A 115,343-nucleotide genomic window follows, 5' to 3' on the forward strand; every position below is an offset into this window, starting at 1 on the left:
GCTTGCCGCCGCGCTGCTGCCGGACCGCGAGTTGACGGTGCTGACGGTGCAAGGCGAATCCCAAGGCAGCGTGGATGCCGTGGACAGTCCGGTCTTCGATTACGCCACCCGCCAGGTCGGCCAGACCACGCGCATCCGCGTGGCGGGGGCGGACTTCAATGCGCCGTCGATGGGCCTGAAGTCCAACCAGCGGCAGGTCGCGGCTCAGCTTCAGCGCATCTGGGATGCCGGCGGCAATGCCGCGCTGGCGCCGCTGTTCGGGCAGTTGGACCAGATATCGCGCCAGGGCGCGGGCGCTTACCGGGATAGCGTGGCCAGCCTGTCTCCGGGCGTGACGGCCGCCCCGGCGGTGCAGTCGGCCGCTAACCTGGGGCAATTCACCGGCGCGATGATGTCGTGCCCCACGTTCACCGGCGTCGATGCCTTTACCGGCGAGCAGAACTGCTTCTGGGGCCAGGTCACGGGCCGCTACACCAACCAGGACGGCAGCAAGGGCACGGCGGGCTTTGACTACGACACGGTGACCTATCAGTTCGGCGGCCAGCGTGAAGTCAGCCCGGGCTGGTTCGTCGGCGGCTCGATGGCCTACGAAAACAGCAAGGTGCGCGCTTCTGACGGCGGCGTGCGAGGCAATGGCGACAGCGGCTACGTCGGCGCGGTGGTCAAGCGCGAGCAAGGCCAGTGGGTGTTCTCGGCGGCGGTGGGCGGCGGCTACGGCGGCTATCGCATGGATCGCAACATCGGCATCGCGGGATACCAGGACACGCTGACCAGCCGTCCCGATGTCTATGGCTTCAACGCCCGTCTGCGCGCCGCGCGCACGTTCGCGTTCGACAAGATGTATGTGAAGCCCTACCTGGACTTCGATGCCAGCTATACCCGCATGCCGGGATACAAGGAGTCCGGCTCGAATCCGCTGGCCCTGTCGGTCGACAGCAGCGACCAGTTCATCCTGGGGCTGTCGCCGATGATCGAATTCGGCGGCCGCGCCGAGCTGCCCAACGGCGCCATCCTGCGGCCGTTCGTGTACGCGGGTGTGTCTTTCCTGTCCAAGGACGATTGGACGTCGACCGCCCGCCTGCGCGGCGCGCCGGCCGGCACGGGATCGTTCGACACGTCGCTGCCCATCGACAACGTCGTGGGTAAGGTGGGCGCGGGCCTGCATGTGGCGCGGGCAGGGGGCGTGGATTTCCGGCTGCAGTACGACGGCCAGTTTTCGGAGCGGGTGCGCAGCAACAGCGGGACGTTGAAGGTCATGGTGCCGTTTTGACGCGCGGGGCGCCGGGCTTGTCTGCATGAAGCCAGCCATTGCGCGTCAAACTGCCCGCTTCAGATGGGGTACGCTGTCACGCTCGCAAATCCGGGAAGTCTTTGATATGTGGCGCGCGCTTTTCAAAATGTCGTTGACGGTGGGTTGGGGGCTTTGGCTGGCCGCCATGGCGTGGTTCGCATTCGGTATGGCGCGCTACATACCGTCCGCCGACGCGACGCTGACGCCCATCATGCTGATGCCCGGCCAGACGGCGCGGGCCGAGGTTTACCGCATCCGCGAAGCGCCGCTGTGGATGGAGGCGCGATTCGGTGGTCCGATGGGCCGGGACCGGCCTGAATTGGGAGATTCCGCGACGCGCATCGGTGCGCTGGACGCGAAGCCGCGCAACGTCAATCCCGGAGAGCCGGTGCGAATCCGCGTGCGCGATGGCAAGGAGCTGGACATCGTGGTGAGCGCGGCGCCGCGCAGCGGCGCCAGCGCCACGCATTTCTATCGCAAGCTCTGGCCTGAAAGCCATGCCGACGGCGCGCAGCTTGAGACCGCGCCGGGCTTTCCGATGCTGGCGAAGGGGGCGTCGGATCTGACCTTCACGGTGGAAGAGGTTGGACCAGCGCTTCAAGGCGAGCAGATCGAACTGGAGATCAGCGCGCCCATCGGGTTGAAGCGTACGGCGCCGGGGTGGGATGACGTTTCCACCTTCATTTTCTGGCCGTTCTATGCCGCGATTTTGGGCGCGTGGGCGCTGATATGGGCAGGGCTGACGTGGTGGTATCGCCGACGGAGCCGGCGGACGGCGAAGCGGGAATTTGCCTGAGTTCAAAGCAACAAGGCCCACGCGATTGCGTGGGCCTTGTTGCTTGCCGGGGCGGCTGAAATCCCGAATGCCGCCGCGCTTTAGAACCGGTACGACGCTTGCAACTGGAACGTCTGTCCCGACACGTTGCCGGTGTCGAACAGGCGGTCGTAGCTGGCGGTCAGGTCCATGGCCTTGCTGACGGGCAGCGTCAGGCCCAGGCCCGCAGAGAACATGCCGCGCGAAGGCGCCACGCCGGGCAGCGTGAAGCCGGTGCCGTCGCTCGCCGTAGCACGGAACTCGCGGTTGGTGTCGAGGGTTTCGTAGGCGTAACCGACGCGGGCCTCGACGACGGCAGGCTTGTCCGACTTCATGCTGAAGGGCAGGCCCACGACGAGTTGCGCATAGGGCTGCAGGCTGTTGAAGTCCTGGGCGCCGACATCCAGGTTCTGGCTGGTCGAACCAGTTTCGCTGAAGCGTTCGGTGTGCAGGTATTGATAGCGCAGGCCGAGACGCGGCGTGATCGAGAGCGGGCCGGCAGCCAGCGGCAGGCTGGCTTGCAGGCCGGCCGTGATCTCCTGGCCGTCCGAGTCGCCCCGGGCCTTGCCCGGGCCGGGGAAGGACCGGCGCGTCTGGAGAAAGTCGTAGGCGGCGCCGACCGTCGCGGCGATGGTGACCGCACCCAGGCGGCGGCTACCGTAGCCTGCGATGCGCAGGGTGTCGATCTTGCCGCTTGCCTCGTCTTCGGTCACATCGACGTGGCTATAGCCGCCCGCGACGCCCAGCGTCCACGCGCCAACCTGCTGATCCAGGCCGGCCAGAAAGCCGTAATGGCGATCCTTGTAGCTGGGCGCGTCGTCGTTGCCGCGCACGTTGACGCTGTTGGAGACGATCTGGGCCCAGGCTTGGCGGTCGGGGCGCGCGCAATTGGCGGGCGTCGCGGCGTCGGCGCAATCCTGGCCCAGGCGCGCGAGCAGCGTGTCGTTCACGCGCTGGCCTTCGCGGATGGCGGCCGAGGCGACCGCGCCGAAGATCGTGGCGTTGGTGGGGGCAATGACGACGGTCCCGCCGCCAGTGTCCGTGCCGCCGCCGGTGTCGGCGCCGCCGCCGGTGTCCGTACCGCCGCCGGTATCCGTGCCACCGCCAGTATCCGTGCCGCTGGCGGCCAGCGTGAGGGTGCTGCCGTCGGCCAGGTTCTGCACGCTTTGCGCCAGTTCGGCCGGCGCGTTGCTGGTCACGGACGCGAAACGGCCGGTGACGCTGGCCGCGTCGACGATGCGGAAGGACGTCGCGCTGTAGGTGCCTGGGCCGTACAGCACGTTCAGCGTGCCGGCCAGGGTGGCGGTGCCGCTCACCTTCAGTTGCGAAGCCGTGGTGGGGCTGACGTCGATGAACAGCGTACCGGTCGGGGACTGCGTGTAATTGCCCAGGATCGTCAGGGTGCCGATGGAGCCGCCCGGACGCACGACGCCGTCGTTGGTCACATTGCCGCCGATGGAGCCGTGTCCGCGCAGCGTGCCTGCGCTGCCGACGGCCACGTCGCCCAGGATGCTGGCGGTGGGATGCGCGGCATCACCGATCTCCAGCGTACCCGCGGTCACCGAGGTGCCGCCCGAGTAGGTGTTCACGCCGTTCAGGATCAGCATGCCGCTGCCGGTCTTGGCCAGCGCGCCGCTGCCGGTCAGCTTGGAATCGATGATGGCGGTGGCGTTGGCATCGACCTCGATGGCCGAGGTGGCCGCCGTCAGCCCGATGGCGTCGCCGGTGACGCGGTAGCCATCGGTGGAGAACTGCATGCCGTTCACGGCGATTGCGCCGTGGCTGGCGTCGACCGTCACGGTGCCCGCCGCGCCGCCGAACACGGGTCGCACGTCGGTCAGGTCGAGCTGGCCGTTGGCGGCGCCATCGGTCGAGGTCCAGTTCTTGCCGTTGGCCGTCCAGGTGCCGGAGCCGCCGGCAATCGTGCCGTCGGCCACGGTGTTGGCGCCGTCCCAGTAGTGGGTCTGGGCGTCAGGCGCGATGGTCACGGTCAGCGCGCCGTTCACGTCGCTCAGTTGGGCGAGCAGGCCGTTGTTGGTGGAGACGAAAGCCGTGTTGTTGGCATAGGTGCCGGACCCGGTCGGGCGCACGACCGTGTAGGACTGGCCATTGGCCAAACCCGTGCCGTCCAGGCTGATCGCCGCGCTGCTGATGGCCGCCGAGCCGTTCACGTCCAGGTAGCTATAGCTGCTGGTGTCGACGACATTGAAGGCCAGTCCGCCGCCGGTCTGCGAATAGTCGCCCGTGACGGTGATGGGGTTGTTGATCTGAAGGGTCGCGCCGGTGTTGATGACGGAACGGCCCACCGCAGCGATGTCGTTGTTCAGCAGCAGGTTTCCGCGCGAAAACACCAGGTTTGCACCCGTTACCTTGATGAGGCCTTTGTCGGCCACGCCCAGGCCGCCGCTCACGCCGGTAAGGGTGCCGAAGACGTTGCCGCTGCCGCCTGCGATGACGAGGGGGATGGCGCTGGCGGAGGTCAGGTCGCCCGCGATGAGGCCGCTGTTGGTGATCGTACTGATATAGCTGTTGCTATCGAGCTGGATCGCCGCATTCCGGCCGGTGATGGTGCCGCTATTGGCGAGCAGGCTTACGCTGCTGGCTCGGGACAGGTAGATGCCGGTATCGAACGACCCGCCCATGGCGCTGCTGGGCGCACCCACGATCAGGCCCGTGTTGGTGATGGTGCCCGCCGTGCTGGCATCCATGAAGATGCCTGCGATGTCGCCAGAGATGGTCCCGGAATTCGTGAGCGTGCCTAACCGGGCGTTGTCCTGAGCCAGGATGCCTAGCTGACCTACGATGGTCCCATCGTTTTGCAGCGTTTCGATGGCGCCATTTTCGGTGACCACACCGAACCCCGAGAGGAAACCGCCGATCTTGGCGCTTTGCAAGGCGCCGGTGTTGGTCAGGTTGGTGATCGTTCCGCCGTCGTTCCAGATGGCTGCAATCGTCCCTCCGAAGGAACTGTTGCTGCTGATCATCCCGTCATTGCTGATCGTGGCGATGCTGCCCTCATTGAAGATCCCCGCACGTGCGCCGGCGATGGAGCCGCCCGTGTTGTTGACCACGCTGGTGATGCTTCCGGACCCTGTATTCCGAATGCCGGCCACGGTGACGCCCGTTCCGGTGGACCAGATCAAGCCATTGTTTTGCACCTGATCCAGAACGCCGTCGTTCTGCAGGCCCGCCAGTGTGCCAACGATGGTGCCGGAGTTCGTCAGTAAGGAGCCAGGGGTGGTGTTGGCGGCGTGCAGACCGATGTCGGTGCCGGAAAGGCTTCCAAAACCCGTGATCGTAATGTTGCCTTTCGTCCAATCGATGCAATCAACGGCGCCTACAACGGTCGAGTTGCCCGAGTAGTTAAGCGCGACGCACCCCGCGGCATGGACCATGCCGGGAAGCAGGCTGGCGGCCACGAGGGAAACACCCGACAGAATTTGCGTCGACCGGGCAGGCGCCGCCCTCGAGCCGGCTCGCGCGGATGCCACGGGAAAAGAAGGTGTACGTTTTTTTCGGTGTTTCAGCTTCAAGGCAAGCTCCCGCCTGGGGCGATTTCGGTTGGAATGTGCGGCAACCGTTGGAGCTATGGACTATCCGCGCGGCCGGTGCCAGGGTATGAGGCTAGACAGGCGGCCTTTTGCTGGGGCGTACTATCTCACCCCGCACATTACTGGCGATGCCGCGGTCTCAAAGGCCGCAATAGTGCCGAAATTCAGGCCTTTTTCCGGTTGTCACTGCGGGCGCGCCGGCTTGGGCGCCGGTTGCGCCCGCATGTTCATGCCTGGCCGCGGTGAAACCGGGTGGCCAGCGCCTGCCCCACGTCGTGCATGACCCGCTTCCAATCGCCCGGCGCGGGCTGGCGAAACAATTGCAGCGACGGATACCAGGGGGAGTCGGACCGCTGCAACAGCCAGCGCCAGTCGGGCAGGAAAGGCAGCAGCACCCAGGCGGGCCGATTCAATGCGCCGGCCAGATGCACGGGCGAGGAGTCGACCGAGACGAGCAGATCGGCCAGGGACAGGATCGCGGCGGTGTCCTCGAAGTCGGCGATCTCGGCATCCAGCGGCACGATGTTCATGCCGGCCGGGGCCGTGGCGGCCTGGGCCGCGGCAGGGCCTTTCTGGATGGCCAGGTACGTGATGCCGGGCACGGCGAGGGGCACCATATCCGCCAAGGCAAGAGACCGGTTGGCGTCGTTCGAATGCGTGGGTCTGCCTGCCCAGGCCAGCGCCACCCATGGCCGTGGCAAGCCGGCCAGCCGCTTGCGCCATTTCTCGACGCGGGCCGCATCGGCCGACAGGTAGCCGACCTGGCCCGGCAGGTCGGCCATGCGCAGGCCGATCGCCATGGGCAGGGACATCAGTTCGCAGTGCTGGTCGAACGGCGGGGGTATCTGTCCGCGCGGGAAGGCGTCCGGGCCGACGAGGCGCCGGGCAAAGGACAGCAGGTCGGGATGGACTTCCAGCACGACGCGCGCGCCGCTGCGGGTCCGGGCCGCGTCGATCAGGCGCATGAATTGCAGCGTGTCGCCGTACCCCTGCTCGTCATGAATGAGCAGCGTCTGGCCATCGATGCGGCTGCCGTCCCAGCGCGGCCGCTGCACCTTGCGGTCCATCGCCGCGGTATGGGAAAGGCTGTAGCGCCAACGGTATTCCGTCCAGCCGCGCTCGAAATCCCCTTGCAGCAAGCGCGTTTCGGCCAGGTCGAATCGGGCGGACAGGTTGCCGGGCATGGCTGTCGCGAGCATGGCCTGAATGTCAGCGGCTTCCTGAACGCGCCCTTGAAATTTCACTGCCAGACCGAGAAGGCGCCAAAGTACGGCGGGCGCGCCGCGCGGGTCCATGTTCTCGCGCAGTAGCCGCTCGGCTTCGGCGCTCTGTCGCTCAGTCAGCAGATCGCGGACGCGGCGTGCCAAGTCATCCAAGTCTTGCGCCAGCGCAGCGCCTGGGGCGGCTGCTGCGCCCGGTGCGCCCGGTGCGCCCGGGTGTGCCCCAACTGGCGCCGCGTCCGTTGACGCCGCCAGCACTTCGGCTGTTGCAGCCTGCAAGCCGCATGCCGTCCGCAAACGCGTGCGCAGTTCAAGCGCCTGCGGGTGGCTGGGTGCGAAGGTCAGCAGCGCTTCGGTCCATTGCATCGCTGTCACGGGCCGCGACCGCGCCGCTTCGATTTCCGCCAGATTGATGTACGCGTTCGCCAGGCGCGGGTTGCATTCGATGGCGCGCTGCCCGGCGTTTGCCGCGGCGTCGTAATCGCCTAGTTCGCGCAGCACGAAGGCTAGATTGCTGTGCGCCTCGGCGTAGTCGCCGCGCAATGCGAGCGCCTGGGTGTAGCGCTGGCGCGCTTCGTCCAGGCGATTCACGCCCGTGTATGCGTTGCCGAGGTTGTTGAGGGCTTCCGGACTGTGCGGTTGAAGTTCCGCCACCCGCTCAAGGCAATCGACGCTGTCGGCGTGGCGCCCGGACTCCTGCAGGATGATGCCCAGGTTGTTCCACGCCATGACCAGCCCGGGTTCTCGTTGCGTGGCATGGCGCGCGGCGGCCTCGCCTTCAGCGAGCAGGCCTTGCTGCCGGCAGATTTCGGCCAGGTTGCCGAAGTAGACCGCGGGCGCGGCGTCTGTCTTGCAAGCGTGCCGCAGCAGGTCGAGCGCCAGCGCGGGCTGGCCGTGCGTATGCGCGATCAGGCCCAGCAGATGGGAGGCATCGGCCTGTCCGGGCGACGCGGCCAGAATGCGCCGGCAGAGGATTTCCGCCTGGGCCGCCTGCCCGGCGCTCCAGTGGGCATGGGCCTGTCGCAGGGCTTCAGGCAGGGAAAGCAGCTCGCCTGTCGTCGGCGTGGGCGGTGCGGGCTTGGGGGCCATGGTGAGACCGGCGGCCGCCGCTCAGGGCGGCCTGAAGGGGAATGTGAAGCGCAGATTCTAGTGCCTTCGCGCGGGCTTGCCATCTACGCGCCGCGGCGTATCGTGACCCGCAAGCCCGGGCCGAAGTCGCTTTCCGCATCGCGCATGGCAAAGGCAATGCGCATCCCGTGCGCGTGGGCGATGCGGCGGGCAATGGAGACGCCCAGGCCGCTGCCGGCTTCCTCGTTGCCGGCGGCGCGCAGAAACCGGTCGCCCAGCCGCGGCAACACTTCGGGCGCGACGCCCGGCCCCTGGTCGTCGACCGAGATATCCGAGGGCGAGAAGGCCAGGCGCACCCGGCCATGGCGCGGGCCGTACCGGATGGCGTTGTCCAGGATGTTCTTCAGCATGATGACCAGGGCGTCGGCATCGCCCGCCATGGGCAGCGGCAGGACGCCCGGCTCGGGCCATTCCACCGCGATGTCCACGTCCCGCCGGTTGGCGATCCAGAGGCAGTCGCTGACGGCCTGCTTGGCCACGGTGCGCCAGTCAACGGAGCCGCCGAAGTCGGTGTGACTGGCATTGTCCAATCGCGCCATCGTCAGCAACTGCGATACCAGCCGGTCCAGCCGCTCCATCCCGCGCGTCACGCTGGTTTGCGCCTCGCGCAGCGCGTCCGGGTCTCGCGTGCGCTGCATCACATCCCATTGCGCCCGCACCGCGGCCAGCGGCGTGCGCAGCTCGTGCGCGGCATCCGCGGTCAGCCGGCGCTCTTGCTCGATCAGCGTACCGACCCGCGCAAGCAAGCCGTTCATGGAAGTCACTAGCGGCGTGAGTTCGCCCGGCACGCCGGACAGCGGCAGGGGCTTGGCGTCGTCCGGGCTGCGTCGTTCCAGTTCGGACGATAGCCTGCGCACGGGGGACATCGCCTGGCGCACCGCGTAGATCAGCAGCCCGATCAGCACCGGCAGGCCCAACAGCCAGGGCAGGATCTGGCCCGCCACGTAGGCGATCACCAGGTCGTCGCGTTCTCCGATGCGCTGTCCCACGGCGACCCGCGTCGGGCCGGATGGATCGTCCAGGTAAAAGAGCCGCCAGGGTTCCCCGTTGACGATGCTTTCCGCAAACCCTTCGCGGTCTTCGTTGCGGGGAAACTGCATGGCTTCGGGATCCAGCACCAGAGGGGCCTGCGCGCCGCGCCATATGGCCACCGAAAGATCGCCAAGGCCGGCATCGCCCGCCGTGCCCGATGCGGGCAACTGGGCACGCGCAGGCTGTGTCTGGGTGGAAGGCGGGATCAGCGCCGATATCGCGATCGTCTGCTGCGCCAGGCGCACCATGTCGGTGTCGTAGAGCTCGTTGATCTCGTGGGCGGCGCGCCAGTACGTGCCTGCGATGGTGACGAGCCACGCGAATGGCGCCGCAAGCAGCACGGCAATGATCAGGCGGCGTTGCAATGTCATGAGTCGGCTTCCACCTGGCCCAGCGCGTAACCCGAACCCCGCACGGTGCGCACGATTTTCGGGTGAATCTTCTTGCGCAGATGGTGCACGAACACCTCAAGCGCATTGCTTTCGAGTTCGGCATCCCAGTCGTAAAGCTTGTCGCGGATGAAATCGCGCGTCAGCACGCGATTGGGATGCGTGAGGAACAGTTCCAGCAGCAGGGCTTCGCGCGTTGTGAGGTCCACTTTCTGGCCTTTCCAATGCACTTCGTGCAGGGCAGGGTGGTAGTCAAGATCGCCATGACGCCAGACGGGCTCGGGCTTGCCGGCGACGCGCCGCGTCACCGCGCGCAGGCGTGCCGCCAGTTCATCCAGAGTGATGGGTTTGATGAGGTAATCGTCCGCGCCGGCATCCAGGCCCGCGATGCGGCTTGAAACCGCCTCGCGCGCCGTCAGGATGACAACTGGCATGGTGCGGCCATCGCGGCGCCAGCGGTTGAGCAGAGACACGCCGTCTTCTCCCGGCAGCCCGAGATCGAGAACGACGGCGTCGTAATGCACGAAGCTGATCGCCTGATCTGCTTCCCGGCTGCTCGAGAACCAGTCGACCGCATAGCCCAGAAGCCGTAAGCCGGACTTCAGGCCATCACCAATGAGGGGGTCATCTTCGATGATGAGAATTCTCATTTGTCGTCTCTCGCCGTGCAGCGCTGAGATTAGCACCGCGCGGCGGTTAATTTCTCATTAAGGTTCCATGCCTAAGCTGCGCTCCATCGTATCGGGAAAATCAGTTCCTAAGCATGGAATACCGCATGCCCCACAACAAATGTTTCGCCCCGTCCGCCTGGACGGCGATGGCCGCGCAGCCCCGGCCCATGCCCGCAACGCTGCACGTCCACCCCCTCGAAGATCCGATGCGCGCGCGGATCGAGACCTACATTCACCAACGTTATCAACAGCGCTTCGGCGCCCGGCTGACCGAGTGGCTGCCCACGCTGGTCAGCGTGCAGCGCGACGGCGAGATCCTGGCGGCGGCGGGCTATCGCAGCGCGAGCGATCCGCTTTTTCTGGAGCGCTATCTGTCCGCGCCCATCGAGCAATACCTGCGCGATCAAGGCGCGCCTGTTGCGCGCCGTCTCATCGTTGAAGCCGGGCAGTTCGCCGCTGTGCGTCCCGGCGGCGGCAGATTGCTGGTGCCGCTCCTGGCAAGGCATCTGCACGCCGAGGGCTTTGATTGGGCGGTCAGCACGCTCACCATCGAATTGCACCATCTGTTCCGGCGGATGGGGCTGGCGCATCAGCCGATCTCGGCGGCAACTTCGGACCATCTGAACGAAGCCGAGCGCAAGGACTGGGGCAATTACTACGCGCATGCGCCGACGGTGTTCGCGGGGCGGCTCAAAGCCATTCTTGGCCGGCTTCCGGAGATGGACGTATGAACGTGTCCGATTTCTTTGCACTGTTGAAAGACCCCGCGCGTGCCCGTGCATTGGCGGTTCAGACGCCGGCCGAGGGGCCGGATTACGCCGCGCTCCTCGCCCGTGTGGACAAGCTTGCCGAAAGCCTAACGGCGCGAGGGGCGACGGTGGTGGCCTCGCTGATGGACAACGGTCTTGAGTGGATCGTGCTGGATCTGGCCTGTCTTCAAGCGGGCGTGGTGCACGTGCCCCTGCCGCTGTTCTTCACGCCGGGCCAGTGGCGCGAAACCCTGGACGCCGCAGGCGTGAACGCCGTCGTCGGACCTGCGTCATTGCAGCCTATGTTGCAGGCGTTCGGTTTTGAGACCGCCGCGCAATGGCAGGGCCACACGGCCCTCTTCCGGCGCGCTTTCGCCAAGGTGCCGTTGCCCGCTGGCACGGCGAAGATCACGTTTACGTCCGGCTCGACCGGCAGTCCGAAAGGCGTGTGCCTGGGCGCGGCCGAGATGCTGGCGGTGGCGAGCGGTCTGGCGGCCGCCACGCGGCCGTTTGGCATTCGCCGCCATTTCACCGCATTGCCCTTGCCGGTTTTGCTGGAGAACATCGCGGGCGTCTACGCGCCACTGATCGAGGGCGCGGCGATCTGCGTCAACCCGCTGAAGGACGTCGGGCTTCAGGGATCGTCGCGCTTCGACCCCGCCGTGTTTCATCAAGGCCTCGTGGCGGGCCGCGCACAAAGCGTCATCGTGTTGCCGCAGATGCTGCGCGCTTACGCGGGCTGGCTAGGGTCGGCAGAAATCCTGGGCCCCGAGACGCTGCGATTTGTCGCGGTGGGCGGCGCGGCAGTCGGAAGGGATCTGCTGGAAAGCGCTCGTACGCTGGGAATTCCCGCCTATGAAGGCTACGGTCTTTCGGAGGCCTGCTCGGTACAGACCCTGAATCTGCCCGGCGCGGATTGTCCCGGATCGGCGGGCCGCCCCTTGCCGCATGCGCGTGTGCGCGTGGCCGCCGACGGTGAAATCGAAGTGGCCGGCGCGCTTGCGCTCGGATACCTGGGGCAGCCCGCGATGCCCTCGGCATGGCTGCCGACAGGCGACCTGGGCCGCATCGACGACGCCGGATTTCTGCATATCCGGGGTCGCAAGAAGAATGTGCTGATCACCGGATACGGACGCAACGTGTCGCCCGAATGGGTCGAGCTGCGCCTGGCGAACCAGCGCGTCATCGCCCATTGCGTCGTGCTGGGCGAAGGCCAGGCGTCGCTGGGCGCCGTGATCTGGCCGCTGGGCAATCCCAGCGACAGCGCCATTCAGGCGTGTGTCGACGAGGTCAACCAGAGGCTGCCGGACTATGCCCGCATCGGGTCCTGGATGCGCGCGCGGGCCGAGTTCTCTGCCACCAGCGGCCTGGCGACGGTGAATGGGCGTCCGCGCCGGCAGGCCGTCGCCGAACTGCATGCCGATCTCTATTCCGCGGGTTACCGCTCAACCGTTGATGTAGACCCATCATGACCTTTTTCGAACAGTTGCTTGCTCAGACGCGCGAGGCCCGCGAGGCCCTGGTGGCCACGCCCATCATCCAGGATTGCCTGCGCGGCCAGGTCGCGCGGCCTGCCTATGCGGCGTTTCTGCGCGAGGCCTATCACCACGTCAGCCACACCGTGCCGCTTATGCACGCGTGCCGTGCACGCATGCCCGCCCGCCTGGCGTGGATGCAGCCCGCGCTGGATGAATACATCGAGGAGGAGACCGGCCACGATGCCTGGATCCTTAATGACCTGCGTGCGCTGGGGCACGATGCGGACGAGGTTCGCCGCGGCGGGCCAGGGCCGGCCACCGAAATCATGGTGGCCTACGCCTACGACACCATCGCGCGAAAGAATCCGGTGGGATTCTTCGGCATGGTGCACGTGCTGGAGGGCACCAGCGTCACGCTGGCCTTGAACGCCGCCGACCAGATCCAGCGCGCGCTGGCGCTGCCGCCAAGCGCCTTCAGCTATCTGCGGTCCCACGGCACGCTGGACCAGGAGCACACCGCGCACTTCGCCGATCTGGTCAACCGCCTGGACGATGATGCCGACCGGGCCGCCGTGGTCCACGCCGCCAACATGTTCTACGGGCTTTATGGGGCGATCTTCCGTTCCCTGCCGCGCTCGTCTTCGCAAGGACAAGGCGCATGAGCCCGCGCGATGCCTCCGTCGTGTTGACGGGCGCCGCGGGCGGCCTCGGAAGCGCGATTGCGCGCCGGCTCTTCGACGAAGGCGCGAGCCTGCTGCTGGTCGGGCGCAGCGAAGCGCCGTTGTTGGCGCTGGCGCAGTCGCTGAGCGCCGGCGCGCGCGATCGGGCACGCGTGGACGCGCTGGTGGTGGATGTGACCACCGACGCCGGCCGCAATGCGGTCATCGATGCAGCCGGCGCCCGCAATGCCAACGTGCTCATCAACAATGCGGCGCTAGCCGCGTTCGGGCCGGCGCAGTCCCTGCAGACCGAAGCGCTGCGCCAGCTTATGGACACGAATGTCGTCGCGCCCATGATGCTGACTGCCGGCATGCTGCCGCTGTTGCTGGCGCAGCCGCGCGCACAGGTGCTGAACATCGGATCGACGCTGGGCAGCCTGGGCGTGCCGGGGTTTTCCGCCTATGCGGCAAGCAAGGCCGCGCTTCGGATGTACTCCGAAGCCTTGCGCCGCGAACTGGCCGACTCGTCCGTCCGGGTGCAGTACTACGCGCCGCGGGCGATCGACACGCCGTTCAACTCGGCCGAGGTCCTGGCGTTCAACAAGGAGACCGATTCGGCCAGTGATAGCCCGGAAGAGATCGCGCAAGCCGTATCGCGCATGCTGCAACGCGAATCGCGCCAAGGCTTTGCGGGCGGAATCGAATCTGTCGCGGCGCGGTTGAATGGTCTTTGTCCTGAATGGTTCGATGGCGCGTTTGCAAAGCATCGTCGCGCATTGATGTCGTTGAAATTTCCTACTGGAGCCCAGTCATGAACTTGAATTCTGGCTTGCGCAATGCGGCCGCCGGCGTGCTGGCGGGCATGGCGTGTCTGTTTTCCACCCTTGCCGTGGCGGCTCCTGCCGAAATGGACCAGGGCATCCGCGAGCTTCAAAGTGGCTGGGCGGACATTCAATACAAGACCCCGCCCGATGATCGCGCCAAGCGCTTCGAGGCATTGTCCAAGCAGGCCCACGACCTGACGCAGCGTTACGTCAACAAGGCCGAACCGCATATCTGGGAGGGCATCATCCTGAGCTCGTGGGCCGGCGCCAAAGGCGGCATGGGCGCGCTTAGCCTGGCGAAACAGGCCAAGGCCGAATACGAAACCGCGATTCAGATCGACAGCAAGGCATTGGACGGGTCTGCGCTGAACAGCCTGGGCGTGCTGTATTACAAGGTGCCCGGCTGGCCGGTGGGCTTTGGCGACAACAAGCGTGCGGAGGCGTTGTTGCAGCAGGCGTTGGTCATCAACCCGGACGGCATAGACCCGAACTACTTCTATGCGGATTACCTGGTGTACCGGAACCGCAAGTCGGAGGCGGTTCCTTACCTGGAAAAGGCGTTGAAAGCGCCGCCCCGGCCCGGTCGCGAAGTGGCTGACGAGGGCCGGCGGGAGGAAGTGCGCACGCTGCTGAAGGCGGCCCGCTGAATCAATACTGATACCGCACCGTCAGCATCACGCTGCGCGGCTGGCCGTAGTAGTTTTGCCGCGAGGCGCCGCCAAGCTTTTCGTAATACTTGCGGTCAAACAGATTGTCGACGGTGAGCGTGCCTTCGACGTGGCGGTTGTATCGATAGCCGATCTGGGCCGAGACGAGCGCGTAGCTTCCCTGATCCCAACGCACGTTGCCGCTTTGCAGGTAGTTGCCGCTGTTCCAGCGTACGCCCGTGCCCACGCTGAAGCCTTCCAGCGCCGGCTGGGTGAAGCGGTAGCGGGTCCAGAGGTTGATGGCGTGACGCGGGGTGATTGTGCTGTACGACAGTCCCTGCTGGGCTTGGTTTGCCTCCAGGTATTTGGTCTGCGTGTAGGCGTAGCCGGCCACGATGTCCCAGTTCGGCAACGGCGATCCGCTGATCTCGGTCTCGAAGCCCTGGCTGCGCACCTTGCCCGCGGCCACCGAGTACATCGGGTTGTTCAGGTCGCTCATCGCCCGGTTGCGGTCCACGATCTGGAACAGGGCGGCATGCGCGTTGAGCGCGCCGTCCATGAATGCGCCTTTGACGCCCGTTTCGATCTGGCGTCCCACGCGCGGCGACAGCGTGCTGCCTTGCGCATCGATTTCGGTCTGCGGCTGGAAGATGCTGGTGTAGCTGGCGTAGGCGGAGAGCTGCGGCGTCAGTTCGTACACCAATCCGGCATACGGAGAGGGGCGCGCGTCGATGCGCGTCGTCGCCTGGCTGAAGTCGCCGAAGTACTGGTTGGCGTTGCGTGCGTCGTTCTTCCACCACGACAGGCGTGCGCCCGCGATGACCTTCAGGTGATCGGTCGCTTGAATGTTCGCGCGCGTGTACAGGCCGAATTCGCTGGTGCGGCCGTCGTTGCCGTTGACCTGTTCCATCTCGGGCTGTGGCATGTCGATGACCGGGTCATTTACGTTGGTCGGGAAGATCGTGCCGCCGCCGTAGTTGAATTGCTTGCGCGTATAGCTGTAGTCGGCGCCCACGAGCACGCTGTGCTCGCGGCCGAAAGCCTCGAACGGCAGGTTCACGTGCGCATCCGCGCCCGTGGTTTTCCAGTGGTTGCGGTACGACCAGGCGATGAGGTTGGTGTCTCCGGTGACCCGATCGACGGCGCGGTTGGGCCAGGTGGTCACGCGCGTCGGGGTGTCGGTGTCGCGATGAAAGACGCTTGCCTTCATGGAGCCGCCGCCATCCAGCCGGTGTTCCAGATCGGCAAAGACCTCGGTGGTTTCCTCTTCGATGCGGTTCCATTCGGCACTGAGATTGGTGCCGCGGCGCACGTCGAGCAGCGAGCCGTCGGCGTACGCGGGCAAGCCGAATGCCGGCGTAACGCGGGAGCGCTGATGCGTGATGCCCGCCGCCAGCGTCGTGGCGGATGTCAGGTCGGCCTCGACGATGCCGTAGAGCGTGGGCCGCTCGGAACTGACGCGGTCGACGAAGGACCCGCGGTCTTCGTAGGCGGCAATGAAGCGGCCGCGGACCTTGCCTTCGCTATCAAACGGCGTGCTCAGGTCGGCCACGGCACGGTAGTAGTCCCACGACCCGACGCTGGCCTGGGCGCCAAAGGCGAATTCCTGCATGGGGCGCTTGCGCACCAGATTCACGCTGCCGCCGGGCTCGCCGGTCCCTTGGTAGAGCCCGGAGGGGCCGCGCAGCACTTCGATGCGATCGTAGATGGCAAGGTCGAAGCCCGCCGACAGGTTGCCCGCGCCGGCCGGGGCGCGCATGCCGTCCACCTGGATCGAATCGAGCGAGTAGCCGCGAGAGATGAACCCGGAAATATTGCCGCCGCTGGATAGCGTCTCGACGGTCATGCCGGTGACGTTGCGCATCGCGTCCGAGAGGCTGTTCAGGTTCTGGTCGTCGAGCTGCTGGCGCGTGACGACGGACACCGACTGCGGAATTTCCTTGAGCGTCTGCGTGCCCTTGCCGATGGTGACGGCATTGCTGGTGTACGAGCCCGTGCCTTCGCTGGTGGCGCGCTCGGCCGCCCCGGTGACGGTGACGGGCGCCAGTTGCGTGACGCCGCCTTGCGGCACGGCCTGCAGCGCGTAGGTGCCGGCAGCGCTGGGCACGGCACGGTAGCCCGTGCCCACGAGCAGGCGGTCGAAGCCTTGCTGGACGTTCATCTCGCCAGAGATGCCCGGGCTTTGGCGGCCGGCGAGCCAGGCGGGGTCGTAGACGATCTGCACCCCGGCGGCGGCCGCGTAGCGCGCCAGCACGGCGTCGAGCGAGCCCGCGCCGATTGCGACGGTGCGCACTTGGGAGGCCGGCGCCGCGCCGGTCTGGGCCGCGGACTGTGCGCCCGCGGTGGCGCTTGCCATGGCCGTGCACCAGAGCGCCGTCCAGATCATTGCCTTGCGGGATCCTCTGCCCCGCGCTGCGCGTACACGTGCCATCACTCTTTCATCCTTTCATCGTCAAGCAAGAAGCGCCCGCATCCCCTTGATGCGGTCTTACTTCCTACTCCGCACGACAACGAAAAAGTGATCACCTCGACGCAAAATATTTTTCCCGCGCGGCCGTTCAAGCGCCGGCCGGACCGACCGATACCCAGTAGCGGGTGACGCGTTGCACCGCGATGGGCAGGCGTTCGGCCAAGGCTTGCAGCGCCGCATCGGTATCCCGCAGCGACAGCGCGCCGGACACCCGCAGGTCGGCGACCTCGGGGGCGCAGCGCAAAAACCCCGGGCGATGGCGCGCCAGCTCGGCCACCACATCGGCCAGGCGCTGGTCGCGCACGACCAGCATGCCTTGCTCCCAGAGCGCCGCGCCATCGTCCACCGGCGCCAGCGCGCCGGTCTGGGCAAGGGTGAAGCTGCCACGTTGCCCGGCGTCGATGCGCAGGGGCGTGCCATGGATCGGGCGTGCCAGCACCGCATGCTCGAACACCATGACCTCGGTGTGGTCCTCGACGACGCGTACCGAAAAGCGCGTGCCCAGCGCCTGCACCTCGCCCTGCGGGGTCTGCACCACGAAGGGCCGGTAGGTGGGCAGGGGCTCCTGGCCGGTGGTCACCAGCACCTCGCCGGCCACCAGCACCAGACGGCGCTCGCTGCTGCCGTAGCGCAGGTCGACGGCGCTGCCGCTGTTCAACACCAGCCGCGTGCCGTCGTCGAGCTGGCGTGTCAGTTGTTCGCCTGCGGCGGTGCGCAGGTCGGCGCGCCAGGCGGGCGCCTCGCGCCATGCCATCCAGCCTGCCGGGGCGAGCACGCCCAGTCCCAGCGCCGCGCGCAGCAGGGCTCGGCGACCCTGGCGTTTGCGGGTGGCGCGCAGCACGCGATGTCCGATGGGGGCGGGCAGGCCTTCGAATGCGCCCAGCACCTGTTCGGCGCGGGCCCACGCCTGCGTGTGGGCCTCGCCCTGCGCCAGCCAGCGTTCGAACGCGCGCCGCGTGTCCGCGTCGGCGGTCTCGTAGCGCAGCCGGATGACCCAGTCGGCGGCTTCCTCCAGCAATAGATCGCCCGGCGCGCTCATGCGGCGGCCGTCATGCACGCCATCAAGGCCTTGCGCAGATGGCGCCGGACCGTGATCACGGGTTTGCCAGTTTGTTGGGAGATTTCCTGCAGCGTCAGTCCGTCCAGTTGCGCCAGCAGGAACATCTCGCGCGTGGCAGCGGGCAGGCGCTGCAGCATGGCGTCGATCGCCACCAGCGTCTGCACGATCATGAGGCCCGTTTCTGGAGACGGCACCTGCGGCTCGGGCAGGTGCGCGATGGCGTCCAGATAGGCCTGCTGCACCGCGCGGCGGCGCCAATGGTCGACGAGCAGGCCCTTGGCAATATGCGTGATCAGCGCGCGCGGCTCCTCGCGCAGCACGGGCGGCCGGCGCGCGGCCATCAGCCGCACGAACGTGTCCTGCGCCAGATCGGCCGCGTCGCCGCTGTCGCCCAGCTTGCGATGCAGCCAGCCTTGCAGCCAGCCATGGTGATGGCGATAGAGCTGCTCGACCGCGGGGAGGGAAAGGGAGTCGGTAGATTGCAAGATGTCCAGCAGTCTACCGAATGCGAATAAGAAATACTATTAATTGGGTTGAGGGGACGGGCGCAGCGCGGCTTGCGCGCAACAGGCGTCTGTTGTGCGGGCCGCATTCCTGCAATCGAGATGCAGCACCTGCCGACAGACCGCACATCAGTCCATCTTCAACCCCGCGGTTTTGGCGACCGTTGCCCATTTCTGGATCTCGCCGGTAATGAACGCGGTGAAATCCTGCGGGCTGCGCAAGGTGACGGCGTTGCCGGTGGCCTTCAACGGCTTGACCACTTCCGGGTCGGTCAGTGCGGCCCGGGTGGCCTGCGCCAGCCGGTCGCGTATGGCATCCGGCAGGCCTGCAGGCGCGGACAGCCCCGTCCACGACACGGCGTCGAAATCCGGAAAGCCGGATTCGGCGACCGTCGGCAGATCCGGAAAGAGCAGGCTTCTTGAGGCGCCGGTCGAGGCCAGCACGCGCAGCTTGCCCGCGCGGACATGCGGCTCCAGGGTGTCAGCGACCATGACCAGGATGGGGACCTGCCCGCCGATGACATCGGTCACCGCCTGCGAGGCGCCCTTGTAGGGGATGTGCTGCACCTTCAGGTCGGACCGTTGTTTCAGGAGTTCGAAGGCGAGGTTGCCGGAAGATCCGGCGCCCGGGCTGGCGTAGTTGTATTTGTCCGGCGATTGGCGAAGCAGGCTAACCAGTTCCGCGAGCGTCTTGGCCGGAAACTCGGGGTTCACGGCAATGACGTTCGGACTGGAGGTAATGCTGCTGATGTGGGTGAAGTCCTTGAGCGGGTCGTACGGCATGGACGCGTACAGGGCAGCGTTGGCCGCGTGGGTGCCCACGCCGGACATCAACAAGGTATAGCCGTCCGGCTTGGCGCGTGCGACGAATGCCGAACCGATATTGCCGCTGGCGCCCGCGCGGTTTTCCACGATGACCGATTGGCCGAGCTGCGTGGACAGCGCGCGAGCCAGGATCCGCCCCGTGACGTCGGTGGTGCCGCCAGGTGGAAATGGCACGATCAGCGTGATCGGCTGGCTGGGCCAGGCGTCAGCGGCATGTACGGGGGGCGCGAACGCGGCTGGCAGGGCCAGCGCCGCAAGCATTGCAGAAAAGCGGCGACGCGACAGCCGTGCGCGGTTGCCATTGAGGTTGTGCATGTTGTCTCCTGTTCTGGTTTTGATTGGGGGCGTGCAGGCGGCGCGTCAGGGTTCGATGCGCCAGTGCTGCACGGTCCAGGGCTCGAACTGGTCCGGCGTGAAATCCATGCCGAGGCCAGGGCCGTCGGGTACGGCCGCATATCCGTTAGCCTGAATCGCCGGGCCGGCCAGCGCGATGAGCGGGTTGCCGGTCACGTCGTATTCCACGAAGGGATAGTTGGCCCACGCGCCGCCGCGCGACGGCATCTGTGTCGCTGCGATCTGCAGCGAGGCCAGAAAGTTGATGGCGGTGCCGAAGGCATGCGGCATGACGGCGATATCCCGGCTTTCCGCCAGGGCCGCGACCTTGCGATAGCCCGTGAAGCCGCCGCATACGCCTAGGTCCGGTTGCAGCACACTGACGGCGCCGGCGCGCAGGAAGGCGTCGAAGCCGGCCAGGCTGCCAATCGCTTCTCCGCCGGCAATGGCGCAGGCGGTTGCCTGGGCGGTGGCGGCGTAGCCGTCCAGGTTCTCCGGCGCGACGGGCTCTTCGATCCACAGCGGGCGCGCCGGTTCAATCAGCGAAGCGGCCAGGCGAGCCGCCGCCGTGCCGTAGCCCTGGTTCATGTCGAGCATGAAGTCAGCGTCGGGGCCGATCAGCGCGCGCACGTGCTGCGCCATGACGGCATCCGCCTGCGGAGAGACACCCGCGCGCGGCTTGACCGCCTTGAATCCCTGGCTGAGTAGCGATTCGATCTCACGGGGATAGTTGCCATAGGGATCATCGCCCTCGGCAATGAAGGGGCCGCTGGCGTAGCACGGCAGTTCACGCCTCACCGCGCCGCCCAGCATCTGCGCGATGCTCACGCCGTGTGCGCGGGCCGCGATGTCATGCAACGCCATGTCCAACGCGGAGATCGCCATCATGGCCGGCCCGCGCTTGTCATAGCCGATGCGCGGCACCAGGTCGGCGTAGATCGCGCCGTGATCGAGCGCAGACCGGCCGCACACCAGCGGGCCAAGCTGCTGCTGGATCAAGGCCGCCGCGGCCCACGGCGAGGAGAAGACTTCCCCCCATCCACGAAGCCCGTTGTCGGTGCGGATTTCCAGGGCGAGAAACTCGCGTTTGCGCATGAACGTGCGCGCGTTGCCGAGCGGCACCCGGGGTGTATAAGCCAGGTGGTAGCCGTTGATCTGAGTGACTTTCAAAATGGATGCCGAGCTGAATGGGATCGGTCCAGTTTGGAGCTCGAGTAGCATACGGTCAAATACATAGCCAATGCTGTTTCATATGAAATCCCTTATACGTCCGCGCGAGATGGAGCTGGTGGCCGCGATCTGCCGTACGGGTTCGGTGACCCAGGCCGCGGAGGCGTGCAGCCTCACGCAGCCGGGCGCCAGCGCCATGCTCAAAGAGCTGGAAGTCCGGTTGGGGGCGACGTTGTTTTCGCGGCGCCACCGACGGCTGGAGCTGACGGCGGCGGGGCAAGCCTTGCTGCCGGAGATCACGCATGCGCTAGCGGCGCTGGATGCCGTCGACAAGCTTGCGCAAAGCCTGGGGAACCGCCGGCGCGAACAACTGATCATCGGCACGGTGTCCGCCACGGGCGCCAGCGTGCTGCCTGCAGTGCTTAAACAGCTGCAGGACGCGGATCCGCTACTGTCGGTGGTGCTGCGCGTGGGAACGGCTGCCGAAGTCGTCGAGATGGCCATCGCGCAGCGCATTGACCTTGGCGTCATCCTCGGGGCGGGGGCGCATCAGCACGCCAACTTTGAAAAGATCGCGGACCTGGGCCTGGTTTGCGTCGTGCGTCCGGACCACGCGTGGGCGTCGCTGCCGGAGGTCACCGTGGATATGCTGGCGTCGGAGCGGTTCATCGGTCACAGCCGGCACCTTCCGGTCGGCGCGCTGACGGCGCAGGTGCTGGAGGAGGCTGGGCTGTCCTGCCGCCCCGCGATTGAAGTGATGCAGTTCTCCGCGGCGTGCGCGCTGACGGATGCAGGGTGCGGTCCGGCGGTGCTTGAGAGCGTGACGGGGGAATATGCCCGCCGTTTGGGTTTGGTCCCGGTTCCCCTGAATGCAGGAAGAACGCTTTCGCTCAGCCTGGTATGGCCGCAGGGAAAAGGCATGAGCGGCGGCGCGCGCTTCGTGAAGCATGCGCTGTCGCAAGCGCTGGTGGCATAAGTCTTAAACGCAATCTCAAGGAGACGTACGTGCTGGGTTCTGAACTGATCATTCGCTCGCTGCGCCGGCGGGGCGTCACCACCATCTTCAGCCTGTCCGGCAATCAGATCATGCCGCTCTACGACGCGTGCATCGACGCCGGCATTCGCATCGTCCACGTGCGGCACGAAGCGGCCGCCGTCTTCATGGCCGATGCGTGGTCGCAGATCACCGGCGAGCTCGGCGTAGCGATGGTTACGGCGGCGCCGGGCCTGACCAATGGCCTCGCGCCGCTGTACTCGGCCTCGCAGGCGGAAAGCCCGGTGCTGCTTATCTCAGGCGATTCGTCGGTGTCGGAGGACGGCTCGGGTGCGTTCCAGGAGCTGGACCAGGTCGCCATCACGCGGCCGTTGACCAAGTTGTCGGTGCGTCCGCAGTCCGCGGCAGAACTGTGCCCCGCGCTTGAAGATGCCATCACGCAGGCGCTTGCACCGCGTCGAGGCCCCGTCCACGTGGCGCTTCCGTTTGATCTGCTGACGGCCGAATCGGGCATCGCTGATCTGCCGCAGGCGCCGGCAGATCAGCCGGCTGTCGCGCTGGATGCGGCGTATGTGGATCAACTGGCTGAACTGCTAAATGCCGCACGCCGCCCGCTGGTATTGGCGGGGCCGACGAGCGCGCGATCGCACGGTCGTTCCGCCCGCGCGGCTGCGCAAGCCACGCTTGGCCTGCGCATCATTCCGATGGAAAGCCCCCGCGGGCTGAAGGATCCTTCGCTGGGCGCGTTGGCCGGCATCATGCCAAGCGCGGATCTGATCGTGTTGGCGGGAAAGTGCCTGGACTTCACGCTGGGATTCGGCGGCACGGGCGCGCTTGGCGACAACGCACGCGTCGCGGTGATCGACCCGGATCCCGCAATGCTGGAACGCGCGAGCCGTCTTCTTGGCGAGCGTCTGGTGCTGGCGTTCCAAGCTGACCCGGTTGCGGCGCTAGCCGCGATACGGGCGGCGCGAGCTTCGCCCGAACGTCTGGCGTGGCAGGAACAGGTGGATGACGCGCTGCGCAGCCGGACGATCAAGGCGCCGTCCGCGCCTGTCGAGGGAGCGCTGGGCCCGCGCGCGCTGTGCGAGACCGTGCAGGCATTCCTGGCGTCCGCGCCTCACCCGATCCTGATCTGCGACGGCGGCGAGTTCGGCCAGTGGGCGCAGGCATTCTGCCAAGCGCCGGTGCGCATCATCAACGGCATGTCCGGCGCGATCGGGGCAGGTGTCTGCTACGCGATCGCCGCGAAGATCGCTCGGCCCGAAGCCACGGTGGTCGTCATGATGGGCGACGGCACCGCTGGTTTTCACTTGATGGAGCTGGATACGGCGGTGCGCGAAGGCGCGGCGGTCATTGCAGTGATCGGCAACGACCTGCGTTGGAATGCCGAACATCTGATCCAGATGCGCACCTATGGTCCGCAGCGGCTGATCGGCTGCGAGCTTTCACCGACGGCGCGGTATCACGACGTGGCGTCTGCGCTGGGCGGCGCGGGGTTTGCGGCCCACGACGTGGATGGTCTGGCCAACGCGTTGAAGGGGGCCGCCGACAGCGGGCTGCCAGCCTGCATCAACGTATCCCTGGCGGGCGAGGCCGCCCCGGTTTTCAACGCGGCATCGATGGCGTCAACGAGCGGACATTGAACGGGAAGCTGGTCAGCGTCCGCAATAATCGCGCGCCCACGGCGGCTGGCGGACCAGCACATTTTGCCGGCCCAGGCGGGCGCTATGCCGACGCCTGCCGCGGCAGCCACCGCCAGAACACCCCCGCCGCCACCAGCCCCAACGTCCCCACGCCAAACGACGCGCCACCCAGCGACAACAACGCCGTCAGCGCCGACAACGCCACAGGCCCGCCGCTCGCACCCAGATCGGCCATGAACCGCCAGATACCCAGAAACTGCGTGCGCGCGCCGGGCGGCGCGGCATCCGCGCCCAGCGTCATCACGATGCCCGACCCGATGCCGTTGCCAAAGCCCAGCAGCAGCGACACCAGGATGAAGCTCGTCACGCCGCTGGTCAGCGGGATCGCCATCAAGCTCAAGCCCATCAGCAGCGTGCACGGCAACGCCACCCACAACCGGCCCCGCTGATCCATCACCTTGCCCGCGGGATAGAACACCGACATGTCGACCGCCGCGACCAGGCCGTAAACGAGCGACGTGGTGGTGGCGTCCAGCCCAAGATGGTCTGCCCACAGCGGTATCACGACCTGGCGCGACGCGCGCAGCGCGCTGATCAGCATCACGCCGACGCCCAGCGTGGCGTATACGCCGCGATGGTCGCGCGCGACTTCGCCGATGCGTGCGCGCGGCGCGCCGGCGGCCTTGGCGTGCGAGGGTTCGATGTCGGGCGCCTTGATGGCGATGAAGCCCGCGCCGAGCATGGCGCAGACGGCGATCCAGTACGCGCCGTCCAGCCCCATGAAGTGAATCAGCGCCGCGCCCGCGAAGGGGCCGATGAAGGTGCCGATGCGCGTTGTGCCGCCCAGCGTGGACAGCGCGCGCGCACGGTACGTCAGTGGCACGACCTCGATCATGTAGCTTTGGCGAGCCAGCTGGAACACCGATTGCGCGCAGCCCTGCATCAGCATGGCCAGCGCCAGCACCCAGAGATGCGGCACGCCGATCACCAGCAGCAGACCCGCCACGCTCAACAGCGCGGCGCCGGCCATCGCGCGCTTTTCGCCGAAGCGTTCAGTGATCAGCGCGGACGGGATGTTGGAGAGCAGCGAGCCGACGCCGATGAGCGCGGCGATGAGACCGGCGGCCGCGAACGACGCGCCTTGTTCCCGCGCGGTGAGCGCGATCACGGGAAGAATGGCGCCGTTGCTGATGCCGTATAGCAGCGACGGGCCGAACGCCGGCACGGCGATCTGCTTCAGATTGAACGATTCGGGATGCGACATGAGGGGAGGGCGTGAGCACGGCCGCTTGCCGTCCGCCTCGCGTTTGCGCGTGGGCCGGCCCGGCGGTCATCGATGCGGAATCCCGTGAGTGTAGCGAAAGCGCTCGGCGCCCGGCTGTCAGCAGCCTGACAGCGCATTCGCGGTGGCGCCGCGATCCGGCGCAAGTGGAAGGGAGGGTCGGCGTACGCGCGATCTCCGGGTTTCTCCCTATTTGCATACGTATGCAAGGCTTTGAAAGTGCCCTCCATCGATGAACTTTCAACGCTTGCAGGACCCGAGACCATGATCCGTTATCTGAAGCGCGGCCGGACCGCCGCCGTCAAGACCGACGACGACGCCAAGGTGCGCGCCACCGTCGAAGACATCATCCGCGACATCGAAACCCGTGGCGACGACGCCGTGCGCGATTACAGCCGCAAGTTCGACAACTGGGACCCGGCGGACTTCCGCCTGTCGCGCGCCGAGATCGAGGCGGCGCGCAAGCAGTTGTCGGCGCGCGAGATCGAGGACATCGCATTTGCGCAGAGCCAGGTCCGCAACTTTGCGCAGATCCAGCGCGACTCGATGCGCGATGTGGAAGTGGAAACCTATCCCGGCGTGGTCCTGGGCCACAAGCACGTGCCGATGAACGCGGTGGGCTGCTACATCCCGGGCGGCAAATATCCGCTGCTGGCCTCGGCGCACATGAGCGTCCTGACCGCCAGGGTGGCGGGCGTCAAGCGCATCGTGTCCACGGCGCCGCCGTATCAGGGCAAGCCGCATCCGGCGATCGTGACCGCCATGGACATGGCGGGCGCGGACGAGATCCTGGTACTGGGCGGCGTGCAGGCCGTGGTGGCGATGGCGGTGGGTACGCCCAGCGTGGCGCCCGTGGACATGCTGGTCGGCCCGGGCAACATGTTCGTGGCCGAGGCCAAGCGGCAGTTGTACGGCCGGGTGGGCATCGACCTGTTTGCGGGACCGACCGAGACGCTGGTGATCGCCGACGACAGCGTGGATGGCGAGCTGTGCGCCGTCGATCTGTTGGGCCAGGCGGAACACGGCCCTACGTCTCCTGCGGTGCTGCTGACCACCAGCGAACAACTGGCGCGCGCCACGCTGGCCGAAGTCGAGCGCCAGCTTGCGATCCTGCCGACGGCCGGCATCGCGGCCAAGGCGTGGGCCGATTGCGGCGAGGTCATCGTCTGCGACAGCGACGACGAAATGCTGCAGGTGGCCGATGACCTGGCGTTCGAGCACGTGCAGGTCATGACGCGCGATCCCGATTACTTCCTGAACCGGATGACGAACTACGGCGCGCTGTTTTTGGGTCCGCGCACCAACGTCAGCTTTGGCGACAAGGTGATCGGCACGAACCACACGCTGCCGACGAACCGCAACGCGCGCTACACCGGCGGCTTGTGGGTGGGCAAGTTCCTCAAGACCTGCACCTATCAGCGCGTGCTGACGGACGAGGCCAGCGCGGCGATGGGCGAGTATTGCTCGCGCCTGTGCCACATGGAGAATTTTGCCGGCCACGGCGAGCAGGCCAACATCCGCGTGCGCCGCTATGGCAATCGCCCCGACCTGCCGTGGTATCGGCCGGTGGAGGCCCAGGCATGATTGCGCTGCCCAAAGGACCGGACTTCCGCCTGGACGGACGCCGCGCCCTGATGACGGGCGGCAGCGGCGGCATCGGACTGGCGGCGGCCGCCGCGCTGGGCCGCGCGGGCGCGCATGTGACGGTGGCGGCCCGGCGCGAGCCGGAACTGGCGCAAGTGTGCGAAGCCTTGCGGGCCGAAGGTATCGGCTGTGCGCCGCTGGTGCTGGACGTGACGGATTCCGCCGCCGTAGACCAGGCGGTCGCGCGCGCCGAGCCCTTTGACATCCTGGTCAACAACGCGGGCATGAATCGTCCCAAACCGCTGGTCGAGCAGTCCGACGAGGACATTGACGCCGTGCTGGACCTGAACGTGAAGGCGGCTTTCTATACCAGCCGGGCCGTGGCGCGCCGCCTGCTGCAGGAAGGCCGTGCAGGGTCCATCGTGAATGTGTCGTCGCAGATGGGGCACGTGGGCAGTCCGCGGCGCACGCTGTATTGCGCCAGCAAGCACGCGCTGGAAGGCATGACGCGCGCTTTGGCGTGGGAGTTGGGCGCAGCGAACATCCGCGTGAACACCGTGTGCCCGACCTTCATCGAAACACCCATGACGGCGGGCATGCTGGAGCAGCCCGGCTTTCGGGACTGGGTGTGTGCGCGCAACGCGCTGGGCCGCGTCGGCCGTCTGGACGAGGTGATGGGCGCCATCGTGTTTCTGGCCAGTGACGCATCCAGCCTGATGACCGGAAGCGCGCTGATGCTGGATGCAGGATGGACCGCGGCATGAGGACCGCGCCCCGCGCGCAGGACGTGGCGGATCTGGCGCAGGTGTCGCAGTCCGCCGTCAGCCGCACGTTCACGCCCGGCGCCAGCGTGTCCGAAGAGACGCGGCGCAAGGTGCTGGCGGCCGCGCAGAAACTGGGCTATCGGCCCAACGCGCTGGCGCGCAGCCTGATCACCCGCCGCAGCCGCATCGTCGCATTGGTGATGAGCTATCTGGAAAACCAGTTTTATCCGCTGGTGATCGAGCGGCTGTCGCAAAAGCTGCAGAAAGAGGGCTATCACGTGCTGATGTTCATCGCCGAGGTGGACGAGGCGGCCGACGGCGTGCTGGCCGAGATCCTGCAATACCAGGTCGACGGCATCGTCATGGCGTCCGCCATGCTGTCGTCCAACGTGGCGCGCAGTTGCGCAGAAGTCGGCGTGCCGGTGGTGCAGTTCAATCGGGTGTCCATCCTGGGCGGCCTGGCACGTCACGCCAGCAGCTCGGTCACGTCCGACAACTATGCGGGCGGCCAACTGGTGGCGCGACTGCTGGTGGACCGCGGCTACCGGCGCTTTGGATACTTGGCGGGGCTGGAGGATTCGTCGACCAGCATCGAACGCGAACGGGGATACCGGGACGCGCTGAGCGAACTCGGCCACGACGTCCCCTGCCGCGAAGTGGGCCACTACGACTTCGATCTGGCGCAGGCCGCGGTTCGCCGAATGTTTGCCGCCGACCCGCCGGACGCGCTGTTTGCCGGCAACGATCACATGGCGATTGCGGCGCTTGACGTGCTCCGTCAGGAGCTGGGCCTGCGCGTGCCGCAGGACGTGGCCGTCGTGGGCTTTGACGACGTGCCGCAGGCGGCCTGGGGCGCGTATCGCCTGACCACCGTGCGTCAGCAGGTGGAACCCATGGTGGACGCCACCGTCGCCCTGCTGCGCGAACAGATGCAGGCCGAACTGCGGCCGCGCGACATCGTCATTCCCTGCAGCCTGGTTGAACGCGCGACGGTCCGGGCGGGGCCCTGAAGATTCGCTATTCCCCTTTTTCCGGCACTACCCAATGAAAGCGCGCACAGACCGCGCTCATCGACTCCAGGAGACAAACGCATGCGCAGCATTTTTGTACGCACCCTGACCGCCGTCGCGGCCATCGGGTTGACCGCCGGCTTGGCCCACGCCCAAGGCGGCGCGCCCGCCTGGCCGACCAAGAACATCCGATACATCGTGCCGTTCTCGCCGGGCGGCGTGTCCGACGGCGTCGCGCGCCTGATGGCCGAGCAGTTGAGCGCTCGTCTCGGGCAGTCAGTCATCGTCGAGAACAAGCCGGGCGTGTCCGGCATTGTGGGCACGCAACAGGTGGCGCGCGCCGAGCCCGATGGCTACACCATCGTGGGCGGCACCATCACCACGCATGCCGTCAATCCGTTCTTCATCAAGTCGCTGGGCTATGACCCGGTCAAGGACTTCACGCCCGTCAGCCTGGTGGGCATGGTCAGCAACGCATTGGTGGTGCGGGCAGACAGCCCATTCAACACGGTGCAGCAGTTGATCGACGCCGCGCGGGCGGATCCGGACGGGCTGACGTACGGCACGGCCGGCGCGGGCACGTCGCAGCATCTGTCGGGGCAGCTCTTTCAATCGATTTCGGATACGCGCCTGCGCCAGATCGTCTACAAGGGAGGATCGCAGTCGATGGTGGACCTGATCGGCGGACAGATCGACATGGTGTTTGAAACGGTCGCGGCCGCGCGTCCGATGATCGATGCCAAGCGGGTGAAAGTGCTGGGCGTTACATCGGCCGCGCCGCTGGCGGATCTGCCGGGGGTCAAGCCGCTGGCCGAACTGGGCTTGCCGGGCTTTGCGATGCAATCGTGGCAAGGCATCTTTGCGCCGGCGGGCACGCCCGCGCCGGTGGTGGAACGCCTGGGACGCGAGATCGCGGCCATCGTCAACACCCCCGACGTGCGCGCCAAGCTGCTGACACTGGGCGTGGCGCCCGACGGCCGCGGCTCGGCGGAATTCTCGCAATTCCAACGCAGCGAAATCGAAAAATGGGGCAAGGTAATCAAGGACGCCGGCATCCAGGCCGACTGACCCCGCCCCGACACAGGAGACTTGCATGACCGATCCCCGCTTCCCGCTGGACGGCCGCCTGCCGGACATGCTGCGCAGTGGCAAGCCGCTGCGCGGCCTGTTCAACGGATTGCCCAGCCCGGCCATCGTCGAGATGTGTGCGTATGCCGGCTTCGATTTCATCATCCTTGACAACGAGCACGGCAGTGCCGGTTTCGGCATGACCGAGCACATGCTGCGCGCCGCACGCGCCACGGGCATCGTGCCGATCGTGCGCTGCTTCGAGCAGGACTTGCCGCGCATCCTGGACATGGGCGCAAGTGCCGTGCAGGTGCCCATGGTGGAAAGCGCCGAGCAGGCACGGCGTCTCGCCGGCATGATCCACTATCCGCCAGTGGGCCGCCGCGGCAGCGCCTTCAGCACGCGCGCGGCCGGTTACGGGGCCTTCGGCGGCGCCGGGCACACGCAGCGCAGCAATGAGGGCATCGGCTTCATCGCCATGATCGAAACGCCCGAGGCCATTGCGGCGGCGGGCGAAATCGCGGCGGTGGACGGCGTGGATGCGGTGTTCATCGGACCCAACGATCTGGCGCATGCGATGGGTCACGGCAGCGACTGGAATGCCAAACCCGTGCAACGCGCCATCGAGGCCGGACTGCGCGCGATCGCCGGGGCGGGCAAGTGTTCCGGCATCATCGCGCTGACGCCGCAGGACGAGGAGAAGTACGGGGCCATGGGCGCGCGCTATTTTGCCAACGTGTCGACCAGCATCATCACCCGCGCGCTGGCGCAGGCTGCCTCGGCCGGACGCGAGGCGAAGCCGCCCGCCTATTGACGCTATCCGCCCATCGCCCGGCAGAACGCCTGCGCATCGCCGTCGATGATGACGCCGGACGGCAGATAGCCTTCGCGTTGCTTTGTGGCGCGCAATTGCTGCGCCAGCGCCGCATCGCCGCCTACCGCGTACACGAAGACGCGCACGGATTGCGCGGCGGCGTCGCGCAGCAGTTGCGGGTTGGCGGACAGCGTCAGGGCATCCACATGCACGCCCACGGGCGCGCCGACGGTGGCGGCCAGATTGGCCAGCCACTGGCGCGTCAGCTTGGGCGCGGTGGCGCGCTGCGACACATACTTGCCGAGCGGGCTTGCGCCCAGGGAATCCGCGTGGCGCGGGTCGAAAACGATCAGGCCCAGATAGCCCTGCCGGTCGGTGCCGCGCACGCAGCGCAGCGCCTCGGGGAAGGCGGACGTGATCATCCAGTTGCCGTGCGGCAGCGCGGTCTTCATGCCGGCGACCAGCTTGGACACCGGCGCGCAGTCGCGGTAGACGACCTTCAGTTCCGCATTGAAGGTCTTGGCGGGCTGAGCGGCGGCGACGCGCAGCGCATCAGTCAGGAAAGGCGGGGACGCTCCGCCGCCGGCGCCCGTCAACTTGGCGTCGCGCCATTGGTCGCTGGACAGTTGCAGCACGGCGCGGCGTCCGACGCCGCTTACCGTCCTGCCGGTCAGCAGGTCGTGGTGCAGCACCCAGACGCCGTCCTTCAGGCGCTGCATGTCGATTTCGACGCCATCCCATGCGCCGGCATAAGCCGCGCGAATCGAGGCCAACGAATTTTCGGGCAGCGCGGGCGCGCCGCGATGCGCATGCACCTGCATGCCCAGGCACGCGGCGCTGGCGCCGGACCAGGGCAGGGCGGCGGCCAGCAGCGCGGCTATCAGACGGCTAGCTCGCATCGCCGTGGTATCCGAACCGGAAGCCGCCCAGCACCGTCGTGCGCACGGCTTCGTTGAAGGGATAGGTGTACGCCTGGCCCACGACGATCACGTGCGCCACGTTGGCCAGCACGCGGCGCCGCAGCGCCTGACCGATCGACTCGTCATCGCGCCCGCCTTCCACGCGCGACATCTGCTGGAAGAGTTCACTTTGCGTCACGCCGTTCTGCATGAACGAAAACGCCGTCCAGACGCAGGCCAGCGTCAGCACCAGCGCCAGACCCGCCGCGCGCGTGGCGGTGCGCCCCGGCTGCTGGCCGGCGGGCGTGCGCAGCCAGACGACGAGTTTGACGATCAGGTAAAGCAGCTTGCCGAAGTGGCCCACCGCACCCAGCAGCGAGAACAGCAGCGCAACCGGCGGCACGATGGCCGCGCGCGCGGCGTCTTCGCCCAACTGTTGATGCTGGCCGCCGCGCGCAAAGTCCGCGCTGCTGGCGGAAAAGCGCGGCATGGCTTCGTCCACGGCCCGGTCCAGCATGCCGTCGTACAGCCGCTTGAAGCTGGCGGCGTCGGTGTAATTGGGCGCGACGTTCATGGTGGCCGGCACCATCAAGGTCTGGCGCAGCAGCTTCTGCACGCCGGGGCGCGCCACGAAGTCTTCGTACGACAGACCGGGCGGAATCGCATCGCCCTCGACATGTACCGTGCGGCTGCGCATGGTCTTCCAGTATTGCTGCGCGACCGCTTCATTGAAGGTGGCCCGGTCGTGCGGCTGCCAGCCGGCCGGCACGGGAATGCGCTTGCGCACGTCCTGCACCACGCGGCCCTGGTAGCGGGCCGGCACGCTGTCGGGCGTCCAGCCGCGGCGCGACAGGTTGCGGCGGTAGTCGCCCCACGCGCGATCCTGTTCTCGCGCCAGGCCGATGTCCGACGGGACGGGCACGCCGGCGTATTTCTTCCAGCGTTCGGCGACGGACTGCATCACGCTGGTGTAGACCTGGTGATAGCCGCGGATGCCCGGGGACGTCATGCGGACTTCGTGGTCATCGAAGGTGAAGGTCTTCATCTGGCGCTGCAGGTCGGTGCGGATGACCTGGCGCTTCTTGGGTTCGACCTTTTCATCCAGATTGTCGATGTTGGTCAGCAGCACTTGGAACACCGCCAGGAACGCCTTGCCCTCGGGCCGCGCGTAGATGCCGTCGTCCACCAGCCCGTCCAGATGCAGGTCGCCCTGCACCAGCGAGCGTTGCAGCAGCCCGGCGTTGGTGGCAATGCGGCGGAACTCGCCGTCGCGCGAGTCGACCAGCACGTTCACCATCATCTTGATGGCGCTGAAGACCAGCAGCGCGGTCACGGCGCAGGCCACGGCAATCTTCAGGTAAGACGGCCGGCCGCCGGTGGCAAGCCGCCGGGTCAGCATGAGCTGCAGCACCACCAGCGCGGCGGCGATGCCGGACAGGGTGCGGCCGAAGAACTCCAGTTCCTCGATATCGTGCGGCGTGGCGCGGCTGCCCACCACATCGAGCAACCGGGCGTTGAAGCCGAGTTCAAAACTGAGGTAGATGACCGTCAGGACGATCAGGAACAAAATCTGGCGAATCTGGGCCTGGCGCACGATCAATCCCTCAGGTCCAGACGGGTCGAGGTGATTTCCTCTTCGGGCAGGTCCAGCTTGGCGGGTGTGCGCGATGCCGCGCCCGCGCGGGGTGTTGCGGGCGCGTCGCCCGTGGACACGCGCTGCGGGGGCGGCGGCACCACGCGGCCAGCGGATGTGTCACTGCCGGCCGTTTGTGTCTGCACCGCGGCGGGGGCATTGGGTGGCGAACGGCGGCCGCCGCTGGCCGGCTTAGGCGCCTTGCCCGATCGCGCGGCCGGCGCGGCGGGCGGCGGAAAGACGCCATGCAGCCGGATCGAATCCATGTACCCGGGCGGATACAGCGACTCGTCGGCAAACGGCTTGGCGCGCGGATTCAAGCCCGCGACGCTCTTGACGTTGCCGCGGCGCATCCGGCCATCCTGCGTGTAAACAAAGCGCTCGATTGCCGAGCCCTTGGGAAAGTCGAACGTCAGCGCGCTGCGGTCGTCCTGGACCAGCACGACGGGCCGGTCACGGCAATTGCCCACGTCCCACGACAACACGTCGGACCCCTCGATGGCCAGCACGGTATAGCGGTAATCGCAGTTGCGGCGCTGGGTCTCGATGACGACCACGGTGCGCGGGCCAATGTTTTCGGTCCGGGCGATGCGTGCGGACTCGACATTGTTCAGGGGCACCACGCGCTGGTTGCCTGATAGCTTCACCGAGAAGTTCTTGCCTTCACGGCGCAGGGTGCCCAGTCCGCCGTCCTGCAGCGGGAACTGGCCGATCTCGGTGCCGAACAGGGCGGCGGTGTCCACGCCGAACACGTAGTTGCCCCGCGAATTGGTCTTGACGGCGCAGGCGGACAGGCCCGCCAGCAACAGGAAGCTGGCCGCAAGGCGAAGGATCAACGAACGGGATACGTGCAGGCGCAATGACATCATGGGAAGGCGGAAAACCGGGCGCCACACGGGCGCCTTTTTCGTCAAAGCCCTGCAATGTATCGCAAAGTTACAGCGCAGGACCAGACTTGTTTCAATTGCGCCGGGCGCGTCGCGCCGTGCGTCGTCGCAAACCAGGCGCGGGTTTGGCGCGTCAGTTGGCGGCCTGCTTCAGTTCCATCGACAGTTTCACCAGTTCGTGCACGCCATTGCGAATGGCGGACACGGTGCGGGCCACGGTGGCGCGCAGCAGAGCGATGTCGGGCAGCGTGTCGGGCGCGGCCACGAAGCTTTCCACCGAGGCCGAGACGCGCGCCGGGCGATCGGCGTCCTCTTGCGGCAGCGTCAGCTTGATGGCCTTGCAGCGGTTGTTCACGACGTTGATGACTTCAAGGAATTGGCCGCGCGTCAGGTTCAGTTCATCTGCCTGCACGAAGGCGGGGTAGACGAGGCGCAGGAATTCCGGGTCCGAATCGCTCAGGCTGAAATACATGATGCCCATGTCGGGATGCTTGAAGACCACATCGCCTTGCTCGTCAAAGCTGGCGACGAGGCCCAGTTCTTCTTGCACCACGGTCTGGTACAGGGTGGACAGCGGGGTGGGGGTGGACATGATTCAACGCTCCGTTGGTGGTAAGTGGGAAAAAAGACGAGCCCATGACCCTTGCTACGCGCCGTCTTGAAAAAGGTTCGAAAAATTTAGCGACGAAGGATAAACCGAACCCGGCAAATCAATTGGCCGAAAAAAGGGCGAAAAAAAAATCGAACCTTTTGCGCCGCTGCGCGTAGCGATCAGTACCGGCATCCATACCGGCATCCATACCGGCATCCGCCTCACGCAAAAAAGGAAACACCATGCAGGACAAAGCACAAGACGTATTGATGCAGGCAAAAACCCACGCCGCCCGGTGGGCAGCCATTGCGGTTCAGCGCGTCAACCGGGGCGACGCGGCGGGCGCGTTGCTGTTTCTTCTGGGCACCACGCTCTTCGCGGTGGTCTCCGTGCGCATGATGGGATCGGGCGTCAGTCTGAGCTTCTACGACCTCCTGCGCTTGCAGAACGGCGGCAGCGTGCAGGGCGCGATGGCAGGGCAGGGGGCCGGCGCGGGATTCTATGCCGTGTTGTGGCTGCTGGCCGTTGTGGGGCCGCTGCTGCCTTCGCTGCTGGACCAGCGCGCGGCGCGCCTGGGCTACTTTGCGCCGCTGGCGTTGTGGATCATCGCGTTGGCAGGCGTGGTCTCGCAGGTGCAGGAGTTCATGAATGCGACGCGCCAATTGTCGGGTTTCATGGGCAGTTCGCGCGCCGGCCGCAGCCTGGCGGGCGACATGGCGTCCAACCTGTGGAGCGGCCTGTCGTTCGGGTTCGGCTTCTATCTGTCTGTCGCCATCGCGCTGGCCTTCACTGTCCGCGGGGTCGCCGCGCTGCGCCGCCGCGCTTGATTTTCCGCCCCTGCGCAGCTAAGGTGCCGCAGCCCCAAGAACCTGAATCATGAACACGCTCGAATCCAAGCGCTACGTCATCGACAACGTCGACGCGCTGTTGCGCATCATGCACGCCGACCCGCGCTACGCGCTGGCGTTCCGGAACAAAGCCGAGCAGCACATCACGCTGAAACTGCGCAGAAAGTTCTTCAACGCGCCGCCCGAAGGCGTGGTGGACGCGTTCAATAACGCGCTCATGAAGTTTCTGCAGACGCGCAGTTTCAAGGACGAGGTCCTGCTGCACGGCCAGCCCGAGGGCGGATGGACGGCGCATGAACTGGCCGTCAGCAAGCTGGGCGGCTACCTGTACCGCGGATCGCTGCACGAGCTGATCCAGTATCACCGCCGCACGCGGCACGAGGTGCAGTGGGCGGGTCCCGACGACGGCGGGGATCGGGACGACACGGCGTTTGACGACGCCCGGGATGTGGCGGATGACTCGCTCTTTGCCGACCCCGCGCAGGCGTACGAACACCTGTCGGTCGTCAGGCGCATGCGCGAGTGCCTCAACAAACTCAGCGACACGCTGAAAACCACCATGTTCCTGTACCTGGACGACATGCCGATGGAACAGATCGCCCGGCAGCAGGACCTGCACGTGCCCACCGTGAAGAGCCGCCTGCACGCCGCGCGCAAGCTGGTGACGGAATGCACCCGCAAGGGGATGGACTGATGATGGCTGAAGACCGAGTGCTGTCGTATTTGTCCGGCGCGCGGGACGCCGATGCCCGCCGGGCCTTCGAAGCCGATCTCGCGAGGGATCCCGCATTGCGGGAGGAACTGGAGGCGTGGCGCAATCTTGCCGAGGCACGCCAGCTTGCGCATAACGAGATCGGGCAGGGCGAGCGCGATGCGGCTTTCTTGCGTGCGCTGGCGCAGGGCGTGGAGGCGGCGCCTGCGCCCGCGTCTGCCGAATCTGCGTCCGCATCTGCGCCTGCTTCTGCCGAATCTGCGCGTGCGTCGGCGTCTGAGCCCGCGTCTGCGCGCGCGCCGGTGTCTTCGCACGCGCCGGTGTCGCGCGTGCGGCGCTTGTGGCAATGGCTGTGGCCTACGCCCGCCAGCCCGTTGATGCCGCTGGGCTGGGCGCTCGCGATCATGCTGTCCGTCGTGGTGATCCAGCAGGCGCCGGTGCAAGGTCCCGCGGTTGTTCTGTCCGACGACGTCCTGACGCGCGGCGGTGCATCTTGTCCGCGGTTGGTGGTCGATCTTCCCGACGCCCTGACGGCGCGGCAGTTGCGCAATACCTTGTCCCAGTACGCGGTGTCCATCGTCGACGGGCCTGATGCGGACGGGCGATACGTCCTGGCCGCTGCGCGTGAGTCGTCGCTGCGCGATGCCGCGACGGCGCTGGGCGCGCTGTCAGTCACGGCGGCGCCAGCGGGCGCGTGCCCCAAACCGTGAGGCCCGGCGCAAGCCCGAGATAACGTCCAGTCCCTCCCGAACAAAAGTCAGACCGCGAATGTTTCTATGAAGCCCACCAAAGAACCTGCCCTTTCCAGCATGCCGGACGCGCGGCCGCAACCCCTGATGCGGCGGCGCCTGCTGGCCGCGCTGGTCGGCGCGGGGCTCTGCGGCGGGCACGCTGGCGCCGTGCTCGCGGCGGGTGCGAATGCGCGGGGGCTGAACAACCGGAACATGATGGACGAGGAGCCGGCCCGCTCGGGCGCGCCGGCACCCCAGCCGACCACGCCTGCGCCAGCGCCGGACGACGGGCCTTCCGCAGCTGCGAAGGATTCCAAGGCAGCATCGGATGCCAAGGCGCAAGCTGACCTTCAAGCCGACCTCCAAGCCACGCCCGCCAAGCGCCGCTACGCGCTGGTGATCGGCAACGCGCGCTACGCCATTCCCGCAAACGCGCTGGTCAACCCGGTCAACGACGCCCGTCTCATCGCCGACTCGCTGCGCCAGCGCCAGGTCGATGTGACCCTGCTCACGGACCTGACCACGGCGCAGATGGAAGCCGCCGTCGACGATTTCGCCCTTCGCGCCGCCGGCGGGGACCTGGCGCTGATGTACTTCGCCGGACATGCTGTTGCGGTGGACGACGTGAACTATCTGTTCGGTGTGGACCTGCCTTTGCCGCTGGGTGAAGTGCGCATCCGCACGGCCCAGCAAAGCTCGTTGAGCCTCAAGCGCGTGTCGCAAGCGCTGCGGCGTGCCAATGTCCGCGCGCGCCTGATGGTGCTGGACGCCTGCCGCACCAACCTGACGCGGGGCACCCCCGCCGCGGGACTGGTGCATGCCGTTCCCGCAGGCGGTGAACTTATCGCCTTCTCCACACAGCCCGGCGCCACGGCCGAAGACGGCTTTGGCAACGACGGCCCCCGCCACAGCCCCTACGCGTACTACTTCGCGCAAGGACTGCGCACGCTGCCCGGTTCCGCGCCGGTGGAGACCTTCTTCAAGCAATTGACCGCCGACGTGCAGGTGGCCACCGCCTACCGGCAGATTCCGCACTACGCCAGCAGCCTGGTCGGCACCGTCACGTTCACCACGCTGGCGGACGGACAGACGCCCGCGACGCCGGGGGCATCCGGCGGTCAGACGGCGCAGGGCCGAGGCCCGTCCCCCACGCTGGGCCGCGATCTGATCAAGGCCCGCATGAGCGCCTGGGAATACGAAATCGAACGCGGCGCGCAGTATGTGGACGAGCCCCGGCTGGCGTCGTTGCAGGCGCGCGCCAAGGCGGGCGACGTGGTCGCCATGACCACCTTGGGGCTAATCGCCGAGAACGGCGAGCACGTGCAACAGAACTACTCCGTCGCCGCCCGCTGGTATCAACGCGCCGCGGATCAAGGCTTCGCGCCCGCGCAGACCTATCTGGGCGAGCTGACCGGCATGGGCCGGGGCGTGCCCAAGAACTATGCCGTGGCCGAACGCCTGTTTCGCGATGCCGCCGAGGCAGGGCACCGGCGCGCGGCGATGGACCTGCTGGATGTGCGCGCGAGCATGGGCGAACCGATCGACCCGCGCGAGTGGGCCAAGGTGCTGCAGGACGCCGCCCTTAATCCGGTCGGTTTTCCGATGCCCGGCATGGCGCCCATTCAGGGCCTGCCGGACAACCCGTGGCTGCGCGCGCTGGGCGTGCGCCCGCCCGGCCAGCCCTGAACCCCGTGGCGGCGCGCGTATGACGTCGCAGACGCGTCAGGCAGGGCGGTGATACACCGCCTCGACGTTGTAGCCGTCGGGATCCAGGATGAAGGCGCCGTAGTAGTTCGGATGGTATTTCGGGCGTAACCCCGGCGGGCCGTTGTCGCGCCCGCCGGCCGCCAGCGCCGCGCGATGAAAGGCGTCGACCTCGTCACGGCTGCGCGCGCGGAACGCCACATGCACGCGCGGCGTGCTGGGCGTGCCCTCATGAATCCAGAACTCGCCGCCCGGGTCGCCCGCGTCGTCGGCCTCGCCAACGCCAAATCCCATGCCCGTCGGCAGCGCCTTGCGCGGCACATACCCCACCGCCGCGAGCGCGCTCAGATAGAAAGCCCGGCTGCGCGCGAAGTCGCTGACGTGAATCTCGATGTGGTCCAACATACGCTGCTCCTCGAAAAGGCGGCCGCGTGGGCCGGAGAGGTCAGCATAGGTGAGGGGGCGGTGCGGGATGGCTTCGATTTGCAACGTGGGGATACGCGCTCTGGCATAGCGAATCCACGCTGGCGCCTGGTGAACGCGCAGGCGGCTTGCAGCGATCCTGCGCGCGGTGTCACCGCCTACCGATCAGAAACTCTCCCAATCATCATTCGACGGCGCGGGCTTGTTGTCGCCCGGAACGCGCAGCGGCGCTTTCGCTTGCGGCGCGGGCTTGGCGGCGGCGCGGCGAGTCTCTGCCGGCTTGCCAGCGGCGGCACGTGAAGACGCCGGCTTGGCCAGGGCGCGCTGCGGCTTTGCAGGCTGGCCAACTACAGACTGCACCTCCCGCACCTGAGCAACCTGCGGCTGCGCTACAAAACGCGGCGCATCATCCTCGGCAAGACGGAACACACTGACCAGCTTCACCAGCGTCGCAGCCTGCGAATTCAAGCTATGCGCAGCGGCGGCCGATTCTTCCACCAGCGCGGCGTTCTGCTGCGTCGTCTGGTCGAGCTGGTTGATGGCATCGCCCACTTGCGAGATGCCTTGTCCCTGCTCGTGCGCAGCGGCGCCGATTTCTGCGATCAGGTCGGCAACGCGGCGCACCTGCGTCACGATGTCGTTCATGGTGCTGCCGGCTTCGCCGACCAGGTTCGAACCGGCTTCGACATTGCCGACGCTGTCGCTGATCAGTTGCTTGATTTCCTTGGCGGCGCTGGCGCTGCGTTGGGCCAGTGCGCGCACTTCGCTCGCCACGACCGCAAAGCCGCGTCCCTGTTCGCCGGCGCGGGCCGCTTCGACGGCGGCGTTCAGGGCGAGGATGTTGGTCTGGAACGCGATGGAGTCGATGACGGCAATGATGTCGACGATCTTGCGCGAGCTGGCGGAGATGGCGTCCATGGTGCTGACAACGTTGCCGACCACTTCGCCGCCGCGGGCGGCGGCTTCGCTGGCCGAGCCGGCCAGGCTGCCGGCCATTTGCACGGATTCCAGGTTCTGCTTCACCGCGGCATTCATCTCTTCCATCGAGGCCGCGGTCTCTTCGACGTTGGCGGCCTGTTCCTCGGTGCGCTGGCTGAGGTCGGCGTTGCCGGACGAGATCTGCGTGGCGCCCGTGGCGATGGATTCGCTGGACTGGCGCACCTGGCTCACCAGTTGCGCCAGGTTGGCGCGCATGGCGTCCATGTTGGCCAGCACGCTGGTCTGGTCGCCTTCGCGGCGTTGCACGCGCACGGCCAGGTTGCCCTTGGCGACTTCCTGGGCGATCTGCGCGGCGTAGGCGGGCTCGCCGCCCAGACGGCGCATGACGGAGCGCACCAGACCCAGACCCAGGATGCTGCCGATCAACGCGCACAGCACGATCAGCGCGGTCAGCGTCCAGAACGTGCGTTCGACTGCGGCGGCGGCGTCTTCGGTGTCGAGGCGGGCCAGTTCTTCCTGGCGCTTGGCGGCTTCCATCAGGATGTTGCGCGCGGCGACGTGCAGCGCGGCCGAGTCCTTGTGCAGGACGGTCATCGCGGTCGGATCGTTGCGGTCGCCAAGGCCCTTCACGTCGTTGACGGCCGCCTTGTAGCGGGTCCAGGTGTCGGCCAGCTTGCCGCCGAGGTCGCGCAGGGCGGGGTCCTGCTCCTGCTGCAGACGGTCACGCGCTTGCAACACGGATTTTTCGGATTCTTCGTTCAGGCGAAGTTCGTTCTGGCGTCCTTGCGGATCGGTGTTCCAGATGTAGACGTACATGCGCCGGAAGTGCGTGGCGCCTTGGCGGGCGGCGTCGACGACGACGCGCAGCGGCATGACGGTTTCCGTGTACATGGCGCGCTGCTTCTGGCTGATGCTCCAGAGCTGCTGCATGGCGATGGCGCCAACGGCCACCAGCATCACGATGAAGAACAGCACCAGTGCGGTGAGGCTGCTCCGAAGAGAGAGATTTCTGAGTTTGGACATGATGGGCACGCGACGGGGGCGCGGAATGCGCCCTCTACCCGGGCACTACAGCACATCATGTTGCGGCGCAATACGGGGAATTGCAGGGGAAAAACGCGAGTTGAGCGCTGTCTGCGGGTTGCTGTTCCGATATGCGGGAATTGAGCGCATCGCGATGCTCCTGCCGGTTCCACTATCTGAGATTTCTACGGGAGCCGGACGGTTTTGGTCTGTTCCAGCGCCTTGCCTGCGCCGTGCCGGACAACCCAGAATGGACACGTGTTCACCCGTTCAAGCATCGACCGACCTTGGAGTCCTCATGTACATCAGCGAGCAACTGCTCAACCCGGACGAACGCCGGCTGCGCCTGTCAACGCAACTGGGGGTGCAAAGCGTCGTTCTCGATAACCGCGGCACGGAGCTGGTCTCGGCGGAAAATGGCGTCGGCGCTTGGGATGCTGTGAAGCTGGGCGAGTATCGGAAATGGGTCGAAGGATTCGGACTGAAGCTGGATGTCTTTGCGTTGGATGTCGGCTCCATTCTTCTTGATTCCCTGGTCGACCTGGACAGCGCGCGGCGTCAACGGAATACGTTGGCCGACAACATCCAGAAGGCCGCAGATGCGGGCATCAGCTGCCTCAAGTACAACGTGCAAATGGTAGGCATAACGCGCACCGGGTTGAAGCCCGGGCGCGGCGGCGCAATGAATTCAGGCTTCACGTACGCGGAATACTCGTCTGAAGACGATTGCAAGCACTCGTACTGGGGGGTGGGCTATCCAGGACACCAGGAAGAGGGCGGATCTGCGTCGGTGATGTTGTGCGGCCAAAAGATGGCGCGTGACGTTCCTCCTGTGACCGAGCAAGCGGGTTGGGATGCCATCGAGTTCCTTGTCGAAGGATTGGTGCAAGCTGCCGACAAGGCCGGTGTCAGGCTGGCATGCCATCCGCACGATCCGGCATATCCGATTGGCGGGCTCAACGGAATCGAGCATGTAGTGGGTTCGGTTGACGGGCTGCGGCGGTTTCTGGCGTTGTCTTCAAGCCGGAACCACGGGCTCAACTTCTGCCAGGGGACGGTCGCAGAGATGTTTGCGCGGCCGGCTGAGCACATGATCTCCGTCATTGAGGAGTTCGCGGCGACCGGGCGGATCTTCATGGTGCATTTCAGGAACATCCGCGGCGGTTATCTCGATTTTCAGGAAGTATTTCCGGACGAGGGCGACGTGGATATGCTCGAGGCCATCAGGGCGTATCAGCGGGGCGGGTATTCGGGACCGCTATGCCCGGACCATGTGCCGGTTTCCGAGATCGACGAAGGGCGCGAGCGCTTCATGGCGTTCGCGCTTGGCTATACGCGTGGGCTATTGCAGGCGGCCGGCGTGTGGTCGGCGCCGGGGCGTTGAACGGCGATGACGGACACGATCAAGCTGCGTAGCCAGCGGTGGCTGGCGAACGACGATTTCCGGACCGCGAATCACCGCAGCCGGTTCATGCAGATGGGCTTCGAGCGAAAAGATTGGGAAGGCAAGCCTGTCGTGGCCATCATCAACAGTTGGTCGGAGTTCAATCCCTGCCATTCGCATTTCCGCCAGCGGGTCGAGGACGTCAGGCGCGGGATCTTGCAGGAAGGAGGTTTTGCGCTGGAGATGCCCTCGATGTCGCTGAACGACGCGCTCGTCAAGCCGTCGGCGCTGCTCTATCGCAACATGATGGCGATGGAGATCGAGGAAATGATCCGCTGCTATCCGATTGACGCCGTGGTGCTGATGGGCGGGTGCGACAAGACCACGCCAGCGATGCTGCTTGGCGCGATCAGCGCAGGCGTTCCCGCGATCTTCCTGCCGGCCGGACCGATGCAACGCGGCCATTTCGGCGGCAGGACACTGGGATCGGGGTCTGATGCCTTCAAGTTCTGGGACGAACACCGCGCCGGCCGAATTTCCGATGCGCAGTGGGAAGGAATAATTGGCGGCATTGCGCGTGGCCCCGGGACGTGCATGACGATGGGCACTGCAAGCACCATGACCGCAATCGTCGAAGCGTTGGGGATGTCGTTGCCAGGCGCCTCCAGCATCCCGGCGGTGGACGCGGCGCACCAACGCCTGGCGGCGCAGACGGGACGACGCATCGTGGGAATGGTGCTTGAGAACCTGCGTCCGGCCAGGATCCTCACCCGCTGCGCATTTTTGAACGCCATCACGGTCGCGATGGCGATGGGATGTTCGACCAACGCCATCATCCACATCATCGCCCTCGCGCGTCGCGCGGGACACGCGGACGTGGGCCTGGAAGACTTCGATCGAGCAAGCCGTCGCGTGCCCGTGATCGCCAACATTCGGCCCAATGGTGATAGTGGGTATCTGATGGAGGACTTCTTTTTGGCGGGCGGCTTGCCTGCGTTGATGTCGCGTCTGGGGGCGCTGCTGCATCTGGACGAAATCTGCGTGACCGGGGAAAGCCTTCGTGTCCACGTGTCGCCGGCGCAGGTGTTGAACGAGGATGTCATTCGTCCGCTGGCGCGACCGGTATATGGGGAGGGGGCGTTGGCGGTGCTTCGGGGCAATCTTGCGCCCGATGGATGTGTCATCAAGCCCAGTGCGATGAGTCCGAAGTTCATGAATCACCGAGGTCCCGCGCTGGTGTTTGACGACTATCCAAGCCTGAAGCGCATGCTGGACGATCCGGATGCGGAGGTGACGGAGGACCACGTGATCCTGCTGCGCAATGCTGGTCCCAAGGGCGGCCCCGGCATGCCGGAGTGGGGAATGATCCCCCTGCCTTTGAAACTGATCAGGCAGGGCGTGCGCGACATGCTGCGCGTCAGCGACGCACGCATGAGCGGAACCAGTTATGGCGCTTGCGTCCTGCACGTCGCACCCGAGGCTTGGGTCGGCGGCCCGTTGGCCTTGGTGCAAACTGGCGACCTCATCGTGGTTGACGTGCCGGCGCGACGCATACGGCTGGATGTCGAGGACGCCGAGCTGGACCGCAGGCGGGCTGCGTGGGTTGCGCCACCCGCTCGCTTCGGCAGAGGCTATGGCCGGATGTTTGCCGAGCACATCTTGCAGGCTGACCAAGGCTGCGACATGGACTTTCTATTGACGCAGACTGGGGCGTCCGCAGGCGAACCAGACATTTTCTGAATTCCGTTTCATCAGTTCCAAAGTCTGAGACGAAACGGCCCGTCGGCGAAGGCGGGTTATGGCGGGGCTGCCGTCACGTGCTTTTCCTCTCGATGATCTCGAACCCGAGATCCACGCTTTTCGCGTCGATTGTGGCGTTGCCCAGGCGAGCCAGCAACATCCTTCCGGCCTGTTCGCCCATCTCGGCGCGCCGGATGCGAACGGTGGACAGGGAAGGAAACGCTGCACGGGAGATGGGCAGGTCGCCAAAGCCCATGATGGCCAGGCGGCCTGGAACGCTCATCGCCTTTTGCGCGCACGCGAACAACACGCCTGCCGCCAGCAGGTCGTTATTGCAGAACACCGCCGAGATGTCGGAGCGGCGTGCCAACATGCGGTCCAGGCAAGGCCCGGCCGCGTCGATCTGAACCGGCGGGGGGACAAACTCGGCTTCGACATCGGACAGGCCGGCAGCCCGTGCTTCTGCCTGAAAGCCTCGAAGCCGTTGCCGAGCGCGCGTTTCGTCGGCGCCAAGAAAGGCTAGCGTCCGATGGCCTCGGGAGATGAGGTGACGTGCTGCAGCGCGGCCTGCCTCCACATTCGAGAAACCGACTGCCATGTCGATGAGGGTGGATGGACCGGCGCCGGGCAGTCCCCAGGTTTGCACGACCGGAATCCTTGCGCGCTGCAATTTCAGTCGTAAGGCCTTGGGTTGAGAAAGGCCGGTCAGCACCAGACCGTCCACGCGGCGGCCCAGAAAGGTGTCCACCAGTGCCGCCTCAACGTCCTTGCTGTAGCCGCTTTGGCCCAACAACAACTGATACCCATCCTTGGATAGCGTCTGCGCCAAGGCGTCCACCGTCTCGGCGAAAACCAGGTTGGAAATCGTCGGCACGATGGCGGCGATGATGCGGGACCGATTGGATGCCAGACCGCCAGCCATCAGGTTGGGCACATAGCCCAAATGGTCGATGGCGCTGCGCACGGTGGCCAGCGTGTCGGGCGACACCTTGTCGGGTGTGTTCAACGCCCGCGAAACCGTGACCAGGGAGACGCCCGCCTGCCGGGCGACGTCGCTCATTCGTGCATTTCCGGGCGCCTGCGGGACTTGATGGGACTTTGAAACGGTGGACATGATTCAACGGCGGAAAGAGAAACGCGCGGAAATTCCAAAGTGTGGGACGCACGAGCAAATGGAAATGGGGGGTGGATTGCCAATTCCCGGAAGGCGTTCAAAATGAAAGCGCTTCCATGATTCTATACAGAACAAATCCATAAATGGCGGCTACGACCGCATAGGAGACAACCAAATGAGCCGTAGATCCCTGCTTGTTGCCTTGGGCTTGGTGGCCAGCCTGGCCGCCCTGCCTGCCGTGGTCCAGGCGCAATCCGACTATCCGTCGCGTCCCGTCAAGATCGTTGTTCCGTTTCCCGCTGGCGGCACCAGCGACCTGATGGGCCGCCTGATCGCCGATGTGCTGGGACGCGAACTGAAGCAGCCGTTCGTGGTCGAGAACAAGGGAGGCGCTGGTGGCGCGATCGGCACTGAGCAGGTGGCGAGGGCGCAGCCCGACGGCTATACGTTGCTGCTATCGGGAATTGGCAGCAACGCCATTATCCACGGCTTCATGCCCAAGCCGCCGTACGACTCGAACACTGATTTTGTCCACATCTCGCAGTTGGCCGCCGGGCCGAACGTGCTGGTCGTCAACCCCACTTTTCCCGCGAAGACCCTGCAGGAGTTTGTCGCCTGGGTCAAGGCGAACCCCGGAAAGTTCGACTATGGCCAGGTCAACGCCTCGTCGGGCCACGTGACCACCGAATACATGAAGCAGGTGGCGGGACTGGACATGGTGGGCATCCCCTACAAGGGTGGCGCTCCCGCGTTGAACGATGTCCTGGCGGGCCAGATCCCCGGGATGTTCACCAACCAGGATGCGGTGCTGCCGCACGTTCAAGCGGGCAAGTTGCGAGCCTTGGCGGTGACCAGCCTTGAACGCAATCCGCTCTATCCGGACGTGCCTACCGTCGCCGAGTCCGGATATCCAGGGTTCAGCGCGGTGTCATGGACGGGACTGTCCGCGCCCAAGGGAACGCCCGCTGCCGTCGTCGCAAAGCTCGAGGCCGCGATGGTCAAGGGCTTCTCGGACCCCGCCGCACGTGCCAAGTTGGAAGCAAGCGGTTTCGTGGTGGTCGCGTCGCGGTCCGCCGATTACACCCGCTTCGTCAAGGATGAAATTGCTCGTTGGGAACAGGTGGTTCAGAAAGCTGGCATCAAGCTCAACTGAATAGCCTTTTTTGTTGATATCTATCCGGAATTGTTCAAATGAAAGCTGTCCAATCAAACATTGTTTCTTACGCCAAGACCGACGCAAACGCGCGTACTGCGGCTGAAAGCGGCGATCGCATCGAATGGGTAAAGGTGTCGCTGGTGTTCTTGCCGCTTGCCACGCCAGTGAGCGATGCCAAGGTGTTGACCGGCAGGCAGAAGCCGTTGACCGAGATCGCCTTCATCTTTGCCGAGATCCGGACCCGCGACGGACATGAAGGCATCGGCTTTGGGTACTCCAAGCGCGCTGGCGGTCCGGGCATGTACGCACACGCCAAGGAAATCGCTCCGAATCTGCTGGGCGAAGACCCCAGCGACATCTCCAAGCTATTCACCAAGCTGCTTTGGGCCGGCGCTTCGATGGGCCGCAGCGGTCTGACGACACAGGCGATCGCGCCCTTCGACATTGCCCTGTGGGACCTGAAAGCCAAGCGCGCAGGGCTGCCGCTTGCGAAGCTGCTGGGCGCGCACCGCGACTCCGTGCAGTGCTACAACACGTCGGGCGGATATCTGCACACGCCGCTGGATCAGGTGCTGAAGAACGTCCAGATATCCCGTGAGAGCGGCATCGGCGGCATCAAGCTCAAGGTCGGTCAGCCCGACCTGGCGATCGATGTCCAGCGCGTGGGCGAGGTGCGCAAGCTGTTGGGCGGCGACTTCCCCCTGATGGTGGACGCCAATCAGCAGTGGGATCGGCAGAAGGCAACGCGCGCCTGCCGTGCCTTTGAAGATTTCGATCTGACCTGGATCGAAGAGCCTTTGGACGCCTACGATTTTGAAGGCCATGCGCAATTGGCTGAGCGCTTTGATACCGCCATTGCGACGGGAGAAATGCTGACCAGCGCGGGCGAGCATGCGCAGTTGATCATGGCTGAAGGCAGTGACTTCATTCAACCGGACGCGCCGCGTGTGGGCGGAATTACTCCGTTCCTGGAGATCATGGCGCTGGGCGCATTCAAGGGCCGCAAGCTCGCACCCCACTTCGCAATGGAAATTCACCTGCACCTGGCGGCCGCGTATCCGATCGAGCCATGGCTCGAACACTTCGAGTGGCTCGGGCCGATGTTCAACGAGCAGATGCACTTGCGGGATGGCCGTATGTATGTGTCGGATCGGCCCGGGCTGGGTTTCTCGCTGAGCGAGCAGGCCATTGCGTGGCGCGCTGACTTTGAAGAGTTCGGCAAGCGTCCCTGAAGGGGATGAGGGCGAGGCGGCGTTGGCCGCCGCCGCTTTTTTGTCGGCAGGCTGACAAGAACCGTTCAGAAAGGAAACGCGCCAGCCGAAAGGCCGGCGCGTTATCCTGCGGAACTTGTCTGAGGGCTGTATTCGGCCTACACCGTGTAATCGACCGCGGCCCAGTCGAAGTAAGGTTTCAAGTCGGCCACCAGCGCAACGTGCAGCGGGTGGAACAGGTAGGCATCGAGCTCGGCCGCATTGTCGACTTCGGACTCCAGAACGTAATCCCAACTGATGGGGCGCGTCAGCTCGTTGGCGGCGACACGCCAGAATCGGATTGCCGGAATCTGGGCGCCCAGGTCGCGCATGCGCGCGGCTAGTCTGGTTTCAAGGCCGGCGTCGCGATCAACGCCGGGACGCCTGCGAAAGAGGACGATGTGCCGGATCATGCGCCTGCCTTCGGTGCGCTTTCCAGGTGATATCGCCGGCCGGCGTAGTCGAAGTCAACCAGTTCATTGATGCGCACGGATGGATCGGCGGGCGAGGCGTAGTACGCGCGGATCTCGGCGATCTTTCCCGTCGTTGGATCGAAGTTGTACCATTCCGCGCCGCGCAGGGCGGTGCCGCTCTTGTTCTTCCAGTGCGTCCATTCGATCATGGCCTCGGGCGAGTCGTGGCTGACGATGATGCGTTCGATGGTCCACTGCGAACCCAGCGTCTCGACGCACCACACCCACTTCTTTGCGATGGTGTCGGCGGAGCGCCAGGGAACTTCCGGCAGGCCCGCCGGGAAGTAGTGGACGGCATCGGGCGTGAAGCAATCGACCAGCGCGTCATAGTCGCCGGCATTGCAGGCGTCGAAGTACCGGCGGATCAACGCGGCGTAATCGTCGGGGGTGAAGGTGGCGTTCATGGATGCTCCTGAATACAGTTGGAATCAACGGCTGCCCGCGGGTTTGGCGGCCGGAATCGCGGGGCGGCCGTCGGCGACCCATTGCTTGAACTGCGCGCGCGTGGCGTCGCCGGGCGGGTAAAGGCCCCACAGCGGCTCCCCGGCTTGCACGCGCAGCGCAAGATAAGCTTCGATGTCGTCACGCTTTTCACATAGGTCGGCCATCTCTTCGGCCATGTGGGCGGGGATGACGGTGATGTTGTCGCCGTCGCCGTGGATCACGTCGCCAGGGTAGACCGCCACGCCGGCACAACCGATCGGCACCTGCAGGTCCGCGACGTGGTGATAGCTCAGCCGAGTGGTTGCGGTGACGCCAGTGCTCCAGATCGGAAAATCCATCTGGCTCAATTCCGTGCCGTCGCGGAATGTACCGTCCGTGATGACGCCTCGCGCGCCACGCATCATCATGCGCGTGATCAGCATGTTGCCCATGGACGCGGCGCGGCCATCCTTGTTGCTGTCAATGACCAGCACGTGGCCCGGCTCGATCTGCTCGACGCCGACCCATTGCAGGTTGTCCGCGGAGGGCGACGTCTTCAGGTTGCCGTAGACGTCCACATCCTCGCGCGCGGGGATGAAGCGCATGGTGTAGGCCCGGCCGGCAAAGGGCTTGATCTTCTTGTTCAGCGGTTTGAGTCCATGCAGGACGGGCTGGCGCAGACCCTTGATATAGAGCTGGGTCGTCAGCGAGCCGCTGGTCGCGCGGGCCAGACGATCCAGGACAGAGTCGGGGACGTAAGGCGCCGGTTCGCGCTGCGGAATTTCGGCGAGGGGAGGGGGATTGGAGACGCTCATGATGGCTGGCTGTCAGTGTGAAGTGGGCGGGAAAGCTGCGGTTTGTCCCAAATGGTGAGACGTGCCGGGATGATTATTTACGCCACCGCGGCGCGGCATCCGTTCATGGAATGGTATTGAAGTTGTCTCGAACTTAATATGCTGGGGAGCCGGCGTGAACCGCCGAACTCGGCGCTTTTTTCCACATACTGAGACTTCATGCGATGACGGCGAATACTGGTGATGGAACTGGATCTCTGGAGAAGGCCATCGATATGCTGGAGGCAGTGGGAGCGGCGACGGACGGGCTCAGCCAGACCGAGCTGGCCACGCAGCTTTCGTTGCCCCGGACAACCACCTACCGCCTGCTCGCAACGTTGGTGGCGCGCGGCATGCTGCGCCGCGATCCGCTACGCAAGGTCTACCGTCTTGGTTTTCGTTGTTTCGAAATGGCAAGGCAGGCTTACACGATGCCGGATCTGGCGGCGGCAGCGGCCTTGGAGATGCGGGGTCTGCGCGACTTGACCGGAGAGACCTGCTATCTCGCCACTTTGGACGGGCTCGAGGTCATTTCGCTTGAACGGTGCGATGGCGCGCACAGTGTGAGATCCGCGGCGGTTCTGGGACAGCGAAAGCCGGTTCATTGCACAAGCCAGGGAAAGGCCATCCTGTCCGTGATGCAAGCCGCATCGCGCGAGGAAATCGTCCGCGATATGACGCTGAAATCTTTCACGCCGCATACCATCACTGATCGCAGACGCCTCAATGCGGAACTAAAGATCACCGCCGCCCGGGGCTATGCCATCGATGACGAGGAAATCGTGGAGGGCGTGCGCTGCGTGGGGGCGCCTATCGTGGACGCAGCGGGCGTCGTGCGCGGAGCAATCAGCGTGGCGGGGCCGGCCTATCGGCTGACGCGCGCCAGGGTTGAATTGCTGGGGCCCGAAGTGGCGCAGGCGGCGCGACGGGTAGGGGCACAGCTCGAGACGGTAAAGCCGCCCGCGGACGAGACCGCGGCTGTTGCGATTCCCGGCCCCTGGGCCTTTCAAGGCGCACATCCGCAATGGAGCGAGGACCGCACGGTGCTGTATTGGGCCGATGTGCTCGCGCCGTCGGTGCGGCGGCTTGATATGACCAGCAAACCGCCGCGCGACGAACTGATCTACCGCTTGGAAAGCCCGATAAAGGGGTTGTTGATTGAACCGGAGGGGATGCTCGTTGCCGGCGGGACCAGCGCGGTGCAGATCACCTCGGACGGCTCCATTACGCCGCGCGCGGCATGGCCGCGTGGGACGTTGCTGGCATTGTGTCCCGGGATCCGCGCCGGCGAGGCCTGGGCTGCCTTGGAGCAAGAGGATGGCATCGGCTGCGTAGTCGGCGTGATCACGCTGGCCAACGGGAAGTTTGAGCCAAAGTGGACGATCGCCGAGCCCGTGCAGGCGTTGCGATGGGGCGCCAAGGATAGCGAACTCTACGCCGTCTCACCGGAATCTGGCGCGGTCCTTATCCTGCAACCGGGTCATGAGGGCGTGAGGCGCCTGGCCAGCATGCCAAAAGGGTCGGGCCTGCTCAGCGGACTTGCGCTGGACGACGATGGCGGTATCTGGACGGCGCTTTGCGACGGCTGGAGCGTGGTTCGTTTCACGCGGGATGGGGTGCTGGACCGAGTGGTCGGTTTGCCGGTGCCATGTCCGACGGACCTGGCGACGGACGGCGCGCGCATGATCGTGACAACGTCGAGGCATCAGGTCGCGCTCGATACTCTGGCAAAGGCGCCCATGTCGGGATGCCTGTTTGAATTTTCAATTTAGACGGCCCGAAGGCGCTCCCGTTTGAAGGGGAGCGCTTTGCGTCGTATCAGGCTGCGGCGAGTGCGCGGGCCCTGCTCAAGGCAAACTGAGCTGCGCCGTCCGCCCGCCATCCACCGTCCACACCTGTCCGGTCACGAACGCCGCTTCGTCAGAAGCCAGCCACGCCACCAGGCCAGCGACCTCATCCGGCGTGCCGGTCCGCCTGACCGGATGGATGCGCTGCACCGATTCCCGGAAGCGCGCGGGGTCTGGCAGCGTGTTGATGAAGTCATCGTTGAGCGCCGTGTCGATCCATCCCGGCGCCACCGCGTTGCAGCGGATGCCGTCCTGGCCGTGGTCGATGGCGACCGCGCGGGTCAGGCCGTGCAGGCCGGCCTTGGTCGTGGCGTAGGCGGCATGCATGGGGTTGGCGCCCAGGCCCTCGATGGAACTGATGTTGACGATATTGCCGCGCGTCGTCTTCAAGTACGGCAGCGCCGCCTTGATCAGCACGAAGGGCGTGGTCAGGTTGACGTTCAGGGTCCGCTTCCAGTCGGCCAGCGAGGTGTCTTCGACCAGCGCTTCCTGCATGACGCCGGCGTTGTTCACCAGCACGTCCAGCTTGCCGGTCCGGCGGATGACTTCCTCGATCACGGCGGCGGCGCGCACGGGATCGGACAGATCGGCTGCGATGGCTTCGAACTCGTCGTCGGCCGAGCGTTGGGCGGTCAACACCCGGGCGCCTTCATCGCGAAAGCGTCTTGCGATGGCCTGTCCGATGCCGCTTCTGCCGCCGGTCACCAGGACGACCTTGTCTTCAAATCTATTCACTGCGTTGCGTGGTTCAGGAGTCTTCAACGCCTGGCAGGATAGCAGGCGTCTGCTCGGCCGATTCCCACTGCACGTGTTCGATGCGGTTGCGGCCGTTGGCCTTGGCCAGATACAACTGCTGGTCGACGGCCTTGATGAAGTCCGCGCGCGTGGCCTGGTCTTGCGGCACCACCGTGCCCGCGCCGACGCTGACCGTGATACGTCTGCCGTGCGGCGACAGCGCATGCACGATGGCTTTTTTCTGCAATTGGCGCTGGCAGCGTTCAGCGACCTTCCGCGCGACCTCGGCATCGGCCTCGGGCAGCAGCACGACGAATTCTTCACCGCCGTAGCGCGCAACGAAATCGCGCGGACCGTCCAGCGCCAGGCTCAGCGTTTCGGCGATTTCGATCAGGCACTTGTCGCCCTGGGTGTGGCCATACAGGTCGTTGTATTGCTTGAAGAAGTCGACGTCGAAAAGCAGTACCGACAAGGGCTGGCCCTCGCTGCGGGCGCGCTCCCATTCCAGCTCGAAACTGCTGTCAAAGCGCCGCCGGTTGGCGATGTTGGTCAGGCCGTCCTTGAAGGACAGCACCTCAAGTTCCTTCTGCAGGCTGAGCAGTTTCTCTTCGGTCTTCTTGCGCTCGGTGATATCGAACATGAAGCCGATCAGCGCCTCGGGCTCGCCGCTTTCCGTGCGCACGACGTGAACCACATCGCGGATCCACACGTAGCCGTTGTCCTTGGTCAGCGCGCGGTAGTCGGCCTCGTGGTCGACGCCGGCCTGGGATTGCGAGACGCAGAAGTTCACCACGTACTCGCGATCCTCGGGATGCATGCGCATGGCCCAGTCCTCGACGGTGACCCAGCTGTCGGTGCGCCAGCCCAGCAGCGCCTCGATCTGGGGGCCGATGTAGGCGAATTTCATCGTGGCCCAGTCGATCTTCCAGGGAATCGCCTTGGTCGATTCCAGCAACGTCCTGTAGACCGCGCTGTCGTTGAGAAGCGTACTGTCGTCAGCCATGCTCGATCCTTCCGGGATTCCGAGGAACGAGCACTGTAGCCCGAACCGGGGACTGATGGAAATCTGCTGACGGCCGCTATTTGCGGTTCCAGTGCCCCAGCCCGCTGTCGTCGTAGTACTTGATGTCAAAGCCTTGTGCCTGCCCGTTTGCCATCTTGAAGACGATGGACGCCCGCGAGGCCAGCATCTCGGCTTCGCCGGCCGGCGCAAAGGCGAACGTGTCGCCGTCCCAGTGGCGCACGGGAAAGCGCATGTCCTTTGGTCCCAGCACCAGGGTCAGCGCGCCGTACGCTTCTTCGATCCGCGCGGGGCCGTAGTACGGGTTGTCGAACGTGCCGGTGTACTGCGACAACGCTTTGGGCGCCGCGGGCTTGGCGGGATCGGGCTTGCCGGTCAGGTCCGCCTGCGGTTCGAACAGCTTCTTCATGGCGCCGTTGTACGCCGCATACCAGTCGCGCGTGGATTTGCCGTACAGCGCGATGTCGGTGAACGTGGCCACCACGGCTTCCGCCGCGCCGACCGGCGCGCCATTGGTCAGCACAACGATGCCGATGCCGGCGGAGGGCACGATGCGGAAGGTGGTGCCCGTGCCCACCAGGAAGGCGCCGGAATGCCCCATGGCAGGGCGTCCGCCGGTTTCCGTGTTGACGTTGAAACCAAAGCCATAGAAGCCGGACCGCGTATTCAGATCGGGCGCGGGGGCGCTGAAGGCCTGCGGCGACAGGGCGGGCAGCAGCGCGCCGGGGGCGGCCAGTGGCTTGCCCTGGTGTTGGCCATCCGCCAGCAGCAGTTTCAGCCACTGGGCCAGATCCACCACCGTGGAAGACACGCCGCCCGCGGGCGCCTGCGCATCGGCGTTGCGCTTGCCCGCCTGCACGAAGCGGCCATTCTGGTAGGCGTGCAGCAAGGCGCGGTTGCCGTGCGACTCGAAGTCAGCGTAGCGGTAACTGGTCGATGCCATGCCCAGCGGTTTGAAGAGCTGTTCGTCGGCCAGCTGCTCCCACGGGCGTCCCGCAACCTTGGCGATGGCCTCTGCGCCGATCGTGGTGCTGAAGTTGGCGTAGTGGTATGAAGTGCGGAAGGGGGTGAGCGGCAGCAGGCGCAGCCGCGCGATGACCTCGTTGCGGGAAAAGCCCAGGTCTTCCAGATCGTCGCCGGCCGTGGGCGGCAGCCCGGTGCGGTGCGCAAAGAAATCGCCGACGGTCGCGTGCTCGGACACATAGGCGTTGCTGAGCGCAAAGCCCGGAAGATGACGCGACACGGGGTCGTCCCACGTGGCCTTGCGCTGCGTGATCTCGATGGCGGTCACTGTCGCCGACAGCGACTTGGAGATGGACGCGATCTGGAACACGGTATTGGCATCCACCGGCGCGTCCTTGCCGACCTCGCGTGTGCCGAAGCCTTGCGTCAGCACGGTCTTGCCGTCGATAACGACCGCGACGGCCAGGCCCGGCACCTGGCTGCGTTGCATGATGTCCTTGATGATGCCGGGCAGGTCCTGCACGGCGCGTTCGCGGCTGCCGGCCGGAATCGTGACGGCGTCCGCCGGCGGGTAGTCGGCGGGGGTGATCGGCACGGGTTGCGACCAGGCTGACGTGACGCCGCCCAGGGCAAGAACGATCGTTGCGGTGATGCGCGTGGTTGTGCTGTGCATGTTGGCCTCAGAATCCTGCTTGGTAAGCGATGCGAAAGACGCCCTGGTTGAGGCGCAGGGCCTGGTCGCGCTGATGCGTGATCCCGGCCTGCACGATCAACCCCACGGGCGTGATGTAGGTGACTGCGCCCGAAACTCCCCAATCCGTACTGTCCAGCAGACCATGCCGGGCGAGCGTCTGGCCGCCGCCGGTCAGCTTGCGCACGGCGGCCGTCGCGGTGACCTGCCAGCGGTCTCGAGACAACGACACCGAGGTTACGCCATTGCCGTTGGAAACCGGCGCGCCGCGAAAGGCGCTGGAATAGGTAGCCTCGTTGAACCAGTTCAGGTGCCATCCGTCATCCAGCGGCGTGTCGTAGCTCAGCCGGGCCGATACCGTGTTGGCACTTTCGCCCTGGTCCGGATCCAGGTGCAGCCGGCCCGCGTCCACGCCGCCCGATATGCCCGCCAGTCCGGGTAGATCGCGGAAGTCGTACGAAAGGATGAACGACTTGAGCTGGTCGCTGAACAGCGGCGGCTCGTCGGGGCCGAGCAGGCCGCCGTCCAGGCTGAACCTGCGGTTCATGGCGGTGTTGTCGCGCTTGAACAGCAGGGCGGCCACGGAATGCGTGCCGCGGCCCGACGTATCCAGCGTGTAGCGTCCGCCCACGCCGATCGAGCCGCGGAATTCCGAGTTCTCGTTAAAGCCCGAATACAGGCCGTCCACGACGTGCCAGGCGTCGCCAAAGCCCAGGTCCATCTTGCCGCCGTACAGCGCGTAGTTGTCGGCGGTGTAGGCGGCGAACAGGTTGTCCAGGTTCACGCCCAGGTCGGAAAACGCGTTGTCCTTGGTGTCGTTGGTGGACGAGTTGAACGTGGCCTTGGTGCGGATCGAAAACTCGCGCGTCAGTTGCAGCACCAGCGCGGCCTCGGCGGTGGGCTGCACACTGCTCCAGTGCGAGCGCGGAAGCTGGCCGTTGTCGTCGTGCACACCAAAAAAGCCGGTGTAGCCGGTCATCAGGAGGAACCTGCCGTTCAGGCGCGGATACGATTCGTCGCCATCGGCCAGGTCGCTATAGGGCGTGAGAAAGATCTCGGTCTTGAAAATGTCTCTTGCCTCTTGCGCCGACGCGCCGTGCGCGGCCACGGCAAGCAGCGCCGCCGCCGCGGTCTGGCGCAACGCACGATGCAGACGCTTCACCGCGCCAGCTCAGCCGCCAGTTCGCGCACCTGCGCATGGATGTTGTTGAACATCCCGAAATTCACGCGGCTGGCGACGACGAACACGCCCAGGTCGCGGTTGGGCGACAGCACCACGTACGACATGAAGCCGCCAATGCCGCCGCTCTTGCCCAGCAGGAACGGCGAGCCGTTGCGCGGCAGCGTCACCACCCAGCCCAGCCCCATGCCGTCGGCGTCCGTGACCTCCGTGCCCACGACGGATTTGAGTCCGTCGTAGGGCAGCCACATCGTGTGCGCCAGCAGGGCGTTCTCGCGGGCCTGCCTGGCGCCATCCAGATGCCAGCGCATCCAGCGCACCATGTCGTCGGCCGTGGCGTAGACGCCGGCGCTGGCATACATGATGTCGGGCGCCACTGCATTGGGATCGGGTTTGTCGAAGGGATCGAGGCCCGTCATCAGGCGCTTTTTCTGTGCGTCGCTCAGCACGTTGGTGGCGTCGGTCATGCCGGCGGGCTTGAAGACCTCGTTGGCAAGCACGGTCGAATAGTCCGCGCCGCCGGCCTTGGCCAGCGCGTCGCCCAGCAGGCCATAGCCCAGGTTGGAATACAGCGTGGTGGTGCCGGGCACGTAGGCGGGCTTGTGGCTGCCCATCCACTTCCAGTAATAGGCCCGGTCGAAGACGGCGAACGGATTGTCGGAGGGCTTGGCGTCGGGGTCGGGCAGTTCGCGCGGCAGGCCGGCGGAATGCGTCGCCAGGTCGAGCAGCGTGATCGGGCGGCCGTTGGCATCGACCTTGGCATTGCCGGGCGCGTACTTCGACAGGGGATCGGTCAGCTTGAGCTTGCCCTTGGCGGCCAGCGACGCCAGCACGTCGCCCGCAAACACCTTGGACACCGACGCGATCCGGAAGATCGATTTGCCGTCGGGTTCGACGCCGCTGCCCGGCGCGGTTTCGCCATAGCCCTGGACCACCACGTCATTGCCGCGGACCGCCGCGATGATCAGGCCCGGCGCACCGCCGTTCAGATACAGCTGCATGCCGGCCATGGACACGGCATCCTGCAAGGCCAGGTCGGCGGCCCGGGCCTGGACTGCGCCCAGTGCGCAGGCGGCGCTCAAGGCAAGAAGGGGGATGCGCGGGAGAAGGCGGGACGTCAGCATGCGGTTCTCACTGAAGGGGCGAGGAACGGGTGTCCCTGCGCATGCCGCGATGATCCCAAAATCCCGGTGCGTAGCCACCAGCGTCAGGACGAAACAACATCCCGGCGTGATGAATGGCATATTGGCCGGCTTGGCCCGGGCAGCCCCGGCTCAGATCCCCATGCGTTCGCGCAGCGGCTTGCGGTACGAGCGCGACACCGGCCACGTGTCATCCACGGCCCGCATCCGGATCTGCCATCGGTCAACGCTTCTGCGGTCCACGTCCATGACATGCAACGCGTTTGCAATCGCCGTGCGGTGCACGCGAAAGAACGTCTTCTCGGGCAGGAGGGTCGACCAGACCCCAAGCGCGCGGGAGTCCAGCACCATCGAGCCGTCGTCCAGCCAGATCTCGCTGTAGTTGCCCGCCGAGCGCACGCCGACGATGGCTTCCGGCTGAACGCCCCGGACCACGCCGCGCATGCTCAGGTAGACGACCGATGCGGCGGGATTGCCCAGCGGCGCGCGCGTGCGGCCGCTGCCGTACTTGGCCTGTCCGATCAGGTTGGCGCATTGGTACAGCGCACCGACCTCGCCGGCGCTCCAGTGCCGATGCCGGACGGTGGTGTCGAAACCGATGATGCCTTGCAGCTTGCCGTCAAGGCACACCGGCACGCTGAGCACGCTTTTGTTGCCCTGGCGCTGGAATTCGGCCTGGATGGCGCGCGCGGTGCGGGGCAGGTCGTTGACGTCGTGGATGGCGACCGCCTGCCCTTTGACCATGAACCGGTGCAGCCAGGCGATCAGCGTGGTCGGCACGTCCTGCAGTTCGGCGACGAAGGGCTCGGTCTGGCCGCGGCACCATTCGTGGGTATTGCGCAGCCGCAGCATGTCGGGGCGGTACTCGATCATCCAGGCGCGGTCGATGTCCGAGGTTTCGCCCATGTAGGCAAGCTGCTCCGAGATCGCATCGTCCGCGGGCAGCTTGAGCAGGCTCATGGCGCAGTGATAGAGCCAGTCCGATGACGGGTTGGGTTGGAGGAGGGTGACGGGGTGAGTCTGGTATTGGCCAACATCATCCTTCACGGGCGGTTCCTTCTGAGGCGGCAGGGCGCTTCGGGGGCGCGCTGTCGGACGCGCGCGGCTCGGCGGGATTTTCCTACCGGCGGCGCGGTCTGACAACCGCCCGTGGCGGCCGGCGTTCAGCTAGGTGTCTGGCTACGTTGCCGCACAGGCGCCCGTCGATTCGCGCTCGACGATCCGGAATCCCACGTCAATGACAGGCTCTGGCGGGGTCTCGCCCCGGCATCGCGCCATCAGCACGCGCGCGGCCTGGGCGCCGATGTCCGCGCCGTCGATCTGCACGGTGGTCAGCGACGGCGCCAGGTGCGCGGCGAAGTCGGCCCCGCCGAAGCCACAGACCGCCAGATCCTGCGGCACGCGCAGGCCACGCACGCGCGCCTCGGTCAGCACGCCTTCTGCCAGCGCGTCGGCGCTACAGAAGATCGCCTGCAGGCCGGGCGACTTGTCGAACAGTTCGGCCGCCGCGCGCCGGCCCGACGCCACGTTGCTGGGCGCCGGAACGACCGCCGTGGGCACGTCGTGGCCCAAGGTTTCCAGGAAGCCCGCGCGGCGCACCGCAGCGCGCTGGTCGTCGCCGGTGGCCAGGCCCACGTTGCGCCATCCCTTGGACAGGAAGAATTCGGCGACGGCGCTGCCCACCTGCCGATGTGAAAAGCCGACCAGCATGTCGAGCGGGCGTTCGGTCAGGTCCCAGGTCTCGACCACCGGAATGCCGATCTCCCGCAGGCGGTGCGCCGCGGGGATGTCGCTCAACAGGCCGGCAACGACCACGCCGTCGACGCGCCGGCCCGCCATGGCGTTGAGCAACGCTTCTTCGCGGCCGCGGTCATAGCCCATCTGTCCGAGGATGAGCTGGTAGCCCTCGCGGTCGAGTTCGGCGGTCAGGGCTTCGATGGTGGGCAGGAACTGCGGGACCGAGATGATGGGCACCAGCGCCGCCACGGTGCGGCTGCGCCGGGACTTCAGGCCGCCCGCCAGCAAATTGGGGATGTATCCCGTTTCCGTAACGGCCTGCTGGACGCGTGCGATGGTGGCCTCGGACACGCGGCCCGGATTGCCGAGCGCGCGCGAGGCGGTGATGAGCGACACGCCGGCCGCGCGGGCGACGTCATGCAGGGTGATGGATTTGGGTTTCATGGAACGGGAAGTACGGGTTTGTACGGATCGCGCGCTGGCTTGCCGCGAATTTTGGACAACGTTATCATGAACGTCAGCTGCAACGTTTTATTCCTTCCGCCAGCCAGGCTCCGCATATCGGCGCTTTTTATTTGGCTGCAAATGACAACGTTGTCCATGCGCCACCGTCGTCCTCGCAGGACCGTCCCAGACACCCGGAGAATTCTCATGACCGCCACTTCCAACGCCGACCGTATCGCCTGGTTGCGCATCTCGTCGTGCTACCTGCCGCTGGCCACCCCGATCAGCGACGCCAAGGTGCTGACCGGCCGCCAGAAGCCCATGACCGAAGTCGCCATGCTGTTTGTCGAAGTGCAGACCGAAAGCGGCGACGAAGGCATCGGCCTGAGCTACTCCAAGCGCGCCGGCGGTCCCGGGCAGTTTGCCCACGCCAAGGAAATCGCGCCCGTCCTGATCGGCGAAGACCCCAGCGACATCGGCCGGCTCTGGACCAAGCTGTGCTGGGCCGGCGCGTCCGTGGGCCGCAGCGGCCTGTCGACCCAGGCCATCGCCGCCTTCGACGTGGCGCTGTACGACTTGAAGGCCCGCCGCGCCAACCTGCCGCTGGCCAAGCTGCTGGGCGCCTATCGCGATTCGGTTGCTTGCTACAACACGTCGGGCGGGTTCCTGCACACGCCGCTGGAGCAACTGCTCGTCAACGCCAGCGCGTCGCGCGAACGCGGCATTGGCGGCATCAAGCTGAAGGTCGGTCAGCCCGACCGGCAGCTGGACATCCGCCGCGTCGAAGCCGTGCGCAAGCATCTGGGCGACGACGTGCCGCTGATGGTCGACGCGAATCAGCAGTGGGACCGCCCGACCGCGCAGCGCATGTGCCGCATCTTTGAACAGTTCAACCTGGTGTGGATCGAAGAGCCGCTGGACGCCTACGACCACGAAGGCCACGCCGCGCTTGCCGCGCAGTTCGACACGCCGATCGCCACCGGCGAAATGCTGACCAGCGCGGCCGAACACAGCGAGCTGATCCGCCACCGCGCCGCCGATTACGTGCAGCCCGACGCCCCGCGCGTGGGCGGCATCACGCCGTTCCTGAAGATCCTGTCGCAGGCGGAACAGGCCGGCGCGATGCTGGCGCCGCACTTCGCGATGGAACTGCACGTGCACCTGGCCGCCGCGTATCCGACCGAACCGTGGGTCGAGCATTTCGACTGGCTGGAACCGCTGTTCAACGAGCGGCTCGAGATCCGCGACGGCCGCATGCTGGTGCCGACCCGGCCGGGCCTGGGCATCTCGCTCAGCGATCAGGCGCGCGCGTGGACGCGCGACACGGTCGAAGTCGGCAAGCGGGCCTGAACCCTTTCCGGTCCCGCCGTCTTGCGGCGGGACGCCATGCACGACCAACGGCGCGACAGACGCCAACCCAGAGGAGACTCGCATGAAAAAATGGTTCACCACGCTCGCGCTTGGCCTGGCCGTCTCGGCGTCGGCCCAGGCGCAGAACTGGCCCGCCAAACCCGTCACGATGCTCGTGCCGTTTCCGCCGGGCGGTTCAACCGACCTGATCGCCCGGACGGTTGCGCCCAAGCTGCAGGACAAGTTCGGGGGCACCTTCGTGATCGAGAACAAGCCGGGTGCGGGCGGCACGCTGGGCGCGGGCCAGGCCAAGCGCGCCGCGCCCGACGGCTACACGGTGCTGGTGTCGTCGCTGGGTCCCTTCGTGATCGGCCCGCATCTGGTCAAGGAGCCGGGCTACAACGCACTCAAGGATTTTGAATACATCACGGTGGCCGTGCAGGCGCCGAACGTGCTGGTGGTCAACGCGAATTCGCAGCTTCGCGACATGAAGGGCGTGCTGGATTACCTGAAGTCCAACCCGGGCCGCATGACGTTCGCGTCGGCCGGCAACGGCACCTCGGATCACCTGACCGCCGAACTGTTCTGGCAGGAGACCGGCACGCAGGCCACGCACGTGCCGTACAAGGGCGGCGCGCCGGCCATCGTGGATCTGCTGGGCGGGCAGGTCGACGCCAGCTTCAGCAACATCAACACCTGCCTCACGCATATCCAGTCGGGCAAACTGCGCGCCATCGCGGTGACGAGCGCGAAGCGATCACCGCTGCTGCCCGACGTGCCCACGATGGAAGAGCTGGGCCTGAAGGGCGTGACGGTGACGTCGTGGCAGGCGTTCGCAGGTCCCAAGGGCATGCCCGCCGACATCCGCGACAAGCTGCGCGCCGGCATTGTCGACGCGCTGAACGACCCGTCGGTCAAACCGCGCCTGCTGGAACTGGGCTTTGAAGTCGTCGGCAACACGCCGGCCGAATTCACCAAGTTCCAGGCCGAGGAATTTGCCCGCTGGAAGAAAGTGATCGAAGTGGGCAAGATCACGGCGAATTGATTGCACGCCCCCAGGAGCCAAGGTAACGTCGCACCGCGGGCATTCGCCCGCGGATCGACGTTCAGGGGTTTGCATTGGGGACTTTCACCGTAGTCATGGCGATGCTGGTCGCCGTCCTGTTCAGCGGCGTGCTGGTCCGGATGCTGCCGTTGGCCGTTCCGCTACCTTTCGTGCAGATCGGTCTGGGTTTCGTGATCGCGGCCGTGTTCCAGCGTGGCGTGCTGATCGAACCCGAGATCTTCTTCCTGTTGTTCCTTCCGCCTCTGCTTTTCCTGGACGGATGGCGCATATCGAAGCTGGCGGTCCTGCGCGAATCCTCTTCCATCATCCAGCTCGCGTTTGGTCTGGTGATCCTGACGGTGATCGGCGTGGGATACCTGATCCACTGGATGATTCCCGACGTCCCGTTGCCCGTGGCGTTCGCCATCGCGGCCATCGTGTCGCCGACGGACCCGGTGGCGGTCGAAGCGATTTCCCGGCGCGTCCACATCCCGCGCCGCATGATGGCCATCCTGGAAGGCGAGGCGCTGTTCAATGACGCCAGTGGCCTGGTGGCGTTTCGCTTTGCCGTTGCGGCGGCGGCGACCGGCACGTTCTCGCTGGCGCAGGCCACGTTGTCATTCTTCTGGGTTGCCATTGCCGGCCTGTCGATCGGGGCCGGGCTGACGTGGCTGATCATGCAATTGCGGACCATCTACACGCGCCGGGTGGGCGAAGAGCCGGGATCCGAGGTGCTGCTCAGCCTGTTGACGCCTTTCTTCGTCTACTTCGTGGCCGAGCACGCCAATGCGTCGGGCATCCTGGCCGCGGTATCCGCCGGCGTCATGATGAGCTATTCCGAACTGTCGGGCCGCGCACTCGCCGCGACTCGCATGGAGCGCAGGGCCGTGTGGAACACGGTGCAGTTCACGCTGAACGGCATGATCTTCGTGTTGCTGGGTGAGCAGTTCCCCACGATCTTCGCCGGCCTGGCAAGCGCCGCGAAAGAGGCCGGCGGCCAATCCCTCTGGTGGTTGCCCGTGTATGGACTGGCCGTGTGCCTGGGCCTGGTGCTGTGCCGGCTGCTGTGGGTGACCGTGTCGCTGAAGCTGAACGCGATGGCGGCCCGCCGCCGCGGCGCCGAGCCGCCCGAGGTCGGCGCGCGCGTGATCCTGGCCGTCTCCGTGGCGGGCGTGCGCGGCGCGGTGACGCTGGCCGGGGTGATGACGCTTCCCTTTGCGCTGGACAGCGGCGCGCCATTTCCGGCGCGCGATCTGGCGGTGTCGCTGGCGGCCATGGTCATCGTGTTTTCGCTATTGCTGGCCAGCGTGGCCTTGCCCCCCTTGATGCGCGGGTTGCACTTTGCGCCGAACAGCCGCACCGAGCGCGAGGCATCGCTGGCGCAGGACGCCATGCTGCGCGCGGCGCTCGACAGCGTTGCGGCCGGCGCAAGGCGCCGGGGCTTGGAAAATCCGGAAAACGCCGCGCTGTATCTGGAGGTGGCGGAGAACCTGAGCGGCGCGTTGCGGCGGCAGTCCGGCGAGGCGGCGGACGTGGCCGATACGGAACGCCTGGGCAGGCAGATCGCCATCGAGCGCGAACTGAGGCTGGAAGCCATTGCCGCTTCCCGCGAGGCGGTTTTCCATCTGGCTCGTACGCACCGCATCTCGGATTCACTGGCTCGGGAGCAGGGGCGGCTGCTGGATCTGCACGAAGCGCATCTGCGGTAGCGGCGTGTGCGCGCCCAGACCCTTAAGGTATTGAGAATTCCGGGCAACCCTCAACGCATTCGCAGATTATTTATGCTTTAAAGGTATCAATTCGGATTCCCAAAGTATTGGACGCGAAAAGTCGCCGGGTTCTATAAACGCCTCGTGACCATCCCTTATCCAACGCCGTCCATGTCTGCAGCCACCATCGAACGCATCGAAACCTGTCTCGTCGACCTTCCCACCATCCGTCCGCACAAGCTGTCGGTGGCCACGATGTATGGCCAGACGCTGATGCTGGTGAAGGTGTATTGCAGCGACGGCGTGGTGGGCATTGGCGAGGGCACCACCATCGCCGGCATGGCGTACGGTCCGGAAAGCCCCGAGGCCATGAAGCTGTCGATCGACGCGTATTTCGCGCCCGCCATGATCGGCCAGGACGCCACCCGCGTGCAGGCACTGATGGCGCACGTGGGCAAGCTGGTCAAGGTGAACCACTTTGCCAAGAGCGCGCTGGAAACCGCGCTGCTGGATGCGCACGGCAAGCGCCTGGGCGTGCCGGTCAGCGAACTGCTGGGCGGCCGGCGGCGGGATCGCGTGCCCGTGGCGTGGACGCTGGCGTCGGGCGACACGGATCGGGACATTGCCGAGGCCGAGCAGATGCTGCAAGAGCGCCGCCACCGCATCTTCAAGCTGAAAATCGGCGCCCGTGATCCGAAGGTCGATATCGCCCACGTGGCCGCCATCAAGCGCGCGGTGGGCGACCGCGGCGCGGTGCGCGTCGACGTGAACATGGCGTGGAGTGAAACGCAGGCGGCGTGGGCGATTCCCGCATTGGCAGAGGCCGGTTGCGAGCTGGTGGAGCAGCCCGTGGCCAGCGCCGCGGCGCTGGCGCGGTTGATGCACCGGTTCCCGGTGGCGTTGATGGCCGACGAGGTATTGCAAGGCCCGGACACCGCGTTCGAGATCGCGCGCCAGCACGGTGCGGATGTCTTCGCCATCAAGATCGAGCAGAACGGCGGCCTTTTTGCGGCGCAGCGCGTGGCGGCGATCGCGGACGCGGCGGGCATCGAACTCTACGGCGGCACGATGCTGGAAGCTGCGGTCAGCACGGTCGCGTCGGCCCACCTGTTTGCCAGCTTTGCGCATCTGCAATGGGGCACGGAGCTGTTCGGCCCCTTGCTGATCACCGAGGAAATCCTTGCGCAGCCGCTGGACTACAGCGACTTCGAATTGACCGTGCCTGCCGGACCGGGGCTCGGCATCGAGCTGGACGACGCCCGCGTCAAGCGCTTCACGCGCGACGGGCTGGTCAAGGTCACGAACAAAAGCCATTGAGAAAACCTGGCGATGCGGCGGCATGCAACGCCGCATTTCCCGACCCATACCAATAGACAAACCCTGGAGACAGACATGAGCCTCGACGTATTCAACACCCCGGAAGTGCAGGACCTGCTGAAGGCCGCGACCAACATTGCAGGCAGCGAGGGCAACCCGCGCTTCAAGCAGATCCTGAACCGCCTGTTGAGCGATCTTTTCAAGGCCATCGACGACCTGGACATCACGCCCGACGAGGTGTGGGCCGGCGTCAACTACCTGAATCGGCTGGGCCGCGACGGCGAGGCCGCGCTGCTGGCCGCCGGGCTGGGCCTGGAGAAATTTCTGGACGTGCGCATGGACCACGAGGACAAGCTTGCCGGCCTGGACGGCGGCACGCCGCGCACCATCGAAGGCCCGCTGTATGTCGCAGGCGCGCCCGTGCAGGACGGCGTTGCCCGCATCGATCTCGATCCGGATGCGGACGCCGGCCCCCTGGTGATCCGTGGCGTCGTGCGCGATACCAACGGCGCGCCGCTGGCCAATGCGGTGGTGGAGTGCTGGCACGCGAACTCCAAGGGTTTCTATTCGCACTTCGACCCGACGGGCGCGCAGACCGACTTCAACCTGCGCGGCGCGGTCCGTACCGACTCGGATGGCAAATATGAGTTCCGCACGCTGATGCCCGTCGGCTACGGCTGTCCGCCGCAAGGCGCCACCCAGCAGCTGCTGGACGCGCTGGGCCGCCACGGCAACCGCCCGGCGCACGTGCACCTTTTTGTCAGCGCCGACCAGCACCGCAAGCTGACGACGCAATTCAACATCGAGGGCGATCCCCTCATCTGGGACGATTTCGCTTACGCCACCCGCGAAGCGCTGATCCCGCCGGTGACCGACAAGACGGGCGGCGCCGAACTGGGCCTGAAAGCCGACGCGTACAAGGAAATCGAATTCGACGTCGTGCTGACGGGCCTGCTGCAAGGCAAGGACAACCAGATCGTCAATCGCCTGCGCGCCTCCGCCCAGGCCTGAACCCGGCAGGCATCGCCACTGCGCGATGCCGCCATTCGACACTCATACCCATACCGATAACGGGCTCCGCGCGAGCCCGGGGAGACTCTCATGGCCTCAACAATCTCCATTCCGAGCCTGATCGATCAGGAACGGATGGGCGCCTTTCAATGGCGCGTCCTGATCCTGTGCTTTCTGATCGCTTTGTTTGATGGCTTCGACACGCAGGCAATGGCGTTCACCGGGCCCGCGATCCTGACGGCATTCAAGCTGCAGGCCGGCGAACTGGCGCCGATCCTGACCGCCGGCATCGTCGGCATGACGGTGGGCGCCATGACGTTGGGCCTGGTGGGCGACCGTATCGGCCGCCGTCCCGCCGCGCTGATCGGTGTGGCCGTCTTCGGGCTGGCGACGCTGTTGACGGCCGCCGCCACGGAGACGTGGCAGATTCTGGCGCTCCGGTTCATCGCTGGGCTGGGCATGGGCGGTTGCACGCCCATCGTGCTGGCGCTGGCGGCGGAATACGCGCCGGCACGCCATCGTGGCGTGGTGATCACCGGCGTGTTGCTGGGTCTGCCCGCGGGCGCCATGCTGGGCGGCCTGTTGGCCGCGCGCATGCTGCCCGTGATCGGATGGCAAGGCATCTTCATCGTGGGCGGCGTCGCGCCGCTGTTGCTGTTGGCGGCGCTGATGGTGCTGCTGCCCGAGTCCCTGCAATTCAAGGCGATGCGCGGTGACACGGCGGGCCAGGGGTATGTCGCTCGCATCCTCGCGAAGATCTCGCGCCAGCCGTTGCCAGCCGGCGTGCGGTTCACGGTGCCGGAAGACGCGACCATCCGCGCCAGCGTCAAGGCGCTGTTCACCGATGGTTATGCCCGCAAGACGCTGGCGATCTGGTCCGTGTATCTGCTGAACTGGGTGGCGTGGTTCATGCTGCTGTCGTGGCTGCCTACGGTGCTGAAGGCCGCGGGTCTGCCGGCCGACCAGGCGCCGATGGGCACGTTCACCGTGAATCTCGTGTTCATCGTGTGCGCCTTTCCGCTGTCGTACCTGATGCCGCGCGTGTCGACCCGCACGCTGCTGATCGCCATGTTCGCGCTGGGCATCGCGGTGTCGTTGGGGCTGGGGTACGCGGGAACGGACTGGACGCTCGTGTTCATCCTGATCGGCGCGGCGGGCCTGGGCATCGGCGGCCAGCAGCTGGCGCTGAACTACCTGGTCATCGGCGCGTATCCGACCGCACTGCGCGCCACGGCGACGGGCTGGTCCATCGGCGTGGGCCGCGCCGGCGCCATCATCGGCTCGGCCATCGGCGGCAGCTTCCTCGGCTGGTTCGGCCCGTCGGGCTTCTTCATGGTGCTGGCGGTTCCGCTGGCGGGGGCGCTGCTCGCCGTGCTGGCTGTGGACAACAAGTCGTCGCAACCCGTGCCGGGCGAGCTGTCGCGCGCACATTGACCGGGAGCTTGCATGAATCGCTTTGAAAATCAGATCGCGCTGGTCACCGGCGCGGCCCAGGGCGTCGGACGCGCTACCGCCAAACGCCTGGCATCCGAAGGCGCTGCGGTCGTGCTGGTCGACCGCGCCGCCGAACTGGGCGAGGCCGTGGCCCGCGAGATCCGCGAGGAGGGCGGACAGGCGTCGTTCATCGACGCCGACCTCGAAACCCACGCCGGTGCCCAGCGGATGGTGCAGTACACGCTGGACTCGCACGGCCGAATCGACGTGTCCGTGCACAACGTGGGCGGCACGATCTGGATGAAACCGTTCTGGGAGTACACGCCGGACGAGATGCAGCGGGAGGTCACCCGTTCGCTCTGGCCGACGCTGTGGTCGTGCCGGGAGGTGATCCCGGTAATGAAAAAGCAAGGCCGGGGCGCCATCGTCAACGTCGGCTCAAACGCCACGCGCGGCATCTACCGCGTGCCGTATTCGGCATCCAAGGGCGGCGTTCACGCGGCCACCGTCTGCATGGCGCTGGAACTGGCCGAATCCGGCGTGCGCGTCAATTGCGTGGCGCCGGGCGCGCTGGACAACGGCGTGCGCGCCATTCCGCGCAACACCGAAGCCCCCTCGGATCAGGACCGCATCTGGCAGGGCGAGATGTACACGGACTGCCTGGCCGGCACGCCCATGCATCGCATGGGCAGCATGGAAGAGGTCGCGTCAGCGATCTGCTTCATGGCGGCGCCGGAGGCGTCGTACATCACGGGGCAGGTGATGTTCGTGGCTGGGGGGCATGTGGGGTGAGGTCATGCCCTCGCCGTCGGTATGGGCGGCTGTGCGGCTTGGACCTTCAGTACTCGACAAGCCGCGTACCAGCACAGCGCGCAGAACATGTTGTAAGGAAAGAGCAACAGCCACAGAGGCAATAGCCAGTTGTTTTTTCCTTGCGCTTCATTCGGCTGGCCATTGCGCCAAGGTACGTAACGGCGCCAGGCTTCGGTGGGAGTCAAATAAATACAGTGGTCGGGAGCAAGCCACCAGTTGGATTCTGCGGGTTTGGGTAATTTGTTGGGACCTTCATCCATGAATAATCGGATGAACTCCCATACTTGAGCGACATATAACACGCGCGGGTCGACCGGTTGGTTACTTTCGGTGGATACGAATAGTGATTCCAGTCTTTTCCCTTTCATCTCGGGCTTAATTGATTCAACCGGCATTTTAATTATTAGCGAATGCGTCACGATCACTCCTGCTCCCGTGAATTCTGATTTCGACACCATGCCTCCAATGGCAGAGTTCCATGCGCCAGATATTACCCTCCTGCGATCTCTATAGCTGACGCGCTTGTCGAGTCTAGAAAATATTATGTCTGATCTTGTTTTAATAAAGCTTACGCTCAGCGCGAGCATCAAGAAAAAGAATAGTGAGATCAGAAATAAACAGAAGAGCAGCACATAACTTAAAATGGCAGATCCAAGGAGTACGGCGAGAAAATAGCCTAAAAATCCGGAAATTGTCACGACCAATGCAGCAGCATATTGCTTTCCCGACGATGCGGATTCCACGGTCCAGGGGTTCCGTATACGCAAACAAGCTTCATCGATACTGACAAGCTGGTCGCCAATTGCTGGCGGAACGCCAGCGCTGTCGTTGCTCGACCAAATCCAATCTGTTGCCATAATTACTGCTCAATCCGTTAATAGGAACGAGGCTTGGACGACCGCCGTTTCGTCCAGCCCCTGGTTGGGTTTAAAGTCGACGGTCATCAGCATGCTGACGAAGTTTTCACTTTTAACTTGGTGACGCAACACCAAACCGGCAGGAGTTACGATGCATTCTGGCTTTTGTCCGTGCACCGAGATCCTGGGTTTTCCAACGCTCGACGTCGGTCCATTTCTCTCACCGGGGCTCGCACTCGCAAGCGCCCCTTTCCAGGTGCTCTGTCCCAGGATAAAGCCGGGTAGGAGCACAACGAACTCGATCTCATCCTCAGCAAACCAGCCATCACGCCAAGCGCTATCCATCCCTTCCAAACCGATCGACTCGGCTTGATCGGAGTTAAGCAGGATCGGAGCGAAGGAGGCTTGATACCATTCCCTTGTTTCCGATATCAGTTCTGAAAATCTCGAGAGTCTGCGGTTTTTATCAAGCGGAATCGCCGCTCGCTCTTCGCCGTCACCTATTAAGTTGCCAAACTGGCACCGTGCTGCCCAAAGCTCTATGGGAGAGAAGATTTGTGCGGCGGCTTGAGAATGGAGCCAGATACCGCCGAAGACAAAGGCCGATCCGGTGAGAATGACTGCCGCTGCAATCCAGCCAGCAATTGGAATCGTCGCCAGCGTTCCCGCGACGCCAGTCCCGGTAGAGACCGTAGCGGCAATCGCATTGGCTTTCACCATCACCACGGCCCCCAGCGCTATAGATGTTCCACCAGCGAAGGTATAGTTCCCGCCTATCGTGTTGCCGTCTTTGTAAAGCCGATAGCCCTTCTGCATGTCCGTGATAAAGCCTAGCAATATGCCAGGAATTACGATAAGCCTCCCGTATAGCTTCGACGATATGAAGTTATTGAGGGCGATAGAAAAGCCGAGTCCAGGAACTCTGTATCCCATTCTCAACATCAGGGTGGTGTACGTGGTGCCAGTACTCAGCACCGCTACATTTAATGAGCCTATTACCCCCAATATTGCCGATGCAAAATTGGTCGCGTTTTCATGTGAGAATTCGCGTGCAAGCGTTTTAAGTGCATATCCTAGGTTGATAATATTGAAGTAGACCATGCCGAGGTTAAAGCCGGCTCCTGTGGTCGTGGCGCTTAAAGACCTGAGTGTTGGTATTGCCGTGGCAGTCTGAGTCCTCTCAATAACTACTCTCCCGTTACCCTTGATGCTGACGCTGCGGGTGCGGTCGACCTCAGCCATCCCCTTTTTCAAGAGATCATCTACATCCTGGGAAAGCAGATATTCTGCGTTTTTTGTATTGGTAGCTTCATAGCGACCAGCCAGTAGCCCCAATATCTTTTCCATATTGGCCTCCCGCGCTGCCGCGTGAACTTGCTCGCGAAGGTTGCGGCTCGCATCCCAACGGGTTTTCCCCTTGAGCCGCTTAAGCACGACCGTGGTAACCGTTTGGGCTGTCAGATCGGTAACGCCCTTGATCGCTGGAAATTTAAGGGCAAGTTCGGAGATGATGGAGTCTGCGGCTCCGAGTATGGTTCCAACTGCATCTGCCTTTTCTTTAAAAGGGTTGTATGCGGCCAGAGATACATAGAGGGGGCTTCCTGGGTCATCACACCATTTTTCTAGCCGTTCGTACCTGGCGTCTCCATCGTCGCTGATAGAGAGCGATTGCGTCATGCTCTGCATCATCAACGTAATGGACAGTTCTAACGCTGCCGCAGATTGACGGTTGTCCCGATCGAAGGCGCTAAAGGCGGCCGCCAAACTCCTAGGGTCCGACATATTTATGGATTCCGCCGTCGATAGCCAACAGTCATGATCCGCACACGCCTTGTTCAATTCATGCATCATCACCTTTAGCTGCGCATCAGCCTCTTTTCGTTGCCTCAAAAAGTCGAAGTACAACGTGGTGTCGATTCTTTGGGCCAGCCGCGCACCGGACGGGGAAATGCGCTCGTCCGTCAAAACTTCGTATTCGAGTTGTTCTAGCGATGGTATGGGGCGATGGGTTCGCTGATTGCGATGCCACTCGTGTCTTGCTGATGCGATCTTCGCGGCGTCTTGTCCAGAAGCGCGGAACATGGACTTCAGGGACTCGGTCAGCAAGAATGCGGTCAGATTCTTGTGATGAAACTCTGAACTTGCCAAGTGGATTTGGTCGACGTCCAAGCTTAGACAGTCGGGCAAGTGATGGGGACTTACACCTTCAGCACGCTGATCAGGCCTGCGTTTCAGATCCGTAATCTGATGCTGGTACGCAGCGGCGATCAAACCCAAATCGAGGCTGATCCCCTCGGCGTCATTCAGTGCGACCACCGCAGGCACGCGCGGCTGCGTGAAACGGTAATGGCTGCCTTGGGCGATAAATGTGGCGACCGACAGTTCATCTTCGCTCGCATGACAACTCCATTTCAGCGGCAGGCGCTGCTCGAGGGGCTTGAAGTCTTCCACCCATTCAGTCAGGGCGTTGGCCGGAAGTAAGTGGGCCTGGCCAGAGGGTGATTTGACGCCGGAGGTCAGTTCCACCATATCCAAAGCGCGCATGTGAAGCTGGCGCGCTTCAGGATCCTTGGTAATTCGGGCCGTCATGGCATTGGTCCACAGATGTGTGCTGTAGCCGATCCATACCTCCTTGGCGGTGTCGGGGCTGGTGTCTGCCCACACCCATCCCATGCGCGCACCTGTTTTGTACTTGTTCTTCTTGTCGTAGTCCTCCAGACCCGTGTATGTCAGCTCCTGATAATGGCCCTCACCATCGTATTCATGGATGACGAGCGTTTCGCCCTTGGGGCCTTTCATGAACACGTAGACGTATCCCGGGCGAAGCGCGCGCAGGGTATAGGAGGAAAGCTGCAGCCGCTGGAAGGTTGCCTCCAGCCTGAAGCCGGACTCGGCATACCGATATAGCGGTGCCCCATCCGCATTCGGCACAATCGCATATCGGATCGGAAGGATTGGGATGCGTGGGCAGCAGGCCGGCGCCGAGGTCGCGCCGCCGGCCGTTGACTTTGACATGGATGGATTCCTCTGCGCTGATTCAAGGCCGCCAATAGGAACGCGTCCATCGCGAACAGGAATAGCGACGGACGCGCATGAAATGCGCCTCCATTACTCCACATGTCCCTGCCGCTGGATATCAGACAAAAACTATTCTTCGGGGTGAACGATCTGATTGTTCAAAGGTTTGGGGGGCTGCCATCGATGGCACTTGTCCGATCGGACGCGAGATAATGCCGGCTTTGGCTCGTTCGAAGTATGGAGGCAGCCCGGTCTTTGCCCGCTTTCTGCGTGGCATTCAGTCTGTCACCCCGGAGTAACATCAACGCGCATGACAAAGCGACGAGTTCTAGAGTCGATGGTGATTGCAGACGCTGCGCGCATGTGTGCGCTGGAGGCAGTGCGCGATCTTGATTTGACCGATTGCTGGATCGGCGCCGGGTTCGTGCGCAATCTGGTGTGGGATTCGTTGGCCGGGTTTGCGTCGCCGACACCGCTAAACGACGTTGACGTCGTATGGTTTGGCGACGGTGCCGAAAGCTACGCCGATGATATTCAGCTTGAAAGACGGCTGGGAAGCATTGCGCCGGGTTATCCGTGGTCCGTAAAGAACCAGGCGCATATGCACCGCCGCGATCACGACCGTCCCTACCTTTCGACAATCGACGCGCTGACGCAGTGGCCGGAAACTGCAACGGCCGTGGCAGTTCGCCTTGACAGTGACGGGCGTATCCAGGTCCTGGCGCCATACGGCCTGGATGATCTGTTTGCGGGAGTGATTCGGATGACGCCGCGCTTCAAGATTGAAAAGCGGTCAATACTGGACGAGCGTTGGCAAGCGAAGCAATGGCATCTGCGGTGGCCTTTTCTGCGCTACGCGTAAGGCTGCACAAATCGGCCGGGGCGTGAGGGTGGATTGTTCGACACGCCGCCCCGGAGAACGCTACGCTGCGTGAGCCAGGCATTCCTGGCCCGCGCCGCCCAAGCGGCTGAGCGACGCCGGCATTGCGCCAGTGTTCGAACGATGACGCGGCTGCGGCTGGGATTTCTGGGTCAGGCGGCGAACGGCCTTCAGTACTTCCTCCGGGCTGGCCGGTTTGCGCATCAACACGGCGCGGCCCGCGCACGCTTCCAGGATCTCGTGTTCCGGACGGCCGCTCAGCACTAGCACCGGCGTTTCATGCAGATAGGCGTTGTCCCGCATGGCGGTCAGGAGGGCGGCGCCGTCCATGCCGGGCATGGACAGATCGGTGATGACCAGGTCGGGGCGCAGGGCGATCATCTGCTGCAGCGCGGTCAGGCCATCGGTGTGCGTCGTGACGTCATAGCCTTCGCTGGTCAGGAACTCGCTCATCAGGGCGACCAACGTGGGTTGGTCGTCCACCAAAAGAATCTTCGTCATTTTTTTCGGTGCCACGGTGGGCAGGAATTCGGTTGTCTGCGCGGCCGGCTGTCCCCAGGTTCAGGCGGGGGGGGCCGAGGGCGTGCCAGCAAAGGCGGCAGGCGCACGGAAAGGCGGCCGGCAGATCGGGAAGCCGAATCCTAGGGCATGGCAGGGCCGCGTTGGTGTAGTAGTTGTATCCATACGCAACCCAGCTGCGCACATACCTGTATAGTTCGCCAGTGCGCAGGATGGTCTGCAGACGTCTCCGTCCCTATAATTCTTCGCACTCTGCCTTAGCGCAATCCGCGCGCTTTCCCTGAATTGGTAAATCGATCTCATGCTGAAATCGCCGCAGCCGGCCAGTCGCCTGGCCTTTCCCCGCACTTTGATGGCCGGATTCATCCTGGCCGCAGTGGCCACGCTGGTCATCGCCTTCGTCAACGTACGCTCGGCGGACACCCGCGCGCGTGCCGTCCAGTCCATGGACCGCGCGACCGAGTCGCTGCGTCAGCTCAGCCTGTTCAATTCGGCCCTGAAAGACGCCGAGATCGGCCAGAGGGGTTACCTGCTGACGGGCGACCCGGCCTACCTGGAACCGTATGTGCGCTCCGTGCCGCTCATCGAGCAGCGCCTGGCCGTCGTGCAGGAGTTCTCGCAACAGGACGCCACGCAGCGCCGGATTGCCAATGACATCGCGGGCATCACCAAGCAAAAGCTTACCGAGTTGAACAACACCGTCGAGATGCGCCGAGCGGGCGACGTCGAAGGCGCGCTGGCGGTGGTGCGGACCGATTCGGGCAAGGAGGCGATGGACCGGCTGCGCGATCTTGTCGGCGACCTCTATACGTCACAGATGCGCCGGGTCGAGCAGGAGCGCGACGCCTGGAGCGATGCGGCCACGATTTCCACCTACTATTCCTGGGGCGGCGCTCTGGTGCTGCTGGTCCTGATCTTTGCCTCGGCGCTCATGACCATCCGCGAGTATCGCGTCAAGGCGCGCCAGGCCTGGGTGACGACGGGCCTGTCGGGTCTGAGCATGCGGCTGCGGGGCGACCAGCGGCTGGACGAGATCGGCCGGCGCGCCCTGGACTATCTGGCCGAATACCTGAACGCCAGCGTCGGCGCGGGTTATGTGGTCAACGGTGACGACCTCGAGCTGTTCGGCGGCTACGCGGTGCCGCCGGAAAGGCTGCCCCAGAAGATTTCCACGGCGCAGGGCCTGGTCGGCCAGGCGGCCGTATCGCGCAAGCTGCTGCACGTGCGCAACGTGCCCGCCGGCCACCTTGAAGTCTCGTCCGCCACGGGCCGCTCGAATCCGGTCGAACTGGTGGTCGCGCCCGCCATGCAGTACGAGCGCGTATACGCCGTGATCGAGCTGGGCTTCAACCATCCGGTCAGCGAGGGCGAACGCAGCCTGCTGGAAGGCGCGTCCGAAATGCTGGCGTCCGCCATCCGTGCCGGCATGGACCGATCGCGGCTGGAATCGCTGCTGGCGGAAACGCAGCGCCAGTCCGAAGAGCTGCAGACCCAGCAGGAAGAACTGCGTGTCAGCAATGAAGAACTGGAGCAGCAGAGCCGCATCCTGCAGGAATCGCAGGCGCGCATGGAACTGCAGCAGACCGAGCTGGAGCAGACCAACCTCAATCTGGAATCGCAGACCGAGCAGTTGCTGCGGGTGCAGAGCGCGCTAACCGACAAGGCCCGCCTGCTGACGCAGGCCAGCCAATACAAGAGCGAATTCCTGGCCAACATGAGCCACGAGCTGCGCACGCCGCTCAATTCCACGTTGATCCTGGCCAAGCTGCTGTCCGACAACAAGACGGGCAACCTGACGGCAGAACAGGTGAAGTACGCGCAGACCATCAACGCGGCGGGGCGCGATCTGCTGGCGCTGATCAACGACATCCTGGACCTGGCCAAGATCGAGGCGGGCCAGGCGACGGTCGAGATCGAAGACCTGGCGGTGACCCCGGCGCTGCAGCGGTTGCTGGAACCGCTGCGGCCGCTGGCCCAGGAAAAGGGCCTGGCGCTGGAGCTGGACATTGCGCGCGACGTGCCGGACACCCTGCGGACCGATCCGCAGCGGCTGGGCCAGGTGCTCAAGAACCTGCTGTCCAACGCCATCAAGTTCACCGAGCAGGGGTTCGTCGCGCTGCGCGTGACGCGGGCGCCGGGGCGCATGCTGTCATTTGCGGTGCACGACACCGGCATCGGCGTGGCTCCCGACCAGCACGAACTGATTTTCGAGGCATTCCGTCAGGCCGACGGCAGCACGCACCGCAAGCATGGCGGCACGGGGCTGGGTCTGTCGATTTCGCGGGATCTGGCCAAGCTGCTGGGCGGCTCGCTGTCGCTGGTCAGCACACCGGGGCAGGGCAGCGTGTTCACGCTGTTGCTGCCGATGAACATGCTTGTCGTGTCGACCGCCCCGGCGCCGCGCGAGGGCGCCGAGGCGCCTACCACGCTGGCAGGCCCGGCTGGCGTCATCGCCGCCCCGCCCGCCGCGCGCACCGAGCCTGCCCAACCGGCGGCGCTGGCCCAGTCAGCCGAGCCAATTGAGCAGGAGCCGGGCGAGACCTTTGCCCGAACCATCCTCGTCATCGAGGACGACGAACGCTTTGCGGGCATCCTCGCCGATCTGGCGCACGAGATGGGCTTTGGCTGCCTGGCCGCGCACACCGCGACGGAAGGCCTGGCGCTGGCGTCGCAGCGGCGCCCCGATGCCATCGTGCTGGACGTCAACCTGCCCGACTTTTCCGGTCTGGGCGTGCTGGATCAGCTCAAGCGCAACCCGAACACCCGCCACATTCCGGTGCACATCGTGTCGGTGGCCGATTACGCGCAGGAGGCGCTGGTGCGCGGGGCGGTGGGTTATGCGCTCAAGCCGGTCAAGCGCGAGGAACTGGTTCACGCGCTGCACCGCCTGGAAGCCAAGTTCACGCAGAACGTGCGCCGCGTGCTGGTCGTCGAGGACGACGACCGCCAGCGCGACAGCGTGCGCGAACTGCTGGCGCGCGACGACGTCGAGATCGTGCTGGCGGCCAATGCCGGCGACGCGCTGGCGCTGCTGCGCGACACCACCTATGACTGCGTGGTGATGGACCTGAACCTGCCCGACATGAGCGGCTACGAACTCCTGCGCGAAATGGCCGAGCAGGAAAGCGTGTCGTTCCCGCCCGTGATCGTGTACACCGGCCGCGCGCTGTCGCGCGACGAAGAGCAGCAGCTGCGCCGCTTCTCCAAGTCGATCATCATCAAGGACGCGCGTTCGCCCGAGCGCCTGCTGGACGAAGTGACGCTGTTCCTGCACCAGGTGGAAGCCGAGTTGCCGCCGCAGCAGCGCCAGATGCTGGAGCTGGCGCGCAGCCGCGACACGACGCTGGAAGGCCGCACGGTGCTGGTGGTGGAAGACGACGTGCGCAACGTGTTTGCGCTGTCCAGCATCCTGGAACCCACCGGCCTGCACGTCGAGATTGCGCGCAACGGTCGCGAGGCGCTGGATGCGCTGGGCCGCGCCGGCGTCAACGGCCACCGTGCGGTGGACCTGGTGCTGATGGACATCATGATGCCGGAGATGGACGGCTATACGGCCATGCGCGAGATCCGCGCGCGGCCCGAGTGGCGCCGTCTGCCCATCATTGCCCTGACGGCCAAGGCCATGAAGGACGACCAGGAAAAATGCCTGGCCGCCGGCGCCAACGACTACATCGCCAAGCCGCTGGACGTCGAGCGCCTGCTGTCGCTGGTGCGCGTCTGGATGCGCAAGTAAGCCCGACCCGGCCACGACACAGCGATCACGCCCATGCCTAATCAAAACAAGGCGAACATCGAAGACATCGAGCAGCGATTGCTGCTCGATGCGATCTATCACCGCTACCACTACGACTTCCGGGAGTATGCGCAGGCTTCGCTGAAACGCCGACTGCGCACCGCGCTGGGCGAGTTCGACTGCAAGACGCTGTCGCAGCTTCAGGACCGCGTGCTGCACGAGCCCGCCGTGTTCACGGGCCTGCTGCAATACCTGACGGTGCAGGTCAGCGACATGTTCCGTGACCCCAGTTATTTCCTGGCGCTGCGCAACGAGGTGGTGCCGATCCTGCGCACCTATCCCTCGATCAAGGTGTGGGTGGCCGGGTGCAGCACGGGCGAGGAAGTCTATTCGCTGGCCATCCTGCTGCACGAGGAAGGGCTGCTGGACCGTACGCTGATCTACGCCACCGACATCAATCCGCACGCACTGCGCGCGGCCGAGCAGGGCGTGTTCGACCTGGAGCGCGCGGCGGCCTTCACGGCCAACCATGCGCAGGCCGGCGGCCGCAATTCGTTGTCGCACTATTACACGGCGCGGTATGGCCGGGTGGTGTTCGACAAGACGCTGCGCGAGCACATGGTGTTCTCCGACCACAGCTTGTCGACCGACAGCGTGTTTGCCGAGGTGCATCTGGTGTCGTGCCGCAACGTGCTCATCTACTTCGAGCGCGACCTGCAGGACCGAGCGCTGGGCCTGTTTCACGATGCACTGGTTCATCGCGGATTCCTGGGCCTGGGGTCCAAGGAGTCGGTGCGATTCACGGCGCAGGCCGACGGCTTTGACGAATTCGTGATGGCCGACCGCATCTACCGTAAAAGGGCCGACCTGTGACCACGCGCGGGCCGGATCTGTCCGTGGACGCTTCGGACGCCTGGGACGCAATCGTCATCGGCGGCTCGTCGGGCGCTATCGACGCCCTGAGCGTTCTGCTGCCGGCGCTTCCCGCAGGCCTTCAGGCGAGCGTGATCGTGGTCCTGCACCTGCCGTCCGACCGCCGTAGCCTGTTGAGCGACATCTTCAGCTATCGCTGCGCCTTGCCCGTGCAGGAAGCGCAGGACCAGCAACCGATACAGCCTGGGCACGTGTATTTCGGGCCGCCCGGCTACCACCTGCTGGTGGACCGGGGGCCGCGCCTGGCGCTGTCGATCGACCCGCCGGTGCATTTTTCACGGCCGTCCATCGACGTGCTGTTCCAGTCCGCCGCCGATTGCTATGGCGAGCGGCTGCTTGGCGTGCTGCTGTCCGGCGCGAATGAGGATGGTGCCGAAGGCCTGGCCGCCATCCCTGCCGCCGGCGGCCACGCGCTGGTGCAGGCGCCGGCGTCGGCAGCGGCACCCACGATGCCCGACGCCGCCCTGGCGCTGGTTCCGGCGGCAAGGGCGCTGACGCCCGACGAGATTGCCGCCGTGTTCGCGCAGTTGCCCACAAGACGGCTGCCCTGAAACCCAAACGCATTGACACCATGATCCCGACATCAGCCCCATCCCGCGACGACCGCATCAAGTGCCTGCTGGTTGACGACGTTCCGGAGAATCTGATTGCGCTCGAGGCGCTGCTGGCCAGCGACCGTGTCGAGGTGCTGAAGGCCCAGTCCGGCCCGCAGGCGCTGGAACTGCTGCTGCGCCACGGCGACGTCGCGCTGGCGCTGCTGGACGTGCAGATGCCCGACATGAACGGCTTCGAACTGGCCGAACTGATCCGCGGCAGCGAGCGCACGCGCCACATTCCGCTGATCTTCATCACCGCCGGTTCGCGCGAACAGAACTGGCAGTTTCGCGGCTACGAGAGCGGCGCGGTGGACTTTCTGTACAAGCCCGTCGACCCGTACATGCTGCGCACGAAGGCCAACGTGTTCTTCGAATTGCACGAGCGCAAGCGTGCGCTGGCGCAGCAACTCGAAGAGCGCACCGAAGCGCTGCGGGTCAACGAAATGTTCATGGCCGTGCTGAGCCACGATCTGCGCACGCCCTTGCAGGCCATCATCATGGGCGCCACCGTGCTGCAGCGTCAGGGCGACGACGAACGTGTGTCGAGCCTGGCGCGGCGCATGCTGCAAAGCAGTGAGCGCATGTCGTGCCTGATCGAAGACCTGCTGGATGTGACGCGCATTCGCCAGGCGGGCGGGCTGACGCTGGCGCCCTCGGAACTGAACATGGGAGCGCTGGTCGAGCGCACGCTGGACGAGGTGCGCACGGGCTTTCCCGATCGCCAGGTGGCGTCGCACTGCCGTGGCGACGCGGCCGGCGCATGGGACGGCCAGCGCATTTCGCAGGTGATCGCCAACCTGGTTGGCAACGCCTTGCACCATGGCAGCAAGACTGCCCCGGTGCGGGTCGAGGTCAATGGCGAGGACGCCAACGAGGTTGTCGTCACCGTTTCGAATGGCGGCACCATTCCGCCGGAGCTGCTGCCCCATCTGTTCAACCCATTCCGCAGCGGCGCGCGGCGGCCCGGCGGTCACCACGGACTGGGTTTGGGCCTCTTCATTGCGCAGCAGATCGTGGTGTCGCATGGCGGCTGCATCAGCGCGGACTCGCGCGACGACGTGACGAGTTTCCGCGTGGCCCTGCCGCGGCGGGCGGCGTCGGCCGGCGCGGCGGTGATCGCGCGGCCGCGCGGCGACGCGACGCCCGCCTAGGGCGGCGCAGACGGTCCACCGCATCCAGCGGTGGACAGGTCATCCGGTGTATCCACATCGGCGCATACGCCCGCATCATCGACCGCCAGCTCGGTCACACCATGACGGGCCAATACGGAACGTGCGCCCACATCTCCCGCCAGCGCCGCAAGCGCCGGCCAGATCGATCGCTGAAACGCGACCGGGTGGCCGCGCTGGCCCTGCCATGCCGGCGCGACGATGGGATGCTCCTTTGCCGCTTCTGCAACGCGCAGGAAGGTATCCGCGCGGATCCAGGGCATGTCGCCAAGCGCGACAAGGCAGGATTGCACGTCCGGGCTTGCGGTGCGCATGACGTGCCGTGCGGCCGCAGCAAGACTGTCGCCCATGCCACCGTTCGTGCCATCGGTGTAAGGGCCTATCGTGACCACCTCGCATCCGGCTTGCGCCAGGAGTGCCGCGACGCGGTCGTTGCCCGCGCGGACGACCGCCACGACGCCGGCCGCCGCGGCCAGCAGGGACGACGCGGCCGTCATGACGACAGGTGTGCCGTCTGCAAGGGGCGCCAGCAGCTTGTCCTGGCCCGCGGCCGCGCTGGCAAAGCGCCGGCCGTGTCCGGCAGCTAGCAGGATGCCCACGCAGCGAATGCACGCGGGGCTGTCCGGATTGGTTTCGAGATCGAACATTTTCTTGTCAAACGGGCGTGGCGGCCGGGCGGTTCCCGTCGCTATCATCGATTGACGACGATCTTATCGGGAAATCCGCCCCGTTTTCACGCAAGACGCAGCGCGGCACCGGCATGCCGGGGGCGGCGCCGCCAGGAACACGGTTTGCTGATAGCGCGCGCCGATGGCGAGCTGCGGCCCGCCGAATGCTCAAAGGAGTTCCAGCCTTGGAAAATTCCATCGATATCAAGATTTCGCGGCGCAACCTGCTCAAGGCGGGCGCCGCTTCAGCCACCGCACTCGGGACAACAACCATGTCCGCAGCCCAAAGCGCCGCGCCGGCGCACAACCTGACCACCACGGTCACGCTGCAGGTGAACGGCCGCACGCATGAGTTGGCGCTGGATGTGCGCACCAGCCTGCTGGACGCGCTGCGCGAGCACCTGCACATGACCGGCACCAAGAAGGGCTGCGATCATGGCCAGTGCGGCGCCTGTACGGTGCTGCTGGATGGCAGGCGGATCAATGCCTGTCTGACGCTGGCCGTCATGCACGACGGCCAGCAGATCACGACTATCGAAGGGTTGGGCACGCCGGGCGCGCTGCATCCGCTGCAGGCCGCGTTCGTCAAGCATGACGGTTACCAGTGCGGTTACTGCACGCCGGGGCAGATCTGCTCTGCGGTCGGCATGCTGGACGAGGCCGCAAGCGGGATGCCCAGCCATGTCACCGGCTCGTTGACCGAGCGCCCGTTGCTGACGCCCGAGGAGATCCGCGAACGCATGAGCGGCAACATCTGCCGTTGCGGGGCGTATTCCAACATCCTGGACGCCATCGAAGACGTCGCGGAGGGCAAGGCATGAGATCGTTCACGTACGAGCGTCCCGGCACCGATGCCGAAGCTGCTGCCAGCGCGGCACGCGAGCCGCGGACGCGGTTCATTGCAGGCGGCACCAATCTGCTTGACCTGATGAAGATTGAGGTCGAAACGCCCGTCCACCTGGTCGATGTCAACGGCCTGGGCCTGGACCGCATCGAACCCACGGACGACGGCGGGTTACGCATCGGCGCCGTGGTGCGCAATGCGGACCTTGCCGCCCACGACGTGGTGCGGCGTGATTATGCGGTGCTGGCGCGCGCGCTGCTGGCTGGCGCGTCGGGGCAGATCCGCAACCGCGCCACGACCGCCGGCAATCTGCTGCAACGCACGCGCTGCCCGTATTTCTACGACACCAACCAACCCTGCAACAAGCGCGTGCCCGGCAGCGGCTGTTCCGCAATCGGCGGCGTGTCGCGCCAGTTGGCGGTGATCGGCGCCAGCGACGCCTGCATCGCCACGCATCCCAGCGACATGGCTGTGGCCATGCGCCTGCTGGATGCGAAGATCGAGACGGTGCGTCCCGACGCCACGCGGCGGGTGATTCCCATCGCCGATTTCTATCGCCCGCCGGATGGCACGCCGCATATCGAGACCCATCTGGCGGCTGGCGAACTGATCACCGCGGTGGTGCTGCCCAAACCGCTGGGCGGCAAACACCTCTACCGCAAGGTGCGCGACCGCGCGTCGTTCGCCTTCGCGCTGGTGGCGGTGGCCGCCGTCGTGCAAGACGATGGCACCGGCAGAGTGGCGCTGGGCGGCGTGGCGCCGCAGCCCTGGCGCAGCGAAGCGGCAGAAGCGTATTTGCCGGACGGCCCGGCGCGCGTGACCGATGCGCTGCTGTCCGGCGCCAAGCCGACGCCGGATAACGGTTTCAAGCTGACGCTGGCGCGCCGCGCGCTCGGTTCGGTCTTGATGGAAGCGAGGGCGTGAACTCATGAAATTCGATACTCCCGCGACACAGAACCCGATCGATCAGCTCAAGGTCGTGGGCCAGCCCGTCGATCGCATCGATGGACCGCTCAAGACCAGCGGCCAGGCCCCTTACGCGTACGAGCACCACGACATCGCGCCGAATCCCGCGGTCGGCTACGTGGTGGGCGCGGGGATAGCCAAGGGCGCCATCACGGCCATCGATACCGAGCTTGCGAGCCGGGCGCCGGGTGTACTGGCCATCGTGACCGCGCAGAATGCCGGCAAGCTGGGCAAGGGCAAGATGAACACGGCCACGCTGCTGGGCGGTCCGGACATCCAGCACTATCACCAGGCGATTGCGTTGGTGGTGGCCAACACGTTCGAGCAGGCCCGCGCGGCCGCCAAACTGGTTCGCGTGCAGTACGTTCGGCGCGAGGGCGCCTTCGACCTGGCGGCGCAGAAGCGGGACCACGGCGACGCCGCAAAGCACATCCCGAAAACGGACGCGGGCGACTTCGACGCTGCGTTCGCCGCGGCGCCGGTCACGGTCGATCACACCTACACCACGCCCGACCAATCGCACGCGATGATGGAGCCGCACGCCTCGCTTGCAGTCTGGAAAGGCGACAAGCTCACGATATGGACTTCCAATCAGATGATCGCCTGGGGACGGTCCGATGTGGCCCGGACGCTGGGCATTCCGAAGGAGAATGTGCGCCTGATCTCGCCCTACATCGGCGGCGGCTTCGGCGGCAAGCTGTTCGTGCGGGCGGACGCCTTGCTGGCGGCGCTGGGCGCCCGAGCGGCCGGCAGGCCGGTCAAGGTGGCGTTGCCGCGTCCGCTGATCATCAACAACACGACGCACCGGCCCGCCACGATCCAGCGCATCCGGCTGGGCGCGGGGCGCGACGGGAAGCTGACGGCGATCTCTCACGAGAGCTGGTCCGGCGACCTGCCGGACGGCCAGCCCGAAGAAGCCGTGCAGCAGACCAAGCTGCTGTACGCCGGCGCCAACCAGCGCACCGCGCTGAACCTGATGACGCTGGATCTGCCCGAAGGCAATGCAATGCGCGCACCCGGCGAGGCGCCCGGCATGATGGCGCTGGAGATCGCGATCGACGAGATGGCGCAGGCGCTGGACATGGACCCCGTGCATTTTCGGGTGCTCAACGATACGCAGGTGGATCCCACCGATCCATCGCGGCCGTTCTCCCAGCGGCGTTTCGTCGAATGCCTGCAGACCGGCGCCCGGCATTTCGGCTGGGATAAACGCGATCCCAAGCCCGGCGCGCGGCGCGAAGGACGTTGGCTCATCGGGCTGGGCGTGGCCAGCGCCTTTCGCAACAACCTGGTGACCAAGTCGGCCGCGCGCGTGCGGCTGGACGCGGCGGGGCGCGTCATCGTCGAGACCGACATGACCGACATCGGAACGGGCAGCTACACCATCATTGCGCAGACCGCCGCCGAGATGCTGGGCGTGCCGCTGTCCCGCGTGGTGGTGCGGCTTGGCGATTCGGCCTTTCCCGTATCCGCGGGCTCGGGCGGTCAGTGGGGCGCGAACAGTTCCACGGCCGGCGTGTATGCCGCCTGCGAAAAACTGCGGACGCTGGTCTTGGAGCGATTGGGATTCGACGCGCAGGGCGTGGTGTTCGCCAACGGCGCGGTCACGGATGCCAGCGGGCGCAGTGCGCCCCTGACGCGCGCGGTGTCGGGCGGCGAGCTCATCGCTGAAGATGCCATCGAGTTCGGCGACCTGGACAAGAAATTCCAGCAATCCACGTTCGGCGCGCACTTCGTGGAAGTGGCCGTGGACGCCGCCACCGGCGAGACGCGCGTGCGCCGCATGCTGGCGGTCTGCGCCGCAGGCCGCATCCTCAATCCCAAAACGGCGCGCAGCCAAGTCATTGGCGCGATGACCATGGGCGTGGGCGCGGCGTTGATGGAGGAGCTGGCGGTTGACCATCGCGCGGGATTCTTCGTGAATCACGACCTGGCAAGCTATGAGGTCCCCGTCCATGCCGACATTCCGCGCCAGGAGGTCATCTTTTTAAACGAAGACGATCCGGTGTCATCGCCAATGAAGGCCAAGGGCGTCGGAGAACTGGGCCTGTGCGGCGTGGCGGCGGCGATTGCCAATGCGGTGTACAACGCGACCGGCGTGCGCGTGCGGGATTATCCCGTGACACTGGACAAGCTGTTGGCGCAGATGCCGTCCGACGCGTGATGCGATGCCGCCGTGCGCTATGCTGGCGCGATGACAAAACACGACTATCAAGACGCGCTGCGCCGCATCCTGGACGCGCACACGGCGGCCGCTTTGCGCACGCTGGCCGGCATGTTTGCGCGGTTGCCCGAGAAGGCGCGCGAAATCCAGTTCGGCATCTTTCCCGACCAGGGCGGCGAGGGGACTTTTTCGGTGGTGATCGGCCTGGAAGGGCCGGATCTGTATGTGCTGAACAAGGCCATCGAAGGGTACCGCGATCTCTTTGACGTCGTGCACGGCGAAACGGGGTTGGAGCCGCCGGTGCCCATGTTCTCCAGCGAGCCGGCGTTCTGCGTGCAAGACGCGATAGCCGACGTCGCGGCCGATTGGGTTGAATCGCTATGGGAGCAAGGCGGCCGCCTCGTATCGCCTTTGCCGGCAATGGTGTATGCCCAAGACGATTACGGAACCGACCTGCCGCGCGCATTGCCGGGGACATAAGCGGGTTTCGTTCAACACAGATCAAACAGTCCGGCCGTTTTTCGCCGGCGTGACATCAAGCCTATTTAGAATGCCGGCGGGCGCCGACCGCCCGGTGCGCGGCCATGCCGCGCGTCTCGAATCATTAAAAGGCTTGATCACTCATGTACCGTCACTCCCGCTTGCGCAGCCGCATCGCGCAATCGCTCCATCGTCTTTGCGCGGTGTTGACTGTTCTTCTGCTGGCGGCGCTGCTTACGCCGGCCGCGCACGCGCAGTCTTCCGCGCCGCTTCAGTGCGGACTGTACGAGTACGACGGCGGAAGGGGCCAGATGCGGGTGCTGAGTTCCAACCTCATCCGCAAGAGTGCGCTGAACGGTCCCGAGCTGCTTTACTACAAAATCGAAAACGGCAAGCTGGGCTTCTATAACCTGGACCTTGGCCTGGACGATGAATACAAGCTTTCCCCGGATGGCAAGTCGATCGACGTGGGCTTTGAAATGGTCTACGCGCTGAAGACCTCCGCGCCGTGCGCCGCGCCCACGGAACTGCCGCAGACCAAGGTCTGGCCGCTGTGCTGGAAGGCGGGCATGATGGAATGCCTGGACGCGTACAACGAGACGTCCGTCAAGGAACTGGAAAGCATGTGCGCAAGCGGCCTGCCGTTCGTGTGCAAGAAACTGCCGGACGCCTGGCGCGAAGCCGGCGGGCTGGAACCCGGCGAAGGCGGCCAGCCCGCGCCGCTGGGCGAGGCGGCGCACAAGACGCTGCAGGCCGCGTGCCTGAAGGGCATCTCCGCCAGCACGTGCACGCTGGCGGCCGAAGAAGCCTGGACCGCGGGCCGATACCTGGATGCCCGGCCCATGCTGGAACATGCGTGCGCGGCGCCGATCGCCAGTCCCGATGCGTGCACGCTGGCCGACAGCCTGGCGCCGCTGACCACCGAGGCGTTGGCGCAGGCCGCGCCGGCACAACTGCCGCAGGGCACCTTCAAGCGTCCGATCGGCACGTTGCGCAAACTGGTCTTCGGGGCGGATGGCGTGGTCAAGGACGACGGATCGCTGACCATGAAGGCGCGCCGGGAAGGCGGCCTGATCAAGATGCAGCACAACCAGCGCGGGGACTTCGTCCTCAAGCCGCTGGGTGACCGCTTGCTGCTCGGGGTTGATTACTGGAATCGCCTGGCGCTATTCGTGCGCGCTGACAACTAAAGCCTGTCGTCATCCCGCCGGCAGGCGGCGTAGCTGCAGCTGGCCGGTGGCGAAGGCGAATTCGTACGCGTACACGGCGTCGATGGCGTAGGCATCGGGGCCGTGCGGTGCATCTTCCGCGACGATGCCGCGCAGCACAGTGCGCCCGTCGACGCGGTCCAGCACGGCGTAGGCCGTGTGGCCTTGGCGCAGACCGGCGTCGCGCAACCGGTCTGCGATGCGATACGTCTGCAACACGTTCATGCGCGGCTGCACATAGATGCCGTGGCGCGCCTTGAAGTGATTGTCGGCGCGCAGCGTGGCGATGGCCGTATAGCAGGCCTCGCGCAGGCTCGGTTGCCGCTCAGTCACGATATGCGGCGCGGGCAGGGCGGCGGCATCGACCATCCACCATGCGTCGGCCCCGTCTTCCAGGCTTTGCAGGACGGTTGCCGGCTCGCCGCCGATGAACTCGATCCGCCCGTGATAGCTCTTGTCGAGCACTGCCCGATACTCGGCGCGTTGCGTTGCGGGGAGCAGGCTGATCGTCGGTTCCGGGGCAAGACCGGCGTGCGCAATGCGGCCCAACGCCCGCCACGCCGCGTCGTCCAGCATGGCGCTGTCCTGGCGCAACGCATCCATATCCGCAAAGACCGCCACCCTCCAGCGTGCGCTGCCGTAGATGGACGTCGCCTGCAACGAGAACGCATCGCCCTGCAAGCCCAGCGCCTGCAATTGCGCCAACGCCGCCTTTTGCCGCGCCACGTGCCGGTCTTTTTCCTGACGCGCGGCGTCGATGCGGCCGGTCAGCGTGGCCAGCCCCTCGTCCGGTCCCAGCCGCACCATGAATTGCTCGGTGTCGATGCGGTCCTGCAGATAGATGCCGTATACGCCGTTCCAGCGGGCCAGCGGCGCCGAGGGCCGCAGCGGACGCATGCTGACGATGTGCAGGTCGGCGCCGTAGTGGTCCGTGATCGTGCGTTCGACGTCGCGTATCGGGCCTTTGCCGGTGCAGGCGCCCAGCAATGCGGTGAACAGGCACGCAATTGCCGTCAGCCGCTTTCTTGTGTTTGTCATCGGGACTTTCGTGGCCGGCGCCCGGGCGGGCGCCGCTCGGCTGCAAAGAGCGCGAGTGTAACGAACCGGGCGACGGTGGCACGGCTTTCGCCGCAGTACGCATTGATGGCGGACAAGCCGGTGGGGTATCCAGTCCCCGCCCAGGGGAGCGAAACATTCGCAACAACGTTTTACGGCGTGCGGGGCACGCCCGCCCCGTAGTCTCGCCAAGATGCATCGTCTGGCCTGCCACCATGTGTTTCAGCTGCCAAACCGGATGTTGCGATCCGTATGCAACCCGGTAGGATGCGCGCACATTGCTCCAGTCCATTTCCACCGAGGATCGATCCCATGTCCCTGCCGCGCCCGCGACTTGCTCTTTGTGCCCTGATGCTCGCCCTGACCCTGTCGGGCTGCGTCACGATCCCGGATTCGAACGGCGCGGGCACCGCAGACGACAAGCGTTATGGGCAACTGGTCGATCTGATCGGCGAGGCGATGAAGGACGGCATGGCGGTGGTGTTGGTTGCGGACCTGATGCCGCACGCCACGTTGAAGGACGCCATGAAGATGACGACGTGGACCGGCAATACCGTCTGGATGTTCGAGCCCGATCCGCGCATCACGTTCGGGCGCAAGTTCCAGAACAACTCGCTGCAACGCGACAAGGACACGACGTACCTGTTCAAGGCCTTCGAGGTCCACATCCTGCCGCCTGGCAAGTACCTGCTGACGGGCGGGGACGACTACAAACTCAATGCCAAGCTGGACGACATCGGCGCGCGCGCCGGCGCGGTGGGCTCGGGCCGTGGCGCCAACGGCACCACCTATCTGTCGCCGGAGCTGTATCGCGAGTTCTACAAAGAGACCAACTGGCACGAAGGCACGACGGGCAGCCAGACGCGAACCGAAAAGGTCTGCACGGCCGTGCACCGCGCATCCGGCGCCTGCGTGGCCTGGGGCGAACAGCAGGTCACCGAGACCACGCCCGGATCGCGTGCCGGCTACTACGAAGACACCACTTCGCGCGACATCCCCGCCATCAAGGTGCAGTCGCGCGTGGTGCCCAAGCTGGCGCTGGCCAGCTTCACGCTCAAGGGCGGCGACCTGGTGCTGAGCCAGCGCATGCACATGAGGACGCCCAGCTACAAGTTCAAGCAGTCCGCGTGCCGCGCAGTCGATCCGAAGATGATCGAATGCCCGCTGGAGGACTTCACGGTGTACACGTGGCCGGCGCCGATGGACTTCGCGCAGAAGTACTTCGCGCAGCGCACGAACCTGACCGACGCGCAGCGTGAGCTGCTGGCCAAGCTCAAGCCGATGCAGATCACGCCGTTGGGCAAGCAGGGCATGCAGGATCCGGTGTGGGGCGTGCCGCTGTCGCTGGGCAACCGGAAGTAGGCCGGATCGGTCCACAAGCTGCGGGCCGCTGGCCAAGTGCCGTGGCACCGCAGGGCATCCGTTTTCGCGCATAAGCGAATCGCGAAAATTTCATATTGAATGAGTTTGATTCTTAGTTATACTCGGACACATCTGTGCGGGCGGTCACGCCGTTCGTGCGGATCTCCGGTCTACGTACCAATGCAGCGGGCGTTTCGGCTTCGGCGGAATGTTTCGGTACGCCGGCGGGCCGGCGCATAAAGACAATAAAAACCAGCGTTGACAGCATCACCCAAGCGCATTCCTCGAGCGACGACGCATCGACAGGTCGACCCGACGAACGTCCGCCGCGCCCGCCGTCCTTCGTACAGAACCTGGAGCACTGCATGCCTGTCCCCACCCGTCGCCGCAAGCTTGCGATCGCCTTGTCCGCCGCCCTGGGCGCGCCCACCGCTTTCGGCCCCTCCGCCTTCGCGCAGTCGTCCGGCGCCAATCCGCCGGTGCCCCAATTGCCCGCCGTCACCGTGACGGGCGCCAGCGAGAACAAGCCGGATGAAATGCCGCCGGTCTACGCGGGCGGCCAGATCGCGCGCGGCGCGCGGTTGGGCATGCTGGGCAATGTGGACATGATGAGCACGCCATTCAACGTGACGGCGTACACGTCGGAACTGGTGTTGAACCAGCAGGCGCGCAGCCTGGCGGACGTGATGGCGAACGATCCCGGCGTCTTCAGTGCGGGGCCATGGTTCTTCGACAACTTCAATATCCGCGGCTTTGTCGTCAACCGCGCGGAGATCGGTTTCAACGGCCTGTACGGCATCGCCAATTCCGAAGGCGTGCAGCTTGAAGGCTTGGAGCGCATCGAAGTTCTCAAGGGGCCGAGCACGCTGCTCAACGGCAGCGCGCCGCGCGGCACGGCGGGCGGCGCGATCAACCTGGTGCCCAAGCGGGCGGACGACACGCCGCTGACGCGTTTTACGACCAGCTATGTGGGCGACGCCAACCTGGGCGCCAACGTGGACATCGGCCGGCGCTTCGGCCAGGACAACAAGTTTGGCGTGCGGCTGAACGCGGCCTATCGCGACGGAGTAGGGTCGGTCGACAACGAGAAGCCGCGCGCCTCGAACGTGACGCTGGGGCTGGACTACCGTGGTGACCGGCTGCGCGCCAGCGCGGATCTGGGCGCCAGCAACCAGAAGGTCAGCGGCGCGCGGAACAATTATTTCGTCACGACCGCGTTTCCGCCGTCGGCGCCGCGCGGCGACATCAATCCGTATCCGTCGTGGTCGTACCAGGACAAGGATTATGCGTTCGCCATGGTGCGCGCCGAGTACGACCTGACCCGCAACTGGAGCATCGGCGGCGCGTTCGGTCTGGCCGAGACGACGCGCAAGGCCAATTCGCCGTGGGGCGTCATCATCAACGACGCCGGCGACCTGGATTTCACGGCGTTCGGGCTGAAGGAACGCAACAAGACGCGCAGCGGCGAGTTGAACACGCGCATCCAGTTCGACACCGGCCCCATCAAGCACAGCGCCGTGCTGGCCGTGACCGACTACGACTCGAAGGTCAGCGGCTATCAGCCGCAGTCGTCGTGGAACGAGTTCAGCAACATCTATCACCCGACCAGCCTGTCGGAGCCCGACAACTTCAGCCTGAACGGCACGATGGTGCCGCAGAACGACATGACGTTGCGCAGCTACGCCATCACCGACACGCTGTCGATGCTGGACGAGCGCGTGCTGCTGACGCTGGGCATGCGCCATCAGAAGATCGACGTGAATTCCTATGTCTGGAATACCGGCGCGTGGCAGTCCAACTACACCCGCAGCGCCAACACGCCGGCGGTAGGCCTGGTCGTCAAGCCGACCGACAAGCTTTCCCTCTACACCAACTACGTCGAGGCGCTGGCGCAGGGCGCCGTGGCGCCGGCCACCGCGGTGAACGCGGGAGAGGTGTTCGAACCGTTCGTATCCAAGCAGTTTGAAGTGGGCGCCAAGATGGACTGGGGCACGTTCTTCACGTCGCTGAGCGCCTTCCAGATCAAGCGGCCCAGCGGGTTCCTGGGCGCGGACAACGTGTATCGCCTGGCGGGCGAGCAGCGCAATCGCGGGCTGGAATTGTCCGTCGCTGGCGAGGCTGCGCGCGGCCTGCGGCTGCTGGGCGGCGTGGCGTGGACGCGTGCCATTCTGACCGAAACCCCGGGCGGTGAATTCAACGGCGCCAAGGCGTCGGGCGTGCCGACGTGGTCGGTCAAGCTGGGCGCGGAATACGACATCGCGCAGGTCCCCGGGCTGACCGCGACAGCGCGCATGATCTACACCTCTTCCATCCCGTGGGATGCGGACAACAACGCAACCGTGCCGGCCTGGACGCGCTTTGACGTGGGCGCACGCTATGCAACCCGCATCGCCGACCGCAACGTGGTGTTCCGGGCGGCTGTGGAGAACGTGTTCAACCGCCGCTACTGGGATTCGTCGCCCGCGTACCAGATGGTCACGTCCGCCGCACCGCGCACGTACATGCTGTCGGCCAGCGTCGACTTCTGATGGCCGCAGGCCGGCATTGGCTGGGAGAGCGCCAGACCTGGGTCTGGCTGCACCGCTACGCCGGTCTGCTGACCGCGCTGTTCCTGACGGTGGCGGGGCTGACCGGCAGCATCCTGGCGTTTGGCCACGACATCGACGCGTGGCTCAATCCCGGTTTTCACCAGGCGCGTTCCACTGCGCCGCCGCTGGGCTTTGATGCGCTGGCGGCGCGCATCGAGGCATCGGAGCCCGCGCTGCGTGTCGACTACGTGACGCACGATGGCACGCCCGGCCGCACGGCGCTGGCGTTCGTGTCGGCGCGGGCGGGACGTCCGCCGCTGGGCTATGACGAGGTGTACGTCGACCCGGGCACCGGCGAGATCCAGGGCAAGCGTTCGCGCCGGGCCTGTTGCCTGCAGGCCGAAAGCTTCGTCCCGTTCATGCTGCAGATCCATCACAGCCTGTATGTGCCGGGCTTGTGGGGGTGGTGGTTCATGGGCGGCATCGCGCTGATCTGGCTGGTGGACAGCTTTGTGGGCGTTTACCTGACGTTGCCGCGCGGCGGGCTGCGCATGGCGAAATGGAAGCCCGCATGGCTTATCAAGCGCGGCGCGGGAGCGTACCGGCTGAACCTGGACCTGCATCGCGCCTTTGGATTGTGGCTATGGCTGGCGCTGGTGCTGCTGGCGCTGAGCAGCGCCTACCTGAACCTGCGCGAAGAATTGTTCCGGCCGGCCTTGTCGGCCGTGTCGACGCTGACGCCGATGCCCACGGCCAGCACGCCGGCCGCGGGGCGCGATGCGCTGTCCGTAGTGGGCTTTGACGCCGTTCGCGCCCGCGCCAACGCGTATGCCGAGGCGCAGGGGTGGCCGCAGCGCGTAAGCGGCGTCAGCCACTTCAGCGAACTGGGCTTGTACCTGGCGCTGCTGTGGCCGTCGCATCACGACCGGGGGCAAGGCCTGGGATCGCCCATGCTGTACTACGACGCGCACACCGGGGCGCGGGTGGGGGTGACGCAACCCGGCCACGGCACCGCGGCCGACGTCTTCACGCAGATGCAGTTTCCGCTGCACAGCGGCCAGATCGGCGGGCTTGCCGGCCGGATCGTGGTCTGTGCGCTGGGGCTGGTCGTTGCGATGCTGAGCGTAACCGGCGTGGTGATCTGGTGGAAGAAGCGGCGGTCGCGGGAAGTCTCGGACCAGCGTGCGGGGCGCGGCTGACCAGGGCGACGCCCCAGCTGGCCGGATTGCTACCAATGTCGGATGGTCGTAGTCATTCCGGCTACTTGAGTGGCTGAAAAACTGCGCATAGATTGACCAAGGCCGATTTGCCGTTGTGCGAGTCGGCCGTATGGATGGTCCGCAGCAGAAAGTGTTCAGTGGTGCGTTTTCTCTGTCTTTGTCAGGGAGCCCATTCTTGGACGTCCACCTCCTTCGTGCAGGCCGGTGCGCCTCACGCACACGCCGTCTATCCCCGTTCGCGCCGCTCCATACCGCCGCCTCGTTTTGCGGCGGCGCACTGTCGTCCCTTTCCCCTCGTTTCCACTGACCTTGATCCACGGAGCGTGCCCGCCACATCGACACCGAACGCGCATTAGCTAGAAAAAACATCGTCGTGCATGTTGGAAGTCCCCTCAGTGAACTTCGCCAAACACATCCATTAGGAGCGACAACAATGAAGCTAACTCGCCGCAAACTGAACGCAGGGGGATTGGCCCTGCTGGCTGCAGGATCGCTGGGGCCGGCCTTCCGGGCCTCGGCCGCCGCCTCGGAAGGGCTGGTCGCCAATCTGCCTGAAGCCGATGACCGTTTCGTCCTGGCCACCGACGCCTACATCTACGCCTACCCGCTGGTGACCATGGAGATGACCCGCCGGGTGATCACCAACGTCGCCGAACCCAAGGGCACGCGCGCGCCGATGGGCCAACTCATCAAGTTGCGTCAGTACCCGGACGCCAAGTTCCGCGACGTGACGGCGCCAAACGCCGACACGCTGTACACCACGGCGTTTTTTGATGTGGGCGACGAACCCTGGGTCGTCAGCCTGCCCGACCTGAACGGCCGCTACGCGCTGTTTCCGCTGCTGGACGGCTGGACGACCGTGTTCGACGTGCCCGGCAAGCGCACGACTGGCACGGGCGCGCAGACCTTCATCGTGACGGGGCCGGGCTGGGAAGGAACGGTGCCGCAGGGCATGAAGCAGTGCAAGTCGCCGACAAGCATCGTCTGGCTGCTGGGCCGCATCTATTGCACGGGCACGCCCGAAGACTACGCCGAGGTGCACAAGCTGCAGGACCAGGTGAAGCTTGCGCCGCTGAGCGGCTGGGGCAAGGACTGGAAGGCGCCGCAGGGCAAGGTCGATTCGGCCATCGACATGAAGACGCCGGTGCGCGACCAGGTCAACAACATGGATGCGACCGAGTATTTTTCGCTGTTCGCGCAACTGCTCAAGCGCAATCCCCCGACGGTGGCCGACGCGCCCATGGTCGAGAAACTGGCGACGATCGGCATCGTGCCGGGCCAGGATTTCGACAAGTCCAAATTGCCCGCCGATTTTGCCAAGCGTGTGCCGGAAACCGGCTTCGCACGCATCATGGCGCACTTCCGGTCCAACGATGGCGACATCCAGCACATCGATGGATGGGGCTTCACGACCAAGACCGGCATCTACGGCACCAACTATCTGCAGCGTGCGCTTATCACCGCGATCGGGCTGGGCGCGAACCGCCCGCAGGACGCGGTCTATCCGACCTCGTTGCGCTCGGCCAATGGCGCCATCCAGCGCGAATACAACGGCTCGGAAAAGTACGTCCTGACCTTCCGCAAGGGGCTGGCACCACCCGTGTCGGGATTCTGGTCGCTGACCATGTATGACCAGAACTACTTCTTCGTCGATAACCCGCTGAACCGCTATTCCATCAGCGAGCGCCAGCCGCTCAAGCGCAAGCCCGATGGGTCGATTGATCTGCTGATCCAGAACGAATCGCCGGGTCCGGAGATGGAGTCGAACTGGCTGCCGGCTCCCAAGGGCCGGTTCATTCTGATGATGCGTCTGTATTGGCCGAACGAAAGCGATCCTTCCATCATCAATGGCTCGTGGACGGTGCCGCCGGTGCGGCGCGTGAGCTGACGCGGTCATGGCGGCAGGGCGCGCCCAGAACCTTCCGGGGTGCGGCCCGCCTGTCTGCATACGCCTTCGGGCCGGAGGACACGCGATGAAAATGTACGTCTTTGCCTGTGCGGCATGCACCGCGCTGCATGCCGGAACCGCGTTCGCGGCCGAGCCGCAGACGGCACCCGCCGTCGACGCAGCAGTTTCCGACGAATGGAAGTTTTCGGTGTCGCCGTATTTATGGGCGCCGGCGCTATCCGGGAAGATCACGCATCGGCGGCTACCGCCCGTCGACGTCGATGCGAGCTTCGACAAGATCTTCGACAACCTGGATTTCGCGGCCATGCTGATGGGCGATGCGCGCAAAGGCCGGTACAGCATCTTTGGCGACCTGCTGTACGTGAAGGTCGGCGCGCAAGGCGACACGCCGCGGGGAATTCTGGCCGACAGCGCGGACGTGAAGAACGAGTCGTTCACGGGCATGATCGGCGCGGGCTATTCCGTGCTGGACAGGTCAGAGCACAGCCTGGACGTGGTAGGCGGCCTGCGGGTCTGGTCGGTGGACAACAGCATCAGGTTCAATGGTCCGCTGACACGGGGCACAAAGCACAGCGACAGCGCGACGTGGGTGGACGCCATGGTGGGCGTTCGCGGCACCTACAACTTTCATTCCAGGGCCTATCTGACGGGCTGGGGCATGATCGGGGCAGGGGGCGCGCAGGCGGACTGGGACCTGGGGCTTGGCGTGGGCTACAACTTCAACAAGTCGGTGTCGGCCACAGTGGGATACCGCGCGATGGGCGTGGACTACGAACGCAACGGCTTCAAGTACGACGTGGTGTTGCAGGGGCCGATCGCGGGGGTGACGATCCGGTTTTGAACGACGTGCCCCGCAGTGGGTTCAGCGCAGGTCGGCCACGTTGACGGTGGTGGCGCCGCAGGCCTGCACCAGTTCAGGGTCGTGGCTGGCAAACAGCACGACGCGGTCTTGCGCCCAGCGCTTGAACACCTCAGCCAGCACGCCGCGCGCCTGGGCGTCCAGCCCGTTGCTGGGGCCGTCGGCCACGACGACCGCCGGATTGCCCAGCGCGGCCGCGGTCAGGTAGACCTTGCGCCGCGTGCCGGTGGACATCTGCTCGAAACGCTTGTCCAGGTGCGGCTCAAGACCAAGCTGGCGGGCGAGTTCCCATATCGAGTCGTCCAGCGTCACGCCTTTGGCTTGGGCCGCCTGTTCCAGCAGGCCGCGTCCCGTCTGCTCGGGAAACGCCATGCAGTTGTCCGGCACGTAAGCCAGGCGGGACTGCGCAACTTGCGGCGCGTCGCGCAGCGAGTGGCCGTCGATGTGCACGTCGCCGCTGTCCGGCGCGAGGGCGCCGGCGATGATGTTCAGCAGGCTGGACTTGCCGGTGCTGTCTTCTTCGCACAGCGCCACGCAGCCTGGCGCAAAGGTATGCGTCAGTCCCTGGAACACGATGTAGTCGCCGTAGCGCTTGCTGAGATTGTCGATGCGTAGCATGCGGCAAGTGTACGAGAGGAACGCGTTCCGCGGCCACTGGAAGGCGAGGCCGTATTCGATCGGGTCGAGCAGGCCATGGGTTGTCGTGTCCGGACCCGGCCGTTAGCATCGGCGGCTACCCGCCAAAAAACCGGAGACTTCATGACTGCGCCCATTCCTGAATTCACCCATGCCGTCGTAACGCGCGACGCACGCGGCGTCTATACCCTGCAGATCCACGATGCCAAGAGCCTGAACATCCTGGCGTCGGCCGTCACACTGAGCCTGACCGAGGCGGCGCGCTGGATCGCGGCGCAGGATGACGCGCGCGCCGTGGTGATCCGCGGGACGGGCGAGAAGGCCTTCGTGGGTGGGGCAAATATTCATGAAATGGCCGAGCTGGACCCGCCCGGCGCACGTGCCTTCATCACGCGGCTGCGCGACCTCTGCGATGCGGTGGCGGACATTCCCGTGCCGACCATTGCCCGGTTGCCCGGCTTTTGCCTCGGCGCCGGCATGGAGCTGGCGGCCGCCTGCGACATCCGGCTGGGGTCGGCGGACGGCGTGTTTGGCATGCCAGAGGTGCGCGTCGGGATTCCCTCGGTGATCCATGCGCTGTTGTTGCCTGCGCTGATCGGCCAGGGCCGGACCAACTGGCTGCTGCTTACCGGCGAAACGTTGGATGCGGCGCAGGCGCGGGACTGGGGCTTTCTGGAATTTCTATGCGAGCCGGCCGGGCTGGACGCGCTGGTCGAACGGACCGTGGCGCCGATTGCCGCCAGCGGTCCGCGTGCCGTGCGGTCGCAGAAGGCCTTGCTGCGTTACTGGGCGGAATCGTCGATCCAGGCCGGTTTGGACCGTAGCGTCGAGGCCTTTGGTGAAGCCTTCACCACCGACGAGCCGCGCCGGTGCATGGCGCCGTTCCTGGCGCGCAAACGGCATCGCTAGGCAAGAAGACGGTGCGCTGCAACCGGCCCCGCAGGACGCGCGCCGCGGTGCGTGCGCAAGAGGGTTTCGCGCATTCAGACAGGAACGCCATGTGCTGACGTTCAAGGATGTCACGGCACAAGGAGCCGACATGATTGCCGAAACGAACGAAATGGAATGCTGTATCGATAGCTGTCTGACCTGCTATCGCACGTGCGTAAAGACCGCAATGACTCATTGGCTGGAGGTGGGGGGCGAGCACGTTGAAATGGCGTCTTCAGCGATCGGGAAGACGGGTACGCAATGACAAGCCCCGCAAACGGGGCCTGCCTCAGATCACTTCCGGAGATGCTCGCGCACGGCCGTGGCGGATGGCCCGACCGCTTTCACGGCGTCGCGCAGTTGGGCTTCGCTGACGCCGAGCGCCTGGGTCCAGTAGCGCAGCTCATGCGGTTCATTGACGTTGATCCGGGAACGGTCCTGGGGACCGCGTTTGCTCAGGTCGTCTGACATGTTTCTATCCTCCGGGTTGAGACGCCCCGGAGGTCAGCAAGCGTCATGCCCGCGCCCAGCGGGCATTTTTGTCATTGCACGCGGGTCGGCGTCGCCACGCGTGAGGTCTGGGCGGGCATGCGCTCGACCGTCAGCGCAGCCGGTTCAGCCGTGGATGGCCGGACCACGACGGCCTTGTTTGCGCTGGCGGCGCCCAGATTGGGCAGATCGGCAGGCCGTGCGGCCACTGCCGTGAACGGGCCGCCGCCGCTGGCCGGAACGCCGTCCAGCGTCAGGTTGGCAGCCCAGACGCCACGTTGGCGCGACAGCACCTGGTAGCGCTGCGGTGCGCCGGCGGCGCGTGCAACCAGATACAGCGTGCCGTCGACCAGGCTGATGGCGGGTGGCGATGCGGCTTCGGCGTCCAGCTTGCCAAGCTTGCCGTGTTCAAGCAGCCAGAGCTGTCCGCCCGCGCGCTCCAGGATCGCGAGCACGACGTTGCCGGCGTTGTCGGCGTGGATGGCGGGGCGGCCGATGTAGGGCACGCCCAAGTCGGCCGGCGCGCTCCAGTCCATGTTCAGGTCGGTGGTGTCGCCGGCTTCGACCAGCTTGGTCAGGTGGTTGTTGGCGCGCTGGCGGAAGTAAAGCTCGACGCGGTCTTCGTGGTTGCGGATGGCGGCCAGTCCGCCGGCCGCTTCCGGCGCGGCGACGCGGCGCCAGCCTTGCCATTCCGACCGTTGGCCCTTGGCGGCCGGGAGCTGGCGGGTATAGAAGAGTTCGCCTTTGGCGGCGATCGCAAACACCACGTAACGTCCATCCGAACCGCGCGCGGCGGCCGGTGAGCCCGAGGCGCCTTCCAGCGGCGGCAGCGCCTGCCAGGTGCTCCAGCTGCCGTCGATGCCGGACGGCGTGATCCAGTGCAGCACGCCGTCATAACCCAGCGCGACGGCGGCGGCCTCGCCGCGCGGCGCGACGGCGGGGATCTGCGTGACGCGCAGGCCGCCGAGCGCCTGCCACCCCTGCCAGGTGCCGTCATGGCGCTGTTTGTTGGCCCAGACGCCGCCCAGCGGGTCGCGCGCCATCAGGCCGGCCGTGCCGTCGGCGTGGGCAAACGACACCACGGGGCCGGTGGTCCGGCCGCCCAGGCTGTGCCAGCGCTTTTCGCCGGAATCCCAGCTGTTCACGGCGGCGTTGGTCTCGCCCGCGGCAAACACGACGAGTCCGCCGCGTCCGTCGGGGTAAACCTGCGGGGCAACGTCGTGCCGGGATACGTAGTAGGCGCGCTGCACCCACGCGGCTGCAGGCCCGGCGGGTTCCTGGCAGCCCTTGGGGCCGGCGCAATAGTGGTAGTCGTTCCAGGCGTAGTGCTGGAAGATCACCGACTTGCTGGCGATTTCCGACTCGGCCAGATTGGTGGCGCGTTCCTGGCTGGGGTAATCGATATAGCCGGTCTCGGCATAGTTGCCGGGCGCCCGCAGCATGGCTTCGCGCGCCAGCCGGGCGCTGGCGATGTGGTCGGGGTGGCCGTGGCCCGCGCAGCGCCAGCACAGCTGGGTGTACGGCACGCTGATCGTGTCGTCCAGGTGCCGTACGGTGGTGGGGCCGTACTGGCGGATCATTTCGGCCAGCGTGTCCACAAGCTGCTCGCGCGTGTAGACCTCGGCGTGCGGGCCCAGCGTGTCCACGCTTTGGTTGGGTTCGGACTCCGTGCGGCTCAGCGGCGTCAGGCTGCCCCAGCCCTTGCCCAGCCAGGGATCCTTCAGGCGCATGTGCCACAGCTGCACGCGCGGGTTGCCGGTCAGCGTGAAGCGCGCAATCTGGCGGCCCGCGACGATGCCGGTGTCTTCCTTCCATGCGTCGGGCTGATGCGCCATGTAGGCGTAAGCGGCGCGCACGCCGCGCTCGCGACCCAGCATGTAGCCTTCGCCTTCGCCAGCGTCGCTGGCGGTCAGGTAGACCAGACGCACGCAGCCGCCGGCCTCGATGTTCGAGGCGACGTCCGGATTCATGAAGAGCAGGTCGTCATCCAGATGGGCAACGAAGGCCAGGTCCTTGATGCCGTGGCATTCGGCCAGCGTCGGTGGCGCGGCCAAGGCGTGGGTGGAGAAGAGGGCTGCGGCCAGGCAGCAAAGCGCCTGGCACAGCGGGCGCAGCAGGGCAGTAAAAACGGGCATAAAAAAAGCGCTGCATGTTGGAGGTGCAGCGCGTCTTGTGGGTGGTAAAGAGTGCGGAAAGTATAGCTGCGGCGCGGCCGCGGGCTGCAATAGGCGCTTGCCCGGTGTGGCGTCGGGCCGACGTTTTGCAATGCGATAAATGGGGACGTCCGAATGGCGTCCCCCATTCATTCAACGCGCCGATTCGGTGCTGACCACCAGCTTGTCCGCCCGCGCCGAGCGCGTCCGGCGTTCCAGCATCACCGCCCACAGCCACAACGGCATGCTGGCGATGGCGAGCAGGCTGCCGACCCAGCCGGTCGACGTCCATCCGAACCCGGCGGCAATCGCGAGTCCGCCCAGGAACGGCCCGAGCGCGTTGGCGGTGTTGAACGCGGAATGGTTGAGTGCCGCGGCCAGCCCCTGCGCGTCGCCCGACACGTCCATCAGGCGCGTCTGCAACACGGTGCCCAGCGCGCCGCCCACGCCCACGAGGAACACGTTCAGCGTGATCAGCCACACGTTGTGCGCCATGAACGGAAACAGGGCCAGCACCACGGCAGACCACAGCAGCAACAGGCCGGCCGTGCGCATGACGGCGCGATCGGCAAACACGGGCACGACCATGTTGCCCACCGTCAGGCCGACGCCGAAGGCGCTCAGCACCAGCGGCACCGTGGCGGGAGAGACCTGCGTGACGGCGGTCAGTGTGTCCGCCAGGTAGGTGTAAATGGAGAACAGCCCGCCGAACCCGACCGCGCCGATGGCCAGTGTGATCCACACCTGGCCGCGGCCCAGCGCGCTCAGTTCGCGCAGCGGGCTGGCGTGCGGATCGGCGGCCGTGTCCGGGGCATAGGCGCGCACGCTCAGCATGGTCAGCACCGCCAGCAGCGACACCAGGCCGAAGCTCCAGCGCCAGCCGATGACCTGACCCAGCCAGTTGGCCAGCGGCACGCCGACGATGGTGGCGACGGTCAGGCCCAGGAACACGCGGCCCACGGCCACAGTCCGCCGGTTGGCGGGCACCATGGAACTGGCCACCAGCGAGGCGATGCCGAAGTAGGCGCCATGCGGCAAGCCGCTAAGAAAGCGGAAGAACAGCATCCAGTGGTAGTTCGGCGCAATGGCGCTCAGACCGTTGCCGATGGCGAACAGGCCCATCAGTGCGATCAGGAGCCGGCGGCGCGGCATGCGGGCGCCCAGCACAGCAAGGATGGGCGCGCCCACCACCACACCCAGCGCGTACGCGCTGATCACATGGCCGGCGGTGGGGGCGTCAATGCCCAGCGACTGCGAGAAGTAGGGAAGCAGGCTCATCGTCGCGAATTCGGTGGTGCCGATCGCGAAGCTGCCGATGGCTAGCGCCAGCAGCACCAGGGCGGGCCGGTGCTGCGCGGAAATGGGATGGGACATGAAGACTGGAAGGAGAGGATTGCGGAATGCTGCGATGCAACAGGGGCATTGTAGAGGGCCGAACCTGTCATTTGCATGTCGGGTTGTCTTGCCGTCGTCACTGGATGTGAGCCGCGGCAGGGCGCAACGTGCCGTGGCGCCCGCGCGATGACCTTCGCGCTTCTTGATATTTGTTCGTTTGCAGGCCCCAACAATAAAAAAGCTTCGATGGTTACGTGGTCGGACGGTCGGTAGTTTGAGAGAGAAAACCTCTCCCTCAATCAATCAGGTGAATTGCTTGAACGGACCTTTTTCGACAACGAACGCGCATCGGCGCGGGGTGGACACGCTATGGACCTCATCATTTCAACCGTTCGCAACGTAAAGGCAACCGTCTGCAAGGCAGAAAGAAACGCAAGCAACGCAACCTTGAATAGGTGCACGGCAACGGCACCTGCCGAGTCCGCAGTTGGCCGAATTCTCCGCAAGCCGCGAAAGGAGCGCCTGGCCGCATCCGCCGCGGCTTTTCTACTAGGCGGCGTGGGCAATCTCGGTCTGGTCTCGGTTGCCCACGCGCTAGGCGGAGAGCTACAGCTGTGCAACGTAACCACTTCGACGGGGTATGAATACGACTTCAACGCCGGACCCGCGACGTGGGTATCCTGTGCCTCCCAGGAGGCATTCTCGCTGAACAACGACCAGAGCAATAACGGGGGGACGGGACTTGCCGGTTCGACGGCCCGAATCACTGGCTACGGCGATGGCACGCTGGAACTGAAGGGCGAAAACGGCATCTCGATGCTGAACGGCGTCAACATGAACGGCAACCGGATCACCCAGGTCGGCGTGGGTGTACTGTCGTCCACCAGTCAGGAGGCGGTGAATGGATCGCAGCTTTACGCCACCAACCAGCAAGTGCAGTCCAACAGCGCGGCCATCACAACCTTGGGCGGGTCGGTGGCGCAGAACACGGCAACCCTGAACACGCTGACCACCAACCTCAACAACGGCGCCGTCGGCCTGGTCCGGCAGGATGCGGTCACGGGCGCCATTACCGTGGCTGCCTCCTCGGGCGGCAATGTCATCGACATGACGGGCACTGACGGCACGCGCACCGTCACCGGCGTCGCCAACGGCGTCATCTCGGCAACCAGTACGGACGCCGTCAATGGCAGCCAGCTCTACGCCCTTACGCAACAGGTCGGCCAACTGAATGCCGCCAATGCGTACGTCAGCGTCGACGGCGCGGGCGATGGCAGCGACAACGCGGCAGCGGGCGCAGGCACGATGGGCGCGGCGGTCGGGGCCAACGCGACGGTCACCGCGTCCAACGGCGTGGCCGTCGGCGCCAATGCATCGGCGGCAGCGGCCAACAGTGTGGCGCTGGGCGCGGGTTCGGTGGCCGACCGCGCCAACACCGTGTCTGTCGGCGCGCAAGGCGCCGAACGCCAGGTCACCAATGTGGCGGCCGGCACGCAAAGCACCGATGCCGTGAATGTGGGTCAACTGAACCCCGTGGTGGCCGGCCTGGGCGGCGGTGCGCACATCGACACGGCCACGGGCGCCGTCACCGGCCCGGCGTATCAGCTTAATGGCCAGACGTACTACAACGTCGGCGACGCGCTCGGTTCGCTGGACACCACCGTGCAACGCAACCGCGAAGGCCTGGCCCGTCTGGACAACCGCATCGACCAGACCAACCGCGCCATCGACGACGTTGCGCGCAACGCCTATTCGGGCATCGCGGCCACCACGGCGCTGACCATGGTGCCGGAAGTCGATCCGGGCAAGCGGTTTGCGCTGGGCGTCGGTGCGGCCACGTATCGCGGCTACCAGGCCGTTGCAGTGGGCGCGTCGGCACGTGTGAACGACCGCGTCAAGCTCAAGGCCGGCGTGGGCATGGCCTCCGGCGGGCCCACGGCCGGGATCGGCGCGTCGATGCAGTGGTGATGGCCGCGGGATCACACCGTCACGACATTCAACCCGCCGTTCGCCAGCACTTCCGGATTCGCGCCTGACACAAACAACCGGAAATCGTTGTGCGCGAAGTTGCCGATCACCTTGGCCTGCGTGGCGATGAGGGCGCCCGCGTCGCCGTTGGTCAAGAGGTTGTTGCCGGTGACGGCGGCGTCGAATGCCGGGAAGTGGCTGTAGGCCTCCAGCGCGTTGTCGGCGGCGCGCAGGCAGCGCCACGCGGCGAATTCGCCGCCCGTCTGGATGATGGTCAGCATGGCGCGCGCCGCTTCAGCGCCGAGCCGCAGGCTGGAAAGGTGGTTGCTTTGCAGCGTCAGCGTGCCGTCGCCTTCGGGCACCATCTTGCCCGTGCGGATGCCGCCGCCCAACAGCTTCAACTGATCCGTCGTCAGTTCCGGAAAATCTCCTGATTCCGCAAAGAGCGCGATGCCGCCGCGCAGTCGGTTGTCGCGCACAGTGGTGTCGGCGTCGTTGTCCAGCAGCGCCAGCGCGCAGGACATCGGATCGGCCAGCAGCGCGGCGGCAAGCGCGGCGATGGCGGGGCGCAGGCGCTTGGCCGCTGGCGTTTCGCGGCCCAGCTGCGTGGCCAGCGTCGTCAGGGCCGACTGGATGCGCGGCGTCATCGTCAACGCGTTTCCTGCGGCGCCGGCGCGCAGCAGCGCGGCGATCTCGGTGGTCATCGCCTTGCGCGCGTCCAGGGGTTGGCGCGATAGTGCCGAGGCGGCGCGATCGTCGTCATCGTCCAGCACTGCCTCGGAGGAAAGCGCGCGCTTTAACGCGGCCAGCGTCGGGGCGCGCGTGAAGAGCTGGTCGAGGCGTTCGGCGTTGCCGCGGCCGGCGGCATAAAGACGGCAGGTCTCGATGTGCACGCGCCGGCTGCCGTCGACCCGCACCAGGCTGTTGCCGGGCCCGGCCGGCCCCGCGCAGTCGACGCGCGACAGCCGCAGGTCGGCGCATTGGTTGAAAGCGATCGCCGCCGGTTGGCCGCGCCGCGTGATCACCAGGTCGGCGATGGACACGCTGGCAAAGCCGTCCAGGCTGAACATGCGTTCATCCAGCATCAGCCGGCTGGCCGGGCCGCACCCATGGAGCATCAGGCGCACGCGCGGCCCCTTGAGGATGAGGTCATCGTCCAGCTTGTGTTCGCCGGGCGTCAGGCACAGGCAGATGTCCATGCGGTCCTGTCCGATGAGCGTGCGCAGCGCGTTGTCCAGCGTCGGGAAATCGCCCGCCGGGCCGACGGTAAGGCAGCAGCCGCCGCCGTGCGTGCGCCGGCACAGCGCATCCAGGGCTTCTTGCACCGAATAGGCTTGTTCCGCGAGCAGGTCCGCGCAGTTACGCGGGTCGTAGGCCACCTCGGACGCCAGCGCCAGGGTTGCCGTGTAGCGCAGCGGCAGGTAGCGATCAGGCGCGGGCTGGCCCGCGCGCAGCAGTTGCGCCGTGGCGCGTTGCACGGGGCGGGCGGCATCGCAGGCAAGGGACCAGGCGATGGACGCCACGCCGTCGGCGCCGGTCGCCACGTCCTGCGTGGCCGTGCCATTGGGCAGGCGGCCGGCGTCCACCGTAAAGCGCACGACGGCGCCCGCCACCGGCAGGCTGCCGTTGGCCACACCCGCGCGCAACTCGGAAGGCAGCGGCACGACATCCGGCGTCATGGCGGGATTGGGCTTGACGCTCTGCCCGTCGCCGCCCGCGTAGTAAAGCTGAGTCAGTTCCGTCAACGCGGGAAAGAGCGGGCGGCAGTCGCTGATGGCGGTCCACGCGCCGCCCTGCCAGCGCAGCAAGGCCAGCCGCGCAAACGCCCGCAGGATCCCGGCGGGCGCGTTGAAGGCGGGCTTGCCGTCGGGCATCTGCGGCCATTCGATGGAGGCGGTGGCGGTGCGCGCGGGAATCAGCCAATAGTCGCCCACGCGCAGGCGGCCTGGGGAAAACTTGATTTCGACGCCGTCCTGCTCCAGCTCCACCCAGCCGGCGTTGGCGCTGTTGATGGGCGCGGGCGTGATTTCCGCGACGCCGTCCCAACGGCGCACGCGCGGATTGGACGGAAAGCGCGCCGCATCCAGCGCGTGGCCGATCAGGCTGGCCGGATCGATGGTGACCGTGTTGCCGTCGGTGCGCACCACCTGCGCCAGCGGGCCCGGCTGTCCCAGCAGTTCGTGCGTGTCATCCAGAAATTCGACCCAGCAGCCCGCGGTGATGCCCAGCACGTCGTCGCGGCCGATGCTGGCAACTTCAAATTCGTTGGCCACGGGGTCGTCCAGCCAGCGCACCACACGCGACAGGATGCTGCCGTTTTCGCGCGACCACTTGTAGCGCGCCTTGCCCGCGCCCGCGCCGTCCTGGTGGATCTCGATGCGGTAGAGATGGTTTTCCAACAGACGGTAGCCGGCGTCGGGCGGCAACTGGCACGGCGTCTTGGGCGGCACGCTGGCTTCGGCGCGCGCGGCCATGCGCGCATCGGGCGGGGCGATCAGCGCATCCCACGCCGGCAGCGCCGACAGGCAGGTGAGGGCGGCGTCGGGCGCGCCGACCTGCATCAGCTTGACCTGCCACACCGTCTTTTCGCGGGTGGCGGTGTCGGGGCCGCCCAGCGCGACCTCGCGCATGCTGGTGTCGCCGGCAGGCAGGTCGAGCGTGCACAGGTGGCGCTGCCACGCTTCCAGGTAGGCCAGGTACATGCCCTCGGGCGGCGGCGCGGCTTGCCCGCTCGATCCGAAGACAACCACGCCATCGATGTCGGCCGGCGTGAGGGCGGGCGGCGGCAGCGGCAGGACGGACGCGCCAGCCGGCAACACGGGCGATGCGGTCGGCGGCATGTCGGGCTGTTTGGCCACGGTGGCGGGCTGCGGGTTTTCGCACAACAGGCCGTCCAGATACAGGCGGCCTGCCGACAGCGACAGGTCTTTGCCGGCAGGCGCCAACGCAAAGCCCGGCGCGGCCAGCGGCACGCCCACCCGGCCGACCGTGTCTGCCGTCTCGGTTTCGATGCGGCGGTTCAGGATGTCCTGCTGCTCGTTCCAGTCCGAATCCATCTGCACGCGGCCCTGCTGCATGCGGACAGCCCGGTAGCGCCGGGCGGGGTCGAATGTGAGGCGGCTGAGATCGGCTTTCATGGTGTTGTTCCCGAAGACAGGGGGCTCAGTTCACGGGGATCAATCCCGCTTCGAGTCCGAAGCGCAGATACTCGTCCAGCGCCTGCCGCAGGTTGGCTTCGCGCTGGGCTTGCAGCAGGAAATTCCAGGCGCCCATTTCGGCGCCGTTGTCCGCGCCTTCGCGGATCTCGAGCGCGCAGCCGCGCGCCAGTTGGCCGTAGGCCGACGATCCGAACTGCGTGGAGGTAAACGAGGGGGCCACGCGCGCCGCCGCGCGCTTGGCGGCTGCGGCGCCCAGGTCCTGCATGGCCAGGTCCGGCTGGCAGCGGTAGCGTCGGGGCGTGACGGACGGCATGGGCACGTGGCAATAGCGCACGCAGCCTTCCTGGCGGCGGTTGATGGCGAGCGGGCCGCCGAACAGCGTGTTGGACGCGTCGAGCCGCCCGGCCGCCACGCGCCCGAACAACGTGCTGGCCACGACGCGCAGGGCGCTGTCGTCCACGTCGACCGCGGCAGCCGCGCTGCCTTGCGCATCGATCAGGCACGCGTCGATCTCGACGGCGGCAAGCGGCGTCGCGCAGCGCACCGGCCCGCTGATGCAGCGCGTAAGGCTCAATTCAAGTTCCGGCGCCGCGCCGCTGTGGCGCACGCCGCCGCGCGCGGGCGCCAGCGTGCAGTGGCGCAGCGCCACGGCACGCAACGTGCCTTCCAGCCGCAGGCGGCCATCCACCAGCAGCCCGTCGAGCCGCACGCGCGTGCTGGCGTTGCCGCGCAGCCGCCAGTCGCCCCGCAGCACCGGCCGTTGCAGCGGGGCCGCCTCGATCAACAGATGCGTGTCGGGCAGCACCAGATCGGGGGCGATGGCTTCGGTGCCGTCGTGGTCCAGAACGATGCGCACCCGCTGGCCTGCCTGCACCGCGGCCAGTGCCGCCGCCAGCGTGGGCGCGGCCGCCGAGGGCACGCGCAGTTCGATGTCGAAGGTGTCTCCGGACGCCGCGTCCGCGTCATCGCCAACCGGGGCGCTGCGGTCGTACGGACCCGCGCCAATGTCGCCGGGAAAGCCATACGCATATCGCACCTGCACCGATTGCGCGGTGACGCCGGGCGGCAGCGCAAGGCGTCCGCGGTGCGGGTCCAGGCCCACCAGCACGCCGCCCGCAACAGGGAAGCTGCGGTCCGGCCGCCCGGGCTTGCGCGCCTTGACCAGCAGCGACGCGTCGGGCCGGCGCCAGTCCTCGGGGGAAACGCCGGGGATGGGCGCCAGGTTGCAGATGACCAGATGCTCGGGCGGCACGGCCTGTCCGTCCAGCCACACCTGCACGACCGGGCCTCCGCCGCTCTCGGCAAACCCCCCTTGCGGCGGCGCGTCGCCGTCGGTCAGCGCCTGGCGGCGCGCTTGCAGTTCGGCGTGCAGATCGCGCCAGGACAGCGGTTCGGGCACGTTGACCGGCTCGGCCAGGTGGTCGATGTCGGTCTCCGTGCGGGGCCGGTTGAACAGCGGCTGGTCGCGGCCTAGCGGATCGATGGTGTAGAAGCCATCGCGCGTCGTGGCGGGGGCGGCGTCGCCGCGCTGGACGGTGTAAGACTGCAGCCGCCACAGGAACAGCGCGACGTTGGGCAGGTTGTAGCGCCCGGCTGGCAGTGCGCGCACATCGGCCGTGTGCAGCTCGGCGCCAAAAGGACCGTCAACGCGTTCCATTGCGCGGGAATCGCGCAGATCCGGTGTGCGCAGCGCGTGCGGGCGCGGATGGTTGACGTGCTGGGTGGTGGCGACGCGTTCAAAGCACTCGGACACGCGGCTGCGCCAGCCCGTGGCGTCGGCGGCCAGTTCTTCCAACACCAGTGCGGTGCCCTTGCGCCGGCGCAGCCGCAGCGTGTTGGCGACCAGCGCGCGGGGTGAGAACGCGGCGCCGACGGGGTATAGCGCGCGCACGCCCAGCAGATCGCCCAGGTACGGCACCACCCAGTCGTCGCAGGTCTCGATGAACCAGTTGTCGTAGAGCCGGTCCACGTCGGCGTCCACCAGCGCGCCCTGGCGCGCCAGCACGTCCAGCAGCGCGCGCAGCGGGCCGCCGGCCGCAGCGTCGCGTTCACGGTAGAAGGCCGGCAGCAGGGCCATCAGCGCATCGGCATCCAGGCGGGTGTTCATGTGCGCTCCGTGAGCAAGATGTTCGCCGGGTCAGGGCGCAGCAGTTCGGCCGGTTGCAGGCTGCCTTGCTGCCACCGCGCGGTGCGCGCCGGCAGCGTGGCGCCGGGCCCGTTGCTGCGCCGCGTGGTGACGGGGGACAACCCCGCGCTCAGTCCCGCACCCGGTCCAGAGCCCAGCCCCGGGTTCAGTCCAGTATTCAGCCCCCCCTCCAGCACCAGCGAATCCAGATCCACCCACTGCACGCCCGGCACGCCTTGCAGCACGGTCAAGACTTCCGCGCCGTGCACCGGCTGACCGAATGCGCGCGCGGCAAAGCCAAAGGCCTCCAGCACGCGGGCGCGGGCCGCCTGCAATACCTTGGGCGTCTCGTAGCGGGGATCGATGCCCAGACCGGCCCGCAGGCCGAAACCCAGATAGCGGCACGGCGCCACGCGCAGCGGCTGGTAGGGCGGCCGCGCTCCATCGATGGCCGCGAGCAGATTGCGATACAGCGCGCCGGCAGGATCCAGCGCGGCGCCGTCCTCGCCGGCGACGGTCAGATGCACGAGCCGTTGTTCCCCGTCCCACAGCCACACCGCCTGCGACTTGCCGATGCCGGTGAACGCGGCGGAAAAATCCTCGAAGTCGCGCAGCGAGACGATGCGGTCCAGCGTGCGCACGCGCAGCGGCGCATTGCGGCGGGCGGCGTCGCCGGCTTCGGGATCCACCCCGCCGGTGGCGGCTGCCGGATTGACGACCGCCTTGACGCCCGGCGCGCGCGTGAGCAGCACGTTCAGTTGACCGCGCGCGACGTTGCCTTCGCGGCCCAGGCCGACGCGATAGCGCGCCTCTACATTGCCCGACCCCGACGGCAGCCGCGCGCCGTGCAGGCCGTCGCCGAACTGCACCGTGGCGCCGCCGCTGTCGTCCAGCCGCAGCAGATAGGCGCGATCGTCCGGCGCCAGCTCCGTGATGCGTGGCGCTTCGGTCCACAGCAGGCCATCCACGCGAACTTCCAAGCTGCTCGCTGCGCCGCTCGCCGTGGGCGCGGGCACGAAGGTCAGCGGCTTTTGCTGCAGCGTGAAACGCTGGAACGCCCGGTTGCCGGCGCCGCTGCCGAGCACCTCGGGCTGGATGCGCATCTGCCGGCTGTCGCCGTGGCTGGCCGGCGCGACGTTGGCGTTGATGCGCACCGTGGCGGGCAGATAGGCGTGCGCCAGATCGGCGTCCAAGTGCAGCGACGTGCGGCCGCCAGCGCTGTCGTTGCGCTGGATGCGGACGATGTCGCTGGCTTCAGCCAGCGTGACCGTGGCGCGCGCGCCGTCCTCGAATTCCAGATCCGCGCTGGCGCGGTCGCGCGCCACGCGCACGTTGGCCAGCGCGTCGCCGCGCAACAGCCGGTCGCGTGGCGCGATGTTCGCGGCGTCGGCCTCGTCCAGGATCAGCCCCGACACCGCCAGCACGCGGTCTTGGGGCAGGTCGGGTTCGTACGACGCCAGCACCAGCGCGTGGCCCTGCGTGAGGCCGGACGCGGGGCGCACGCCCCAGTCCAGCGCATCGGATTCGCCATACGCGGTGGTCTCGCGCACGGCGTCGTTGAACTGTTCGCGCAGGCGTTCGCCCCGCAAGGTCAGCCGGGTGGTCGGCCCGGCCAGCGCAAAGCCGGTCCGCGCGTCGGGGCCGGCCTCGGCAATGCGGTAGAGCTCTTCATACCCTGGCATGGACAGCACGGCCCAGCCGCCGGCCACCCATTTCGGATAGACGGCATCCAGATGCACGCCGTGCACGTCGGCGGGGAACAGGCTGGCGGCGGGTATCGTCTGGCGCGCCAGGCCCGGTCCGGACCACGCGAGCGTAAGGGTGGCGTCGCCGCTGGCCTCGTAGTAGTCGATGCGGATGTCGTGCTTGCGGCCTGCCGTGAGCCGGGCGCTGGCGCTGTACTCGGTAGGCGATTGCTCGCGCCACTGGTCGATGAGCAGGTTGCCGTCCACCCACAGCCGCACGCCGTCGTCGGCCGTGACGTGGAAGGTGTAGCTGCCGCTGTCCGGCGCGCGCACCCAGCCGGTCCAGCGCACGCAGAAGTTGTCCGCGGGCATGCCGTCGCCGGGACCGCCCGCCGCCCACCGGAAATCCAGCTGCGGATCGGTGCGCGTCATCACCCGTTCGCTGAAGGTGCGGCCGCGGTAATACTCGCCGTACAGGCCGGACCCCGCGCCGCTGGCGCCCGGCGGATCGGAGATGTCGGCCAGCGTGTAGCCCGGCCATTGCGGGAACTGGCTGAAGGACGGCTTGGCGTCGTCGGCCATGCCCAGATAGGCCGCGCGCAGTGTGGCGGGCATGGCGCGCCAGTCGGGCGCGTTGTAGCCGAACAGCCGCGCCTGCGCGCGCAGCGCGTAGCAGCGCGGATGGCGGCGGGCGGGCTGCACGTGCGGGGCCGCGCTGCCCAGGCCGCGTTCCAGCGAGATCAGCGTGTAGGCGGGCGCGCCGTCTTCGCCGGGGCCCGGCACATACTCGCGAACCTGTGTCAGACGGCGGAAATCCCAATTTTCGTTGCCCGGGTCGCGCACACGTTCGTCGCCGACGATCAGCACGGCGTCGCCGGCTTTGAGGCGCGTGGCCGCCCCGGCCAGGCACAGCGTGCGCGCGCCAAAGCGCGGCGGCGCCGGTTCCAGCCACGCCAGTTCCAGCGCGTTCCAGGCGGCGCGGGCCTCGACCGCCTGCAAGGTTTCAAACGTCTGCGCGCGTTCATCCTGCGCAGGCACGCTTTGCGCGCGCGTCCACGGCTCGATGCGCGCGCGCAGTGGCGCGCCGGGCGCGGTTTCCATCGTGAACGCCAGCCACGTCGTTGCCGCCACACCGGGCCGCAGTTCGTAGCCGATGGCCCGTGCCAGCGATTGCACGGACCGGCGCTCGGTCGCCGTCCGCAGATAGCCCTCGTTGCCGATGCGTTCCTGATAGAACGCCAGCACGTCCAGCACCGCAGCCCACGCGTCGAACAGGGCGATGACCGGGTCGTCACGGTCGCGTGTGGTCAGCGCGGCCAGCGCCGGCGACCGCGCCAGGTCGGCTGTCAGGCTGGCCAGAAACCGGCCATGCGTGCCGATGCGCAAGCGCAAGGCGGGCTGCCCCGGCGGGTTGTCCAGGTCTGATGGCGTCAGCGCAGGCTGGCCGGCGCAGCAGCCGCAATCGGCGGGGGTTGTCATGATCCGCCCTCCACGATGAAGTCGATGCGGCCGTTCTCGGGAAAGTTGGGGTCGCCGTCGGCGCGTAGCACTTCCAGCGGCGCAATCAGCAGGCGGCCGGTGTCCAGTTCGCCCGCGGGGTCGCGGCCCCAGCGCTGGAAGCGTTCGGCCCGCGCCGACGCGACGCCCGGCACCGCCATGACGGCGCGCATCAGTGCCGACAGCGCCAGCGGCGTGCCGAAGGTGTAGCGGTCGGGATGAAAGAAGCCCGGCCGGCCCGCGCGGTCCAGGCCCACGGTGAAGGCATCGCGCAGCGCCGCCTTGACGTCCGCAGCAAAGTGGCCCGGCGCGGCGCAGACGCGCACCAGGATGTCGAGCGGCACGTGCACGGGATCGGAGAATTCCAGGTCCTGTCCTGCCAGCCGGAAGCGCTCCATGAAGGCGCGCAGCGTGGCGCGAAAGGGCGCGTCCACCTCCCGCCCGCCGCGCCGGTCGACGGTCAGAAAGACCGTGTGCCAACTGCCCGTCCAGCGCAGTCGGGCCGCCGCGCGCTGCACCTGCGGATGGCGTTCGGCCAGGCGCGCGTAGTCGTCGGCCGTGACCGCGCGTTCCTGCACGCGGAAAGCCTCGGGCGCGTTGAGCTTGATGGCGTCGGCCGGTTCCGGCGCCGCGCCGCCCTGCGCGGGCAGCGGATTGCGCACGCGCGCCACGCCCACCATCAGGTCCGCATCGTCGGTGACAAGCGCGCCGATGGCCTCGGCGCCCACGTTGCCCTCCGCTCCGCCGCCCAGCCGGTAGCGCGCCAGCAGGCGTTCGCCGGCCACGGGGGCGGCGCCGTAGCGGTTGTCGCCAAAGCGCAGCCAGGCTGCGCCATCGGTTTCCGTTTCGACCACGAACTCGCGCGCGTCACGGGCGCTGGCCAGCAGGCTGCGCTGGGGCGACCACGCCGGGCTGGCGGGGGCGGGCACGTCGCCGGGCTGATCGGCGTCGTCCGCCTGCAGCGACATGCCGCTGGGCAGGGCGCGGCGCGGGTCCTGCGCCAGCGCCGCACCGGCGGGCAGCAGAGCGGACACGGCGAGGTCATGCCGGTAGGGTTCGGCGCAGGCCAGGCCCGCGTCCGGCAGGCGGGGGCGGTAGGGCCGCGACGCGGGCGCGTCGCGCGCGGTGGCCGTGTCCGGCAGTAGCGGCGTCCAGTCGCGCTGCATGCCGTGGTCGGCCAGGACGACGTTGCCGCGCGCCACGGACACGGCCCGCTTGACCAGCGCGCCGCCGTCGTCGAACTCGCGGCTGACGCACAGCGGAAACGGCAGCGCGTCGTCCGGATGCCAGGCGATCAGCAGCAGGTCGGTGCCGGTCAGGTCGTCGCGGCCGGCGCGGGTTTCAGTCAGGCGCACGGCCACGCGATGCGTGCGGTCGGCGTCGGCCTTGCGGCCCGTCAACGGGTCGATGGTTTCCTCAAACACCAGCACGTCGCCGGCGCCAAGCGTCAGCGGTGGATCGTTGACCAGCGCCGCCTGCGTCTGGCCGCGTGGCAGGCAGTAGGCGGGATCGGCGAAGTCATGCAGCAGGATGCGGCTGTGCGCGGCGTGCAGCGTCAGGTCGTGCAGGGTCTCGAACACTTCAATGCCGGCCGCGGGCAGCCCGTCTAGCACGTCACGGCGGCGCACGGGCTCGGCAAGCGCGGCTTCGGGCGTGCTAGTCAACAGCGGCGTGCCGGCCGGGATGACCTTACCGTCGCCCTGCGTGTTCGCTTCAAGAGCGACGAACACGCGAGCGTTGCAGCCGTCGTGCAGGGGATAGTCCAGGAGGCGCGCGTGGCGGCGCAATGAGGTCCGGCGGCGCGCGGTGTCCAGATAGGCCTCGGTGGCGGCGGCGTCCTGCGCGTAGGAAAGATGGTCGGCCACGTAGGCCAGCGTTTCCACGAGCGCCACGGTGAAATCGGCGGGATTGCGCTCGGTGAAGTCGGGCATGCTCTGCGACAGGCGGTCCAGCATCAAACGCCGGAAGCTCTCGTAATCCTTGGCCAGGTAGTCCAGCAGCGGCTCGGGCGGCGCCGGCGCATCGCACGCGTGCGTGTCGGCGCAGTCGAACTCCGACGGGCAGCCCGCCTTGAAGTTGATCTCGATGGTAGACAGGCACAGGTCAAAGCCCGGCGCGGGCGCGTCGGGGTCGGCCGGGTTGACGAGCGCGAGCGTGTACCACGAGAAGTCGCCTGCCTTGTCCACGGTCAGCCGGATCTCGTTGCCGGACAGCACCGGGTCCGCGGCCAGCGCGATGCCGCGAATGCGCGCGCCGCCTTCGATGCGCACGTGGGCGCGGCCGATGCCGGACACCGGATGCGCGCAGACCACACGCACCGTGCGCTGATCGGCCGCGTCAATTTCCACGAAGGCGATGCCGTTGTCGCCGGGCGGCTGCTGGGCGCGCAGCAGTTGCAGCCGGCGCGGGTTGGCGCTGCGGAACTGGCGGTTCATGGCACGTCGCGCGTAAAGCGCGCCAGACGCCGTTGCTGGCCTTGGCGCAGCACGTACTGCACGTCGACCTGCAATGTTGCGTCGCGGTGCGCGACGTTGACGGATTCCACCGCGATGCGCTCGCCCAGCCATTGCTGCAATGCGCCTTGCACGCTCATCTGCACGGCGGCGGCCAGCGTGTCGCTGTTGGGCGCAAACACCAGTTGCAGCAGTCCGCAGCCGAAGTCCGGCCGGTTCACGCGCTCGCCCGGTACGGTGAACAGCACTTGCTCGATCATGTCGCGCACATGAGTGGCGTCGTCGGCATTACGGCTGCGGCCGCGCGCGTCGGGTTCGAATGGAAAGCGCAGGAGGGCCATGGCGATGCGTCCTTACATGCCCACGACGCGGGCCTGCGCCTGCAGGGCCAGCATCGGCGTGCCGGTGGGCATGCAGATCGACGAGCCCGCCTGCAGCGCGGCCGGCATCCCGCCGATCAGCACGCGCGTCGCGCCGGCGAGCCACATGCCGGTGACACACGGGCCGTTGCCTGACGGCGGCGGCGGAAACGCGCAGCCCGCGATGGAATACGTCGACAGGATGGTCACGGCCGGCTGGCCCGACAGCAGCACGCGTGGATTGGGCGCCGTCGGAATGGCCTGGCCGCCGTGCGAACACTGCACGGTGGCGCCGAAATGCAGCAGGGGTCCGGGCATGCTCTTGGCCTCCTCAGGTCACCGTCAGGGCGCCCTGGTTGATGTTGACGGCCGGACCGGCAAGCATCACCGTCGCGCCCTGGCCGTTGGACAGCGTGATGCCCACATCGCTGATCGAGATCATCGCGCCCGTTTTGGTCTTGAGCAGGATGCCGCCGGTGGGGCCCGGCAGATCGGAAATCATCAAGGTGTTCTGCCCGCCGGTCTGCAGCACGATGCTGGGCGACACGGGCAGCCCGGCCAGCGCCAGCGCTGGGACTTCGGCGGCCGATCCCCAGAATCCGCCGACCCAGATCGGGTAGTCGGGCTTGCCCTGTTCAAACTCCACCCATACGCCCGCACTGACCTGCGGCACGACGAACACGCCGCTCTGCTGGCCGGCGAACGGCACGCACGGCATCGCCCAGCTTGAGACGCCCAGGCCCAGCACGTCGGGCACCTGCACCTGGATGCGGCCCATCTGCATGGGATCGACGTTGTTGATCACCACGCCGCGGAATTTGCCGTAGTGGCGTTGGGGTTCTGTCATGGCGGCACCAGGGGCAGGGTGGAGATCAGACCGTTGCGGGCCAGCGAGAATTGCTGCCGGAATTCGCCCGCCTTGAGCGAGCTGTCGACGCGCTTGACGTAGTACAGGCCATCGAACGCCAGCCCCGCGCCGCGCACGCCGACCAGTTGGCGCGACTTGAGCACATGGCCGTAGCGCAGCACGTTGAGCGATCCATCGGCGGTCACGGCGTCGGCAGTGGTGCCGGCGGCCATGGCCAGACCTTTGCCCAGCGCGGCGGCCGGCGACAGCTTGGCGGTGTCTTTCAGCAGCGTCAGCCCCTTGGCCAGCGGCGGCAGCAGGCCCAGCGGCGGGCTGGTCAGGCTGACGTCGGGAACGGGCAGCGGAATCGGAAACTTGGTCAGCGGATTCTGGATGAAGATGACCGGCAGCGCGGCGTCCGACTGGTTTACCGCGAACGACAGCGACTCGACATTGCTGTGCACGTCCATGCCCAGGTTGAGCGCGGGCTGCACCGGTCCCAGCCGGATTTCCGGTCCCCAGTACGCCACGTTGGCGCCGGGCAGCGGGCCGGGCTCGATGTAGAACACGTGGCCCACTTCCCGCGCCAACTGGCGTACATAGGCGAGGTCCGTGCCTTCGTGCAGCGGAATGCGTTCCACCGGAATCGGCACGTCGGTGAAGGGCGACGGCACGACCAGCGGCAGCATCCCGTACAGCGCGTAGCGGCCAATGATGGCGGCGACGCGGGCGGGCGGCGGCATGGCCGGGTAGGGCAGGCCGCTCATGTCCTGCTTGTCCATCGCCACCGTCAGGTCTTCGCCGGTGACGGTCAGGCGCGACTGGCCGGGCGCGTTGCCGTCCGTGATCTCCTGGCGCGTCACCAGCCCGTCCATCAGCACGGTGGGCAGCCCGTTCAGCGTGGCGATCAGGATGACGCGCAGCCACGGCACCTGGCCGCCCGCGATCAACAGCAGCGTATGCAGCGGCGAGCGGTTGCTGACGGAGAACGTGAGCTGGAATCCGCCCGGCCCGTCCGCGGACGACGACACCTCGACGCGCTCCAGGCCGTCCATGATGGGGCGGGGCGCAGGCACCGGCAGGCCAGGGCCGACCAGCAGCGTCAGGTGCACGCCGCTAAGCATCGCTGCCTCCGAAGGGCGCACCACCGAAGGGAGAACCCAACGCGGCGGGCAGCGTCACGCGCAGGCTGCGCCCGGGCACTTCCAGCGCGGCCGGACGCGGCGCGTCGTTGCCGTCCGCCAGGCGCCAGAACTGCAGCGGATCGCCCAGCGCCGCAGCGGCAATCCGGTCCAGCCGGTCGCCTGGGGCGACCGCGACCTCGCCCACTGCGGTCAGCGCCGCCGGATCTGGCAGAAAGCGCCGGCGGAGGTACACGAGCGGCCGGCCGTCCGGCCCGGCCAATTCGGCCGTTGGCACGTCGTGGTACCGGCTGTTGGCAGGAAAGCGCTGCACGCTCATGGCAGGGACTCCAATCCGACGGAACCCAGGTCGCCCAGACCGGCCAGCGCGGCCAGCCGTTCCTTACGCTGCTGATACACCAGGTACAGATGGCCGCCC

Annotated in this window: 92 protein-coding genes and 2 pseudogenes (2 of these 94 running past the window's edge); 48 read left to right on the forward strand and 46 right to left on the reverse strand. The window is 66.3% G+C overall.

Annotation, left to right across the window (positions count from 1 at the left end; all coding sequences use genetic code 11):
- Together B2W22_RS09750 and B2W22_RS09755 are read left to right on the forward strand one after the other, a co-directional pair.
- Positions 1-1,270: the end of an autotransporter outer membrane beta-barrel domain-containing protein gene (locus tag B2W22_RS09750; protein ID WP_286937398.1), read on the forward strand. The gene continues 4,826 nt to the left of window position 1, outside the view; the window shows 1,270 of its 6,096 coding nt (coding positions 4,827-6,096); its start codon lies beyond the left edge, outside the window; it ends in the stop codon at positions 1,268-1,270.
- A gap of 187 nt (positions 1,271-1,457) precedes the next feature.
- Positions 1,458-2,087, forward strand: coding sequence for a hypothetical protein (locus B2W22_RS09755; protein WP_286937400.1), 630 nt, complete (start codon positions 1,458-1,460; stop codon positions 2,085-2,087).
- A gap of 80 nt (positions 2,088-2,167) precedes the next feature.
- Here the strand turns inward: B2W22_RS09755 and B2W22_RS09760 are convergent, their stop codons facing one another.
- The 4 genes from B2W22_RS09760 to B2W22_RS09775 all read right to left on the reverse strand — a co-directional run bounded on the left by B2W22_RS09760 (position 2,168) and on the right by B2W22_RS09775 (position 10,075).
- Positions 2,168-5,524 (reverse strand): autotransporter outer membrane beta-barrel domain-containing protein, encoded by a 3,357-nt coding sequence (locus B2W22_RS09760; RefSeq protein ID WP_286937402.1) that lies wholly within the window; start codon positions 5,522-5,524, stop codon positions 2,168-2,170.
- Positions 5,525-5,883: 359 nt separating this feature from the next.
- Complete coding sequence (locus B2W22_RS28510; RefSeq protein ID WP_286937404.1) at positions 5,884-7,965, reverse strand: tetratricopeptide repeat protein; 2,082 nt, start codon at positions 7,963-7,965, stop codon at positions 5,884-5,886.
- An 83-nt stretch (positions 7,966-8,048) separates the two neighbouring features.
- Entirely contained in the window at positions 8,049-9,407 is a 1,359-nt protein-coding gene (locus tag B2W22_RS09770; RefSeq protein WP_286937405.1) for an ATP-binding protein, read from the reverse strand.
- A complete protein-coding gene (locus B2W22_RS09775; protein ID WP_286937407.1) occupies positions 9,404-10,075 on the reverse strand; it encodes a response regulator in 672 nt (223 codons plus the stop codon). The genes B2W22_RS09770 and B2W22_RS09775 overlap by 4 nt, the downstream gene beginning before the upstream one ends.
- Positions 10,076-10,200: 125 nt before the next feature.
- On the opposite strand from B2W22_RS09775, the gene B2W22_RS09780 reads away from it, so the two are divergent.
- Genes B2W22_RS09780 through B2W22_RS09800 form a run of 5 tightly spaced genes read left to right on the forward strand, consistent with a single transcriptional unit; the run spans position 10,201 to position 14,453 of the window.
- The gene (locus B2W22_RS09780; RefSeq protein WP_175122637.1) at positions 10,201-10,827 is read left to right on the forward strand and encodes a thermostable hemolysin; all 627 of its coding nucleotides are present in this window, start codon (positions 10,201-10,203) and stop codon (positions 10,825-10,827) included.
- Entirely contained in the window at positions 10,824-12,317 is a 1,494-nt protein-coding gene (locus B2W22_RS09785) for an AMP-binding protein (RefSeq protein ID WP_286937410.1), read from the forward strand. The genes B2W22_RS09780 and B2W22_RS09785 overlap by 4 nt, the downstream gene beginning before the upstream one ends.
- The gene (locus B2W22_RS09790) at positions 12,314-12,985 is read left to right on the forward strand and encodes a TenA family transcriptional regulator (RefSeq protein WP_286937411.1); all 672 of its coding nucleotides are present in this window, start codon (positions 12,314-12,316) and stop codon (positions 12,983-12,985) included. Before B2W22_RS09785 ends, B2W22_RS09790 begins: the two co-directional genes overlap by 4 nt.
- Entirely contained in the window at positions 12,982-13,797 is an 816-nt protein-coding gene (locus B2W22_RS09795) for an SDR family oxidoreductase (protein ID WP_175122640.1), read from the forward strand. The genes B2W22_RS09790 and B2W22_RS09795 overlap by 4 nt, the downstream gene beginning before the upstream one ends.
- The gene (locus B2W22_RS09800; protein ID WP_175184566.1) at positions 13,794-14,453 is read left to right on the forward strand and encodes a tetratricopeptide repeat protein; all 660 of its coding nucleotides are present in this window, start codon (positions 13,794-13,796) and stop codon (positions 14,451-14,453) included. Before B2W22_RS09795 ends, B2W22_RS09800 begins: the two co-directional genes overlap by 4 nt.
- Position 14,454: 1 nt before the next feature.
- Here the strand turns inward: B2W22_RS09800 and B2W22_RS09805 are convergent, their stop codons facing one another.
- From B2W22_RS09805 to B2W22_RS09825, 5 genes are all read right to left on the reverse strand, one after another.
- A complete protein-coding gene (locus B2W22_RS09805; protein ID WP_286937414.1) occupies positions 14,455-16,809 on the reverse strand; it encodes a TonB-dependent siderophore receptor in 2,355 nt (784 codons plus the stop codon).
- A gap of 202 nt (positions 16,810-17,011) precedes the next feature.
- Positions 17,012-17,980 (reverse strand): FecR domain-containing protein, encoded by a 969-nt coding sequence (locus tag B2W22_RS09810; protein ID WP_254594921.1) that lies wholly within the window; start codon positions 17,978-17,980, stop codon positions 17,012-17,014.
- Positions 17,959-18,468: a sigma-70 family RNA polymerase sigma factor gene (locus tag B2W22_RS09815; protein ID WP_175122642.1), complete on the reverse strand. Its 510-nt coding sequence runs from the start codon at positions 18,466-18,468 to the stop codon at positions 17,959-17,961. The genes B2W22_RS09810 and B2W22_RS09815 overlap by 22 nt, the downstream gene beginning before the upstream one ends.
- Positions 18,469-18,615: 147 nt before the next feature.
- Positions 18,616-19,626 carry a Bug family tripartite tricarboxylate transporter substrate binding protein gene (locus B2W22_RS09820; protein ID WP_175122643.1) on the reverse strand — a complete coding sequence of 337 codons (1,011 nt, stop codon included), beginning with the start codon at positions 19,624-19,626 and terminating at the stop codon, positions 18,616-18,618.
- A gap of 45 nt (positions 19,627-19,671) precedes the next feature.
- Complete coding sequence (locus B2W22_RS09825) at positions 19,672-20,814, reverse strand: mandelate racemase/muconate lactonizing enzyme family protein (protein WP_286937417.1); 1,143 nt, start codon at positions 20,812-20,814, stop codon at positions 19,672-19,674.
- Positions 20,815-20,923: 109 nt separating this feature from the next.
- Here B2W22_RS09825 and B2W22_RS09830 point away from each other — a divergent pair, with 109 nt between their 5' ends.
- Positions 20,924-21,790 (forward strand): LysR family transcriptional regulator, encoded by an 867-nt coding sequence (locus tag B2W22_RS09830; protein ID WP_175122645.1) that lies wholly within the window; start codon positions 20,924-20,926, stop codon positions 21,788-21,790.
- 29 nt (positions 21,791-21,819) lie between these two features.
- A complete protein-coding gene (locus B2W22_RS09835; protein ID WP_286937420.1) occupies positions 21,820-23,454 on the forward strand; it encodes a thiamine pyrophosphate-binding protein in 1,635 nt (544 codons plus the stop codon).
- An 82-nt stretch (positions 23,455-23,536) separates the two neighbouring features.
- Here B2W22_RS09835 and B2W22_RS09840 read toward each other — a convergent pair whose 3' ends face one another.
- A complete protein-coding gene (locus B2W22_RS09840) occupies positions 23,537-24,718 on the reverse strand; it encodes an MFS transporter (RefSeq protein ID WP_286937421.1) in 1,182 nt (393 codons plus the stop codon).
- A gap of 282 nt (positions 24,719-25,000) precedes the next feature.
- Between B2W22_RS09840 and hisD the strand changes: the two genes are divergently transcribed.
- The 5 genes from hisD (at position 25,001) to B2W22_RS09865 (ending at position 29,976) form a co-directional block, all read left to right on the forward strand.
- Entirely contained in the window at positions 25,001-26,320 is a 1,320-nt protein-coding gene (gene hisD / locus B2W22_RS09845) for a histidinol dehydrogenase (RefSeq protein ID WP_286937423.1), read from the forward strand.
- Entirely contained in the window at positions 26,317-27,084 is a 768-nt protein-coding gene (locus B2W22_RS09850) for an SDR family NAD(P)-dependent oxidoreductase (protein WP_286937425.1), read from the forward strand. Before hisD ends, B2W22_RS09850 begins: the two co-directional genes overlap by 4 nt.
- On the forward strand, positions 27,081-28,094 hold the full coding sequence (locus tag B2W22_RS09855) for a LacI family DNA-binding transcriptional regulator (RefSeq protein WP_286937427.1): 1,014 nt from the start codon (positions 27,081-27,083) through the stop codon (positions 28,092-28,094). Before B2W22_RS09850 ends, B2W22_RS09855 begins: the two co-directional genes overlap by 4 nt.
- 81 nt (positions 28,095-28,175) lie before the next feature.
- Complete coding sequence (locus tag B2W22_RS09860) at positions 28,176-29,162, forward strand: Bug family tripartite tricarboxylate transporter substrate binding protein (RefSeq protein ID WP_286937428.1); 987 nt, start codon at positions 28,176-28,178, stop codon at positions 29,160-29,162.
- 25 nt (positions 29,163-29,187) lie between these two features.
- A complete protein-coding gene (locus tag B2W22_RS09865; RefSeq protein ID WP_175137587.1) occupies positions 29,188-29,976 on the forward strand; it encodes an HpcH/HpaI aldolase family protein in 789 nt (262 codons plus the stop codon).
- Between the two features lie 2 nt (positions 29,977-29,978).
- On the opposite strand, the gene B2W22_RS09870 is transcribed toward B2W22_RS09865, so the two are convergent.
- The 4 genes from B2W22_RS09870 to B2W22_RS09885 all read right to left on the reverse strand — a co-directional run bounded on the left by B2W22_RS09870 (position 29,979) and on the right by B2W22_RS09885 (position 33,987).
- On the reverse strand, positions 29,979-30,875 hold the full coding sequence (locus tag B2W22_RS09870; RefSeq protein ID WP_246282868.1) for a glycerophosphodiester phosphodiesterase: 897 nt from the start codon (positions 30,873-30,875) through the stop codon (positions 29,979-29,981).
- Positions 30,865-32,469: a hypothetical protein gene (locus B2W22_RS09875; protein ID WP_286937432.1), complete on the reverse strand. Its 1,605-nt coding sequence runs from the start codon at positions 32,467-32,469 to the stop codon at positions 30,865-30,867. The genes B2W22_RS09870 and B2W22_RS09875 overlap by 11 nt, the downstream gene beginning before the upstream one ends.
- Positions 32,470-32,471: 2 nt before the next feature.
- On the reverse strand, positions 32,472-33,377 hold the full coding sequence (locus B2W22_RS09880) for a hypothetical protein (protein ID WP_286937433.1): 906 nt from the start codon (positions 33,375-33,377) through the stop codon (positions 32,472-32,474).
- A gap of 151 nt (positions 33,378-33,528) precedes the next feature.
- On the reverse strand, positions 33,529-33,987 hold the full coding sequence (locus tag B2W22_RS09885) for a hypothetical protein (RefSeq protein WP_175122654.1): 459 nt from the start codon (positions 33,985-33,987) through the stop codon (positions 33,529-33,531).
- Between the two features lie 242 nt (positions 33,988-34,229).
- On the opposite strand from B2W22_RS09885, the gene B2W22_RS09890 reads away from it, so the two are divergent.
- The 4 genes from B2W22_RS09890 (at position 34,230) to B2W22_RS09905 (ending at position 37,964) form a co-directional block, all read left to right on the forward strand.
- Positions 34,230-34,814, forward strand: coding sequence for a hypothetical protein (locus B2W22_RS09890; RefSeq protein WP_175122655.1), 585 nt, complete (start codon positions 34,230-34,232; stop codon positions 34,812-34,814).
- A 49-nt stretch (positions 34,815-34,863) separates the two neighbouring features.
- On the forward strand, positions 34,864-35,529 hold the full coding sequence (locus B2W22_RS09895) for an RNA polymerase sigma factor (protein ID WP_286937435.1): 666 nt from the start codon (positions 34,864-34,866) through the stop codon (positions 35,527-35,529).
- Positions 35,529-36,257, forward strand: coding sequence for a hypothetical protein (locus tag B2W22_RS09900; protein WP_286937437.1), 729 nt, complete (start codon positions 35,529-35,531; stop codon positions 36,255-36,257). Before B2W22_RS09895 ends, B2W22_RS09900 begins: the two co-directional genes overlap by 1 nt.
- 66 nt (positions 36,258-36,323) lie before the next feature.
- Positions 36,324-37,964, forward strand: a complete 1,641-nt coding sequence (locus tag B2W22_RS09905) for a caspase family protein (protein WP_286937439.1) — start codon at positions 36,324-36,326, stop codon at positions 37,962-37,964.
- A gap of 36 nt (positions 37,965-38,000) precedes the next feature.
- Here B2W22_RS09905 and B2W22_RS09910 read toward each other — a convergent pair whose 3' ends face one another.
- Together B2W22_RS09910 and B2W22_RS09915 are read right to left on the reverse strand one after the other, a co-directional pair.
- Positions 38,001-38,387: a VOC family protein gene (locus tag B2W22_RS09910; protein ID WP_218342974.1), complete on the reverse strand. Its 387-nt coding sequence runs from the start codon at positions 38,385-38,387 to the stop codon at positions 38,001-38,003.
- Positions 38,388-38,570: 183 nt separating this feature from the next.
- Positions 38,571-40,367 carry a methyl-accepting chemotaxis protein gene (locus B2W22_RS09915; RefSeq protein WP_286937442.1) on the reverse strand — a complete coding sequence of 599 codons (1,797 nt, stop codon included), beginning with the start codon at positions 40,365-40,367 and terminating at the stop codon, positions 38,571-38,573.
- Positions 40,368-40,665: 298 nt separating this feature from the next.
- Here B2W22_RS09915 and B2W22_RS09920 point away from each other — a divergent pair, with 298 nt between their 5' ends.
- Positions 40,666-41,751, forward strand: a complete 1,086-nt coding sequence (locus B2W22_RS09920) for a mannonate dehydratase (protein ID WP_175122659.1) — start codon at positions 40,666-40,668, stop codon at positions 41,749-41,751.
- A gap of 6 nt (positions 41,752-41,757) precedes the next feature.
- Entirely contained in the window at positions 41,758-43,491 is a 1,734-nt protein-coding gene (araD, locus tag B2W22_RS09925; RefSeq protein WP_286937444.1) for an L-arabinonate dehydratase, read from the forward strand.
- A gap of 73 nt (positions 43,492-43,564) precedes the next feature.
- On the opposite strand, the gene B2W22_RS09930 is transcribed toward araD, so the two are convergent.
- Positions 43,565-44,551 carry a LacI family DNA-binding transcriptional regulator gene (locus tag B2W22_RS09930; RefSeq protein ID WP_254594926.1) on the reverse strand — a complete coding sequence of 329 codons (987 nt, stop codon included), beginning with the start codon at positions 44,549-44,551 and terminating at the stop codon, positions 43,565-43,567.
- A gap of 229 nt (positions 44,552-44,780) precedes the next feature.
- On the opposite strand from B2W22_RS09930, the gene B2W22_RS09935 reads away from it, so the two are divergent.
- Positions 44,781-45,758: a Bug family tripartite tricarboxylate transporter substrate binding protein gene (locus B2W22_RS09935; protein ID WP_175122662.1), complete on the forward strand. Its 978-nt coding sequence runs from the start codon at positions 44,781-44,783 to the stop codon at positions 45,756-45,758.
- A 38-nt stretch (positions 45,759-45,796) separates the two neighbouring features.
- Positions 45,797-46,993, forward strand: a complete 1,197-nt coding sequence (locus B2W22_RS09940; RefSeq protein WP_286937448.1) for an L-talarate/galactarate dehydratase — start codon at positions 45,797-45,799, stop codon at positions 46,991-46,993.
- 137 nt (positions 46,994-47,130) lie between these two features.
- Here B2W22_RS09940 and B2W22_RS09945 read toward each other — a convergent pair whose 3' ends face one another.
- Genes B2W22_RS09945 through B2W22_RS09955 form a run of 3 tightly spaced genes read right to left on the reverse strand, consistent with a single transcriptional unit; the run spans position 47,131 to position 48,722 of the window.
- Entirely contained in the window at positions 47,131-47,424 is a 294-nt protein-coding gene (locus B2W22_RS09945) for a Dabb family protein (protein WP_175122664.1), read from the reverse strand.
- The gene (locus B2W22_RS09950; RefSeq protein ID WP_286937451.1) at positions 47,421-47,888 is read right to left on the reverse strand and encodes a nuclear transport factor 2 family protein; all 468 of its coding nucleotides are present in this window, start codon (positions 47,886-47,888) and stop codon (positions 47,421-47,423) included. Before B2W22_RS09950 ends, B2W22_RS09945 begins: the two co-directional genes overlap by 4 nt.
- Before the next feature lie 24 nt (positions 47,889-47,912).
- A complete protein-coding gene (locus B2W22_RS09955; RefSeq protein ID WP_286937452.1) occupies positions 47,913-48,722 on the reverse strand; it encodes a ribonuclease activity regulator RraA in 810 nt (269 codons plus the stop codon).
- A 203-nt stretch (positions 48,723-48,925) separates the two neighbouring features.
- On the opposite strand from B2W22_RS09955, the gene B2W22_RS09960 reads away from it, so the two are divergent.
- Complete coding sequence (locus B2W22_RS09960; RefSeq protein ID WP_175122667.1) at positions 48,926-50,512, forward strand: IclR family transcriptional regulator domain-containing protein; 1,587 nt, start codon at positions 48,926-48,928, stop codon at positions 50,510-50,512.
- 75 nt (positions 50,513-50,587) lie between these two features.
- Here the strand turns inward: B2W22_RS09960 and B2W22_RS09965 are convergent, their stop codons facing one another.
- The 7 genes from B2W22_RS09965 to B2W22_RS09995 all read right to left on the reverse strand — a co-directional run bounded on the left by B2W22_RS09965 (position 50,588) and on the right by B2W22_RS09995 (position 58,500).
- Positions 50,588-51,322 carry an SDR family NAD(P)-dependent oxidoreductase gene (locus tag B2W22_RS09965; protein ID WP_175122668.1) on the reverse strand — a complete coding sequence of 245 codons (735 nt, stop codon included), beginning with the start codon at positions 51,320-51,322 and terminating at the stop codon, positions 50,588-50,590.
- A gap of 13 nt (positions 51,323-51,335) precedes the next feature.
- A complete protein-coding gene (locus B2W22_RS09970; RefSeq protein WP_175122669.1) occupies positions 51,336-52,325 on the reverse strand; it encodes a sensor domain-containing diguanylate cyclase in 990 nt (329 codons plus the stop codon).
- Between the two features lie 76 nt (positions 52,326-52,401).
- Positions 52,402-53,979 (reverse strand): serine hydrolase, encoded by a 1,578-nt coding sequence (locus B2W22_RS09975; RefSeq protein ID WP_286937454.1) that lies wholly within the window; start codon positions 53,977-53,979, stop codon positions 52,402-52,404.
- Positions 53,980-53,986: 7 nt separating this feature from the next.
- Positions 53,987-55,159, reverse strand: a complete 1,173-nt coding sequence (locus B2W22_RS09980; protein ID WP_286937455.1) for a hypothetical protein — start codon at positions 55,157-55,159, stop codon at positions 53,987-53,989.
- On the reverse strand, positions 55,156-56,301 hold the full coding sequence (ampH, locus tag B2W22_RS09985) for a D-alanyl-D-alanine-carboxypeptidase/endopeptidase AmpH (protein WP_286937457.1): 1,146 nt from the start codon (positions 56,299-56,301) through the stop codon (positions 55,156-55,158). Before ampH ends, B2W22_RS09980 begins: the two co-directional genes overlap by 4 nt.
- A 150-nt stretch (positions 56,302-56,451) precedes the next feature.
- Positions 56,452-57,366, reverse strand: a complete 915-nt coding sequence (locus B2W22_RS09990) for a GAF domain-containing DNA-binding protein (protein ID WP_254594189.1) — start codon at positions 57,364-57,366, stop codon at positions 56,452-56,454.
- A gap of 132 nt (positions 57,367-57,498) precedes the next feature.
- Positions 57,499-58,500, reverse strand: coding sequence for a LacI family DNA-binding transcriptional regulator (locus B2W22_RS09995; protein WP_175122672.1), 1,002 nt, complete (start codon positions 58,498-58,500; stop codon positions 57,499-57,501).
- A 207-nt stretch (positions 58,501-58,707) separates the two neighbouring features.
- On the opposite strand from B2W22_RS09995, the gene B2W22_RS10000 reads away from it, so the two are divergent.
- The 7 genes from B2W22_RS10000 (at position 58,708) to B2W22_RS10030 (ending at position 67,158) form a co-directional block, all read left to right on the forward strand.
- Complete coding sequence (locus B2W22_RS10000; protein WP_286937458.1) at positions 58,708-59,850, forward strand: L-talarate/galactarate dehydratase; 1,143 nt, start codon at positions 58,708-58,710, stop codon at positions 59,848-59,850.
- Between the two features lie 82 nt (positions 59,851-59,932).
- Positions 59,933-60,895, forward strand: a complete 963-nt coding sequence (locus B2W22_RS10005; RefSeq protein ID WP_175122674.1) for a Bug family tripartite tricarboxylate transporter substrate binding protein — start codon at positions 59,933-59,935, stop codon at positions 60,893-60,895.
- 74 nt (positions 60,896-60,969) lie between these two features.
- On the forward strand, positions 60,970-62,604 hold the full coding sequence (locus B2W22_RS10010) for a Na+/H+ antiporter (RefSeq protein WP_414631951.1): 1,635 nt from the start codon (positions 60,970-60,972) through the stop codon (positions 62,602-62,604).
- A gap of 171 nt (positions 62,605-62,775) precedes the next feature.
- The gene (locus B2W22_RS10015; protein ID WP_175122676.1) at positions 62,776-63,921 is read left to right on the forward strand and encodes a muconate/chloromuconate family cycloisomerase; all 1,146 of its coding nucleotides are present in this window, start codon (positions 62,776-62,778) and stop codon (positions 63,919-63,921) included.
- A gap of 75 nt (positions 63,922-63,996) precedes the next feature.
- Positions 63,997-64,932 (forward strand): catechol 1,2-dioxygenase, encoded by a 936-nt coding sequence (catA, locus tag B2W22_RS10020; protein ID WP_175122677.1) that lies wholly within the window; start codon positions 63,997-63,999, stop codon positions 64,930-64,932.
- A 135-nt stretch (positions 64,933-65,067) separates the two neighbouring features.
- Positions 65,068-66,366, forward strand: coding sequence for an MFS transporter (locus B2W22_RS10025; RefSeq protein WP_175122823.1), 1,299 nt, complete (start codon positions 65,068-65,070; stop codon positions 66,364-66,366).
- Between the two features lie 12 nt (positions 66,367-66,378).
- On the forward strand, positions 66,379-67,158 hold the full coding sequence (locus tag B2W22_RS10030) for a 1,6-dihydroxycyclohexa-2,4-diene-1-carboxylate dehydrogenase (protein WP_286937459.1): 780 nt from the start codon (positions 66,379-66,381) through the stop codon (positions 67,156-67,158).
- 2 nt (positions 67,159-67,160) lie between these two features.
- On the opposite strand, the gene B2W22_RS10035 is transcribed toward B2W22_RS10030, so the two are convergent.
- Entirely contained in the window at positions 67,161-68,036 is an 876-nt protein-coding gene (locus B2W22_RS10035; protein ID WP_286937461.1) for a hypothetical protein, read from the reverse strand.
- Positions 68,037-68,045: 9 nt separating this feature from the next.
- Entirely contained in the window at positions 68,046-71,051 is a 3,006-nt protein-coding gene (locus B2W22_RS10040; protein WP_286937462.1) for a T6SS effector BTH_I2691 family protein, read from the reverse strand.
- A gap of 340 nt (positions 71,052-71,391) precedes the next feature.
- On the opposite strand from B2W22_RS10040, the gene B2W22_RS10045 reads away from it, so the two are divergent.
- Positions 71,392-71,916 (forward strand): nucleotidyltransferase family protein, encoded by a 525-nt coding sequence (locus B2W22_RS10045; protein ID WP_286937464.1) that lies wholly within the window; start codon positions 71,392-71,394, stop codon positions 71,914-71,916.
- Positions 71,917-71,976: 60 nt separating this feature from the next.
- Here the strand turns inward: B2W22_RS10045 and B2W22_RS10050 are convergent, their stop codons facing one another.
- Positions 71,977-72,435 (reverse strand): response regulator, encoded by a 459-nt coding sequence (locus B2W22_RS10050; RefSeq protein ID WP_239214730.1) that lies wholly within the window; start codon positions 72,433-72,435, stop codon positions 71,977-71,979.
- Between the two features lie 319 nt (positions 72,436-72,754).
- Here B2W22_RS10050 and B2W22_RS10055 point away from each other — a divergent pair, with 319 nt between their 5' ends.
- Genes B2W22_RS10055 through B2W22_RS10070 form a run of 4 tightly spaced genes read left to right on the forward strand, consistent with a single transcriptional unit; the run spans position 72,755 to position 78,866 of the window.
- A complete protein-coding gene (locus B2W22_RS10055) occupies positions 72,755-76,186 on the forward strand; it encodes a response regulator (RefSeq protein ID WP_286937466.1) in 3,432 nt (1,143 codons plus the stop codon).
- Positions 76,187-76,219: 33 nt separating this feature from the next.
- On the forward strand, positions 76,220-77,059 hold the full coding sequence (locus B2W22_RS10060) for a CheR family methyltransferase (protein WP_175122683.1): 840 nt from the start codon (positions 76,220-76,222) through the stop codon (positions 77,057-77,059).
- A 23-nt stretch (positions 77,060-77,082) separates the two neighbouring features.
- On the forward strand, positions 77,083-77,670 hold the full coding sequence (locus B2W22_RS10065) for a chemotaxis protein CheB (RefSeq protein ID WP_286937468.1): 588 nt from the start codon (positions 77,083-77,085) through the stop codon (positions 77,668-77,670).
- 20 nt (positions 77,671-77,690) lie between these two features.
- On the forward strand, positions 77,691-78,866 hold the full coding sequence (locus tag B2W22_RS10070; RefSeq protein WP_175122685.1) for a hybrid sensor histidine kinase/response regulator: 1,176 nt from the start codon (positions 77,691-77,693) through the stop codon (positions 78,864-78,866).
- Here the strand turns inward: B2W22_RS10070 and B2W22_RS10075 are convergent.
- Positions 78,863-79,531: a nucleotidyltransferase family protein gene (locus tag B2W22_RS10075; RefSeq protein WP_286937472.1), complete on the reverse strand. Its 669-nt coding sequence runs from the start codon at positions 79,529-79,531 to the stop codon at positions 78,863-78,865. The two genes, B2W22_RS10070 and B2W22_RS10075, sit on opposite strands and share 4 nt — an antisense overlap.
- 185 nt (positions 79,532-79,716) lie before the next feature.
- Here B2W22_RS10075 and paoA point away from each other — a divergent pair, with 185 nt between their 5' ends.
- The 5 genes from paoA to B2W22_RS10100 all read left to right on the forward strand — a co-directional run bounded on the left by paoA (position 79,717) and on the right by B2W22_RS10100 (position 85,196).
- Positions 79,717-80,373: an aldehyde dehydrogenase iron-sulfur subunit PaoA gene (paoA, locus tag B2W22_RS10080; RefSeq protein ID WP_217467835.1), complete on the forward strand. Its 657-nt coding sequence runs from the start codon at positions 79,717-79,719 to the stop codon at positions 80,371-80,373.
- Entirely contained in the window at positions 80,370-81,320 is a 951-nt protein-coding gene (locus tag B2W22_RS10085; protein ID WP_286937474.1) for an FAD binding domain-containing protein, read from the forward strand. The genes paoA and B2W22_RS10085 overlap by 4 nt, the downstream gene beginning before the upstream one ends.
- 4 nt (positions 81,321-81,324) lie before the next feature.
- A complete protein-coding gene (gene paoC / locus B2W22_RS10090; protein ID WP_175122689.1) occupies positions 81,325-83,526 on the forward strand; it encodes an aldehyde oxidoreductase molybdenum-binding subunit PaoC in 2,202 nt (733 codons plus the stop codon).
- Positions 83,527-83,556: 30 nt separating this feature from the next.
- Positions 83,557-84,006, forward strand: coding sequence for a DUF6389 family protein (locus tag B2W22_RS10095; protein ID WP_175122690.1), 450 nt, complete (start codon positions 83,557-83,559; stop codon positions 84,004-84,006).
- A gap of 143 nt (positions 84,007-84,149) precedes the next feature.
- A complete protein-coding gene (locus tag B2W22_RS10100; protein WP_286937477.1) occupies positions 84,150-85,196 on the forward strand; it encodes a hypothetical protein in 1,047 nt (348 codons plus the stop codon).
- Between the two features lie 9 nt (positions 85,197-85,205).
- Here the strand turns inward: B2W22_RS10100 and B2W22_RS10105 are convergent, their stop codons facing one another.
- Entirely contained in the window at positions 85,206-86,252 is a 1,047-nt protein-coding gene (locus tag B2W22_RS10105) for a hypothetical protein (RefSeq protein ID WP_286937478.1), read from the reverse strand.
- Between the two features lie 330 nt (positions 86,253-86,582).
- Between B2W22_RS10105 and B2W22_RS10110 the strand changes: the two genes are divergently transcribed.
- From B2W22_RS10110 to B2W22_RS10130, 5 genes are all read left to right on the forward strand, one after another.
- Complete coding sequence (locus tag B2W22_RS10110) at positions 86,583-87,632, forward strand: hypothetical protein (protein WP_175122693.1); 1,050 nt, start codon at positions 86,583-86,585, stop codon at positions 87,630-87,632.
- Positions 87,633-87,997: 365 nt separating this feature from the next.
- Positions 87,998-90,160, forward strand: a complete 2,163-nt coding sequence (locus B2W22_RS10115) for a TonB-dependent receptor (protein WP_286937481.1) — start codon at positions 87,998-88,000, stop codon at positions 90,158-90,160.
- Complete coding sequence (locus B2W22_RS10120; RefSeq protein WP_286937484.1) at positions 90,160-91,359, forward strand: PepSY-associated TM helix domain-containing protein; 1,200 nt, start codon at positions 90,160-90,162, stop codon at positions 91,357-91,359. Before B2W22_RS10115 ends, B2W22_RS10120 begins: the two co-directional genes overlap by 1 nt.
- 454 nt (positions 91,360-91,813) lie before the next feature.
- On the forward strand, positions 91,814-93,268 hold the full coding sequence (locus B2W22_RS10125; protein WP_286937487.1) for a DUF1254 domain-containing protein: 1,455 nt from the start codon (positions 91,814-91,816) through the stop codon (positions 93,266-93,268).
- 85 nt (positions 93,269-93,353) lie between these two features.
- Complete coding sequence (locus B2W22_RS10130; RefSeq protein ID WP_175122697.1) at positions 93,354-94,130, forward strand: hypothetical protein; 777 nt, start codon at positions 93,354-93,356, stop codon at positions 94,128-94,130.
- A gap of 21 nt (positions 94,131-94,151) precedes the next feature.
- On the opposite strand, the gene B2W22_RS10135 is transcribed toward B2W22_RS10130, so the two are convergent.
- Positions 94,152-94,766, reverse strand: coding sequence for an ABC transporter ATP-binding protein (locus tag B2W22_RS10135; RefSeq protein ID WP_286937490.1), 615 nt, complete (start codon positions 94,764-94,766; stop codon positions 94,152-94,154).
- Between the two features lie 141 nt (positions 94,767-94,907).
- Between B2W22_RS10135 and B2W22_RS10140 the strand changes: the two genes are divergently transcribed.
- Complete coding sequence (locus tag B2W22_RS10140; RefSeq protein WP_286937491.1) at positions 94,908-95,693, forward strand: enoyl-CoA hydratase; 786 nt, start codon at positions 94,908-94,910, stop codon at positions 95,691-95,693.
- Positions 95,694-96,008: 315 nt separating this feature from the next.
- Here B2W22_RS10140 and B2W22_RS10145 read toward each other — a convergent pair whose 3' ends face one another.
- The 3 genes from B2W22_RS10145 to B2W22_RS10155 all read right to left on the reverse strand — a co-directional run bounded on the left by B2W22_RS10145 (position 96,009) and on the right by B2W22_RS10155 (position 99,730).
- Positions 96,009-96,185, reverse strand: coding sequence for a DUF3606 domain-containing protein (locus tag B2W22_RS10145; protein WP_175184510.1), 177 nt, complete (start codon positions 96,183-96,185; stop codon positions 96,009-96,011).
- Between the two features lie 71 nt (positions 96,186-96,256).
- Positions 96,257-98,338: a PIG-L family deacetylase gene (locus B2W22_RS10150; RefSeq protein WP_175122701.1), complete on the reverse strand. Its 2,082-nt coding sequence runs from the start codon at positions 98,336-98,338 to the stop codon at positions 96,257-96,259.
- Positions 98,339-98,509: 171 nt separating this feature from the next.
- Positions 98,510-99,730 (reverse strand): MFS transporter, encoded by a 1,221-nt coding sequence (locus tag B2W22_RS10155; protein WP_175122702.1) that lies wholly within the window; start codon positions 99,728-99,730, stop codon positions 98,510-98,512.
- A 795-nt stretch (positions 99,731-100,525) separates the two neighbouring features.
- Here B2W22_RS10155 and B2W22_RS28515 point away from each other — a divergent pair.
- Positions 100,526-100,927: pseudogene (locus B2W22_RS28515) on the forward strand (hypothetical protein); the annotation flags it as partial.
- A 228-nt stretch (positions 100,928-101,155) separates the two neighbouring features.
- Positions 101,156-101,659, forward strand: a pseudogene (locus B2W22_RS28520) (YadA-like family protein); the annotation flags it as partial.
- A gap of 11 nt (positions 101,660-101,670) precedes the next feature.
- On the opposite strand, the gene B2W22_RS10165 reads toward B2W22_RS28520, so the two are convergent.
- The 10 genes in view from B2W22_RS10165 to B2W22_RS10210 are tightly spaced (at most 25 nt apart) and all read right to left on the reverse strand, a layout consistent with a single transcriptional unit that may run on beyond the window.
- The gene (locus B2W22_RS10165; protein ID WP_286937495.1) at positions 101,671-104,796 is read right to left on the reverse strand and encodes a DUF6519 domain-containing protein; all 3,126 of its coding nucleotides are present in this window, start codon (positions 104,794-104,796) and stop codon (positions 101,671-101,673) included.
- Positions 104,797-104,821: 25 nt separating this feature from the next.
- Positions 104,822-106,924, reverse strand: a complete 2,103-nt coding sequence (locus B2W22_RS10170; RefSeq protein ID WP_286937497.1) for a phage tail protein — start codon at positions 106,922-106,924, stop codon at positions 104,822-104,824.
- Complete coding sequence (locus B2W22_RS10175; protein ID WP_286937498.1) at positions 106,921-110,106, reverse strand: putative baseplate assembly protein; 3,186 nt, start codon at positions 110,104-110,106, stop codon at positions 106,921-106,923. Before B2W22_RS10175 ends, B2W22_RS10170 begins: the two co-directional genes overlap by 4 nt.
- Positions 110,103-112,559, reverse strand: a complete 2,457-nt coding sequence (locus B2W22_RS10180) for a putative baseplate assembly protein (RefSeq protein WP_286937499.1) — start codon at positions 112,557-112,559, stop codon at positions 110,103-110,105. Before B2W22_RS10180 ends, B2W22_RS10175 begins: the two co-directional genes overlap by 4 nt.
- Positions 112,556-112,918 (reverse strand): GPW/gp25 family protein, encoded by a 363-nt coding sequence (locus tag B2W22_RS10185; protein WP_175122708.1) that lies wholly within the window; start codon positions 112,916-112,918, stop codon positions 112,556-112,558. Before B2W22_RS10185 ends, B2W22_RS10180 begins: the two co-directional genes overlap by 4 nt.
- Positions 112,919-112,930: 12 nt before the next feature.
- Positions 112,931-113,254 carry a hypothetical protein gene (locus tag B2W22_RS10190; protein ID WP_175137628.1) on the reverse strand — a complete coding sequence of 108 codons (324 nt, stop codon included), beginning with the start codon at positions 113,252-113,254 and terminating at the stop codon, positions 112,931-112,933.
- Between the two features lie 13 nt (positions 113,255-113,267).
- The gene (locus tag B2W22_RS10195) at positions 113,268-113,783 is read right to left on the reverse strand and encodes a phage baseplate assembly protein V (RefSeq protein WP_175122710.1); all 516 of its coding nucleotides are present in this window, start codon (positions 113,781-113,783) and stop codon (positions 113,268-113,270) included.
- Complete coding sequence (locus B2W22_RS10200) at positions 113,780-114,907, reverse strand: hypothetical protein (RefSeq protein ID WP_286937502.1); 1,128 nt, start codon at positions 114,905-114,907, stop codon at positions 113,780-113,782. The genes B2W22_RS10195 and B2W22_RS10200 overlap by 4 nt, the downstream gene beginning before the upstream one ends.
- Positions 114,900-115,244, reverse strand: a complete 345-nt coding sequence (locus B2W22_RS10205) for a LysM domain-containing protein (RefSeq protein ID WP_175122712.1) — start codon at positions 115,242-115,244, stop codon at positions 114,900-114,902. The genes B2W22_RS10200 and B2W22_RS10205 overlap by 8 nt, the downstream gene beginning before the upstream one ends.
- Positions 115,241-115,343 carry the final stretch of a hypothetical protein gene (locus B2W22_RS10210; protein ID WP_175122713.1) on the reverse strand. 551 nt of this gene lie beyond the right edge of the window, so only the last 103 of its 654 coding nucleotides appear in the window; its start codon lies off the right edge, out of view — the gene reads right to left on this strand; its stop codon occupies positions 115,241-115,243. The genes B2W22_RS10205 and B2W22_RS10210 overlap by 4 nt, the downstream gene beginning before the upstream one ends.

This window comes from Achromobacter sp. UBA4530, from assembly GCF_002388205.1.
In the GTDB taxonomy this organism is placed as follows: domain Bacteria; phylum Pseudomonadota; class Gammaproteobacteria; order Burkholderiales; family Burkholderiaceae_B; genus Achromobacter; species Achromobacter animicus.

Bases quoted from the DNA above. Each gene is read 5' to 3' on its own strand.
- B2W22_RS09755 (WP_286937400.1), top strand. From the start codon at position 1,458: ATGGCGCGCTACATACCGTCCGCCGACGCGACGCTGACGCCCATCATG.
- B2W22_RS28510 (WP_286937404.1), bottom strand. From the start codon at position 7,965: ATGGCCCCCAAGCCCGCACCGCCCACGCCGACGACAGGCGAGCTGCTT.
- B2W22_RS09770 (WP_286937405.1), bottom strand. From the start codon at position 9,407: ATGACATTGCAACGCCGCCTGATCATTGCCGTGCTGCTTGCGGCGCCA.
- B2W22_RS09775 (WP_286937407.1), bottom strand. From the start codon at position 10,075: ATGAGAATTCTCATCATCGAAGATGACCCCCTCATTGGTGATGGCCTG.
- B2W22_RS09780 (WP_175122637.1), top strand. From the start codon at position 10,201: ATGCCCCACAACAAATGTTTCGCCCCGTCCGCCTGGACGGCGATGGCC.
- B2W22_RS09785 (WP_286937410.1), top strand. From the start codon at position 10,824: ATGAACGTGTCCGATTTCTTTGCACTGTTGAAAGACCCCGCGCGTGCC.
- B2W22_RS09790 (WP_286937411.1), top strand. From the start codon at position 12,314: ATGACCTTTTTCGAACAGTTGCTTGCTCAGACGCGCGAGGCCCGCGAG.
- B2W22_RS09795 (WP_175122640.1), top strand. From the start codon at position 12,982: ATGAGCCCGCGCGATGCCTCCGTCGTGTTGACGGGCGCCGCGGGCGGC.
- B2W22_RS09800 (WP_175184566.1), top strand. From the start codon at position 13,794: ATGAACTTGAATTCTGGCTTGCGCAATGCGGCCGCCGGCGTGCTGGCG.
- B2W22_RS09805 (WP_286937414.1), bottom strand. From the start codon at position 16,809: ATGGCAAGCGCCACCGCGGGCGCACAGTCCGCGGCCCAGACCGGCGCG.
- B2W22_RS09820 (WP_175122643.1), bottom strand. From the start codon at position 19,626: ATGCACAACCTCAATGGCAACCGCGCACGGCTGTCGCGTCGCCGCTTT.
- B2W22_RS09830 (WP_175122645.1), top strand. From the start codon at position 20,924: ATGGAGCTGGTGGCCGCGATCTGCCGTACGGGTTCGGTGACCCAGGCC.
- B2W22_RS09840 (WP_286937421.1), bottom strand. From the start codon at position 24,718: ATGTCGCATCCCGAATCGTTCAATCTGAAGCAGATCGCCGTGCCGGCG.
- hisD (WP_286937423.1), top strand. From the start codon at position 25,001: ATGATCCGTTATCTGAAGCGCGGCCGGACCGCCGCCGTCAAGACCGAC.
- B2W22_RS09850 (WP_286937425.1), top strand. From the start codon at position 26,317: ATGATTGCGCTGCCCAAAGGACCGGACTTCCGCCTGGACGGACGCCGC.
- B2W22_RS09855 (WP_286937427.1), top strand. From the start codon at position 27,081: ATGAGGACCGCGCCCCGCGCGCAGGACGTGGCGGATCTGGCGCAGGTG.
- B2W22_RS09860 (WP_286937428.1), top strand. From the start codon at position 28,176: ATGCGCAGCATTTTTGTACGCACCCTGACCGCCGTCGCGGCCATCGGG.
- B2W22_RS09865 (WP_175137587.1), top strand. From the start codon at position 29,188: ATGACCGATCCCCGCTTCCCGCTGGACGGCCGCCTGCCGGACATGCTG.
- B2W22_RS09870 (WP_246282868.1), bottom strand. From the start codon at position 30,875: ATGCGAGCTAGCCGTCTGATAGCCGCGCTGCTGGCCGCCGCCCTGCCC.
- B2W22_RS09880 (WP_286937433.1), bottom strand. From the start codon at position 33,377: ATGATGTCATTGCGCCTGCACGTATCCCGTTCGTTGATCCTTCGCCTT.
- B2W22_RS09885 (WP_175122654.1), bottom strand. From the start codon at position 33,987: ATGTCCACCCCCACCCCGCTGTCCACCCTGTACCAGACCGTGGTGCAA.
- B2W22_RS09890 (WP_175122655.1), top strand. From the start codon at position 34,230: ATGCAGGACAAAGCACAAGACGTATTGATGCAGGCAAAAACCCACGCC.
- B2W22_RS09895 (WP_286937435.1), top strand. From the start codon at position 34,864: ATGAACACGCTCGAATCCAAGCGCTACGTCATCGACAACGTCGACGCG.
- B2W22_RS09900 (WP_286937437.1), top strand. From the start codon at position 35,529: ATGATGGCTGAAGACCGAGTGCTGTCGTATTTGTCCGGCGCGCGGGAC.
- B2W22_RS09905 (WP_286937439.1), top strand. From the start codon at position 36,324: ATGAAGCCCACCAAAGAACCTGCCCTTTCCAGCATGCCGGACGCGCGG.
- B2W22_RS09910 (WP_218342974.1), bottom strand. From the start codon at position 38,387: ATGTTGGACCACATCGAGATTCACGTCAGCGACTTCGCGCGCAGCCGG.
- B2W22_RS09915 (WP_286937442.1), bottom strand. From the start codon at position 40,367: ATGTCCAAACTCAGAAATCTCTCTCTTCGGAGCAGCCTCACCGCACTG.
- B2W22_RS09920 (WP_175122659.1), top strand. From the start codon at position 40,666: ATGTACATCAGCGAGCAACTGCTCAACCCGGACGAACGCCGGCTGCGC.
- araD (WP_286937444.1), top strand. From the start codon at position 41,758: ATGACGGACACGATCAAGCTGCGTAGCCAGCGGTGGCTGGCGAACGAC.
- B2W22_RS09930 (WP_254594926.1), bottom strand. From the start codon at position 44,551: ATGAGCGACGTCGCCCGGCAGGCGGGCGTCTCCCTGGTCACGGTTTCG.
- B2W22_RS09935 (WP_175122662.1), top strand. From the start codon at position 44,781: ATGAGCCGTAGATCCCTGCTTGTTGCCTTGGGCTTGGTGGCCAGCCTG.
- B2W22_RS09940 (WP_286937448.1), top strand. From the start codon at position 45,797: ATGAAAGCTGTCCAATCAAACATTGTTTCTTACGCCAAGACCGACGCA.
- B2W22_RS09945 (WP_175122664.1), bottom strand. From the start codon at position 47,424: ATGATCCGGCACATCGTCCTCTTTCGCAGGCGTCCCGGCGTTGATCGC.
- B2W22_RS09950 (WP_286937451.1), bottom strand. From the start codon at position 47,888: ATGAACGCCACCTTCACCCCCGACGATTACGCCGCGTTGATCCGCCGG.
- B2W22_RS09955 (WP_286937452.1), bottom strand. From the start codon at position 48,722: ATGAGCGTCTCCAATCCCCCTCCCCTCGCCGAAATTCCGCAGCGCGAA.
- B2W22_RS09960 (WP_175122667.1), top strand. From the start codon at position 48,926: ATGACGGCGAATACTGGTGATGGAACTGGATCTCTGGAGAAGGCCATC.
- B2W22_RS09970 (WP_175122669.1), bottom strand. From the start codon at position 52,325: ATGGCTGACGACAGTACGCTTCTCAACGACAGCGCGGTCTACAGGACG.
- B2W22_RS09975 (WP_286937454.1), bottom strand. From the start codon at position 53,979: ATGCACAGCACAACCACGCGCATCACCGCAACGATCGTTCTTGCCCTG.
- ampH (WP_286937457.1), bottom strand. From the start codon at position 56,301: ATGCTGACGTCCCGCCTTCTCCCGCGCATCCCCCTTCTTGCCTTGAGC.
- B2W22_RS09995 (WP_175122672.1), bottom strand. From the start codon at position 58,500: ATGAAACCCAAATCCATCACCCTGCATGACGTCGCCCGCGCGGCCGGC.
- B2W22_RS10000 (WP_286937458.1), top strand. From the start codon at position 58,708: ATGACCGCCACTTCCAACGCCGACCGTATCGCCTGGTTGCGCATCTCG.
- B2W22_RS10005 (WP_175122674.1), top strand. From the start codon at position 59,933: ATGAAAAAATGGTTCACCACGCTCGCGCTTGGCCTGGCCGTCTCGGCG.
- B2W22_RS10015 (WP_175122676.1), top strand. From the start codon at position 62,776: ATGTCTGCAGCCACCATCGAACGCATCGAAACCTGTCTCGTCGACCTT.
- catA (WP_175122677.1), top strand. From the start codon at position 63,997: ATGAGCCTCGACGTATTCAACACCCCGGAAGTGCAGGACCTGCTGAAG.
- B2W22_RS10025 (WP_175122823.1), top strand. From the start codon at position 65,068: ATGGGCGCCTTTCAATGGCGCGTCCTGATCCTGTGCTTTCTGATCGCT.
- B2W22_RS10030 (WP_286937459.1), top strand. From the start codon at position 66,379: ATGAATCGCTTTGAAAATCAGATCGCGCTGGTCACCGGCGCGGCCCAG.
- B2W22_RS10035 (WP_286937461.1), bottom strand. From the start codon at position 68,036: ATGGCAACAGATTGGATTTGGTCGAGCAACGACAGCGCTGGCGTTCCG.
- B2W22_RS10040 (WP_286937462.1), bottom strand. From the start codon at position 71,051: ATGTCAAAGTCAACGGCCGGCGGCGCGACCTCGGCGCCGGCCTGCTGC.
- B2W22_RS10045 (WP_286937464.1), top strand. From the start codon at position 71,392: ATGGTGATTGCAGACGCTGCGCGCATGTGTGCGCTGGAGGCAGTGCGC.
- B2W22_RS10050 (WP_239214730.1), bottom strand. From the start codon at position 72,435: ATGACGAAGATTCTTTTGGTGGACGACCAACCCACGTTGGTCGCCCTG.
- B2W22_RS10055 (WP_286937466.1), top strand. From the start codon at position 72,755: ATGCTGAAATCGCCGCAGCCGGCCAGTCGCCTGGCCTTTCCCCGCACT.
- B2W22_RS10060 (WP_175122683.1), top strand. From the start codon at position 76,220: ATGCCTAATCAAAACAAGGCGAACATCGAAGACATCGAGCAGCGATTG.
- B2W22_RS10070 (WP_175122685.1), top strand. From the start codon at position 77,691: ATGATCCCGACATCAGCCCCATCCCGCGACGACCGCATCAAGTGCCTG.
- B2W22_RS10075 (WP_286937472.1), bottom strand. From the start codon at position 79,531: ATGTTCGATCTCGAAACCAATCCGGACAGCCCCGCGTGCATTCGCTGC.
- paoA (WP_217467835.1), top strand. From the start codon at position 79,717: ATGCTCAAAGGAGTTCCAGCCTTGGAAAATTCCATCGATATCAAGATT.
- B2W22_RS10085 (WP_286937474.1), top strand. From the start codon at position 80,370: ATGAGATCGTTCACGTACGAGCGTCCCGGCACCGATGCCGAAGCTGCT.
- paoC (WP_175122689.1), top strand. From the start codon at position 81,325: ATGAAATTCGATACTCCCGCGACACAGAACCCGATCGATCAGCTCAAG.
- B2W22_RS10095 (WP_175122690.1), top strand. From the start codon at position 83,557: ATGACAAAACACGACTATCAAGACGCGCTGCGCCGCATCCTGGACGCG.
- B2W22_RS10100 (WP_286937477.1), top strand. From the start codon at position 84,150: ATGTACCGTCACTCCCGCTTGCGCAGCCGCATCGCGCAATCGCTCCAT.
- B2W22_RS10105 (WP_286937478.1), bottom strand. From the start codon at position 86,252: ATGACAAACACAAGAAAGCGGCTGACGGCAATTGCGTGCCTGTTCACC.
- B2W22_RS10110 (WP_175122693.1), top strand. From the start codon at position 86,583: ATGTCCCTGCCGCGCCCGCGACTTGCTCTTTGTGCCCTGATGCTCGCC.
- B2W22_RS10115 (WP_286937481.1), top strand. From the start codon at position 87,998: ATGCCTGTCCCCACCCGTCGCCGCAAGCTTGCGATCGCCTTGTCCGCC.
- B2W22_RS10120 (WP_286937484.1), top strand. From the start codon at position 90,160: ATGGCCGCAGGCCGGCATTGGCTGGGAGAGCGCCAGACCTGGGTCTGG.
- B2W22_RS10125 (WP_286937487.1), top strand. From the start codon at position 91,814: ATGAAGCTAACTCGCCGCAAACTGAACGCAGGGGGATTGGCCCTGCTG.
- B2W22_RS10130 (WP_175122697.1), top strand. From the start codon at position 93,354: ATGAAAATGTACGTCTTTGCCTGTGCGGCATGCACCGCGCTGCATGCC.
- B2W22_RS10135 (WP_286937490.1), bottom strand. From the start codon at position 94,766: ATGCTACGCATCGACAATCTCAGCAAGCGCTACGGCGACTACATCGTG.
- B2W22_RS10140 (WP_286937491.1), top strand. From the start codon at position 94,908: ATGACTGCGCCCATTCCTGAATTCACCCATGCCGTCGTAACGCGCGAC.
- B2W22_RS10145 (WP_175184510.1), bottom strand. From the start codon at position 96,185: ATGTCAGACGACCTGAGCAAACGCGGTCCCCAGGACCGTTCCCGGATC.
- B2W22_RS10150 (WP_175122701.1), bottom strand. From the start codon at position 98,338: ATGCCCGTTTTTACTGCCCTGCTGCGCCCGCTGTGCCAGGCGCTTTGC.
- B2W22_RS10155 (WP_175122702.1), bottom strand. From the start codon at position 99,730: ATGTCCCATCCCATTTCCGCGCAGCACCGGCCCGCCCTGGTGCTGCTG.
- B2W22_RS10165 (WP_286937495.1), bottom strand. From the start codon at position 104,796: ATGAAAGCCGATCTCAGCCGCCTCACATTCGACCCCGCCCGGCGCTAC.
- B2W22_RS10170 (WP_286937497.1), bottom strand. From the start codon at position 106,924: ATGAACACCCGCCTGGATGCCGATGCGCTGATGGCCCTGCTGCCGGCC.
- B2W22_RS10175 (WP_286937498.1), bottom strand. From the start codon at position 110,106: ATGACAACCCCCGCCGATTGCGGCTGCTGCGCCGGCCAGCCTGCGCTG.
- B2W22_RS10180 (WP_286937499.1), bottom strand. From the start codon at position 112,559: ATGAACCGCCAGTTCCGCAGCGCCAACCCGCGCCGGCTGCAACTGCTG.
- B2W22_RS10185 (WP_175122708.1), bottom strand. From the start codon at position 112,918: ATGGCCCTCCTGCGCTTTCCATTCGAACCCGACGCGCGCGGCCGCAGC.
- B2W22_RS10190 (WP_175137628.1), bottom strand. From the start codon at position 113,254: ATGCCCGGACCCCTGCTGCATTTCGGCGCCACCGTGCAGTGTTCGCAC.
- B2W22_RS10195 (WP_175122710.1), bottom strand. From the start codon at position 113,783: ATGACAGAACCCCAACGCCACTACGGCAAATTCCGCGGCGTGGTGATC.
- B2W22_RS10200 (WP_286937502.1), bottom strand. From the start codon at position 114,907: ATGCTTAGCGGCGTGCACCTGACGCTGCTGGTCGGCCCTGGCCTGCCG.
- B2W22_RS10205 (WP_175122712.1), bottom strand. From the start codon at position 115,244: ATGAGCGTGCAGCGCTTTCCTGCCAACAGCCGGTACCACGACGTGCCA.